This window comes from Streptomyces sp. NPDC000345 (assembly GCF_042898825.1).
Taxonomy (GTDB): Bacteria; Actinomycetota; Actinomycetes; order Streptomycetales; family Streptomycetaceae; genus Streptomyces.
Genome location: NZ_JBIAZE010000004.1, coordinates 185,114 through 296,644 on the forward strand (window position 1 = coordinate 185,114; position 111,531 = coordinate 296,644).

General features: G+C 73.6%; 101 protein-coding genes. 41 read left to right on the forward strand and 60 right to left on the reverse strand.

What is annotated here, in order from left to right:
- The first annotated feature begins 207 nt into the window (after nt 1-207).
- Entirely contained in the window at nt 208-1,371 is a 1,164-nt protein-coding gene (locus ACFY30_RS11120) for a substrate-binding domain-containing protein (protein WP_390844907.1), read from the forward strand.
- 24 nt (nt 1,372-1,395) lie between these two features.
- On the opposite strand, the gene ACFY30_RS11125 is transcribed toward ACFY30_RS11120, so the two are convergent.
- From ACFY30_RS11125 to ACFY30_RS11190, 14 genes are all read right to left on the reverse strand, one after another.
- Nucleotides 1,396-3,231 carry a glycoside hydrolase family 15 protein gene (locus tag ACFY30_RS11125; RefSeq protein ID WP_390844908.1) on the reverse strand — a complete coding sequence of 612 codons (1,836 nt, stop codon included), beginning with the start codon at nt 3,229-3,231 and terminating at the stop codon, nt 1,396-1,398.
- 95 nt (nt 3,232-3,326) lie between these two features.
- Nucleotides 3,327-3,935: a hypothetical protein gene (locus ACFY30_RS11130; RefSeq protein WP_390844909.1), complete on the reverse strand. Its 609-nt coding sequence runs from the start codon at nt 3,933-3,935 to the stop codon at nt 3,327-3,329.
- Nucleotides 3,936-4,036: 101 nt separating this feature from the next.
- Nucleotides 4,037-4,258, reverse strand: coding sequence for a hypothetical protein (locus tag ACFY30_RS11135; protein ID WP_390844910.1), 222 nt, complete (start codon nt 4,256-4,258; stop codon nt 4,037-4,039).
- A 66-nt stretch (nt 4,259-4,324) separates the two neighbouring features.
- The gene (locus ACFY30_RS11140) at nt 4,325-5,608 is read right to left on the reverse strand and encodes a VWA-like domain-containing protein (RefSeq protein ID WP_390844911.1); all 1,284 of its coding nucleotides are present in this window, start codon (nt 5,606-5,608) and stop codon (nt 4,325-4,327) included.
- Nucleotides 5,609-5,622: 14 nt separating this feature from the next.
- Entirely contained in the window at nt 5,623-6,891 is a 1,269-nt protein-coding gene (locus ACFY30_RS11145; protein ID WP_390844912.1) for an AAA family ATPase, read from the reverse strand.
- Nucleotides 6,892-6,954: 63 nt separating this feature from the next.
- Nucleotides 6,955-8,340: a hypothetical protein gene (locus ACFY30_RS11150; RefSeq protein ID WP_390844913.1), complete on the reverse strand. Its 1,386-nt coding sequence runs from the start codon at nt 8,338-8,340 to the stop codon at nt 6,955-6,957.
- A 130-nt stretch (nt 8,341-8,470) separates the two neighbouring features.
- Nucleotides 8,471-9,010, reverse strand: coding sequence for a DinB family protein (locus tag ACFY30_RS11155; RefSeq protein ID WP_390844914.1), 540 nt, complete (start codon nt 9,008-9,010; stop codon nt 8,471-8,473).
- A gap of 100 nt (nt 9,011-9,110) precedes the next feature.
- The gene (locus tag ACFY30_RS11160) at nt 9,111-10,931 is read right to left on the reverse strand and encodes a hypothetical protein (RefSeq protein ID WP_390844915.1); all 1,821 of its coding nucleotides are present in this window, start codon (nt 10,929-10,931) and stop codon (nt 9,111-9,113) included.
- Nucleotides 10,928-14,701, reverse strand: coding sequence for a DUF5682 family protein (locus ACFY30_RS11165; protein WP_390844916.1), 3,774 nt, complete (start codon nt 14,699-14,701; stop codon nt 10,928-10,930). Before ACFY30_RS11165 ends, ACFY30_RS11160 begins: the two co-directional genes overlap by 4 nt.
- A 5-nt stretch (nt 14,702-14,706) precedes the next feature.
- Nucleotides 14,707-15,876 carry an AAA family ATPase gene (locus ACFY30_RS11170; protein ID WP_390845272.1) on the reverse strand — a complete coding sequence of 390 codons (1,170 nt, stop codon included), beginning with the start codon at nt 15,874-15,876 and terminating at the stop codon, nt 14,707-14,709.
- A 35-nt stretch (nt 15,877-15,911) separates the two neighbouring features.
- Nucleotides 15,912-20,930, reverse strand: coding sequence for a hypothetical protein (locus ACFY30_RS11175; protein ID WP_390844917.1), 5,019 nt, complete (start codon nt 20,928-20,930; stop codon nt 15,912-15,914).
- On the reverse strand, nt 20,927-21,781 hold the full coding sequence (locus ACFY30_RS11180) for a DUF4132 domain-containing protein (protein ID WP_390844918.1): 855 nt from the start codon (nt 21,779-21,781) through the stop codon (nt 20,927-20,929). Before ACFY30_RS11180 ends, ACFY30_RS11175 begins: the two co-directional genes overlap by 4 nt.
- Before the next feature lie 249 nt (nt 21,782-22,030).
- A complete protein-coding gene (locus ACFY30_RS11185; RefSeq protein WP_328483468.1) occupies nt 22,031-22,420 on the reverse strand; it encodes a cold shock domain-containing protein in 390 nt (129 codons plus the stop codon).
- Between the two features lie 88 nt (nt 22,421-22,508).
- Complete coding sequence (locus tag ACFY30_RS11190; protein WP_390844919.1) at nt 22,509-23,375, reverse strand: LysR family transcriptional regulator; 867 nt, start codon at nt 23,373-23,375, stop codon at nt 22,509-22,511.
- Between the two features lie 164 nt (nt 23,376-23,539).
- Between ACFY30_RS11190 and ACFY30_RS11195 the strand changes: the two genes are divergently transcribed.
- The gene (locus ACFY30_RS11195) at nt 23,540-24,391 is read left to right on the forward strand and encodes a DMT family transporter (protein WP_390845273.1); all 852 of its coding nucleotides are present in this window, start codon (nt 23,540-23,542) and stop codon (nt 24,389-24,391) included.
- A gap of 6 nt (nt 24,392-24,397) precedes the next feature.
- Here the strand turns inward: ACFY30_RS11195 and ACFY30_RS11200 are convergent, their stop codons facing one another.
- Nucleotides 24,398-24,790, reverse strand: coding sequence for a DUF5997 family protein (locus ACFY30_RS11200; RefSeq protein WP_390844920.1), 393 nt, complete (start codon nt 24,788-24,790; stop codon nt 24,398-24,400).
- A gap of 58 nt (nt 24,791-24,848) precedes the next feature.
- On the opposite strand from ACFY30_RS11200, the gene ACFY30_RS11205 reads away from it, so the two are divergent.
- Nucleotides 24,849-25,637, forward strand: coding sequence for a LysR family substrate-binding domain-containing protein (locus tag ACFY30_RS11205; RefSeq protein ID WP_390844921.1), 789 nt, complete (start codon nt 24,849-24,851; stop codon nt 25,635-25,637).
- Nucleotides 25,638-25,687: 50 nt separating this feature from the next.
- Here the strand turns inward: ACFY30_RS11205 and ACFY30_RS11210 are convergent, their stop codons facing one another.
- Nucleotides 25,688-28,474, reverse strand: coding sequence for a beta-L-arabinofuranosidase domain-containing protein (locus ACFY30_RS11210; RefSeq protein ID WP_390844922.1), 2,787 nt, complete (start codon nt 28,472-28,474; stop codon nt 25,688-25,690).
- A 149-nt stretch (nt 28,475-28,623) separates the two neighbouring features.
- Nucleotides 28,624-29,100 carry an Lrp/AsnC family transcriptional regulator gene (locus tag ACFY30_RS11215; RefSeq protein ID WP_390657526.1) on the reverse strand — a complete coding sequence of 159 codons (477 nt, stop codon included), beginning with the start codon at nt 29,098-29,100 and terminating at the stop codon, nt 28,624-28,626.
- A gap of 223 nt (nt 29,101-29,323) precedes the next feature.
- Between ACFY30_RS11215 and ACFY30_RS11220 the strand changes: the two genes are divergently transcribed.
- On the forward strand, nt 29,324-30,841 hold the full coding sequence (locus ACFY30_RS11220; protein ID WP_390844923.1) for a cytochrome bc complex cytochrome b subunit: 1,518 nt from the start codon (nt 29,324-29,326) through the stop codon (nt 30,839-30,841).
- On the opposite strand, the gene ACFY30_RS11225 is transcribed toward ACFY30_RS11220, so the two are convergent.
- A complete protein-coding gene (locus ACFY30_RS11225; RefSeq protein WP_390844924.1) occupies nt 30,759-31,163 on the reverse strand; it encodes a cytochrome c oxidase subunit 4 in 405 nt (134 codons plus the stop codon). The two genes, ACFY30_RS11220 and ACFY30_RS11225, sit on opposite strands and share 83 nt — an antisense overlap.
- Nucleotides 31,153-32,709 carry a cytochrome c oxidase subunit I gene (gene ctaD / locus ACFY30_RS11230; RefSeq protein ID WP_390845274.1) on the reverse strand — a complete coding sequence of 519 codons (1,557 nt, stop codon included), beginning with the start codon at nt 32,707-32,709 and terminating at the stop codon, nt 31,153-31,155. The genes ACFY30_RS11225 and ctaD overlap by 11 nt, the downstream gene beginning before the upstream one ends.
- Before the next feature lie 397 nt (nt 32,710-33,106).
- On the opposite strand from ctaD, the gene ACFY30_RS11235 reads away from it, so the two are divergent.
- On the forward strand, nt 33,107-33,475 hold the full coding sequence (locus ACFY30_RS11235) for a DUF6479 family protein (RefSeq protein ID WP_390844925.1): 369 nt from the start codon (nt 33,107-33,109) through the stop codon (nt 33,473-33,475).
- 38 nt (nt 33,476-33,513) lie between these two features.
- Here ACFY30_RS11235 and ACFY30_RS11240 read toward each other — a convergent pair whose 3' ends face one another.
- Together ACFY30_RS11240 and ACFY30_RS11245 are read right to left on the reverse strand one after the other, a co-directional pair.
- Nucleotides 33,514-34,650 carry a CapA family protein gene (locus ACFY30_RS11240; protein ID WP_390844926.1) on the reverse strand — a complete coding sequence of 379 codons (1,137 nt, stop codon included), beginning with the start codon at nt 34,648-34,650 and terminating at the stop codon, nt 33,514-33,516.
- Between the two features lie 282 nt (nt 34,651-34,932).
- Nucleotides 34,933-35,388 (reverse strand): archease, encoded by a 456-nt coding sequence (locus ACFY30_RS11245; RefSeq protein ID WP_390844927.1) that lies wholly within the window; start codon nt 35,386-35,388, stop codon nt 34,933-34,935.
- 177 nt (nt 35,389-35,565) lie between these two features.
- Here ACFY30_RS11245 and ACFY30_RS11250 point away from each other — a divergent pair, with 177 nt between their 5' ends.
- From ACFY30_RS11250 to ACFY30_RS11265, 4 genes are all read left to right on the forward strand, one after another.
- Nucleotides 35,566-36,216 carry a dienelactone hydrolase family protein gene (locus ACFY30_RS11250; protein WP_390845275.1) on the forward strand — a complete coding sequence of 217 codons (651 nt, stop codon included), beginning with the start codon at nt 35,566-35,568 and terminating at the stop codon, nt 36,214-36,216.
- A 41-nt stretch (nt 36,217-36,257) separates the two neighbouring features.
- Nucleotides 36,258-36,908, forward strand: coding sequence for a phosphoribosyltransferase (locus ACFY30_RS11255; protein ID WP_390844928.1), 651 nt, complete (start codon nt 36,258-36,260; stop codon nt 36,906-36,908).
- Nucleotides 36,909-37,096: 188 nt separating this feature from the next.
- Entirely contained in the window at nt 37,097-38,590 is a 1,494-nt protein-coding gene (locus ACFY30_RS11260; RefSeq protein WP_390844929.1) for an FUSC family protein, read from the forward strand.
- Between the two features lie 82 nt (nt 38,591-38,672).
- Nucleotides 38,673-39,719 (forward strand): lactonase family protein, encoded by a 1,047-nt coding sequence (locus ACFY30_RS11265; protein WP_390844930.1) that lies wholly within the window; start codon nt 38,673-38,675, stop codon nt 39,717-39,719.
- A 144-nt stretch (nt 39,720-39,863) separates the two neighbouring features.
- Here the strand turns inward: ACFY30_RS11265 and ACFY30_RS11270 are convergent, their stop codons facing one another.
- The 4 genes from ACFY30_RS11270 to ACFY30_RS11285 all read right to left on the reverse strand — a co-directional run bounded on the left by ACFY30_RS11270 (nt 39,864) and on the right by ACFY30_RS11285 (nt 43,878).
- Entirely contained in the window at nt 39,864-40,787 is a 924-nt protein-coding gene (locus ACFY30_RS11270; protein ID WP_390844931.1) for a sirohydrochlorin chelatase, read from the reverse strand.
- Nucleotides 40,788-40,989: 202 nt separating this feature from the next.
- Nucleotides 40,990-41,979, reverse strand: a complete 990-nt coding sequence (locus tag ACFY30_RS11275; protein WP_390844932.1) for an N-acetylglucosamine kinase — start codon at nt 41,977-41,979, stop codon at nt 40,990-40,992.
- Nucleotides 41,976-42,653, reverse strand: coding sequence for a uracil-DNA glycosylase (locus ACFY30_RS11280; RefSeq protein WP_390844933.1), 678 nt, complete (start codon nt 42,651-42,653; stop codon nt 41,976-41,978). Before ACFY30_RS11280 ends, ACFY30_RS11275 begins: the two co-directional genes overlap by 4 nt.
- A 73-nt stretch (nt 42,654-42,726) precedes the next feature.
- Nucleotides 42,727-43,878, reverse strand: coding sequence for a WD40/YVTN/BNR-like repeat-containing protein (locus ACFY30_RS11285; RefSeq protein WP_390844934.1), 1,152 nt, complete (start codon nt 43,876-43,878; stop codon nt 42,727-42,729).
- A 216-nt stretch (nt 43,879-44,094) separates the two neighbouring features.
- Here ACFY30_RS11285 and ACFY30_RS11290 point away from each other — a divergent pair, with 216 nt between their 5' ends.
- Entirely contained in the window at nt 44,095-44,679 is a 585-nt protein-coding gene (locus ACFY30_RS11290) for a hypothetical protein (protein WP_390844935.1), read from the forward strand.
- A 463-nt stretch (nt 44,680-45,142) separates the two neighbouring features.
- Here the strand turns inward: ACFY30_RS11290 and ACFY30_RS11295 are convergent, their stop codons facing one another.
- A complete protein-coding gene (locus ACFY30_RS11295; protein ID WP_390844936.1) occupies nt 45,143-46,828 on the reverse strand; it encodes an acyl-CoA dehydrogenase family protein in 1,686 nt (561 codons plus the stop codon).
- 72 nt (nt 46,829-46,900) lie between these two features.
- On the opposite strand from ACFY30_RS11295, the gene ACFY30_RS11300 reads away from it, so the two are divergent.
- Complete coding sequence (locus tag ACFY30_RS11300) at nt 46,901-47,689, forward strand: PaaX family transcriptional regulator C-terminal domain-containing protein (protein WP_390844937.1); 789 nt, start codon at nt 46,901-46,903, stop codon at nt 47,687-47,689.
- Nucleotides 47,690-47,794: 105 nt separating this feature from the next.
- Here ACFY30_RS11300 and ACFY30_RS11305 read toward each other — a convergent pair whose 3' ends face one another.
- Complete coding sequence (locus ACFY30_RS11305) at nt 47,795-48,598, reverse strand: pectate lyase (RefSeq protein WP_390844938.1); 804 nt, start codon at nt 48,596-48,598, stop codon at nt 47,795-47,797.
- A 47-nt stretch (nt 48,599-48,645) separates the two neighbouring features.
- A complete protein-coding gene (locus tag ACFY30_RS11310; protein WP_390844939.1) occupies nt 48,646-49,623 on the reverse strand; it encodes a polysaccharide lyase family 1 protein in 978 nt (325 codons plus the stop codon).
- Between the two features lie 324 nt (nt 49,624-49,947).
- Here ACFY30_RS11310 and ACFY30_RS11315 point away from each other — a divergent pair, with 324 nt between their 5' ends.
- Nucleotides 49,948-51,216 carry a PHB depolymerase family esterase gene (locus ACFY30_RS11315; RefSeq protein WP_390844940.1) on the forward strand — a complete coding sequence of 423 codons (1,269 nt, stop codon included), beginning with the start codon at nt 49,948-49,950 and terminating at the stop codon, nt 51,214-51,216.
- 327 nt (nt 51,217-51,543) lie between these two features.
- On the opposite strand, the gene ACFY30_RS11320 is transcribed toward ACFY30_RS11315, so the two are convergent.
- From ACFY30_RS11320 to ACFY30_RS11330, 3 genes are all read right to left on the reverse strand, one after another.
- Nucleotides 51,544-52,902, reverse strand: a complete 1,359-nt coding sequence (locus ACFY30_RS11320) for a nucleobase:cation symporter-2 family protein (RefSeq protein ID WP_390844941.1) — start codon at nt 52,900-52,902, stop codon at nt 51,544-51,546.
- A gap of 126 nt (nt 52,903-53,028) precedes the next feature.
- Nucleotides 53,029-54,375, reverse strand: coding sequence for an FAD-dependent oxidoreductase (locus tag ACFY30_RS11325; RefSeq protein ID WP_390844942.1), 1,347 nt, complete (start codon nt 54,373-54,375; stop codon nt 53,029-53,031).
- Between the two features lie 198 nt (nt 54,376-54,573).
- The gene (locus ACFY30_RS11330; protein ID WP_390844943.1) at nt 54,574-55,212 is read right to left on the reverse strand and encodes a DUF305 domain-containing protein; all 639 of its coding nucleotides are present in this window, start codon (nt 55,210-55,212) and stop codon (nt 54,574-54,576) included.
- A 178-nt stretch (nt 55,213-55,390) separates the two neighbouring features.
- Between ACFY30_RS11330 and ACFY30_RS11335 the strand changes: the two genes are divergently transcribed.
- Nucleotides 55,391-56,893 (forward strand): LVIVD repeat-containing protein, encoded by a 1,503-nt coding sequence (locus ACFY30_RS11335; RefSeq protein ID WP_390844944.1) that lies wholly within the window; start codon nt 55,391-55,393, stop codon nt 56,891-56,893.
- Here the strand turns inward: ACFY30_RS11335 and ACFY30_RS11340 are convergent.
- From ACFY30_RS11340 to ACFY30_RS11360, 5 genes are all read right to left on the reverse strand, one after another.
- Entirely contained in the window at nt 56,881-57,555 is a 675-nt protein-coding gene (locus ACFY30_RS11340; RefSeq protein WP_390844945.1) for a TetR/AcrR family transcriptional regulator, read from the reverse strand. The two genes, ACFY30_RS11335 and ACFY30_RS11340, sit on opposite strands and share 13 nt — an antisense overlap.
- 152 nt (nt 57,556-57,707) lie before the next feature.
- Nucleotides 57,708-58,421: an HAD family hydrolase gene (locus ACFY30_RS11345; RefSeq protein ID WP_390844946.1), complete on the reverse strand. Its 714-nt coding sequence runs from the start codon at nt 58,419-58,421 to the stop codon at nt 57,708-57,710.
- 101 nt (nt 58,422-58,522) lie between these two features.
- A complete protein-coding gene (locus ACFY30_RS11350) occupies nt 58,523-59,194 on the reverse strand; it encodes a phosphatase PAP2 family protein (protein WP_390844947.1) in 672 nt (223 codons plus the stop codon).
- Between the two features lie 307 nt (nt 59,195-59,501).
- On the reverse strand, nt 59,502-60,437 hold the full coding sequence (locus ACFY30_RS11355) for a M56 family metallopeptidase (protein ID WP_390844948.1): 936 nt from the start codon (nt 60,435-60,437) through the stop codon (nt 59,502-59,504).
- Between the two features lie 82 nt (nt 60,438-60,519).
- Entirely contained in the window at nt 60,520-61,113 is a 594-nt protein-coding gene (locus ACFY30_RS11360) for a DUF5134 domain-containing protein (protein ID WP_390844949.1), read from the reverse strand.
- A 167-nt stretch (nt 61,114-61,280) separates the two neighbouring features.
- Here ACFY30_RS11360 and ACFY30_RS11365 point away from each other — a divergent pair, with 167 nt between their 5' ends.
- Nucleotides 61,281-63,110 carry an FUSC family protein gene (locus ACFY30_RS11365; protein ID WP_390844950.1) on the forward strand — a complete coding sequence of 610 codons (1,830 nt, stop codon included), beginning with the start codon at nt 61,281-61,283 and terminating at the stop codon, nt 63,108-63,110.
- On the forward strand, nt 63,107-63,652 hold the full coding sequence (locus ACFY30_RS11370; protein WP_390844951.1) for a MarR family winged helix-turn-helix transcriptional regulator: 546 nt from the start codon (nt 63,107-63,109) through the stop codon (nt 63,650-63,652). The genes ACFY30_RS11365 and ACFY30_RS11370 overlap by 4 nt, the downstream gene beginning before the upstream one ends.
- Before the next feature lie 31 nt (nt 63,653-63,683).
- Here ACFY30_RS11370 and ACFY30_RS11375 read toward each other — a convergent pair whose 3' ends face one another.
- A complete protein-coding gene (locus ACFY30_RS11375; protein ID WP_390844952.1) occupies nt 63,684-64,448 on the reverse strand; it encodes a VOC family protein in 765 nt (254 codons plus the stop codon).
- Nucleotides 64,449-65,403: 955 nt separating this feature from the next.
- On the reverse strand, nt 65,404-65,796 hold the full coding sequence (locus ACFY30_RS11380) for a VOC family protein (RefSeq protein ID WP_390844953.1): 393 nt from the start codon (nt 65,794-65,796) through the stop codon (nt 65,404-65,406).
- Between the two features lie 73 nt (nt 65,797-65,869).
- On the opposite strand from ACFY30_RS11380, the gene ACFY30_RS11385 reads away from it, so the two are divergent.
- Nucleotides 65,870-66,406: a GNAT family N-acetyltransferase gene (locus ACFY30_RS11385; protein ID WP_390844954.1), complete on the forward strand. Its 537-nt coding sequence runs from the start codon at nt 65,870-65,872 to the stop codon at nt 66,404-66,406.
- A gap of 6 nt (nt 66,407-66,412) precedes the next feature.
- Here the strand turns inward: ACFY30_RS11385 and ACFY30_RS11390 are convergent, their stop codons facing one another.
- A complete protein-coding gene (locus ACFY30_RS11390; RefSeq protein WP_390844955.1) occupies nt 66,413-67,096 on the reverse strand; it encodes a glycerophosphodiester phosphodiesterase in 684 nt (227 codons plus the stop codon).
- A gap of 271 nt (nt 67,097-67,367) precedes the next feature.
- Here ACFY30_RS11390 and ACFY30_RS11395 point away from each other — a divergent pair, with 271 nt between their 5' ends.
- The 4 genes from ACFY30_RS11395 to ACFY30_RS11410 all read left to right on the forward strand — a co-directional run bounded on the left by ACFY30_RS11395 (nt 67,368) and on the right by ACFY30_RS11410 (nt 71,292).
- Complete coding sequence (locus ACFY30_RS11395) at nt 67,368-68,765, forward strand: DUF6421 family protein (protein ID WP_390844956.1); 1,398 nt, start codon at nt 67,368-67,370, stop codon at nt 68,763-68,765.
- A 35-nt stretch (nt 68,766-68,800) separates the two neighbouring features.
- The gene (locus ACFY30_RS11400) at nt 68,801-69,547 is read left to right on the forward strand and encodes an SDR family NAD(P)-dependent oxidoreductase (RefSeq protein WP_390844957.1); all 747 of its coding nucleotides are present in this window, start codon (nt 68,801-68,803) and stop codon (nt 69,545-69,547) included.
- Nucleotides 69,544-70,614, forward strand: a complete 1,071-nt coding sequence (locus tag ACFY30_RS11405) for a threonine aldolase family protein (protein ID WP_390844958.1) — start codon at nt 69,544-69,546, stop codon at nt 70,612-70,614. Before ACFY30_RS11400 ends, ACFY30_RS11405 begins: the two co-directional genes overlap by 4 nt.
- 81 nt (nt 70,615-70,695) lie before the next feature.
- Complete coding sequence (locus ACFY30_RS11410) at nt 70,696-71,292, forward strand: transglutaminase domain-containing protein (RefSeq protein ID WP_390844959.1); 597 nt, start codon at nt 70,696-70,698, stop codon at nt 71,290-71,292.
- A gap of 52 nt (nt 71,293-71,344) precedes the next feature.
- On the opposite strand, the gene ACFY30_RS11415 is transcribed toward ACFY30_RS11410, so the two are convergent.
- Nucleotides 71,345-72,073, reverse strand: coding sequence for a lysophospholipid acyltransferase family protein (locus tag ACFY30_RS11415; RefSeq protein ID WP_390844960.1), 729 nt, complete (start codon nt 72,071-72,073; stop codon nt 71,345-71,347).
- A 183-nt stretch (nt 72,074-72,256) separates the two neighbouring features.
- On the reverse strand, nt 72,257-72,673 hold the full coding sequence (locus ACFY30_RS11420) for a DUF4395 domain-containing protein (RefSeq protein WP_390844961.1): 417 nt from the start codon (nt 72,671-72,673) through the stop codon (nt 72,257-72,259).
- Nucleotides 72,674-72,748: 75 nt separating this feature from the next.
- Between ACFY30_RS11420 and ACFY30_RS11425 the strand changes: the two genes are divergently transcribed.
- The 5 genes from ACFY30_RS11425 to ACFY30_RS11445 all read left to right on the forward strand — a co-directional run bounded on the left by ACFY30_RS11425 (nt 72,749) and on the right by ACFY30_RS11445 (nt 75,903).
- Nucleotides 72,749-73,162 (forward strand): TlpA family protein disulfide reductase, encoded by a 414-nt coding sequence (locus ACFY30_RS11425; RefSeq protein WP_390657567.1) that lies wholly within the window; start codon nt 72,749-72,751, stop codon nt 73,160-73,162.
- A gap of 81 nt (nt 73,163-73,243) precedes the next feature.
- Nucleotides 73,244-73,324 (forward strand): putative leader peptide, encoded by an 81-nt coding sequence (locus ACFY30_RS11430; protein WP_390657891.1) that lies wholly within the window; start codon nt 73,244-73,246, stop codon nt 73,322-73,324.
- A 47-nt stretch (nt 73,325-73,371) separates the two neighbouring features.
- The gene (locus tag ACFY30_RS11435) at nt 73,372-73,881 is read left to right on the forward strand and encodes a flavin reductase family protein (protein WP_390844962.1); all 510 of its coding nucleotides are present in this window, start codon (nt 73,372-73,374) and stop codon (nt 73,879-73,881) included.
- Nucleotides 73,882-74,099: 218 nt separating this feature from the next.
- Nucleotides 74,100-74,888, forward strand: a complete 789-nt coding sequence (locus ACFY30_RS11440; protein WP_390657569.1) for an electron transfer flavoprotein subunit beta/FixA family protein — start codon at nt 74,100-74,102, stop codon at nt 74,886-74,888.
- Between the two features lie 52 nt (nt 74,889-74,940).
- Entirely contained in the window at nt 74,941-75,903 is a 963-nt protein-coding gene (locus tag ACFY30_RS11445) for an electron transfer flavoprotein subunit alpha/FixB family protein (protein WP_390844963.1), read from the forward strand.
- A gap of 91 nt (nt 75,904-75,994) precedes the next feature.
- Here ACFY30_RS11445 and ACFY30_RS11450 read toward each other — a convergent pair whose 3' ends face one another.
- On the reverse strand, nt 75,995-76,906 hold the full coding sequence (locus ACFY30_RS11450) for an endonuclease/exonuclease/phosphatase family protein (RefSeq protein WP_390844964.1): 912 nt from the start codon (nt 76,904-76,906) through the stop codon (nt 75,995-75,997).
- 183 nt (nt 76,907-77,089) lie between these two features.
- On the opposite strand from ACFY30_RS11450, the gene ACFY30_RS11455 reads away from it, so the two are divergent.
- A complete protein-coding gene (locus tag ACFY30_RS11455; RefSeq protein WP_390844965.1) occupies nt 77,090-78,394 on the forward strand; it encodes a DUF6986 family protein in 1,305 nt (434 codons plus the stop codon).
- A gap of 15 nt (nt 78,395-78,409) precedes the next feature.
- Here ACFY30_RS11455 and ACFY30_RS11460 read toward each other — a convergent pair whose 3' ends face one another.
- The 3 genes from ACFY30_RS11460 to ACFY30_RS11470 form a co-directional block, all read right to left on the reverse strand.
- Nucleotides 78,410-78,799 carry a VOC family protein gene (locus ACFY30_RS11460; protein ID WP_390844966.1) on the reverse strand — a complete coding sequence of 130 codons (390 nt, stop codon included), beginning with the start codon at nt 78,797-78,799 and terminating at the stop codon, nt 78,410-78,412.
- Between the two features lie 86 nt (nt 78,800-78,885).
- Entirely contained in the window at nt 78,886-79,623 is a 738-nt protein-coding gene (locus ACFY30_RS11465) for a hypothetical protein (RefSeq protein ID WP_390844967.1), read from the reverse strand.
- A gap of 67 nt (nt 79,624-79,690) precedes the next feature.
- Nucleotides 79,691-80,728, reverse strand: a complete 1,038-nt coding sequence (locus tag ACFY30_RS11470) for a LacI family DNA-binding transcriptional regulator (protein WP_390844968.1) — start codon at nt 80,726-80,728, stop codon at nt 79,691-79,693.
- A gap of 234 nt (nt 80,729-80,962) precedes the next feature.
- Here ACFY30_RS11470 and ACFY30_RS11475 point away from each other — a divergent pair, with 234 nt between their 5' ends.
- The 3 genes from ACFY30_RS11475 (at nt 80,963) to ACFY30_RS11485 (ending at nt 83,983) form a co-directional block, all read left to right on the forward strand.
- A complete protein-coding gene (locus ACFY30_RS11475; RefSeq protein ID WP_390844969.1) occupies nt 80,963-81,907 on the forward strand; it encodes an ROK family protein in 945 nt (314 codons plus the stop codon).
- A 681-nt stretch (nt 81,908-82,588) separates the two neighbouring features.
- Nucleotides 82,589-82,783: a hypothetical protein gene (locus ACFY30_RS11480; protein WP_390657579.1), complete on the forward strand. Its 195-nt coding sequence runs from the start codon at nt 82,589-82,591 to the stop codon at nt 82,781-82,783.
- Between the two features lie 156 nt (nt 82,784-82,939).
- Nucleotides 82,940-83,983, forward strand: coding sequence for an NUDIX domain-containing protein (locus tag ACFY30_RS11485; RefSeq protein ID WP_390844970.1), 1,044 nt, complete (start codon nt 82,940-82,942; stop codon nt 83,981-83,983).
- A 78-nt stretch (nt 83,984-84,061) separates the two neighbouring features.
- Here ACFY30_RS11485 and ACFY30_RS11490 read toward each other — a convergent pair whose 3' ends face one another.
- Entirely contained in the window at nt 84,062-84,922 is an 861-nt protein-coding gene (locus tag ACFY30_RS11490) for an MBL fold metallo-hydrolase (protein WP_390844971.1), read from the reverse strand.
- Nucleotides 84,923-85,107: 185 nt separating this feature from the next.
- Complete coding sequence (locus ACFY30_RS11495; protein WP_390844972.1) at nt 85,108-86,463, reverse strand: dipeptidase; 1,356 nt, start codon at nt 86,461-86,463, stop codon at nt 85,108-85,110.
- 202 nt (nt 86,464-86,665) lie between these two features.
- On the opposite strand from ACFY30_RS11495, the gene ACFY30_RS11500 reads away from it, so the two are divergent.
- Nucleotides 86,666-87,904 carry a geranylgeranyl reductase family protein gene (locus tag ACFY30_RS11500; RefSeq protein WP_390844973.1) on the forward strand — a complete coding sequence of 413 codons (1,239 nt, stop codon included), beginning with the start codon at nt 86,666-86,668 and terminating at the stop codon, nt 87,902-87,904.
- Nucleotides 87,905-87,917: 13 nt separating this feature from the next.
- Here the strand turns inward: ACFY30_RS11500 and ACFY30_RS11505 are convergent, their stop codons facing one another.
- Nucleotides 87,918-88,370 carry a nitroreductase family deazaflavin-dependent oxidoreductase gene (locus ACFY30_RS11505; protein ID WP_390844974.1) on the reverse strand — a complete coding sequence of 151 codons (453 nt, stop codon included), beginning with the start codon at nt 88,368-88,370 and terminating at the stop codon, nt 87,918-87,920.
- A gap of 148 nt (nt 88,371-88,518) precedes the next feature.
- On the opposite strand from ACFY30_RS11505, the gene ACFY30_RS11510 reads away from it, so the two are divergent.
- From ACFY30_RS11510 to ACFY30_RS11520, 3 genes are all read left to right on the forward strand, one after another.
- The gene (locus ACFY30_RS11510; protein WP_390844975.1) at nt 88,519-89,208 is read left to right on the forward strand and encodes a TetR/AcrR family transcriptional regulator; all 690 of its coding nucleotides are present in this window, start codon (nt 88,519-88,521) and stop codon (nt 89,206-89,208) included.
- Nucleotides 89,209-89,432: 224 nt separating this feature from the next.
- Nucleotides 89,433-90,683: a sensor histidine kinase gene (locus ACFY30_RS11515; protein WP_390844976.1), complete on the forward strand. Its 1,251-nt coding sequence runs from the start codon at nt 89,433-89,435 to the stop codon at nt 90,681-90,683.
- Nucleotides 90,680-91,345 carry a response regulator gene (locus ACFY30_RS11520; protein ID WP_390844977.1) on the forward strand — a complete coding sequence of 222 codons (666 nt, stop codon included), beginning with the start codon at nt 90,680-90,682 and terminating at the stop codon, nt 91,343-91,345. The genes ACFY30_RS11515 and ACFY30_RS11520 overlap by 4 nt, the downstream gene beginning before the upstream one ends.
- On the opposite strand, the gene ACFY30_RS11525 is transcribed toward ACFY30_RS11520, so the two are convergent.
- Complete coding sequence (locus ACFY30_RS11525; RefSeq protein WP_390844978.1) at nt 91,306-91,590, reverse strand: DUF6332 family protein; 285 nt, start codon at nt 91,588-91,590, stop codon at nt 91,306-91,308. The genes ACFY30_RS11520 and ACFY30_RS11525 overlap by 40 nt on opposite strands.
- Nucleotides 91,591-91,659: 69 nt before the next feature.
- Nucleotides 91,660-93,150, reverse strand: a complete 1,491-nt coding sequence (locus ACFY30_RS11530) for an MFS transporter (RefSeq protein ID WP_390844979.1) — start codon at nt 93,148-93,150, stop codon at nt 91,660-91,662.
- 86 nt (nt 93,151-93,236) lie between these two features.
- Between ACFY30_RS11530 and ACFY30_RS11535 the strand changes: the two genes are divergently transcribed.
- Nucleotides 93,237-93,662, forward strand: a complete 426-nt coding sequence (locus ACFY30_RS11535) for a MarR family winged helix-turn-helix transcriptional regulator (protein ID WP_390844981.1) — start codon at nt 93,237-93,239, stop codon at nt 93,660-93,662.
- Here the strand turns inward: ACFY30_RS11535 and ACFY30_RS11540 are convergent.
- Together ACFY30_RS11540 and ACFY30_RS11545 are read right to left on the reverse strand one after the other, a co-directional pair.
- Nucleotides 93,655-94,404, reverse strand: a complete 750-nt coding sequence (locus ACFY30_RS11540; protein ID WP_390844982.1) for a maleylpyruvate isomerase family mycothiol-dependent enzyme — start codon at nt 94,402-94,404, stop codon at nt 93,655-93,657. The two genes, ACFY30_RS11535 and ACFY30_RS11540, sit on opposite strands and share 8 nt — an antisense overlap.
- Before the next feature lie 94 nt (nt 94,405-94,498).
- Nucleotides 94,499-95,680 carry an MFS transporter gene (locus tag ACFY30_RS11545; RefSeq protein ID WP_390844983.1) on the reverse strand — a complete coding sequence of 394 codons (1,182 nt, stop codon included), beginning with the start codon at nt 95,678-95,680 and terminating at the stop codon, nt 94,499-94,501.
- A gap of 364 nt (nt 95,681-96,044) precedes the next feature.
- Here ACFY30_RS11545 and htpG point away from each other — a divergent pair, with 364 nt between their 5' ends.
- Nucleotides 96,045-97,943, forward strand: a complete 1,899-nt coding sequence (htpG, locus tag ACFY30_RS11550; RefSeq protein WP_390844984.1) for a molecular chaperone HtpG — start codon at nt 96,045-96,047, stop codon at nt 97,941-97,943.
- A gap of 148 nt (nt 97,944-98,091) precedes the next feature.
- Nucleotides 98,092-101,025, forward strand: a complete 2,934-nt coding sequence (locus tag ACFY30_RS11555; RefSeq protein ID WP_390844985.1) for an MFS transporter — start codon at nt 98,092-98,094, stop codon at nt 101,023-101,025.
- An 80-nt stretch (nt 101,026-101,105) separates the two neighbouring features.
- On the opposite strand, the gene ACFY30_RS11560 is transcribed toward ACFY30_RS11555, so the two are convergent.
- On the reverse strand, nt 101,106-101,237 hold the full coding sequence (locus ACFY30_RS11560; protein WP_390844986.1) for a hypothetical protein: 132 nt from the start codon (nt 101,235-101,237) through the stop codon (nt 101,106-101,108).
- A 209-nt stretch (nt 101,238-101,446) separates the two neighbouring features.
- On the reverse strand, nt 101,447-102,226 hold the full coding sequence (locus ACFY30_RS11565) for a DeoR/GlpR family DNA-binding transcription regulator (RefSeq protein WP_390844987.1): 780 nt from the start codon (nt 102,224-102,226) through the stop codon (nt 101,447-101,449).
- Between the two features lie 84 nt (nt 102,227-102,310).
- Between ACFY30_RS11565 and ACFY30_RS11570 the strand changes: the two genes are divergently transcribed.
- Entirely contained in the window at nt 102,311-103,186 is an 876-nt protein-coding gene (locus ACFY30_RS11570; RefSeq protein ID WP_390844988.1) for an SIS domain-containing protein, read from the forward strand.
- Nucleotides 103,187-103,206: 20 nt separating this feature from the next.
- Nucleotides 103,207-104,043, forward strand: a complete 837-nt coding sequence (locus tag ACFY30_RS11575; RefSeq protein ID WP_390844989.1) for a ketose-bisphosphate aldolase — start codon at nt 103,207-103,209, stop codon at nt 104,041-104,043.
- Here the strand turns inward: ACFY30_RS11575 and ACFY30_RS11580 are convergent.
- A complete protein-coding gene (locus ACFY30_RS11580) occupies nt 104,030-105,166 on the reverse strand; it encodes a methyltransferase (RefSeq protein ID WP_390845276.1) in 1,137 nt (378 codons plus the stop codon). The genes ACFY30_RS11575 and ACFY30_RS11580 overlap by 14 nt on opposite strands.
- A 258-nt stretch (nt 105,167-105,424) precedes the next feature.
- On the opposite strand from ACFY30_RS11580, the gene ACFY30_RS11585 reads away from it, so the two are divergent.
- Together ACFY30_RS11585 and ACFY30_RS11590 are read left to right on the forward strand one after the other, a co-directional pair.
- Nucleotides 105,425-106,669, forward strand: a complete 1,245-nt coding sequence (locus ACFY30_RS11585; RefSeq protein WP_390844990.1) for an ROK family protein — start codon at nt 105,425-105,427, stop codon at nt 106,667-106,669.
- A 399-nt stretch (nt 106,670-107,068) separates the two neighbouring features.
- Nucleotides 107,069-107,959, forward strand: coding sequence for an NAD(P)-dependent oxidoreductase (locus tag ACFY30_RS11590; RefSeq protein ID WP_390844991.1), 891 nt, complete (start codon nt 107,069-107,071; stop codon nt 107,957-107,959).
- Between the two features lie 232 nt (nt 107,960-108,191).
- On the opposite strand, the gene ACFY30_RS11595 is transcribed toward ACFY30_RS11590, so the two are convergent.
- The 5 genes from ACFY30_RS11595 to ACFY30_RS11615 all read right to left on the reverse strand — a co-directional run bounded on the left by ACFY30_RS11595 (nt 108,192) and on the right by ACFY30_RS11615 (nt 110,968).
- Complete coding sequence (locus ACFY30_RS11595; RefSeq protein ID WP_390844993.1) at nt 108,192-108,377, reverse strand: DUF1272 domain-containing protein; 186 nt, start codon at nt 108,375-108,377, stop codon at nt 108,192-108,194.
- Between the two features lie 124 nt (nt 108,378-108,501).
- On the reverse strand, nt 108,502-109,410 hold the full coding sequence (locus tag ACFY30_RS11600; protein WP_390844994.1) for a phosphotriesterase: 909 nt from the start codon (nt 109,408-109,410) through the stop codon (nt 108,502-108,504).
- Entirely contained in the window at nt 109,407-109,991 is a 585-nt protein-coding gene (locus tag ACFY30_RS11605; protein WP_390844995.1) for a DUF4865 family protein, read from the reverse strand. Before ACFY30_RS11605 ends, ACFY30_RS11600 begins: the two co-directional genes overlap by 4 nt.
- Before the next feature lie 9 nt (nt 109,992-110,000).
- Nucleotides 110,001-110,399 carry a cupin domain-containing protein gene (locus ACFY30_RS11610; RefSeq protein ID WP_390844996.1) on the reverse strand — a complete coding sequence of 133 codons (399 nt, stop codon included), beginning with the start codon at nt 110,397-110,399 and terminating at the stop codon, nt 110,001-110,003.
- Between the two features lie 8 nt (nt 110,400-110,407).
- Nucleotides 110,408-110,968: a TetR/AcrR family transcriptional regulator gene (locus ACFY30_RS11615; protein ID WP_390844997.1), complete on the reverse strand. Its 561-nt coding sequence runs from the start codon at nt 110,966-110,968 to the stop codon at nt 110,408-110,410.
- 228 nt (nt 110,969-111,196) lie between these two features.
- On the opposite strand from ACFY30_RS11615, the gene ACFY30_RS11620 reads away from it, so the two are divergent.
- Nucleotides 111,197-111,478, forward strand: coding sequence for an SHOCT domain-containing protein (locus ACFY30_RS11620; RefSeq protein WP_390844998.1), 282 nt, complete (start codon nt 111,197-111,199; stop codon nt 111,476-111,478).
- The last annotated feature ends 53 nt before the right edge of the window (nt 111,479-111,531 follow it).

Below are 111,531 nucleotides of genomic sequence, written 5' to 3' on the forward strand. Positions count from 1 at the left end.
GGACCGAGACCGAGACCGAGACCGAGATCGAGATCGGGGCCCGGATCGGAACCGGGGCCGGGACCCTGTCCGGGGCCGGGGCCGGGTCCGGGCCTCGGTGGGGCGGTGGCCCGGGGGCGCAGGGCGTTGGTTCGTGGCGTGGACGGTACGTCCGCGCCCCCGCTCGACCGCATCATCCTCCCGCTCGTTCCCCCGCGAGGAGTTCCCGTGCACGGCAATCGCAGAGCCACCCCCGGCGTCCTCACGGCACGGCTCGCCTCCTGCGCCCTGCTGGTCGCGGCGTCCGTTCTCGCCGGATGCGAACGCGGCTCCTCGGGCGACCCGGTGGAGTCCCCGACGGGCCCGGACGGCTGTCCCGCTGTCCACGCCAGGGCGCAGGCCGCCGTCGTCCAGGCAGAGCAGACCGACGTCCCCTGGGGCGGTCCCACCACCGGACCCGCCGCGGTGTCCGGCAGGACCCTCGTCTACGTCGCCCAGACCATGACCAACCCGGGGGTCGCCGGCGCCGCGGGCGGGGTCAGGGAAGCCGCGCGGGTCATCGGCTGGAACGTCCGGGTGATCGACGGCGGAGGCACCCCCGCCGGCATCCAGGCGGCGATGAGCGAGGCCGTTGCCCTTCGGCCCTCGGGCATCGTCATCGGCGGGTTCGACCCCAACTCGACCTCCCGGGAAGTGGCGCGGGCCGTCAAGGCGCGCATCCCGCTCGTCGGCTGGCACGCGCTCGCCGCTCCCGGACCCAGCCGGCGGCCCGAGCTCTTCACCAACGTCACCACCCGCGTCGACGAAGTGGCCGCGATCAGCGCGCAGTGGATCATCGCCCACTCCCACGGCCGCGCCGGGGTCGTCCTCATCACGGACGCCTCGATCCCGTTCGCCAGGCACAAGTCCCAGCTGATCAGGAAGGAGCTCGCCACCTGCTCCGGCGTGAAGCTGCTCGCCTACGAGAACATCCCGATCCCGGACGCGAGCAGCCGTACCCCACGGGAGATCTCCTCGCTCCTCGCCCGTTTCGGGAGCAGGTGGACCCACTCCGTCGCCATCAACGACCTGTACTTCGCCGACGCGGCCCCCGCCTTCCGCGCGGCCGGTGAGAAAGGCTCCGGGCCGCCCTTCAACATCGGCGCGGGCGACGGCGATCCCTCCGCCTTCCAGCGCGTCAACAACCGGCAGTACCAGGCCGCCACCGTGCCCGAACCGCTGTCCCTGCAGGGCTGGCAGATCGTCGACGAGTTCAACCGCGCCTTCTCCGGCCGTCCCGCCAGCGGGTACGTGGCCCCCGTCCACATCGCCACGGCGGAGAACAGCGCCGGCGCCACGACCTGGGACCCGTCGGGCTACCGGGAGACGTACCGGCAGATCTGGGGCAGGTGACCCACGCCGCGACCGCCCGGGCCGTCAGCCCAGCGCCCGGTCCAGGTTGAAGGCCGCGCTGATCAGAGCCAGATGGGTGAACGCCTGCGGGAAGTTGCCCTGTTGCTCTCCGGTCTGGCCGATCTCCTCGGCGTACAGGCCCAGATGGTTGGCGTACGTCAGCATCTTCTCGAAGGCCAGCCGGGCCTCGTCGACACGGCCGGCGTGCACCAGGGCCTCGACGTACCAGAAGGAGCAGATGGAGAACGTGCCCTCGTCGCCGCGCAGCCCGTCGGGGCTGGCCAGCGGGTCGTAGCGGTAGACGAGGGAGTCGGACACCAGGTCCTGGGTCAGCGCGTCGAGCGTGGACAGCCACTTGGGGTCGGTCGGGGCGATGAACTTGGTCAGCGGCATCATCAGCACCGCCGCGTCCAGCACGTCCCCGTCCTCGTGCTGAACGAACGCGCGGCGGTTCACCGACCAGCCGCGGGTGTGGATACGCCGGTAGATGGCGTCGCGGCACTCCTGCCAGCGGGGCAGGTCGGCGGGCAGGCCGCGCCGGTGCGCCATCCGGATGGCCCGCTCGATCGCCACCCAGCACATCAGCCGCGAGTAGAGGAAGTTCTTCCGGCCGCCCCGGGTCTCCCAGATGCCCTCGTCGGGCTGGTCCCAGTGGTCGCACACCCAGTCGACGAGGGCGCACACGTCGTCCCACTGGTCGCTGGAGACGGGCCGCGCCCACTTGTCGTACAGATAGACGGAGTCGATCAGCGCGCCGTAGATGTCGAGCTGGAGCTGCTCCGCGGCGGCGTTGCCGACCCGCACCGGGGCCGACCCGTGGTGGCCCTCCAGATGGGTGAGTTCGGTCTCCGACAGATCCGTGCGCCCGTCGATGCCGTACATGATCTGCAGGGGCCCCGAGGGCCGTCCGTCGCCCGGAGTGATGTGCCGGGTCACGAACTCCATGAACGCCTCGGCCTCGCCGCTGAACCCGAGCCGCAGCAGCGCGTACACACAGAAGGCGGCGTCCCGTACCCAGACGTAGCGGTAGTCCCAGTTCCGCCCGCCACCCAGCTGTTCGGGCAGGCTCGTGGTCGGAGCCGCGACGATCGCCCCGGTGGGCGCGTAGGTGAGCAGCTTCAGGGTGAGGGCGGAGCGGTGCACCATCTCCCGCCAGCGGCCCCGGTACCTGGATGCCGCCAGCCAGCGCCGCCAGTACGCCACCGTCGCGGTGAACTGCTCGTCCGCCTCGGTGTGCGCGCACCGGCGCGGTGCCACCTCGCCGCCGAGCTGGTCGAGGGCGAACACCGCCGACTCGCCCTCGGAGAGCTTGAAGTCCGCGCACACGTCCGGCCCGTCGGTCTCCAGCGGCACCGTGGAGGTCAGCGAGAGGGTCAGCCCCTCGGAGGCGAAGACCGCCAGGTCGTCGTCCCGGCGCAGGGTGTGCGGGCGGGCGCCGTAGTCGAACCGCGGCGCCACCCGGGTGCGGAACGGGACGGAGCCGCGTACGCACACCACCCGCCGGATCAGCCGGTGGCGCTCGGCCTCGGCGGCCCCGCCGGTCACCGGCATGAAGTCCTGCACCTCGCCCACCCCGTCCTCGGTGAAGAAGCGGGTGATCAGGACATTGGTGTCGGGGAAGTAGAACTGTTTGGTGCGGGCGGGGACCGACGCCGCCAGCTGGAAGGATCCGCCGCGCTCGGCGTCCAGGATCGAACCGAAGACGCTCGGGGAGTCGAAGGCGGGGCAGCAGTACCAGTCGATCGTGCCGTCCGTGCCCACCAGGGCCACACTGCGCAGGTCGCCGATGAGGCCGTGCTCGGCGATCGGCAGATAGCGGCCGCCCGCGGGCGTGAACCGGTCGCTCGACGCATCGGTCATCGCAGCCTCCCTGGCCCGACCGCACTGGCGAGACCTCCAGCCTAGGCGGCATCGGCCCCGGGGGCCCGGGAACGGGCTCCCCGACGTGCGCGGGATCAGCTCTCCGGCAGCCAGTCGTCCAGGGCGTCGATGAGGCGGTCGAGTGCGGGCTCCTCGCCGGAGCGGTCCGTCGTGACCGTACGGCCGTCGAACCGGAGCGTGTACTGGAACATGTCGGCCGCCCCCGTGTCCCTCGTGAACGAGGGGACGTCCGCCAGCTCCGGATCCCCGAGCAGCGTGCGCAGTTTCCTGAACTGGGCCACCGTCGTACGGCGCACCTCGGACCCGCCCCTGTCGGTGACGCGCACGGTGCCGTCGCCCCGCAGGACCACCTCCTGGCCGACCCCGGCGAAGCCCCCGGTGACGGCCATGGTCACCAGCTTCTGATCCGGGCCGGTGACGGGCACGGGCGTGGGGCTCGCGGACGCCGGGGCCGAGGGGGACGGGGAGGCCGGGGGAGACACCGTGGGCGGGGCTGAGGCGGAGGGAGAGGCGACGGGGGAGGAGGGTGTCGTCGAGACCGCCGTGGCCGCCGGCCCCTGCGTGCCACCGCCGCTTCCACCGTCCTTGCCCTCCGCGCCGCCTCCGGAGGAACACCCGGCCAGGGCCAGCACACCCGCCGCGCACACCGCCACCGTCGCGGCCGTCCCCCTGGCCGGCGTCATGGTCCCCCCTCGAGCGTCGACAGCTGAACGAACGTCACATCAGCGTGCCATGGGACGGATCGCGCCGCGAGAGCCGCGACGGTCCAGCCACCGGACGTGCCTCACACCTCGTGCGGAGCGAAGAGTTCCAGATGGCCGCAGGCACGGCAGCGGTGGGCGTCTATCCGGAAGCGGGGCCGGCCGAAGCGTTTGGCGTTGCCCAGGATGCCCCGCTGCAGCGGTCCGGGGATCCACCGGGCGTATCCCCGGGAGTGATCGCCGGAGTCCTCGACGAATCCCGGCTCCAGGTCGAAGCCCTGGCACTGCGAGCATCTGATCTCCATGCCCGCACTGTAGAAGCACACCGGGGGAGCCGGTGAGCCCCGCCCCCGGCCGGGGCGGGGCGGCCGTCACCCGATGTCGACCACCCGCGCCCAGTCGGGCGGGGAGTCCGGTACGTGGTCCGGGTTGTTCTCCCGCCAGGAGCGGGCCCGCCGCCGGGGGAAGAGACCCACGACCGTACGGCACGGAGGACGCGAGGCGGGCCAGGGCGTCTGGCCGTCCGTCAGGACCACGACCACGTCGGGCCCGGGCTGCGCCCGGAGCGCTCTGGCGAAGCCCGTGCGCAGATCCGTACCCCCGCCGCCCATCAGCGGAATGCCCTCGCCCTGGCACAGGGGGTGCACGATCCGGGCGGCCGCGTCGCACGGCAGCACGGTGACCAGGTCGCGCCGGCCGCCCACGGCCCGGGAGATCGCGGCGACCTCCAAGAGCGCGCTGCCCAGTTCGGCGTCGCTGACCGACCCGGAGGTGTCGATGATCACGGACACCCGGGGCGGCCGCCGCCGCAGGCTCGGCAGGACGACACCGGGCACCCCGGCCGAGCGCCGCGACGGCCGGCCGTACGAGTAGTCCTCACCCGCGCCCGCGCCGGAGGCGGCCGACCGGACCGCCGCCCCCAGCAACTCGCGCCAGGGCTGCGGCGGATGGAACGCCTCCTCGGCCCACCGCCGCCACCGCTCGGGCACGTGCCCCGGCCGCCCGTCGATGCCCTGCGCCACCCGGAAGCGGACCGCGTCGCGTTCCTGCTCGCTCAGTCCGTGCGCGCCGTCGGGACCCAGGTCCCACTCCCGCTCCAGCCCGTCGGCTCCGCTGCCGCAGTCCAGCCAGGCCAGGTCCTGTGTGTCCAGCCGCAGGCTGAAGGAGCGCAGGTACTCCTCCATCAGCCGGCCCTCGGGCAGTTTCAGGGTCTGCGGGCCGACGGCGCCCGAGGGCCGGACCAGCCCCTCGCCGTACGCGTCGTCGTTGATCTCGCAGTCCGCCGCGATGTTCATCCGCAGCCGTTCGCCCGGGCCGGTCAGGCCGCGTTCGCGGGCCACCCGGTCGCTGCGCCCATGGTGGTCGCGCAGCAGGTGGGACACCTCGTGCACCCAGACCGCCGCCAGTTCCTCCACCGGCATCCGGTCGACGAACGGCGGTGAGACATAGCACCGCCAGTGCCGGTCGACGGCCATCGTCAGCACCCGCCGCGACTCCACGACGTGCAGGGCGAACAGCGCGGTCGCCAGACAGGGCCGGGCCCGGACGGCGTGCAGCCGGGCGGTGAACAGCTTGTCGCGGTCCAGGGGAGCCCTCGCGTCCTCGCCCCTGGTGCCGTCGCCCCTGGTGTCCTCGCCCCTCGTGTCCTCGGTCATCGGCCGGCCCTCCGTCATGCGTGCGTGGCGGCCGCCGACCGGTCCGCGGCCCGGGCGGCCGACCGGTCCGCCCGACGGGACAGCGAGACCACTCCGGCGAGCTGCTCGATCGACTCCGGCACGTCCCACTCCTCGCGCCGCAGCGAGGCGAGGGTCGTCGCGGGGACGACCACCAGGTCCGGCGCCCCGGTCTCCACCGCCCGCACCAGCAGCGCCCACGCCGCGTCCCAGCGGGCCTTGTCCGGACGCTCGCGGACCGCGGCCACCACCCCGTCGAGCACGGCCTGCCGCAGATCCCCGCGCTCCGGCAGTTCGGCGCCCGCCGGGTCGGCGAGCAGCAGCTCGGGGTCCGGGAGGTCCAGCCGGTCCAGACTCGCCAGCAGTTCCAGCCCGGGACCGTCCCCCACTGTGCCCCTGACCAGCAACGACAGCACGTCCCGGGACGAACCGGCGGCCGTAGCGAACGCGATCAGGTGCAGGGTCGTCTCCCAGCTGCGGGGCGACGGCCAGGCGCCGCCGCGCCGTGTCTCACCGCTGGGCAGCCGGTGGACGAGCCCGGGGCGGGCGGTGAGAAACCCGCACACGGCACGGCGGGCGAAGTCCACGGCCTGGGTCAGCCGCCCCGCGTCGAGCCGGGGCAGGGTCGCCCGCGGCCAGGTCCCGCCGAGGCCGCGTACGACGACGTCGTGGTCGTGGGTCCACTGGAGGTGCACGAACCGGTTGGCCAGCGGAGGGCTCAGCTCCCAGCCGTCGGCCGCGGAGGACCGCGGGTTGGCGGCGGCCACGATGCGCACCCCGGGTGGCAGCCGCAGGGCGCCGATCCGTCGCTCCAGCACGAGGCGGAGCAGCGCGGCCTGGACCGCCGGGGGAGCGGTGGACAGCTCGTCGAGGAACAGCAGTCCACGGCCGGCCCGCACCAGGCGTACGGCCCAGTCCGGCGGGGCCAACGGGACGCCCTGCTCGGCGGGATCGTCCCCGACGACCGGCAGCCCCGAGAAGTCCGACGGTTCGTGCACGCTCGCGATGACCGTGGTCAGCGGCAGGTCGAGGGCCGCGGCGAGCTGGGTCAGGGCCGCGGTCTTGCCGATGCCCGGCTCGCCCCACAGCAACACGGGCAGGTCGGCCGCCACGGCCAGTGTCAGGGCCTCCAGCTGGGTGTCGGGGCGCGGTTCGGTGCCGGCTTCGCGCAGCAGGGCCAACAGGTCTCCGGCGACGTCGAGTCGGGAGGCGCGGTCCGCGACGGTGGCGGTCCCGGGCGTGGGGGAAGGGGTGCACGTGGTCATGTGTGATCACCTTTGGGTCGGGGTGAGCCGAGTGAGGGAACGGGAAGGGGGAGGGCCCTCGGGTCAGCGAGGGCTGGAGTGGCGCGGATGCGAGCGCAGATGACGGGGACGCCGGTCCTCGGGCCGGACGCGGGTGGGTCCGGGCCCCGCGAGACCCGCCCGGTACAGCCCGTAGGTGACGCGCCGCAGCGCGGCCGCCTCCAGGGCCTCCCGCAGAGCGCCGTCGCGCAGCAGGGCCTCGGGGCCCAGCAGGCCCTCGACCACCGCCAGCGCACCGGAGACGTCACCGTGGTTCAGGCGTTCGCGGACGCCGTCGAGGCAGTCGGGACGCCGGTGCGCCTGGTCGATGGCCCGCAGGCAGGGCAGGGGAGTGCCGGTCAGCGCCGCCAGGAGTTCCTCCCGGCGGATCTCGTCCGGGGCGTGGTCCAGCGCGGACAGGACGCCGTCGACGAGGCCGATCCGGTGCCGGGCTCCGCGGCACTCCACCAGCCGCGGCTGTCCGGGCGGGTCCGCGCTCCGCGAAGGGGCGGCGTGAGAGCGGCCCGGCACCAGCGCGGAGGCGACCAGGGGGTGCAGCCGGTCGGTGTCGATCGCGCCGGCGCGCAGCAGTTCCAGGTCGGGAAGCACCCAGGTGGCCGCGTCGGGCAGGACCGGCAGCGCGGAGACACCGCCACCGGTGGGCGCCCCGGTGATCCGAGGGGTGGGCGGCCCGCCACCCACCCCTCCGTCGGCCGGCTCCAGGGCCAGCCGGTGGCGGCTCCCGAGCCGTACGAGAACGGTGCCCGTGCCGCTCGGCCACCCTTCGGCGTCGAGCAGGATCGCCGCCTCGGCGGCCCACCGGTCGACGGCACAGCCGTACTCCGGCGGCACCAGCTCGTGTGCCGCCCCGCAGTCCTGGCCGGTCCCCGACCGGGCGCGCAGTTCGTCCGTCCGGCGCGCGTCCCACAGATGCCGGTGCAGGTCGAGCCGGAAGCGCCGGTTGGGGCAGGGATGCGGGTGGTGCCGGGCGCCGTCCGCCGCGTGGGACCCGTCCCACACCGCGAGGCTGATCCGCTGGCCGGCGTCCGCCCAGGCAGGCGCCGTCCGCACCACGAGATGCAGCGGACGCTCACCGCCCGGTGCGGCGACGCCGTACCGGGCCAGGGAAAGGGTCAGCCCCGGGCGCAGCAGCCCGTCGGGGGCGACCCTCGGCAAGTGCCAGCGCAGCAGGTCGGGAGCCAGATGGCGCAGGTCGGCCCGGAGCCGGGCCGCCAGTTCCCGGCCGTGCGAGCGCGCCACGGAACGCATGGTGAAGTCGACGTCGACGCCTGCGGCGGCACAGGCCCCCGCCCAGTCACCGGTCAGCCGGCGGGCGGTCGCGGTCTCGATCATGGAGGGCGGCACGGCGAACTCGCGCACGCGCCGCCAGAGGGAAAGCCGGGAGATCCCGTTCGCGGTCCGGGTGAGCATCAGCACTCACCTTGCGCGGACGGGACCCCCAATCCGAGAGCAGAGTATGGGGTCATCGCGATGATCGTACGGACCCCCACCGCTGCCCGCCACGTGATTTACGGGGCAGGCAGCAGTCGTCCGTCGGAGGTCACCCCATGCTCTTCGCCCCGTCGAGGGACTCGCGGATGATGTCCGCGTGACCGGCGTGCTGGGCGGTCTCGGCGATGACGTGCAGCAGGACCCGGCGGGCCGACCAGCGTGCGCGCGGCTCGAACCACGGTGCCTTCGGCAGCGGGTGGTCCACGTCCAGACTGGGCAGGGCGGCGACCAGTTCGTCCGTACGGTGCGCCACCTCGGCGTACTCCTTCAGCACGCCCGCCAGCGTCTCGCCGGGCAGCATCCGGAACTGGTCGGCCCGCCGCGCGAAGTCCTCCTCGGTCATGGAGGAGAAGTCCGGCATCGCGGACGGGCCTTCGACGATGAAGTCCGCCCATCCCCGTTCGACCGCGGTGACGTGCTTGACCAGGCCGCCGAGACACAGCTCGCTTGCGGTGGTCCGCTGCCCCGCCTGCTCGTCGGTGAGGTCGCGGGTGGTGAAGCGCAGGAAGTGCCGGTGCTTGGCCAGCGTCTCCAGCAGGTCGGCGCGCTCGCCGGTGATGCTCTGGGCGGGGGTGGTGGAGTCGCTCATGGTCCTCTTCTTCCGTGTAGGCCGTGCCGCGGTCGAGTACCACGTTAGGAGCGATAGAGGTCAGATCATGTCCTAAAGAGGCGGCGTCCGGCTCGCGTCTTCATCGCACCGCCGGCACCGCCTCCGCGCTCGCCCCCCAGGCCGCCGCGCACAGCGCCCGTTCGACCTCGTCGGTGTAGACGGCCGCGGCCAGCCAGGCCCGGGCGAAGCGGTCGAGGTCGGCCGGGAGCAGCCGGCCGAAGGCGTCGCGGGAGCGGTCCGCGGCGGCCGCGTGCAGATCGTCCAGGAGGTCGGCCGCCGTGGCGAGGCCGGCGCGGCGCAGCCGCGCGCCGTCGCCCGCCCCGCTTCCCGGAAAGGCCAGCACCCGGCGGCCCCCGGCCACGGCCTGGTGCACCCGGCGGCGCAGGAGGTGCAGTGGCGCCTCGTCCACGGGGGCGACGGTGGCGGGTGCGGCCGTCGCCGGGGGCAGGTCCGCGTGCTGGAGGCGGTCCAGGCCCAGGTCCACCCGGGCGGTGGGATCGCCGGGGTGCTCGGCGGCGAGCAGCAGGGCCCGCGGAAGCGGACCCGGCGTCAGACGGGCGACGATCCGCAGCCGGCTGCCGCGGGCGGCGGCCAGCAGACGGAGGTTGTCGCGGTAGGGGAGGGCCGGATGGTCGTGGGCCGGGGCGAGCCGCACGGCACGCCCCTCGCAGTCGGCCAGCAGACAGTCGCCGGTGGCCTCACGGACCGTGCCCGCGAGCGTCACGTCGAGGAAGAGCAGATCCTGTCCGCCGCCCAGGGCGCGCGCGACCTGCTCGGCGACGGGAGTCGCCCACAGCCGGCCGAGCGGCTCGGCGTTCCACGCGACGCCGGACGCGCGCACCGCCCGCACCCCCGCCCCCGCGCCGAGCCGGCCGGCCGGGGAGACGGTGGCACCGGAGACCGCGAGCCCCGCGCGCGACAGCTCCCGGTGCGTCAGGGCCGTGTCGCCGATCCGTACGGTCCGGTCGGCGGCGCCCGTCGCCCGGCCCGCTCCGCCCGGCGCCACGTCGGAGACGGTGTGCAGCCGGCCCTCGGCATCGGCGGTCCAGGTGACCGCGCCCGCGTACCCGGTCGCCGTGAGCACCGGCTCGGAGAACAGCCCGTACAGCCGCAGCGAGCCGTCCGGTGTGTACGGCTGCCGCACCGTACCGCGCAGGTCGGCGAGTTCGGCGCCGGTGGTGTGCGGGAGACGGTGGGCCACGCCCAGGACCGTGCGCAGGGTGCCGGCGAGGTCGGGGAGGCGGTACGCGGGGTCGGCGGAGCGGGCCGCGCGCACCCCGGTGACCACGGAGACCGCGGCCGCGGCGGCGCGGGGGAGCGCGGCGAGGCGGGCGGTGTGCGCGGCGCGCAGCAACTCCGCCTGGAGCACGGCGCCGGCCCCGTCCGTACCGGCCTCCAGCACGGCGGCCGCCGCCCCGAACACGGCTCGGGCGGCGTCGAGCTGGTCCCGGGAAGGGGGCTCGTCCCCCGGTCGCGGCCCCGGGGGCGTCCCGAGTGCCGTCTCCGGCGAGGCCGCCGCTGCCGGAACCGGGGCGTCCTCCGCTGCCGGAACCGGGGCGTCCTCCGCTGCCGGTACCGGGGCGTCCTCCGCCACCGGTGCCGCGGAGGCCGCCGCCGCGCGGTGCAGACAGTCCGGGGCGAGCAGACAGCCGCAGCGGATGGCGTCCGCGCTGGTCACCGAGCCGCCCGGGGCGTGCAGTTCGAGGTCGGTGTCGTCGTCGACGGCGATGCGGACGGTGTCGCCGTCGCGGACGACGGGACGCGCCACCAGTTTGGCGACGCCCGCGTCCAGCCGCTTGCGCAGCCGGGGCGACAGCGCCTCGACGAGTTCGGCGGTCACGGACGGGGCGACCGGAGGCAGGTCCGGGCCCCGGCGGTCCGGAGCGAGGTCCGGGCTCATGCGATCTTCTCCCCTACCCAGCGGGCGAGTTCGAGCGGACTGAGGGCGGCCACGGGCATGCCTGCGGAGACGAGCTGACCCGCGACCCCCGTGGAGTAACGCGGCCGGCCGGTGTCGTCGAGGCTCGCGCAGCCCAGCACATGGCAGCCCGCGCCGACCAGGGCGCGGACCTCGGCGAGCAGCCCGCCGAGCGGATAGCCCTCCTCGAAGTCGCTGACGACCACGACGAGCGTGCGCGACGGCACGGTCACCAGCTCACGCGCGTGCCGCAGGCCCGCCGCGATGTGCGTACCGCCGCCGACGCTCACCTCCAGCAGCAGCGACAAGGGGTCCTCGACGTGTCCGGTGAGATCGATGACCTCCGTGGAGAAGGCCAGGAAGTGCGTGGACAGGGTCGGCACCCCGGCCAGCACCGAGGCCGTCAGCGCGGCCCACACCGTGGACGCCTCCATGGACCCCGAGACGTCCGTCACCAGGATCAGGCGCCAGTCCGCGGCCCGCCGCGCCCGCGTACGGAACACCGGGCGCTCCGGGACGACCCGGACCGTGCCGTCCGGGCCGCGCCGCGCGGTCGCCAGGTTGGCCCGCAGGGTGCGAGGCAGGTCCAGACCGCCGCCCGGTCGTCTGCTGGGCCGCGGCAGGGCCGTGCCGTGCAGGGCCGGGCGCAGCCGGGTGGCCAGTTCCCGGGTCAGTGCGTCGACCAGCCGCCGTACGAGCGGACGCAGCGCGGCCAGCCGGGCCTCGGGCAGCCCGCCCGCGTGGCGCAGCACGGTGCGCAGCAGATCGACCGAGGGCCGCACGCTGTCCGCGTCCAGCTCCGCCAGCACGTCCTTGCGGCCCGCCGTGGCGGCCGCCGCCAGCACCTCTTCCCGGATGCCCGGCCCGAACAGCGCCGCCAGCTCCTGCGACCACTCCCGCACCCCGGGATACGGCGCCTCCCGGCCACCGCCGGACCCCGCACCCGTCAGATCGCCCCGGCTGCCCTCGCCGCGCCCGCTGCCGTACAGCTCGTCCAGCGCGGTCGCCAACGGGGCCGCGGACGCGGACAGTCGATCCGTGCGTCGGCCCAGGACGAGCCGCCAGCGGTCGGCGGGGACCAGACGACGCTCCTCGCCGTCGGTCTCGCCCGAGCCCGCTCCCGCCCCCTCACTCCCGGCCGAGGGCGTGCGGTCCTTCGCGGTGACGACCGTCGCCGCGCCGTTCTCCGGCGCGGAGAGCAGCCCCAGGGACCGCAGGGCGGCGCGCGCGGCGAGGTCCGCCCGCGCCCAGGCGGCCAGCGCGGCCGGATCGACCCCGCCGGTGTCGGCCACGCGGGTGCCGCCGAGGCGCTCCTCCACGGCCGAGAGGAGGCGGTCGCGGGCCGCGGGACTCAGCGCGTCGAAGCCGCCCCGCAGCGCCGGAAGGCGGTCGAGGAACGCCCGGTCGGGGAGTTCCGACACCCGGCTGAGCAGCGGCTCCAGCGCCTCGCCCGCCGCCTCCAGCAACGGCCCCGCCGCCGTCAGCAGCCCCGTCAGCCGGGCGGCCAGCGCGGACCGCGTGCCGGGGTCGACGGCACCGTCCACCCACGAGGCCACACGGTCACCGAAGGCCCGGGCGTCCTCCTGCCCGAGCAGCACCCGTACGGCCCCGGCGGCGCCCCGCATCAGCGGCGAGCCGTCGGCGGCCAGCCGGGCGAGGGCGTCGGCGAGCCGGATTCCGCCCAACAAATCGGCGCGATGGGCGAGTTCGAGCAGGGCGTGCGCGTCGGCGGGGTCCTCGGACCCGGTCAGCCCGTCCACCTGCCGCACCGCCGCCGCCGTGAGCAGCTCGGCCACGGCGGCCGCCCGCACCGTACGGCCCTCGTCGGCGCCCAGCCCGGCGACATGCCCGGACCGGACCCGGTCCAACAGGGCAAGGCCGGCCAGGAGTTCGGGCAGGGTGCCGGCCTGGGGCAGCACCTCGGCGAGGTCGGCGAGCCGCTCGTCCGCCAGTACGGGCAGACCGCACTCCGCCGCCCGCGCCAGCCCCTCCAGCACCTGTGCGCCCGTCGACCCGCCCTCGCCCCGCTCCGCGCGCCGCCGCTCCCGCAGCACACCCTCCGCGGCCTGGGCGGCGGTGACCCCCCGCACCCCGGCCGCGGTCAGCATCGCCGCGGTCGCCGGCGTCCACCGCACCTCCCAACGGGAGGTCAGCGCCTGCGCACCGCCCGCGGCGGCGACCTCCCTGGCCTCCCCGTACGGCACCCCGCACACCGTCAGCCGGCGCAGCAGCAGTTCACGACGCCGGTCCAGGTCGGACCGCAGCGGGTCGAGCCGCAGATCCCTGGCCGCGCCGGTGCCGCTGTCCGGGCCGGGCAGGCCGAGCTCCCTCACCTCGGCCTCCACCGCCGGGGCGAGACCGCTGCGCGGGGCCCGTGGTGCGGGGCGCCCGGTGCGGTCGCCGACCAGCACCCGTTCCATCGCCCGTGCGACGGCCCGGCCCCGCCCGTAGGGCTCACCCTGCGCGAGCACCGTCTGCACCGCCTCGACCAGCTCACCCCGGCCCGCCGCGGGCAGCCCCCGCAGCCGGGCCAGGTCGGAGGCGAGCCGGGTGATCTCCCGGGCGTCGGCGGGCCCGGACGGATGCCCGAGCCCCCGCAGCTCCGCGCACACCCGCACGGCCGCCCGCGTCAGCGCCTCCTCCAGCGCCGCCGGTTCTCCCGCCGCCCGCAGCACCATGTCCTGCCACTCGGGGTCCCGGATACCGGCCGGATAACCGGACCGCTCGTCCAGCAGGGCGTAGGTGTACGGGATCAGCGAGGTGGTCCACGGGATCCGCCCACCCCCCTCGGCCCCGGCGCCTCCGGCCCCGCCAGGGGCGGTTTCTTCGGCGGTGCCGGGCATGGGGCTCCCGTCGCCGCGCGGGGCGGTTTCTTCGGCGGTGCCGGGCAAGGGGCTCCCGTCGCCGCGCGGGGCGGTTTCTTCGCCGGTCCCCGGTACGGCGCTTCCGTCGACGTCAGGGACGCCATTCTCACCGCCGCCCGGGACGGAGCGTCCGCCCCGCCGCGCCCCGCCCGCGCCGGTCAGCGCCGGTGCGTGGAAGGCGCCGACGAGCACGGCGGCCCGCCGCCCGTCCGCGGTGGCCTCGGCGATCCGCGCCCGCATCCACCGCTCCCGCCGCAGGTCCAGCTCGGGCACCCCGCCCGCGGCGGCCGCGTCCTCCCGCAGGGCCCATCCCGTGAGCAGGGCCGCCCGGCGCAGGGCCTCCGGCGGAGAACCCGGCGCGGTGGCCTCGACGAGCCGGTCCCACAGGTCGTCACCGGGACGGCCCGTCAGCCGGGACCGCAGCGCGGCGGTGAGCCCGAGGGACTCCCCGGGCGCCGTGACTCCGCGCCCCCCGCCCCACGCCCGGTCGGCGAGCGGCAGATCGCAGGCGACGACCGGTACGCCGTGCCGGGCGGCCCACCGCACGGCCGCCAGCTCCGGCGAGAAGTCGGCGAACGGGTAGAAGGCCGGCCCCGCGCCGCCCCGCCCGTCACCGGGCGCGGCGGCGAGCGCGACCGGGGCCCGCGTCTCCTCGTGCCCGAGCCAGGGCAGCCACTCCTGCATCTCGGCCGGCAGCTCGACCAGCACCACGTCCGGCTTCGCCTCGTCGAGCAGCACGGGCACGGCCGCGGCCAGGGACGGCGCGTGGTGCCGTACGCCGATGAGATAGGGCGCGGCCGGATCGGTGAGGGAGGCGAGGGCCTCGTCGGGCGAACCGGGCGCCCTCGTGGCACCGGACCCGCCCGGGGCGGCGACGGAAAGCGACACGGCCGTCAGCCCTCCAGGACCGTACGCAGGTCCCACAGGGTCCGCCAGGTGGCGGAGCCCTGTTCGGCGCGGCGCCGGACGGGACCGTCCCAGTAGCCGCGCAGCCGGGCCGCGTCGGCCGGGTCGTCCTTGCGGACCACGCCGAGCAGATGCCCCGGCAGCAGGCCGAGCACATCACGGTCGCCCGGGAAGTAGGCTGCCGCGAGCCCCAGCGCGCCCGCGACGGACACGGCCTCCGCCGTGCTCATCACCGTGGACGGCCGTTCCACCTCCCAGCCCTCCGCCGAACGGCCCTCGCGCAGGTCCCGGAAGGCGGTGACCAGTGCCTCCAGCACCGCGTCGTCGACCTGGAAGGGCGCCCCGGCCCGCTCCACGGAGGCCCGTGCCTGACTGCGCACCAGCGCGGTCTCCGCGTCGAGGTCCGGAATCGGGCCGACCGTCTCGAAATTGAAGCGGCGCTTGAGGGCCGCGGACATCTCCGAGACGCCCTTGTCGCGCAGGTTCGCGGTGGCGATCAGGTTGAAGCCGGGTGCCGCGTGCGCCAACGCGTCCTCGGTGCCCGCCAGTTCGGGCACGGCGATGCGCCGCTCGGACAGCAGCGACACCAGCGAGTCCTGTACCTCGGGCAGACAGCGCGTGACCTCCTCGACCCGGGCGATGCCGCCCCGGCGCATGGCGGTCAGCACGGGCGAGGGCACCAGCGCCTGCCGGCTGGGGCCCTGCGCCAGCAGCAGGGCGTAGTTCCAGCCGTACTTGAGCTGGTCCTCGGTGGTGCCCGCCGTGCCCTGCACGACCAGGCCGCTGGTGCCGCACACGGCGGCCGACAACAGCTCGGACAGCATGGACTTGGCGGTGCCGGGCTCGCCGACGAGCAGCAGGCCTCGCTCCCCGGCGAGCGTGACGACACACCGCTCGACCAGGGCCCGGTCGCCGACGAGCTTGCCCTCCACGACAAGCCGGCGCGGCACCCCCTCGGGCGCCTCGGCGCCGTCGGGCAGTTTCAGGGCCCGGCCGTCGCTGCCCATGACGAACGTGACGACCGCACGCGGGGTGAGCCGCCAGGCGGGCGGGCGGGGGCCGTCGTCGTACGCGGCGAGGAAGGCCAGTTCGGTGGCGAACCCGTCCTCCGGCGGGACGATCTGACGGGTGGGCTCGGGGGACAGCGTGCTGGTCATCGCGGTCTGTTCTTCCAGGTGGGACGGGACGGTGGTCATCGGCGGCGGCCCTTGCGGGTGGCGCGGGTGGTGAGCTCCTCGTACGCCGGGGCGTCACCGGCGCGGACGCGGTCCCACGCGCGGGCGAAGAGCTCGGGCACCGGCACCAGCGGCACTGCCCGGCCGTGGCCGTGGACCGGGTAGAGACTCTGCTTCCAGAGCTCCACCGGCAGCGCGGGCGACTTCAGGTCCAGCCAGCCGCACGGCAGGAACAGGGTGCGTCCGGCACGCGGCCGCTTGGCCTCGACGACCAGGTCGGTCGCCGCGAGTTCGGCGCGGGCCTTCTTCATCCGGGCGGGCTTCCAGCCGGTCCAGCGGGCGCAGTTGCGGTCCGTGGGGTCGGGCAGGGCGAGCAGCATCAGATAGAGCGCCGCGGCGTCCGCACCGAGGCCGTGCCGCTCGGCGGCCTCCGTGACCAGGGCGGGCACGCTGACGGTCGGGTCCTGCGCGTACCCCACGGGCCCCCCGGGGCCGACACCGGCCGTGAGCGCACGGGTCAGTTCCTCGTCCAGGAGGGTCCGCAGAGCCCACATCCCCTGGCCTCGGCCGGGCCCGACGAGCCCTTCGAGCAGCCCGAACACCGGGTCGCCGGGACCTTCGAGCGCACCGGGCCGCACCAGCACGGTCTCCTGGTCGCCGTACCAGGGGCGCAGCACCAGCGCCTCGCCCGCGTGCGTCAGACCCTGCGCGGTGGCGCCACCGGTGGCGGGCAGCCCGTACGCCTTGCGCAGCTCGACCGCGGTCGCACCGCCCTTCGCCGTCCACGCCACGTCCAGATCGATCAGCAGCCCCGGGTCGGCGACCCGGCGGCGCAGCGCGGCCAGGCCCTCCGGCAGCGCGGCCCGCAGCGGGTGTCCGTACGGCAGCGAGTAGGCGAGCCCGGCCAGGGCGGCCACCGCGCGCGTCAGGTCGTACCGCCCGGGCAGCGCCGTCGGGTCCTCGGCGACCAGATCCCCGTCCTTGCCGGGCCGCTGCACCGTGGTGCGGCCGATCCAGGGGGTGCGCCCGGGGTTGAGCACCTCGTCGACGGAGCTCGTGGGCAGACCGTCCAGGGCGAGCTCGCCGACCAGGTCCTCCGGCAGCCGGACCACCCCGCCGAGCCGCTCGGCCCACACCCGGCCCGCGGCCCGGGTGTCCGGTCCCGCCGTCCACAGGTCGCCGGGGTCCGCGGGCAGCAGCGCACCGACCAGCGCCGCCAGGTCCTCGTTGCCGACCGAGGTCAGCAGGCTGTCGCCCAGGGTCTTCTGACGGGGTTTCAGCCCGGTCGCGGCGATCACCTCGGCGGTGAGCTGCGCGGGCCTGCCGGCCAGCAGCAGGGCCCCCTGCACGGGCCCCAGCCCGTCGCGTGTCGCGGCGGCCAGCGCGGCGGGCGCCTCCGGCTGCCAGGGCGCCGGGCCCTTCTCCCGGACCAGCTCGGTGACCGCCCGCAGGGCGTCGGCCGGGAACACCGCCGGGTACGCGGTCTCGCCCTCCAGCGTGAAGTGGGCGATCGCGCCGAACGCGCCGGTCGGATCGAAGTCCAGGGCGACCCAGTTCACCTGGTCGTGCTGCCGGTCGACACTCCGGCAGGCGGTGACGACGACCGTACGGCCCTCCCGGCGCAGTACCTGGCCGACGCGCTCCTGCTTGTCGTGCGGCTCGCTCAGCACGACCTCGCGCAGCGTGCCCCCGGGCCGGGCCAGCGGCCCGTCGGCGATCGCCTCGAACAGCAGCAGCAGCGCCTCCCGGTGCGCCTCGGTCACCGTCACGGAGGCGGCCCGGTAGGCGAGCGGGCGCAGCACGTCCAGCACGGACGTCCACACCGCGCCGCCACCGGGAACCGTGAACTCGTCGCTGCTCCACCCCTCGGCGGCACCGGCCCGGCGCATGGCATCGGCCAAGGGCCTGCCGTCGGCGGGCTTCCCGGACAGCACGTGGTTCACGGCGCGGATCTGCCGCAGCGCGCTCCAGCGTGGCTCGCTGCCCCACCAGCCGTGCAGCCCCGCGAAACCGGTCACGGCCTCGCGCAGCGTCTGGTCGTCGCCGTGCTCGGGGCTGTAGTCGGCGAACATGCCCTCGGTGCGCCGGCTGTCCTGCTTCGGCCGCTCGACCGGAGGCGCCACGAACGCGACGGTCGACTCGTCGAGCCGCAGGGCCGCCCGCACCAGCGACGCGACGCCCGTGACCAGCCGCGGGTCGCCCAGCGCGGGCAGGGCGGCGGAGACGGCCTTCGCCAGCACCTCGTCGGCGGTCGGGACGGCGGCCTTGGCGTCCGGCGTCCCGTCGACGGCCCCGGCCGCCGCGATCCTCCCCTGCCGCTCCGCCAGCGCCTCGGCCCCGGCGCACAGCAACGCGGCGGCCTGGTCGTCGGTCAGCGCGCGCAGCACGGCCGACGCCCGCTCGTCCCGCGGACGCAGCGCGTGCCAGAACTCGACCGGCGGAACGAACCGGGTGCCGGCGGCGAACTCGCTGCCGCGCTCCATCGGCGTGACCCGGCCCAGCTCCCCGGCGGCCGAGGTGTCGCCGGCCGCGTACAGGGCTATCTGGCGGTGGGTGCGGACCACGACGGGCTCGGCGCCCCCCGGCAGCCGCAGCGCGCCGAGCGGGACGCCCGGGGCGCGGCCACCGGCCTTCGGCAGGGCGACGGTCCGGCCGTCCGGCGTGCCCGCGACCGTGCGGGCCCCGGCGCCCTCGCCCTCCGTGCGGACCCAGCGGCCGAGGACCGTGCCGTCGGTGCCGAACGGGCTCTGCTCCAGGCCGGGTTGCAGCGGCAGGACCTCGCAGTGGTGCTGCAGCAGGGTGGCGTCCTCCCGGATGCCGCCGCGCAGGAACGCGGGCAGCGAGGCGCGCCCGTGCGTGCCGGTGGCCGGGTCGTACTCCAGCCACACCTGCTGCCGGCCCTGCCTGCCCTGACGCCAGAACGAGGTGCCGTCGCCGAGGACGGCGCGGCGGGGCGGCAGGACGGTGTCGCCGGGGTGCAGGCTCCGGCCGCCGGTGGCGCGTCCGCCGCCGGGCAGGGGGATGGACGGCTCGCCCGCGTCGTTGCCGCCGTACCAGTAGTGGGGGATCTGCTCGCCGGCGAGCGGGAACACGTCGGCAGGGCGGGCCGACCAGTAGCCGAACTGCGTGCCGTCCTGGCGCCACATCACCAGCAGTTCGCCGTCCGTGTAGCGGAACGACGGACGGTGCCAGCGGTCGGGGTCGACGGGCAGGCGCAGGTCGTGCTCCAGCAGGATCTCCTCGGGACCGACGACGAACGCCTTGTGACCGCGGGAGAGGATCAGCGCGGGCCAGGCCTCCTGGACGGTCATCGTGCTGTCGTGGTCGTGCTGGACCTTGGTCTCGGCGTGGATCCGGCGGACCGCCTCCTCGAGCGCGGGCCAGCCCAGTTCGTCCAGCAGACCGGAGCGCAGGGTGTGCCCGAGCAGCGGCGCGGCCTCGTGCGCGGCGACCCGGGCCACGGCGGCCGGGGCGACCCGGGCGGCCACGGCGCGGAAGGGCCGCAGCCGCTCCAGCGCCGCGCGGGCGGCGGGCAGACCGACGGCGGCGGTCAGCTCCCCGGCCGCGTCCTCCAGCCACTCGCGCAGGACGTCCGGGAGCACCGGGTGGGCGGCCAGGGACTGAAGCACCTCGGGACCGGGCCGGCTGCCGCCCACGGTGCTGATCTCGCGGTACAGCAGACGCCGGGAACGCGCGTCCGCCGCCGTCGCCGTCAGGTCGCGGCGGCCGGGACGGGTCTCGCGCAGCCAGCGGTCCAGACCGAGGTACACGACCTCGCCCTCGGCGGGCTGCACCAGCGGGACGCCCTGCGCCACGCACAGGTCCAGCAGGTCGAGGTCGGCGCCGGCGTGCCAGCGGCCGGTGACGAGGTCGACGGGCCGGCCCCGCTCACGCAGCCGGGGCGCCATCCGTTCGACGAGCGCGAGGGTGGCCGGGGAACGGTCGCAGACGTTGGCGCCGTGCTTGCGGTGGAGGGCCCAGCGGGTGAGCCAGTCCGCCGCGTCGACCTCGTCCGCCGCCGCACCGGCCTCGCCGGTGAGGAGCAGGTCCGCCCGGCACTCCGCGAGCAGCGCCAGCCAGAACTCGTCGTCCTCGACGGAACGGCCGAGACCGGCCGGCATGATCTCCAGCAGCCGGCGGCGCACCTCCGGCTGCCGCTCGGCGAGCACGACCAGCGTCGACCGGTAGAAGTTCCAGAAGGACGCGGGAGCGCGCACCGCCGCGGGCGAGGCGAGCAGGTCGAAGACCAGCCCGCACTCCTCGGTGACCCGGTCGAGCCCGGCCGCCCTGATCAGCCCGCGCGCGTCCTGCGGCAGCGAGGCGTACGGCGGCATGCCGGCCGCGCAGCGCTCCACCGTCAGCTGCCGGAACTGCGCCCACGCCTCGGCCGGGCTGAGCCGCGCGGCGAGCGCCTTGACGTGCTCCTTGAGGGCCTTGACCGTCAGCGCCCCCGCGAAGGCGAACTCCAGGAACACGGCACGCTGCCGCTCCTCGTCCACCGTCAGCGCGTGCACCCGTTCGGCCTCGCGGGCCTTGCCGAAGAAGGCGGCGGCGTACGTCGTGTTCTCGTGCTGCAGGAAGACGCGCGCGGCCTGTTCGTAGAACGTGGGAAGGAAGTGCGGCACGGCCCGGCCGAGCCGGGTGCCGAGCTCCTCGAAGCCGTCCTTGGCGGTGCCGGGGCGGGACTTGGCCTGCCGCGCGAGCCGCTCCACGTCCCTGACCAGGGCCAGTGCGTGATGGCCGTTCGCCGGGTCGTTGACCAGCGCCCAGGCCGGGAAGCCGAGGGTCTCCCGGCGCACCTGCCCCACCTCGGGCACGTCCGCGTCCCGCACCAGGCCGAGGAAGTCCAGGGCGAGGTCCTCGGCCTCGCCGAGGGTGCCCGGCACCAGCCGCACGATCCGCCGGTCGTCCAGCGCGGGATGGGTGTACGTACGGACGGTGAGCGTGTCGGCGTCCTCGCGGCCGGTGCTGCCCGGCGGCAGGACCGCGCCCGCGTCGAGCAGCGCGCCCGCGGTGGTCTCGTCGTAGGTCGTCATGCCGCCCGCTCCTCGTCCTCGATGTCGCGTCCGGCGTACAGCGCGGCCGCCATCCGCATGCCCTCCGACCAGGCCACCGGCCCCACCTCACGCAGCTTCAGCACCCGGCCGGCGGGGTCGGTGAACACCAGCGGACCGGTCTCGGACTCCTCGTAGCCCTCGTAGTCGCCCACCCAGACGCGCGCCTCGACGGTGCGTCCGTCCTCCAGGACGGAGTGGACGGCGTTGCCGCCGCGCACGCGGTAGCCGAGCTGGGTCACCCGGCCGTGCAGGAACCGCTGCTCCTTGAACGCCCCGCCCGCGTACTCCTCGACCGAGGCGGCCTCGGCGTCCAGCGTCGCCGGCCGGTGCCACACCTCGCGGAAGAGCTGCTGGGCCCGCTGCTCCACGCCGAGTTCGACGGCGAACTCCCGCAGCTCCTCCAGGTCGTCGAGGAGCACCGGGTGCGGCAGGCGGACCAGGTCGGGGGTGAGGCGCACGGTGTCGCCGTCGAGGTCGACCAGACCGAGGCCGCGCTCGGCGTCGGCGTCCCGCAGGAACCCGGCCACCTCGCCGTCGGCCCCGGTGACGACGAGGTCACGCAGGGCGGCCTGCCAGGCCGGGTCGGGCCACACCCGGGCGACGACCGCGAACGGCACCGGCAGCGAGCGCACCATCCACCGCTCCACGTCGGCCAGGCACTGCCGTTCGTGCCGCTCCAGCCACTCGACGAGCTGACGCAGTCCCACCACCGCCGGATCGTCGGCGATCTTGGGCGGCACGGACTTCAACAGCCGCCCCGCCGCGTTGCGGCACACCACCTTGCCGTCGTCGAGGGCGACTTCGTAGTCGCCGGCCGACACCCACCCCATTCGTGCCTCCCACACCCGCTTGGATCAAGTGAGGGGAACAGTAGAACAGGCCACTGACAACAGGGCCGGGACGGACGGCCGTCCAGCGTCCGGCGGGATGAAGTCCCAGGTCATCGCGGTGTACTTGGCCCGGTCGGGTGCTTCGGCGGCCGTCCTCGGGGGAGGGTTCCGGTCACGGGACGCGCAACGGCGGTGCGCCGAGGGACGTCCCGTGAGGGTTCCCTCCGCGCACCGCCGCGGCCGGCCGGATCAGCCCTCGACCCAGCCGTGGTTCTTCGCGAACTGCGCGAGCCCGGCTCGCACCTGGACGATCTGCTCTCCGGTGAGCGAGGGCGCCGCGGTCAGCAGGGCCTCGGTGACGTCCCGGGTGAACTCCTCGGTGCTGAGCACATCGCACAGCACGTCGTCGTCCGCCGCGAGCGGCTTGCCGTCCGCGCCCCGCGCGAGCCGCACCCCGGACGCCTTGGGGCCGCGCTCGCCGTCCTCGATCTCGAATTCCACGACGATGCCGCGCCGCACCTGCGACTCGGGCATCAGCATGTCGTTGACGTGCAGGAAGACATCCTCCCCGCCGTCGTCGGGCGCGATGAACCCGTAGCCCCGCTGGCTGTCGAAGCGCACCACACGACCAGCAACCATCCCAACCCCCAACAACCTCGAAACACCCACTTCGGTGAACCTGCCCAGATCGTAGTCAAACCGACCGCCCCAGGCGACTCCCCGGGTCTCACCGCTCCCGGTACAGCGCGGTGAGCAGCTCCAGCACGGACTGTGTCGCGGGATGCGGGTCGTCGCGCCACCACACCAGACGCACCGCGACGGGCTCCGCGTCGCGCACCGGCCGGTAGGCGACACCGGGCCTCGGGTACTGGTTGGCGGTCGACTCGGCGGTCATGCCGACGCTGCGGCCGGTGGCGATCACCGTCAGCCAGTCGTCGACGTCATGCGTCTCCTCGGTGGCGGGCCGTGCGTCGGGCGGCCACAGTTCGGGGGTGGTGGTACCGGTGCGGCGGTCGATCAGCAGAGTGCGCCCGCTGAGGTCGGCCAGCCGCACGGAGCGGCGCCGGGCCAGCGGGTCGTCGGCGGCCAGCGCGCACAGGCGCCGCTCGAGACCGACGATCACCGACTCGAACCGACGGTCCTCCAGGGGCCTGCGCACCACCGCCATGTCGCAGGCGCCCTCGGCCAGCCCGGCGGTGCCGGAGTTCACCCGCACGAGCTGCAACTCCGTCTCCGGGCTCCGCTCCGCCCAGCGGCGCTGGAAGGCGAGGGTGTGGCGGCCGAGCGCGGACCAGGCGTAGCCGATCCGCAGCCGGGTGTGTCCCGAGGTGGCCTCCCGCACCAGCGCCTCCACCTCACCGAGCACCCGCCGGGCGTGCGCCGCGACGCGCAGCCCGGTCGCCGTGGGCGTCACGATCCGCGAAGTCCGCCTCAACAGCCGCACGCCCAGGCCCTGTTCGAGCGAGGCCAGGGTGCGGGAGACAGCCGCCTGGGAGACTCCGAGCACGGCGGCCGCGTCCGTGAAGCCGCCCTCGTCGATGATCGCGACGAGACACCGAAGCTGTCGTAGGTCCACTCCCGGGGTCACATTCATGACTCCAGCGTATGGACGGCGCGGCACATGCATTTTGCGCAAGGCCGGGTCAGGTGGACGATCCGAACGTGCCCACTGCTCCCTCGTCCTCGACGACCTTGTCCCCGCCGGTCCCCGCCCTGCAGACCCGTGGCCCGCGCCGGCGTGCCGCCGGCCTCGCCGCCATGGCCGGCAGCGGCCTGTCCAACCAGACCGGCGCCGCGATCGGCTCCCTCGCCTTTCCCGCGCTCGGCCCGGTCGGGGTCGTCGCGGTACGCCAGTACGTCGCCGCGCTCGTGCTGCTGGCCGTCGGCCGCCCCCGCCTGCGGTCCTTCACCCGGCACCAGTGGGGACCGGTCCTGCTCCTCGCCCTGGTGTTCGGGACGATGAACCTGTCCCTCTACACGGCGATCGACCGCATCGGACTCGGTCTCGCGGTCACCCTGGAGTTCCTCGGCCCGCTGGCCATCGCCCTGGCCGCCGCGCGCCGCCGGGTCGACGCCTGCTGCGCGGTGATCGCCGCGGCAGGCGCCGTCACCCTCATGCGCCCGCGGGCGTCGAGCGACTACGTGGGGATGGGCCTCGGTCTCCTGGCCGCGGTCTGCTGGGCGTCGTACATCCTGCTCAACCGGACCGTGGGCCGGCGCATACCCGGCGCGCAGGGCTCGGCGGCGGCCGCGACCGTGTCCGCGCTGGTGTTCCTGCCGGTCGGCGCGACCCTGGCGCTGCACCGTCCGCCGACCGCCGAGGCCGTCGGGTACGCCGTCGTCGCCGGGGTGCTGTCCTCCGCCGTGCCCTATCTCGCCGACCTGTTCACCCTGCGGCACGTGCCCCCGGCCGCCTTCGGCCTCTTCATGAGCGTCAACCCGGTGCTCGCGGCCCTGGTCGGCCGGCTCGGGCTCGGCCAGAGCCTCGGCTGGGTGGACCAGTGGGCGATCGCCGCCGTCGTGTGCGCGAACGCCCTCAGCATCCTCGCTCCACGCGGCGGAACCGGGCCGCGCGATCGAGCGGCTCCGCGCGGAGGAGCGGGCGGGTGAGGCGGATCAGTCCTCGGAGGCGGCGCGCTCGGCGTCGCGCTTCTTGATCCGCGCCGTCTCCTTGCGGACCTCGGCCTGCGTGGCGCGCTCCTTCTCCAGCCACTCGGGCGCGGCCGCCTTCAGCGCCTCGATCTGCTCGGTGGTCAGCGCCTCCGTCACCCCGCCCCGGGCCAGACCCGCGATGGACACGCCCAGCTTCGCCGCGACCACCGGGCGGGGGTGCGGGCCGGTCTCGCGCAGCGTCCGCAGCCACTCGGGCGGGTTCGCCTGGAGCTCGTTCAGCTCGGCGCGCGAAACGACGCCCTCCTGGAACTCGGCGGGCGTGGCGGGGAGGTACACACCCAGCTTCTTCGCCGCCGTGGCGGGCTTCATCGTCTGGGTGGTCTGCTGCGACTTCATACGGTCCAGGGTATCGGCCGCCGACGAGCCCTCCGACCACAGCCGGTAGCCTGGCGCAATGACCGACCAGGCGGAATCCCCTTCGTTCCGGCTCGCGTACGTCCCCGGAGTGACGCCCGCCAAGTGGGTGCGGACCTGGGAGGAGCGCCTGCCCGACACCCCTCTCACCCTCCTCCAGGTGGCCCCGGCCGAGGCCTCCGGCGTCCTGCGCGACGGTGCCGCGGACGCGGCCCTCGTACGCCTCCCCGTGGACCGTACGGTGTTCAGCGCGATCCCTCTCTACACCGAGACGACGGTGGTCGTGGTCCCCAAGGACCATGTGATCACCGCGGCCGAGGAGATCACCCTGGACGACCTCGCCGACGAGGTCGTGATCCACCCGCTCGACGACGTCCTCGGCTGGGAGCGGCTGCCCGGCGAGCCCGCCTTCGAGCGCCCCGCGACCACGGCGGACGCGATCGAACTGGTCGCGGCGAACATCGGCGTCCTGGTCGTGCCCCAGTCCCTGGCCCGCCTCCACCACCGCCGCGACCTCACCTACCGCACGGTCGTGGACGCCCCCCAGTCGGCGGTCGCCCTGTCCTGGCCCGAGGACGCGACCACCGACCTGGTCGAGGACTTCATCGGCATCGTCCGGGGCCGCACGGTCAACAGCACCCGGGGCCGCGCCCAGCAGGCCCCGGCGAAGCAGCGTGAGCCCCGGAAGGAGCAGCCGGGCGGTGCGCCCCGCAGGGGCACCGCGAGCGGCGCCGGCTCGCGCGGCCGCACCGGCGGCTCGAAGAGCGGTGGCCCGAAGAGCGGCGGCCGCCGCGGCACCGGCGGCGGCAAGCCCCGCCGCCGCTCGTAGCGGTCCGGCCGCCACTCCCGCCGCCGCTCGTAGCGGTCCGGCCCCTGGTGTCACGGCACGAACGTCGCTCCGCGTGCCGTGCTCACCGCCCTCTCCCCGTCGGCCTCCGCGAGCAGCCCGGCCGACACCCACGCGTCCACCACCGTCTCCACGCGTTCGACCAGCGCCCCCTTGGACGCGAACGGCGCCCCGGCCCACACCTCGTCGAGCAGCGTGGTCCCGTCGGCCCGTGCGGGGTTGGCCACGCCCGCGTCACTGTTGCCGAAGACCACCCGGGGCTCCACGCGCCGCCAGTACGCGTGCGTCGGATCCTCGGTCCCCTCGAAGAACGGCGCGAACTCGGTCCCGTCGAGCGTGAAGTGCAGCGGCTTTCCGCTCACCGGCGCGAGGGAGGGCAGCAGGTCGCCGGAGAGGGCCGCGTCGCGGTACAGCCCGAACTCCCGGTACGTCGTGGAGGAGTCGCGTGCGACGAGGTTCACCGGACCGTAGAACAAGGTCTGCAGTGACGGTTCGTCGAGCGCCTTCTCCACCCGCAGCCGGAACGGCATCGCCACCCGTACGACGTCCCCGTCCCGCCAGGTCCGCGCCACCGTGAAGTAACTCCCGGGCTCCGGCGTCCCCTTGGCCTTCCGCCCGTTGACCGTCACCCGGAAGCCGGCGGTCGCCCAGGCCGGCACCCGCAGCCGCAGCGCGAAGGAGGCGGTGCGCCCCCGGACCGTGAGCGTGCTGCCCTGCTCGTGCGGGAAGTCGGTGGCCTGGATGACCGTGACGCCCTTCTCGGTCCAGGTCAGCGTGGTCGGGCTGTAGAGGTTGACGTACAGCGAGCCCCCGTCGGCGGCCTTGAAGTACACCGAGTCCTGGTACTTGGTGGCGCTCTCCATGCCGGTGCCCTCGCAGCACGTCGTGCCCTGCTTGGGCGTGTAGTCGCGCACATGGCCGGGGCTGAGCCCGATGAAGTACGTGACCAGCGGCTTCTCCGCGTCGGCGGTGTCCTGTTTGGAGCCGAGGACCTGGTTGTAGAGGGCCCGCTCGTAGTAGTCCATGCAGGCCGGGTCCTGTTCGTGGAAGAACAGCGTGCGGCTCAGCTTCAGCATGTTGTACGCGCAGCACGTCTCCGCTGTCGTCGCACCGAGCGTCCCGGCGATGACGTCCCGCGCCTTCCAGAACTCACCCGTGCTGGTGCCGCCGATGCCGTACATGCGGTGGGGTACGACCATCTTCCAGAAGTTCCGCGCGGCGGTGAGATAGCGCTCCTCGCCCGTCGCGTCGTACAGCCGCAGGTACCCGGTGAAGATCGGGATGTGCTGGTTGGCGTGCAGGCCGTCCAGGATGTCGGTGTCGGCGGCGCAGGCGTCGATCAGCCGGTCGAGGTCGAAGAGCCGTGCCAGCGCGAGGTGTTCGGCCTTGCCGCCGATCGCGTGCAGGTCGACGATCGCCTCGACGATCCCGCCGAACTCACCGCTGGAGAAGATCCCCCACATCCGCTGGAGCGTGGCCGCGGGCAGCTTCGACAGCCGGGAGTACATCCAGTCGCCCATCCCGGACGCCAGGTCCAGGGCGCGGTCGTCGTCGGTGGCGAGGTAGGCGTCCAGCAGGCCGCGGAGGATCTTGTGGGCGGTGTAGTAGGGCGCCCACACCTTCGTGTAGTCGCTGCCGGTCATCGACTCCAGCTGGATGAACTGCGTCTCCGGGTAGGCCGCGAGGAACCCGGGGTGGCTGGGCCCGCCCCAGGTGCGGCGCAGGGTGGCGGTCAGCCCGCGTCCGGACGCGTCCGCGAAGGACGATCCCGAGGTCTCGTCGAAGGCGTAGGAGACGAGGTCCCCGGCGGCCCGCGCGCTCTGCAGGGCGGATATCTCGTCGGCGCTCAACGCGCGCGACCACACGTCGAACCCGCCCAGGGCGCCGGCGAAGACGGGATCGGAGGCGTACTGGGACCGGCCGAGCCAGTGGTGGGTGAGGGTGCCGAGCGCGGCGGGGGTGAGGGACATGGCGGTGTTCCGGGCGACGGCCGTGCCGTCGACGTACAGCGTCCCGGTGCCGCCCCCGATCGTGACGGCCAGGTGACTCCACCGGTTGAGGGGCAGCGCGGCGGTGCCGTCGAGCCCCTGCTCCCCGCCCGCGCCGCCGGTGGTGACGGCGAACCGGGGCACCCCGTTCGCGTTGCGCGCGGCCAGGTACAGGTAGCGGGTGGTGTCGTTGCCGAAGTCGAAGACGCGCGCCCAGGTGCTGTCGTGGGTGGGCTTCACCCAGGCGGCCAGGGTGACCGCGCCGGCGTCGCCGAGGACCCCCGAGGGCAGGTCGACGTACCGGTAGGAGCCGCGGACCTGCTCCACGGCCGAACCGGACCGCCCCGCGACGCTCAGCACGGCCGGATCGTGCCGCAGCGCCTCGCGCACCTCGGTCAGCGCGCCGACCATGGTGCGGATCCTGTCCGCGAACGCCTGTTCGCCGGTGCCGGCGTACGCCTGGGCCAGCATCGTCAGGAAATGGCCGGTGTAGTGGCCGCGCAGATTGCCGTTGGCCTCGCCGTCGAGCCCCTCCCAGCCGCCGGGGGCGACCGCGCCGAGCGTGGAGAGACCGGCGTTCGCGCGGAAGACCTGCAGCAGCCGGTTCACGTCGTAGCCGCGGGCGTGGTCGAGCATCAGCCGCCGCTTGTCGGCGAAGACCCCGGATCCGAGGGCTACGTCCTTCAGCGGGAAGGGCCGGAGCGTCCAGGAGGACGGCGGCGGAAGCGTGGCCGCCGAGGCGGCGGGAGCCACCGCGGCGCCGGCTCCGGGCACGGCGGCGGCGAGGATCGCGCTCTGGAGAAGGGTCCGTCGGGTGAGGGGCGGTGCCATGTGCTGCTCCTCCGGGGCTGGGGTGCGGGCGAGGCGTCCCCGTATCTGTTCGGTATTGCGAACGGTGTACGAAGAGCCGACCAGACGTTAGAGGGGGGACGACGGGGCGTCAACGGCCCTGACGGGACGGAAAGTTGCGGAGGCGCGCGCTACTTCGCCGCCGCCCGCCCGATCGACTCCACCAGCGGCAGCAGGCGGTGCGGCACCCGCTCGCGCAGGGCGACCTCGGTGCGGGTGCGGACCACCCCGGGGAGGCTGATCAGCTTCTGGATCACGTCCTCCAGATGGGCGTTGTCCCGCGCCACGACCCGCGTGAGCAGATCCCCGCCGCCGGTGATCGAGAAGGCCTCGACGATCTCCGGCACGGCGGCCAGCGCGTCGCCCACGTCGTCGAGGTGGCCCTGGGTGACCTCGATGTGCACGAACGCGAGCACCGGGTGGCCGAGGGCGGCGGGGGAGAGGGACGGGCCGGTGCCGGTGATCACACCGTCCCGCTCCAGCCGGTCCAGGCGCGCCTGGAGGGTGCCGCGCGCCACGCCGAGGACCCGGGCGTACTCCCGCACGCTGGTGCGCGGCTGTTCGAGCAGCAGCCGCAGAATGCGGGTGTCGAGCTCGTCGACGGCCATGGTGCCCGGCCTCCTCGTGCGTGGCTGATCGTGGCCGACTGTACCAATGGCCCAGCGGTGCGCATTCCGGGTGGACCGCCCCTTCCCGGACGCGCACGGCCGCCCGGCTCGGCCGTTCGGGTGCCGCGCGCGGGTCGCACGGGTGTTTCACGCGGCCCGGGTACTCGCCCGCCCGGCCGGGGGCTAGGGATGGCCCGGAGGCGGGTCAGGAGGGAGGCGGTCCGTGGACGGTGAGCGCGCGGGTGCGGTCCGGAGGGCCGTGGACGCGACCGATGCGCGGCTGCCGGTGTACGAGGGGGCGGGCGGGCTGCTGCGCAAGGCGTTCCCCCACCACTGGTCCTTCTTCCTCGGAGAGCTCGCGCTCTACAGCCTGATCGTCCTGGTGCTGACCGGCGTCTGGCTGACCTTCTTCTTCCACCCGGAGATGCACGAGGTCGTCTACGACGGCTCGTACGTGCCCCTGCAGGGCGTCCGCATGTCCGCGGCCTTCGACTCCACCCTGCACATCAGCTTCGACGTGCGCGGCGGGCTGCTCATCCGGCAGATGCACCACTGGGCGGCCCTCGTCTTCGTCGCCGCGATCGGGGTGCATCTGCTGCGGATCTTCTTCACCGGCGCCTTCCGCAGGCCGCGCGAGGCGAACTGGGTCATCGGCGTCACCCTGCTGGTGCTCGCCCTGGCCGAGGGGTTCGCCGGCTACTCGCTCCCCGACGACCTGCTCTCCGGCACGGGACTGCGCATCGCGCAGGGCATCATGCTGTCGCTGCCGGTGGCGGGCACCTACGTGAGCATGTTCGCGTTCGGGGGCGAGTTCCCCGGGCAGGACATCGTGCCCCGGCTGTACAGCCTGCACATCCTGCTGCTGCCCGGCGCGCTGATCGCGCTGGTCTCGGTCCACTTGATCCTGGTCTTCCACCTCAAGCACACGCAATGGCGGGGCCCGGGCAGGACCGACGCGAACGCCGTCGGCAAGCCGATGGTCCCCCAGTTCGCGGTGTCCTCGGCGGGCCTGTCCCTGATGGTCTTCGGCGTGCTGGCCCTGCTCGGCGGGCTCGCCCAGGTCAACCCGGTGTGGGTGTACGGCCCCTACCGCCCGGACGTCGTGTCGACGGGCTCCCAGCCCGACTTCTACGTGGGCTTCCTGGAGGGCGCGCTGCGGCTCGTACCGCCCTGGGAGACCACCCTCGCCGGGCACACCCTCATGTGGAACGTGCTGCTGCCCGCCGTCGTCCTCCCCGGGCTCTTCTTCCTCGTGCTGTACCTGTATCCGTTCGTCGAGCAGCGGCTGACGGGAGAGGCGGAGCGGGAACACCACCTGTGCGACAGGCCGCGCGAACGCCCCGTCCGCACCGGACTCGGCGTCGCCGGCATCGTCTTCTACGGCGTCCTGCTGCTGGCCGGCGGCAACGACATCATCGCCCAGTCGTTCCGGGTGTCCGTGAACGCCCTCACCTGGATCCTGCGCGTCGCCCTCGTCGTGGCCCCGGTCCTCGCGTTCATGGTCACCCGGCGGCTGTGCCACGCCCTGCTGGAGTCGGAACGGGAACGCCTGACCGAGGGCGAGGAGACCGGTGAGGTGCGCCAGTCCGTCGCCGGGGGCTACGAGAGCGATCACCGCCCGGTGGACAGGTTCCGGCCGGGCGCCCCCAGGACCCCGGTCAGCCCGCCGGCCTCGAGTCCCGGTCGGCGTACTGGAACACCCATCCGAAGACCCCGACTGCCAGGACGCCGACGCCGATGAGGAACAGCCACAGCCCGTACACCACCCCGGTCGCGGCGACCGCGAACCCGCCGGCGGTGACGATCGGCCAGCGGCTCTCCGGCGGGAAGAACTCCAGCGGACCGGTGCCGTCGGCCACCTCGGCGTCCCGCCGGTCCTGGGGACGACGCCCTCTGCGCCGGTAGTTGACCGCGCAGAAGAACGAGATCACCGCGGCCATCAGGCACGCCAGGACGAGCGCCGCCGTACCGGCCGGGTCCCAGCGTGACCAGACACCGTAGAGCACCGCGGCGCCGCCGAAGAAGACGCCGACACCGCCGAACAGAAACGCCTCAGTCCTCATGGGGCAGATGCTCCTGCTTCCGCTGTTCGATCGCCGGATGGTGCAGGTCGAAGGCCGGGGACTCCGAGCGCACCCGGGGCAGCGCCACGAAGTTGTGCCGGGGCGGCGGGCAGGACGTCGCCCACTCCAGTCCCCGCCCGTAGCCCCACGGGTCGTCCTCGGTGACGCGCCGGCCGTGCCGGGCCGTGTGCCACACGTTGTAGAGGAAGGGGAGGGTGGAGACGCCGAGCAGGAACGCGCCCAGCGACGACACGGTGTTCAGGAGGGTGAAACCGTCCGAGGGCAGATAGTCGGCGTACCGGCGTGGCATGCCCTCCTCGCCGAGCCAGTGCTGCACCAGGAAGGTCAGCTGGAACGCCGGGAACAGCAGCCAGAAGTGCAGCTTGCCCAGCCGCTCGTCCAGCATCCGCCCGGTGAACTTCGGCCACCAGAAGTAGAACCCGGCGAACATCGCGAAGACGACGGTGCCGAACAGCACGTAATGCAGGTGCGCCACGATGAAGTACGAGTCGGTGAGATGGAAGTCCAGGGGCGGCGACGCGATGAGCACCCCGCTCAGCCCGCCCAGCAGGAACGACATCAAGAACCCCGTCGCCCACAGCATGGGCGTCTCGAACGACAGCGAGCCCCGGTGCATCGTGCCGACCCACGCGAAGAACTTGATGCCCGTCGGCACGGCGATCAGGAACGACATCAGCGAGAAGAACGGCAGCAGCACCGCGCCCGTCGCGAACATGTGGTGCGCCCACACCACCGCGGACAGCATGGTGATCGTGATCGTCGCCCCGATCAGCGGCAGATACCCGAACAGCGGCTTGCGCGAGAACACCGGGAGGATCTCCGAGACGATCCCGAAGAACGGCAGCGCGACGATGTACACCTCGGGATGCCCGAAGAACCAGAACAGGTGCTGCCAGAGGATCGCGCCGCCGTTCGCCGCGTCGAAGATGTGCGAGCCGAACTTCCGGTCCGACTCCAGCGCCAGCAGCGCCGCCGCCAGCACCGGGAACGCGGGCAGCACCAGGATCGACGTGAACAGCACGTTCCAGGTGAAGATCGGCATCCGGAACATCGTCATCCCCGGCGCGCGCAGACACATGATCGTGGCGATGAAGTTGACCGCGCCCAGGGTCGTCGAGACACCGGTGACCACCAGGCCCATCACCCACAGGTCCCCGCCCGCGCCGGGGGAGTGGTACGAGCTGTTCAGCGGCGCGTACGCGAACCAGCCGAACGCCGCCGCCCCGCCCGGCACCACGAACCCGGACACGACCATCAGACCGCCGAACAGGTACATCCAGTACGACAGGGCGTTCAGCCGGGGGAAGGCCACGTCCGGCGCGCCGATCTGCAGCGGCATCACGGCGTTGGCGAACCCGGCGAACATCGGTGTCGCGAACAGCAGCATCATCACCGTGCCATGGACGGTGAAGAGCTGGTTGTAGCCCTCCTTGCCGACGAACTGCAGCCCCGGCCGGGCGAGTTCGGCGCGCATCGCGAGCGCCAGCAGACCGGCGAACAGAAAGAAGCAGAACGCCGTGACCATGTACAGACGGCCGATCACCTTGTGGTCGGTCGTGGTCGCCCAGCGCAGCAGCGCCCGGCCGGAGGAGTGCGGGGAGGCGGCGCGGCCTTCTTCGTCGTCGACGCGTTCCGACAGTCCGGCCATCGTCCTCCTTCGTGCTTCTCCGGGGAGCCGTGCCGCCGCGGGGCGCCTCGCGAGAGCCCGGTCCCCCGTCCGGGAAAACCGTCGGTGACCGGGCAGGACGCGGAGTGACCCGCACGACAGCGCCGACGCTACTGGCGCACCCCGCCCGATCCGGCCGCGCCACGCCTCCTGTCCGCCGTCAGGGGCCGGACGACGGCCACGCCCCTGTCCGCCGTCCGGGTGGCCGGGCGGATCGGGCAGGGATGCATCCGGCCCGCGCGGGTACCCGCCGGGGATGCAGATGACGACCTACGAAGCGGCGGCGGCGAGTTCCGTGTTCGGTGTGGTGGCCGTGCTGGTCTGCGGCCTCCTGATCACCGGCGCGCTGATCTGGGCCGTGCGCCTCGGCATCAAGGTACGACGACGCGAGCCGCGGCCTCCCCGGCGCACCGAGCAGCCCACGCGGCCGGCCACGAGCGCCGTGCACGACGGCCAGGAGCGGCGGGAACCGGACGAGGTGCCCGTGGCGGCCGACGGGAGCGAGCGCCTCACCCCCCACCAGCTGAATCCCTCCGGCACCAAGCGCAGCGAGGACCAGACCCGTCCGCGCTGGGACTCCCGCTCCGGCGGATCCTTCGGCAGCGGCGGGCCGGGCCCGACCTGAGCGGCCGCGCTCCCGCCCGGCCCGCCGACGGGGCGGACTCACCGGCCGGTGGCCGCCCCGTGCGCCACGGCGGGCCGCGCCAGGGTGAGCGTGCCGTCGGAAGCCTCGGTGACCCGGACGCCGTGGCTGATCCGGTCCAGGGTCACGCGCAGCCAGGCGCGGTCCGCCTCCGGCGCGGGTTCCAGCCGCATCCGCCGGGCCCGCAGCGGCACCATGCGCAGGCCCGCCAGCCGGCCCGTGTCCGCGGCGAGCCGGACGAGATAGGCGATCCGCAGGTCGTCGCGGAACTCCTCGTAGCCGGAGATGCCCTCGTAGTCGTCGATGAAGTCGCCGCAGCCGTGCAGGACGAGCCGGTCGCGGTAGACCTCGACGGGGCGGGGGTGGTGGGAGGAGTGCCCGTGGACCAGGTCGACCCCGCCGTCGATCAGAGCGCGGGCGAACCGGATCTGGTCCCGGGGCACGTGATAGCCCCAGTTGGAGCCCCAGTGCACGGACACGACCGCCAGGTCACCCGGCCGCCTGGCCCGGCGCACGTGCCGGACCACCGCGGCGGCCGTCGCCGCCGACAGTTCGGGCAGATAGGCGACCCCGGCCAGGCCCGGGGTCGCCGCCCAGTCGGGCGGGACGCCGCCGGAGCGCGCCCCCAGGGCGAACACGAGCACCCGGCCGCCGCCCGGGACGGGCACCGCCGCGGGCGCACAGGCCTCCTCGGGCCCGCGCCCCGCACCCGCCGTCCGAAGGCCCGCGCCGGCCAGCACGCCGAGGGTCTCCTCCAGGCCCGGGCGGCCGAAGTCCAGCACATGATTGTTGGCCAGCACGCAGACATCGGGCCGCGCCACGGTGAGCGCGGGCAGGTTGGCCGGGTGCATCCGGTAGTGGACCGCCTTGCCGGGCGCGAACCCCTCGCGGCGCGTGACGGACGTCTCCAGGTTCACCACCCGCACGTCCGGGCCGCTCTCCTCCAGCACCCGCAGCGCCTCACCCCACGGCCAGGAGGGCGCCACGGGAGCCGGGACCGGTCCGTTCACCGTCTCCGTCAGCCGGACGTACTCGCGGGCGTCCTCGACCCAGTCCTCCCGCAGCCGAGGACTGCCCGGATGCGCGAGGATCTGATCGACGCCGCGCCCGAGCATCACATCGCCGCACAGGAACAGCGTCACCACACCGCCGCCCACGTCCCCACCGTAAACCCGTACGCGTACACGTGAACCCTGCCGGCTGCACCCGCGTCGCACGCGTGCAGCGCCCCGCGCCGGGTAGCCCGAAGGGCGGACGCGAGCCCGTGCCGGCTGGTGCCGCCAGGCGTGGTCGAGGGTCGACCCGCGCCGGTCCCACCCCGAAGGCACGCGGCGCCGCCCGCGCGGTGGCGACCCTCGCCCGCACGGGCCTGACCGGCCCCGCGACCAACCGCGGCCGGCCCAGCGCCGCTCACCCGGCCGGCCCGCTCGCCCGTCGCCTCACACGTCGACGGTCACCGCGCAGGACCACCCGTAGGGGTCCGGCCCGAAGTGCAGGTCGTGCCACGCCACGCCCTGCGGCACCGCTCCGACGATCCCCACGTCCGTCAACCCGGCGACCGCCAGCCGTACGTCGAGTCCGTCGTCCGTGGCCTCGGCCTCGAGGTCGACGGGCACCTGTCCGTGCACCTCCAGCCGGTGGACGACCTCGTCCAGGAGCGCGGTCAGCAGATCGTCGTCCGCGGCCTCGTCGAGCTGGATGCGTTCCACTGCGGTGGGCCGCACCGCCGTGACGTCGGCGAAGCACTCCACCATCCCCAGGGCCGCCTCCACCAGACAGCGCTCACGGCTCGTGCCCCACGCGTCGATGCGTATGTCGGCGGTGTGCGGCACCGTCCGGTGACCGCTCCCGCCCTGCCGCCGTGCCTGACGGTCGTCGTCCATGTCGCCGACCATTGCCCGCCACCACCAGTCCCGGCCCGTCGTGTCCGGCCCGGGCGTCCGAATCCGTCGTGTCGCCGCTCCGGGTACCCCGGTTGGCCGGTGCCAGTCTGGATACCCGGAATCCGAGCCGGCATCCGGGGCGGGGCACACGGGGTGCCCGGCACCCTTCCGAGGGAGAGGATGACGGCGATGATCTCCCAGCTGGTCCGCGTGCCCGTCGACGGCGCGGCGCTCACGGGTGACCTCCTCGTACCGACGCCGGCCCGGGCCCTGGTGCTGTTCGCCCACGGCAGCGGCAGTTCCCGGCACAGCCCGCGCAACCGCATGGTCGCCGCCGAGCTGCGCACCGTCGGCCTGGGCACCCTGCTGATCGACCTGCTCACCGAGCAGGAGGAACGCGAGGACGCGTCGACGGGCGTGCACCGCTTCGACATACCGCTGCTGGGCCGCCGTGTGATGGCCGTCGTCGACTGGCTGGCGGCACAGCACGACACCCGGGCGCTCCCCGTCGTCCTGTTCGGCGCGAGCACCGGCGCGGCCGCGGCACTGGTGGCCGCCGCCGAGCGGCCGGACCGGGTGCTGACCGTGATCTCCCGGGGCGGGCGGCCCGACCTCGCGGAGGCCGCCCTGGACCGCGTACGGGCGCCGGTGCTGCTCGTGGTGGGCGGCCGGGACCTGGAGGTCCTGGCCCTGAACGAGGAGGCGGCCCGGCGGCTGCGGGTGCCGTACTCCCTGCACGTGGTGCCCGGCGCCACCCACCTGTTCGAGGAGCCAGGGGCGCTGGAGCAGGTGGCCGAGGCGGCGACGGCCTGGTGCGACGACCGTCTGAAGCCCGTATGACCCGAGGCGGAGGGGGCTGACCGGAAGGAGAGTCGGTCGCCATGCAGTTCCGTGACCGCAGGCAGGCCGGACGCGAGCTCGCCGAGGTGCTGCGGACCCGGCGGGACAAGGGCGAGCTGCCCGACCCCGTCGTCCTCGCCCTGCCCCGGGGCGGGGCCGCGGTGGCCGAGGAGGTCGCCCGGGCCCTCGACGCCCCGCTCGACGTGCTCGTCGTACGCAAGATCGGCGCGCCGTTCCAGCCGGAGTTCGGTGTGGGCGCGCTCGTCGGCGACGAGGACCCGCTCTTCGACGAGGACGCCCTCGGCCGGCTGGGCCTCACCGAGCGCGATCTCGCCGTGGTGGTGCAGCGGGAGCGCACCGAGCTCCACCGTCGCGAGCGGCTCTACCGCGAGGGGCGGCCCGCCCCCGAGCTGCGCGGGCGCACCGCGATCGTGGTCGACGACGGGCTCGCCACCGGTGGCACCGCCCGCGCCGCACTGCGCTCCCTGCGGCGTGCCTCGCCCCGCCGCACGGTCCTGGCCGTGCCGGTCGGCTCCCCGGAGGCGGTGAGCCTGCTGCGGCCCGAGGCGGACGACGTGATCTGCCTGTACCAGCCGGCCGCCTTCATGGCCGTCGGTCTCTGGTACGACGACTTCGAGCAGCTCACCGACGCCGACGTGCTCCGGGCGCTGCACACGGCGGCCGGACGCTGAGCCGTCGTGCCGGTGGTCCGTTGGCACCCTGTCGGCGGATCCTGCCCGGCCGTCATTGAGCCATTGGCCCAGTGCTCGCGGAGCCTGTTGAACCATCTGCCGCACGGATGTTCCTATGGACATGTCGATGGCGCTGCGGATCACCGCGGCGCCTTTTTCGTGCGGACGTCCGGCAGGGGTGGGAAACAGTGCTGAAGAAGGTGTTCACGGCTCCGGACCCGGGGCGGACGCGGTTGCGCTTCGCCGCCCGGGCCGTCCTGGGCATCGCGTCGGCCGTCGTGGTGTGCGGCCTGGCCGGTCACACGCTGCCCGGAGTCGTCACGGGCGGCCTCGCGGCCCTGCTCGCCCTGTTCACCGTCATGGACGCCACGGTGCGCGGCCAGGCCGTCACCACCGCGCTGCTCCCCGCCGTGGGCCTGCCCGTCCTCGGCGCGGCGGCCGTCCTGCACGACCACCCCGTCGCCCGCGACCTCACCTTCCTGGCCGTCATCGGCGTCGGCGTGTACGCCCGCCGCTGGGGGCCGCGCGGGCACAGCCTGGGCGTGTTCGCGTTCATGATGTTCTTCGTCGCCCAGTTCCTGCACGCCACGACCGCACGGCTCCCCGAGCTGTGCGCCTCCGTCGCGCTGTCCCTGCTCGCCGCGGCGGCCGTGCGGTTCGGCGCCTGGTGCTACGAGCGCCGGCTGCCCCCGGCGCCGGTGCCCGCCCCGCCGGGCGGCCGGGGCCTGGCGCGCGTCACGACCCGCCAGGCCGTCCAGGCCACGGCCGGCGCGGGCTTCGCCCTCGTCGTGGGCCAGCTGGTGTCCGGGCAGCGCTGGTACTGGGCCGTCGGCGCCACCTGGTGGATCTTCGTCAACACCGCCTCGCGCGGCGAGACCCTGGTGCGCGGCTTCCGGCGGGTCCTCGGCACGGTGATCGGCATCGGACTCGGCCTGCTGGTCGCGGTCCCAGTGAACGGCGCGCCCGTCCCCACGGCCGCCCTGACCGCCGTCTGCGTCTTCGGCGTCTTCTACACGGCCGCGGTCTCCTACACCTGGATGATGCTCTGGGTGACCCTGCTCGCCGAACTCCTCTACGGCCTCCTCGGCGTCCTCACCCCCGGGCTGCTGGCGCTGCGGCTCACCGAGACCGGCGTGGGCGCGCTCGGCGCCGCGCTGGCCGTGCTGTTCGTCCTGCCGGTCACCACCCACACCGTCACCGACGCCTGGATCCAGCGGGCCCTGCGCTGTGTGCACGCCTGCACCGCGGAGGCCGCCGCACGCCTCGCGGGCGACCCGGCCGCCGACCCCGCGGCACGCGTCGCCGAACTGGAGCAACTCCTCGGCCGGGTACGGCTCGCCGTGGCCCCGCTCGTACACCCGCTGAACCCGATGCTCGGCCGCAAGCGGCGCGCCCGCCAGGTGCTGACCCTGCTGGACGCCTGCGCCCGCGAGAGCCGGGGGCTGGTCGCCGTCGCCGCCGACCCCGAGGCCTCCCACGACGCCCGCCTGGCCGCCGCCTGCTGGCGCGTCCAGGCGGCGGTGGAGGCCCTGACCGACGGAGAGTCCGCCGCCGCGGCCCCCGTCGACCGCCCCGCGGTCACCGAGCCCGCGCTGGCCCACCTCCACGGCCTGGAGCGCGCCCTGACGGAGCTGGCCCAGCCGCTGCGTACACCGCCGGGCTCGCCGTTGGTCGGAGCGTGACCGTTCGCGCGGGTCTGGTCTAGACCGGAGCGGATCAACTGTTACCGTCACCCCGGACAGCAGCGACCGAGAGGGGACAGCGGTGGCAGACCTCGGCGGACGGAACCGGCGGGCGTTCATCGGTTCGTTCACGGCGGCCGGCGGGCCCGGGATCGTGACGGCCGCGGTGGACGGGGACAGCGGCGCGCTCACCGCCCTGAACAGCCTGAACGGCCTTCCCGACCCCTCCTGTCTGACCCTGTCGGCCGACGGCGGCACGCTGTACGCCGTCAGTGAGACGACGGACGGGGCGGTGGCCGCGTACCGCGTCACGGGCGACGTACCGGAGGCGGCCGGCCCGCCGGTGTCGGTCGACGGCAGCGGCCCCACCCACCTGGCGGTGTTCGACGGGCACGTCCTGACCGCCAACTACGGCTCCGGCAGCGTCACCGCCGTCCCGGTCCGCGCGGACGGCGGCCTCGCCCGGACCGCCTCCGGGGTGCTCCACCACGCCGGGTCCGGCCCGCACACCCGGCGTCAGCAGCGGCCGCACGCCCACCACGTGCAGCCCGACCCCAGCGGGCGCTGGGCCGTCAGCGTGGACCTCGGAACGGACTCGGTGCGGGTGTGCGCCCTGCGCGACGGCATCCCCGAACTGCACCGCGAGCACGCGCTGCGCCCCGGCTCCGGTCCGCGTCACCTCGCCTTCCATCCGAACGGCTCGTACGCGTACGTCGTCAACGAACTCACCCCGACCGTCACCGTCTGCCGCTGGGAGGCCCTCGACGGCTCCCTGAAGCCCCTGGCGGAGGCCGCGGTCCTGCCCGGCGCCCCTGCCGGGGACGCCTACCCCTCGGGCATCGCCGTCGCGCCCGACGGCCGCTTCCTGTGGATCGCCACCCGCGGCGAGGACGTGCTCTCCGTGTTCGCCGTGCAGGGGGAGGGCGACGCGCTCCGGCTGATCGGCACGGTCCCCTGCGCGGGCCACTGGCCGAGGGCCCTCACCCTCTCCGCCCGCGGCACCGTCCTCTACGTCGCGAACGAGCGCTCCGGCGACGTCACCTGGTTCACCGTCGACCCCGCCACCGGCCTTCCCCGCCCCGCCGGCTCCCTGCCGCTGCCGGCCGCCTCCTGCGTGGTCCTCGGCTGACACCGGCGTGGCCGGGCGCACGGCAGGCGGTCGAGCGGGCCTCCGGTGCCGGCGAGGCCCCGGCGGGGCCCGGCACGGCGAAGGGCCCGCTCCTCCACGGGAGCGGGCCCTTCGCGGTGTACGGCGTCCTTGACGGCCGGCCGGTCAGCGCACCGGTGCGCCCTGCGCCTGCTGGGGGACGATGCCCAGGGCGTTCGTGTACTTGGCCAGCGCGAGCTTGCCGATCGCCGGGTACGGGCCGAGCGCCTCGGCGGCGGCGCAGCCCGCTTCCTTGGCGGCCTCCTCGATCAGCGCGGCGTCGATCTCCGGGCCGATCAGGTAGGGCGCCAGCGCCAGCTGCTGCGAGCCGGAGGATCGCAGCTGCTCGGCCACGGAGGAGATCGAACCCTCCTGGTCGAGGGCGGCGGCCATCACCGGCACGGCCAGCCGCGCGGCGAGCAGCATGCCGGTGATCCCGGCGGCCTGCACGGCCTCCTCGCCGCCCACAGAGGCGAGGATGATGCCGTCCGCGGCCGTCGCCACGGTGAACAGCCGGGCGCGGTCGGCGCGGGCCAGACCGGCCTCGGACAGCCGCACGTGCAGCGCCTCGGCGAGCAGCGGGTGCGGGCCGAGGACGTCGGTCAGGTCGGCGGCGACCCGGCTCTCCATGACGGCCTGGCGGAGCTGACGCAGCAGCGCGCTGTCGGGCCCGGCCAGCAGCGGCACGACGACGGCGACCGGGCCGTCGGGCTCCTTGACGTCCAGACCGGCGGCGCGTGCCTGCTCGTAGCGGGCCGTGCGCTCCTCGGAGGCGTGCGCGAGGACGGACTGCAGGGCGGGGAACTCGCTGTCGTCCCCGTCCAGGTAGCCGATGCGCGCGTCGAGACCGGGGAGCTCGGAGCGGGCGATGCTCACGACCTCCTCGGCGAGGCCGCGGGTGGCGGCGCTCGGCGTACCCGGTACCGCGAGGACGAGCGCGGGCGCGCCCTCGGGAGCCGCCAACGGCTCGGGTCGGCGGTGCCGCCCGGGCTGGCGGGGGCGCGGCATTCGTACTGGCAGGCCGGACGCGGGCCCAGTGGGGGAGCTCATGGCGCCGCATGTTACTTGTTTCCTGGGCTCCCCTGTTCGGGGAGGGTGCAGGTGAGCGGTATCCGTCCGGTTTTGTCTGATGAGTTACGTACGGATCAGAAGTGATCAGCGTGTTTTTCGGGCGACTTGCCCTCGAAGAGAACAATCCCTCTTTTGAGTGACGCTGTACGACTCCTGTCGTACGCTTCCCTCCGTACTCCTCCTACGTGCGGCGCACCACCGACAGCAGCGCCCCGTCGGCCGGCAGGGCGAGACGGTCCACCGCCAGCCCGGCGGCGATCCGCACCGCGCCGCGCAGCGGATCCCCCGCGGCGTCCACCCGCCGCGCATGCGGCAGCCGCTGCGCCAACTCCTCCGCGAGCGGTCCCAGGAGCGGTTCGCCCAGCTTCACCAGGCCGCCGGTGAGCGCGAACGGGGGCTCATCGTCCCGCGGGCAGACGGCGGCCGCCGACTCGGCCAGGTGCCGGGCCGCCGCCCGCAGGATGCCCCCGGCCACCGGGTCGTGCCCGGCGCACGCGGCCACCTCGGGTGCGAAGGAGGCGAGGACGGCCGCCCGGTCCGGGCGCGGGTAGAGCAGGCCCGGCAGCCCCCGCATCGGCCCGAACCGGCTCTCGGCGCACCCCAGAAGCCGCACCGAGCCGCCCGGCCGCCCGTCGTACGCGCGCAGCGCGGCCTCGAGGCCCGCCCGCCCGATCCAGGCTCCGCTGCCGCAGTCGCCCAGCAGATGGCCCCAGCCGTCCGCCCGGTGCCATGCCGTCAGATCCGTGCCGACCGCGATCAGACCGGTGCCGGCGGCGACCACGGCACCCGCCCGTACGCCGAGGGCGCCGGTGTACGCGGTCACGGCGTCGGCGGCCAGCGCGGTCGTCCGGATCCCGAACTCCCGTGCCAGAGCGTCCGGAAGCTCTTCCCTCAGCGCGTCGCCCAGGCCGCTCATCCCGGCCGCGCCCACCGCCGCCGTGCTCAGCCGCCCGATCCCCGTCTCCGCCGTCAACGCCCGTACCATCGGCACCAGTTGCCCCAGCAGATGTCCGGGGTCGATGCCCCGGTCACCGGTGCGCACCGGTGACCGCGAGGACCGCTCGGCCCGCGCACCCCGTGCCGCGGTGCCCACGGCGACCCGCAGACCGGAGCCTCCCGAGTCCACGGCGAGGATGCCGTGGCCGTGCTCCGGGTCCGCGGGGAACGTCACGGCAGGCGCCAGTCCACGGGCTGGCCCCCCTGCCGGATCAGCAGGTCGTTGGCCCTGCTGAACGGCCGCGACCCGAAGAAGCCGCGGTCCGCCGACATGGGGGAGGGGTGCGCGGACTCCACCGAGGGCAGATCGCCCAGCAGCGGACGCAGGTTGCGGGCGTCCCGGCCCCACAGGATGGACACCAGCGGCTTGCCGCGCGCCGCCAGCGCCCGTATCGCCTGCTCGGTGACCTCCTCCCAGCCCTTGTTCCGGTGCGCGGTCGGTTTGCGCGGAGCCGTGGTGAGTGCCCTGTTGAGCAGCAGCACGCCCTGCCGCGTCCACGGCGTCAGATCGCCGTTGGAGGGCTGGGGCAGGCCCAGGTCGGAGGTCAGCTCCCGGTAGATGTTGATCAGACTGCCGGGCAGCGGCCGCACGTCCGGCGCGACCGAGAACGACAGTCCCACCGCGTGTCCGGGCGTGGGGTAGGGGTCCTGTCCGACGATCAGGACGCGGACGTCGTCGAAGGGCTGCTGGAAGGCCCGCAGAACGTTCTGTCCGGCCGGGAGGTAGGTGCGTCCGGCGGCGATCTCCGCGCGCAGGAAGTCGCCCATCTCGGCGATCCGTCCGGCCACGGGCTCCAGGGCCTTCGCCCAGCCCGGTTCGACGATTTCATGCAAGGGTCGTGGTGCCACGGGCGTCACCCTACTGCCGTACGCGCAGCGGCGATCAACCGGTGGCCGACGCCCCGCCGTCCCCCCGGCCGGCTCATCCGATCACCGCTGCCCGCACGCACAGCACGTCGGGCAGGTGGGCGGCCAGCTGCTGCCAGCTGTCGCCGTCGTCCGCCGAGGCGAACACCTCGCCGTTGCGGTTGCCGAAGTACACACCCGCGGGGTCCGCGTCGTCCGTGCACAACGCGTCGCGCAGCACGGTGCCGTAGTGGTCCTCCTGGGGCAGACCCGCCGTGAGCGGCTCCCAGCTCCCGCCCGCGTCCGCCGTACGGAACACGCGGCACCGGCGCTGCGCGGGGACCCGGTCCGCGTCGGCGTTGATCGGGAAGACGTACGCCGTGTCCCCGCGCCGGGGGTGTGCGGCGGCCGCGAAACCGAAGGTGGACGGCAGGCCCGCGCCGATGTCCGTCCACTGCCCGCCCGCGTCGTCGCTGCGGTACACGCCCCAGTGGTTCTGCAGATAGAGGCGGTCCGGGGTGGCCGCGTCCTGCGCGATCTTGTGCACGCACTGGCCGAACTCCGGGTGGGGATCGGGCAGGAACACCGCCGAGACACCGGAGTTGGAGGGCTCCCAGCTCGCCCCGCCGTCGGTCGAACGGAACACCCCGGCCGTGGACACGGCCACCGTCACCGCCCGCGGGTCGCGCCGGTCGGTGAGGATCGTGTGCAGGCCCTCCCCGCCGCCGCCCGGTACCCACTTCGCGCGCGTGGGGTGCTCCCACAGCGGGCGGACCAGGGCGAACGTCTCCCCGCGGTCCTCGGAGCGGTACAGCGCGGCCGGCTCCGTCCCCGCGTAGACCACGTCGGGCTCGGCCGCCGCAGGGTGCAGCTGCCACACCCGCTCCAGCGAAGCCTTCGTGTCCTGCGGGAACTTGACGGCGGGTTTGGCCGGTTCGGTCCAGGTGCGGCCGAGGTCGTCGGAGTGGAACACCGACGGGCCCCAGTGCGCGCTGTCACCGCCGGCCAGCAGCCGCGGGCGCTCACCCCGGGTGTCGACGGCGACCGAATAGATGGCCTGTGCGTTGAAGTAGGGGGATGCGTCGAACTCCCATGCGCTGCCGCGCCGGCGCCCGATGAACAGGCCTTTGCGCGTGCCCACGGCGAGCAGTACCTCGGTCATGCCGGTCTCCTCCGCTGTGTCCTCGACGTCCTTGTCCCAGACACCGGCCAGTCTGCACCCAGCCACTGACAGTCACCTCCGGGAAGCGGGTCACCGCAGGTCACGGCGGTCGCGCCGCCTCCGGGGCGCATGACGTCGGCCACTTTCGGGCGGACGCCTGCGGGGGCGGCGGAACGCATGGGAGCGTCGGGACGAGGGACTCGCCCTGAGTATCCGGACCGCCCGCCCCGTATGGGAGGGCGGTCCAAGGATGTTCGTGCGCTCATGAGGAGGAAGCCTTCGATGGCGTTCCGTGGTCCGAAGGTGTGGCTGTGGCGCTGGCGGCGCAACCCGCTCAGGCGTCGCGCCGACGCGGTGGAGGCCTGGGTCGTGCTCGGTGCCTGGGTGCTGACCGTCCTCGCCGGGGTCCTGGCGGGATGGGGGGCCGCCGGGTCGGTCGAGCACGGGCTGGCCAGGGAACGCGTCGAGTGGCGCCCCCTCGTGGCCCGGCTGACCGAACCGGCGCCCGGGAAGGCCGCGGGGCAGTCCGGCTCCTCCGGCGCCGGCCAGGTCTGGGCGAAGGTCGGCTGGACCGGCCCGGACGGCTCCGACCACACGGGTCAGGTGCGGGTCGCGACCGGCAGCCCCACCGGTACCCCGGTCACCGTCTGGACGGACCGTCGGGGCCGCCTGGTCACCGAGCCCGCGACCCCCGCCCAGGCCAGCCTCCGCGCGACCCTGGTCGGCAGCCTGGCGGGGGTGGCCGCCGCCGCGCTGCCCTTCGCGGGCGGCCGCCTTCTGCGCGGCCGGCTGGAACACCGCCGCATCGAGCAGTGGGACGCCGACTGGGCCCGCTTCGACGCGCTCTGGGGACGCCCTACGGGCTGACCACTACCGCCCCGCTCCGGCCCTGCCCTGACCGGCCCTGGCCGCCCGGTCTGGCCCTGTCCGGTCTGGCCGGGTCCGGCCATGCCCGATCCGGGCCTGCCCTGCCCGGCCGTGAGCGGCCTCCGGCAGCGGCTCGGCTCTTCGCGTGGGCCGCTCTCGTCGTCGGCTCGCCGCCTTGCCGCCCCCTCGCCCTTTGCGGCCGGGCCGCGCGGGCGTCCGGGGGCCGTTCCGTGCCCCGGGGTGCCGTCGTGCGGGTCGGTCAGTTCGCGGCGGGAAGGGTCCTCTCCGGACCTGCCCTGCCCTGCCCGGCCGTGAGCGGCCTCCGGCAGCGGCTCGGCTCTTCGCGTGGGCCGCTCTCGTCGTCGGCTCGCCGCCTTGCCGCCCGCTCGCCCTCCCTCCCCGGCCGGGCCGCGCGGGCGTCCGGGGGCCGTTCTGTGCCCCGGCGTGCCGTCGTGTGGGCCGGTCAGTTCGCGGCGGGAAGGCTTCGCTCCAGGATGGCGCCGACATCGGCGCCGTCGGGAAGCGTGCCGAAGGCGTGTCCCCAGTCACCGCCGAGCCGGGTCGCGCAGAAGGCGTCCGCGACCGCTGGCGGAGCGTGCCGGACCAGGAGGGACGCCTGGAGGGTGAGCGCCATCCGCTCGACCAGCCGACGGGCACCGGACGGTGTCGTCCTGCCCAGCTCGGATCTCAGCCCGGCGACGGCGGCGTCCAGCCGGGCGTCCGCCCCCCGCGCCAGGGCGAGTTCGCCGAACAGGGCGTCCGCCGTCCCCGGCTCGCGCGTCAGCGCCCGCAGTACGTCGAGAGCGTTGACGTTGCCCGAGCCCTCCCAGATCGACAGCAGCGGCGCCTCGCGGTAGTGCCGGGGCATGCCGGAGTCCTCCACGTAACCGTTGCCTCCCAGGCATTCCAGCGCCTCCGCCGTGAAGGCCGGACCCCGCTTGGTCACCCAGTACTTGCCGACAGCCGTGGCAATCCGCCGGAAGGCCTGCTCCTCCTCCCGGCCGTCGGTCGCGCGCACCGCCCGGTCCGCCGCACCGGCCAGCCGCAGCGTCAGCGTGGTCGCGGCCTCCGACTCCAGCGCCAGGTCGGCCAGGACGTTGCGCATCAGAGGCTGGTCCAGCAGACGCGCGCCGAACGCGCTGCGGTGCCGTACATGATGTCCCGCCTCGACGAGCGTCTTCCGCATCAGCGACGCCGACATCATCACGCAGTCCAGGCGGGTGCAGTTGACCATCTCGATGATGGTCTTCACCCCCTGCCCCTCGGGCCCCACCAGCCAGGCCACGGTCCCCTCGAACTCGGGTTCGGAGGACGCGTTGGAGCGGTTGCCCAGCTTGTCCTTCAGCCGCTGGATGCGGAACGTGTTGCGGGTGCCGTCCGGCAGCACGCGCGGCACGAGGAAACAGGACAGCCCGCCGGGTGCCTGCGCCAGCACCAGGAACAGATCGCACATCGGCGCCGACGTGAACCACTTGTGCCCGCGCAGCGTGTACACGCCGGGCTCGGCCGTGGGGGCGGCCGCGGTGGTGTTGGTGCGGACGTCGGAGCCGCCCTGCTTCTCGGTCATCCCCATACCGGCCAGCAGTCCGCGCTTGTCCGTGGGCACCCGCAGCCCCGGGTCGTACTCCCGGCCGGTCAGCAGCGGCTCGTACACCTTCGCGAGCTCCGGCTGCCGGCGCAGGGCGGGGACGGCCGCGTACGTCATCGAGGTCGGGCAGCCGTGCCCGGCCTCGGTGTGCCCCCACACCAGCCCGCCCGCCGTGCGGGCGACATGGGCGCCGGGCCGGTCGTCCGCCCAGGGCGCGCCGGCCAGGCCCTCCGCGACCGCCACCCGCATCAGCTCGTGCCAGCTCGGGTGGAAGTCGACCTCGTCGACGCGATGGCCGTACCGGTCGTGCGTGCGCAGCACGGGCTCGTGCCGGTTGGCCAGCTCCCCCCACTCCTGCGCCTCGACGCCGCCGGCCCGCCGGCCGAGCCGCCGCACGTCCGGCTCCGCCCACCCCGCGCCCTCCCGGCGCAGTCCCTCCAGCAGGGCGGCGTCCTCGGAGGCGTCGTACGGGCTCAGGGGCGGGGCCTGATTGGTCACTTCGTGCGTGCCGGTCACGTCCTGCGTGTCGTACGGCGGTGACGGCGTGAGTGTCGAGTCCATGCACCCATGTTGCGCTCTCGCTGTGGCTGTAGCAATAGTGCAACATCTGCGGCGCACGTACAGTACGACGTCATGCGGACGGATGTATCTGCGGAGCCGGAGCCGGAGCCGGACCCCGAAGCGGAGCCCGAGCCTGGGGCGGGCCAGGTCGTGCTGCGTCCGCTGTCCGCCCGGTCGGTGGTCCTGAGCCTGCTGCTGGGGACGCACCCGCCCGAGCTGCCCGCCCGGGACCTGGTGCGCGGGGTGGAGCCCTTCGGGGTCGGCGGGTCGACCGTGCGGGCCGCGCTGAGCCGGATGGTGGCCGCCGGCGACCTGCGGCGGACGGACACCGTCTACCGGCTCAGCGACCGGCTCCTGGACCGCCAGCGCCGTCAGGACGACGCCGTGAGTCCCGACACGCGCGCGTGGGACGGCGACTGGGAGATGGCCGTGATCACGGCGACCGGCCGCGGGCCCGCCGAACGCGCCGAGCTGCGCACCCGGTTGGCGGCCCTGCGGCTCGCCGAGCTCCGTGAGGGCGTCTGGCTGCGGCCCGCCAATCTGGGCCGTCCCTGGCCCGCGGACCTCGACCAGGTGCTCCAGCACTACACCGCCCGCCCCTCGGCGCCGGCCGGCGAGCTGGCCGCGGCTCTGTGGCCGCTCGGCGCCTGGGCGGACACGGCCAGGGCTCTGCTGGCCCAGGTGGAACGATCTCCCCGGCCCGCCGACCGCTTCACGGCGCTCGCCGCGGTCGTACGCCATCTGCTGGCCGACCCCGTGCTGCCCGCGGGACTGCTGCCCGCCGACTGGCCGGGCCCCGCCCTGCGCGCCGCGTACGAGCGGCACCGGCGCGGCCTCGTCGGCGTGGCGCTCGGGTCCTAGTGCCGTGTCCGGTGCCACGGTGCGAAAACGGCGGCGGCCGTGCGAAGCGCCGTGCGGGGACGCTTCGTACGGCCGCCTTCTCCGTGGGGGGACGCTGGGGAAGGGCTACTTGTAGGTGATGTCCGACGAGGAGTACTTGCAGTAGGTCCCGTCGGGGCCCGAGCCGTTCGTGGTCGGCTCGGCGCCCGTGTTGTTGCCGATGTACTTCTGGCAGGGGACGATCTTCTTGCTGCTGTCCCCGACGATCGTGATCCCCTTCAGGGTCGCGCTGTCGCCGTAGTTGGTGTTGATGCCGACCAGCTTGTTGCCCGAGTAGGTCGCCTCGATGGTGTTGAGGTTGATCGTCCGCTTGTACTGCGTCGAGCAGTTGCCGCAGGAGCGGACGAAGGTGCCGAAGCTCTGCACCGCGAAGTTCGAGACGTTCAGCGTGCCGGCGCCGTTGAACTGGAACACCTTGTCGCTGGCCGACCGCGCGCCGCCGCCCGAGACGGTGTACACGTTGGACGAGGAGGAGCCGCGGAAGGTGGCGGCGTCCTCGCCGACGTCCTCCCACCAGACGTTCTGCAGCGTGCAACTGCCCTTGCAGTGGATGCCGTCGGCGGCGGGAGCGCCGATGATGACGTTCTTGAGGACCGCGCCGGCGGCCAGCTCCAGGATCGGCCCCTGGTCCTCGTCCTGGCTGCCGCTGCCCAGGTCACCGGTGCCGTAGAGGCGGATCATCCCGTAGTCCTTGGTGCCGGACAGGGAGATGGTGGAGGAGACCGCCTGACTTCCGGTCGCGGTCGGCCAGGTGGCGGCGCTCGCCGGAGTCAGGGCCCCGGAAGTCATGATCATGCCGATCGAGACGCCGAGGGCGGCCAGTGCGCCGGTCAGGGCGCGCCGTCGGCGCGGGCGTGCTGGTGAAGTCATGTCCCAATGCCTTCTTCCAGGTGGGGGATGGGGGATGTCGCGGGCGGTCAGAGCTTTCCGGCACCCGCACCGGAGGTCACCGAGGCGACGACGGACGAGGCCGGCTCGGCGGTGTAGCCGTACGGCGGCTTGGTGAACGTCCCGACCTGCGAGACCTCGGTCGCGGCTCCGCCGAGGTCGTTGCCGGTGAGGTTGGCGTAGCCGTCCTCGTCGCTGTCGCGGTTCGTGGTCACGGCGACCGCTGTCGAGCGGAAGACGTTGTTCTCGACCAGCATCTGGGCGCCCATGCGCGAGTGGACGGCCGTCTCGGCCCCGACGACGTAGTTGTCGTAGAAGTGCCCGGTGCCGAAGCGGAGGCTGGGGATGCGTGAGTAGACGTTGCTGAACAGGTTGTGGTGGTACGTCACCCTCAAGTGGCCGGTGTCCTCGTCGGCGTTGTTGTCGCTGTGGCCGACGAGCGAGCCCTTGAAGTGGTCCTTGAAGGTGTTCCAGGACACCGTCACGTGGTCCGAGGCGTGGTTGATGTCCAGCAGACCGTCGTAGTAGTCCTTGTCGTGATCGCGGTCGGCCGAGAAGGAGTTGTGGTCGATCCACACCTTGGTGGAGGCCTGGACCTCGATGCCGTCGGCGGGCTTGAGCGGCTTGCTGATGTTCAGGTTCCGGACGACGACGTTGGTCACCTTCTTCAGCCGCAGCCCGCCACCGGTGAATCCGGACGACGAACCGACGCCCAGCACCGTGGTGTTGGAGCCGATGTCGACCTGACCGCTCAGTGTGATGAGGCCGTCGACCTTCACGACCTTCGCGGTGCTGCCGGTCACCGCCGCCTTGAACGCGGCCGGCGTCGAGACGGTCACCGCCGTGGCGCTCCCGCCGCCGGTCGTTCCGGCACCGAACCCCACCGGTGAGGTGTCGGCCGCACCGGCCGGCTGGGGGAGGGTGAGCACCGCCGTGGCGGCGAGAGCGGCGGCCGCCGCGACGAGAGCGGACCTTTGCGCCTGTGTACGTGGGGGGCCTGTACGCATGCGGGTGCGTCCCTTCGGGAGGGCTGGGATGATCGCATGTATGAACGATGTACGTCATGTGGAACGTGAAGCAGGGGCAGTGCGGCCTTTTGGGGGCCTCTGTGAGCGGCTCGGTCACACTGCTGAACGGAACGTAGAGGGCAAGCGCTTTCTAGTCAACGCCTTGCGCAGAACGCGCCGTCGTACGCGAATGCCGTGGGAGCGCTTCCATGGTGAGCGTGTGCATGCCACCATGCGAGGCGGATTCCACGTACGACGTCCCCTGAGCCCCCACCAGAAAGGGACAGGCGCGTGTCCGACTTCTTACGGAGAACGCTGCGTTCGTTGGGAGGAGCCCTCGCGCTCCTGCTCGCCGCAGCCCTTCTCGCCGCCCCCGCCGCCGAGGCCCGCCCGCAGGCCGCGGCACCCGTCCCGACCGCCACCCTCACGGAGGTCACCGGCTTCGGCACCAACCCCAGCGGTCTGCGGATGTACGTCTACGTGCCGGCGAGCGTCACCGCGCACCCCGCCGTCCTCGTCGCCGTGCACTGGTGCACCGGATCCGGCCCCGACATGTACAACGGCACCGAGTACGACACGCTGGCCGACCAGTACGGCTACATCGTGATCTACCCGTCCGTCACCCGCAGCAGCAAGTGCTTCGACGTCTCCTCGCCCCAGGCGCTCAAGCGGGGCGGCGGCAGCGACCCCGTCGGCATCAAGTCGATGATCGACTGGGTGACCGCCACCTACTCCGCCGACACCGGCCGTGTCTACGCCACCGGCATCTCCTCCGGCGCCATGATGACCAACGTCCTGCTCGGCGACTACCCGGACGTCTTCGCGGCGGGCGCCGCCTTCTCCGGCGTGCCCTTCGGCTGCTTCGCCACCACCGACGGCTCCGAGTGGAACAGCGCCTGCTCGGGCGGCACCGTGATCCACACCGCGCAGGAGTGGGGTGACATCGCCCGCGCCGCCTACCCCGGGTACACCGGCGCCCGGCCGCGGATGCAGCTCTGGCACGGCACGGAGGACGACGTGCTGCGCTATCCCAACTTCGGTGAGGAGATCAAGCAGTGGACCAACGTACGGGGACTGAACCAGACCCCGGCCGCCACCGACTCGCCCGCCTCCGGCTGGACCCGCACCCGCTACGGAGGCACCGGTGACCAGGCCCCCGTCGAGGCGATCAGCCTCCAGGGCGTCGGACACAACCTGTACGCCTGGGGCATGGCCGAACGCGTCCTCACCTTCTTCGGTCTGAACAGCTCGGGTCCCACCCCGCAGCCCCAGCCCGGCAGTTGCCGGGTGACCGTCACCACCAACGCGTGGAGCACCGGCCTGACCGCCTCGGTGACCGTCACCAACACCGGCTCCACGGCGGTCAACGGCTGGCAGCTCGCCTTCACCCTGCCCTCCGGCCAGACCATCACCAACGGCTGGGGCGCCACGTACACCCCGGCGTCCGGGGCGGTGACCGCGACGAACGCGTCGTACAACGGCGGCATCGCGCCCAACGCGAGCGCCAGCATCGGCTACCAGGCGACCCACACGGGCAACAGCGCGGCTCCTGGCGCCTTCACGCTCAACGGATCGGCCTGCTCGACGGGTTGAGGCCCGGCGGTTCGAGTTCCGGCGGGTCGGGGCCCGGCGGTTCGAGTTCCGCGGGTGGCCGGGGCCGCGGCCACCCGCGGAACTCGAACCGGCGCGAGAGGACCGACACGCGAGGCCGCCGCACCCCGGCCGGCAGAGGACCACGGCACCGGGGACGAACGGACCGAGACCCCGCCGCGTGCCTTCGTGCCCGAGGGCCGACCGGTGCGGCTGCCGCCCCGCCGCAACGCGGGAAGCCCCGGCCGGCCGACGGCGGGGAAGGCACTCCCACTCGCCGCGGGGGCCCCGGCCGCCCTACGGGCGACGGCGCCACTGTCGCCACAGGCCCTAGACGACCTCTTCCCGGGACTGCCGCGGTGCGCCGGCCTCCGGCCCCGAAGGTGCCCTCACCGGAAGGTGGTTGAAGAGCAGGTTGAGGACGATCGCCGTCACGCAGCCCGCGCTGATGCCGCTGTTCATCACCGTCTGGAACCAGTCAGGGAACTTCGCGTAGATCGTCGGCACGCCGACCGGCAGCAGGCCCATCGCCACCGACACCGCCACCACGGTGAGGTTGTGGTTGCCCTTGAAGTCGACCTCGGCCAGGGTCCGCAGACCGCTCGCCGCCACCGTCCCGAACATCACCAGACCCGCACCGCCGAGGACCGGCGCCGGAACGGCCGCCACCACCGCGCCCAGCTTGGGCAGCAGACCGAGCAGGACGAGGATGCCGCCGGCGCAGGCCACGACCCAGCGGCTGCGCACCCGGGTCATGCCGACCAGGCCGACGTTCTGCGCGTACGCCGTGTACGGGAAGGTGTTGAAGACGCCGCCCAGGACGGTGGAGAGGCCGTCGGCGCGCAGCCCGTCGGAGAGCGAACGCGGTTCGACCCCGCGCCCCGTCATCTCCCCGACCGCGATCAGGTCACCGGTCGTCTCGGTCATCGTCACCAGCGCCACGACCAGCATCGAGACGATCGCCGACGCCTCGAACGTCGGCGCGCCGAAGTGGAACGGCGTGCTGATCCCCAGCCAGCCGGCGTCACCGACCCCGCTGAAGTCCGTGAAGCCGGACGGCACGGCGACCGCGAGCCCCACCACGATCCCGATCAGGACCGCGATCCGGCTCAGGAACACGGGCGCGAACCGCTGCACACCCAGCACCACCGCGAGGACGAAGGCGGCCAGCGCGAGGTTCTCCGGATCTCCGAAGTCCTTCGAACCGGCCCCGCCCGCCGCCCAGTTGCCGGCGACCGGCAGCAGTGAGAGGCCGATGACCAGGATCACCGTCCCCGTGACGAGCGGCGGGAAGAACCTCAGCAGCCTGCCGAACAGCGGCGCGAGCAGCACGATCGCGAGTCCCGCCACGATCACCGACCCGTAGATTGCGGGGAGTCCGCCGCCGGTCGTCCCGATCAGCACCATCGGCGACACGGCCGCGAACGTACAGCCCTGCATGATCGGCAACCGCACACCGAAGCGCCAGAACCCCACGCACTGGATCAGTGTGGCGATGCCGCACACCAGCAGATCGGCCGTGATCAGGTACGCCAGGTCGGCGGGCGACAGCTTCATCGCGCCGCCCACGATCAGCGGCACGGCCACCGCGCCCGCGTACATCGCGAGCACGTGCTGCAGACCGAAGGCGGCCAACTGCCGTGCGGGGGGCACCTCGTCGACGGGATGAACGGGCGCGGTCGTGGCCATGGGCACTCCAGAGCGGCGGAGGGGAGGGGCGGAAGAGGGCGGGGGCGGCTGCTTCCGGACAGCACGAGACCGTACGGTGGTTGAACAGATTGTTGATTTCACCGGTGTTGCCGCTGTGTGACCTGCTCAGCGGCTCGTCCCCGGCCCCAGGGCGGCCCGCAGCGCCTCCCAGTCCGGCAGCTTCACCACACCCCGTCCGAGCGAGGCCCCGAGCTCCGCCTCGGCCCGCTCGATCGCGAGCCAGCCGTCCCAGCCGACCGGCTCGGCCCCGGCGGCCCGCAGCAGCGGCAGCACATCCTCGGGAACCGACTTCTGCAGAAGGACGGGGGCGTCCTCCAGCAGGGACGTCACCGTCTCCTTGGCGCACGGCCGGTTGGAGCCGATGACCCCGGTCGGGCCCCGCTTGATCCAGCCCGCCACGTACTCGCCCGGCGCGACCGCGCCGGCACGCAGCACCCGCCCGGCGAGATGCGGGACCGTACCCCGCTCCGGGTCGAACGGCAGGCCCTCCAGCGGCACCCCGACGTACCCCACCGACCGCAGCACCAACTGCGCCTCGATCTCCTCGTACCGGCCGGTGCCGGTGATCCCGCCGTGCCCGTCGGGCGCGGTCCGCTCGAAGCGCACCGCGCCCACCCGGCCTTTGCCGGCGAGCAGTTCGACGGGCCGCAGGAAGAAGCGGAGCCGGATCCGCCGCCGGGCGTCCCGCCGCGGCAGAGCCGTCCAGCCGCGCAGCACCTCCACGTTGCGGCGCTGTGCCGCCGGCAGTCCGGACGGGTCGGCGTACGCCGCGTCGAGCGCCAGTTCCGCCTCGTCCACGATCATGTCGGTGTCCGGGAGGCCGCCGAGTTCCCGTAGCTCCTTGGTGGTGAACCGGGCCTGGGAGGGACCGCGTCGGCCCACCATGTGGATCTCGGTGATCCCGCTCGCGGAGAGCGCGGTCAGCGCCGCCTGGGGCATGTCGGTGGGGCTCAGCTCGGCCGCGCCGCGGGCCAGGATCCGGGTCACGTCCACCGCGACGTTTCCCACGCCGACCACCACGGCCGAGCGGACTCCGGTGAGGAAGCCGGCGCCGACGGCGTCCGGATGGGCGCTGTACCAGGACACGAACTCCGTCGCCGACCAGCTGCCCGGCAGGTCCTCGCCGGGGATGCCCAGCCGGCGGTCGGCCGCCGCGCCCACGCAGTACACCACCGCGTGGTACAGCTCGCGCAGCCGGGCGACCGGCACCCCGCCGGCGCCGACCTCCACCCCGCCGAGGAAGCGCACCCGCTCGTCCTCCAGCACCGTGCGCAGGTTCTGCTGGAGGCTCTTGATCTTCTCGTGGTCCGGGGCGACGCCGTACCGCACCAGACCGTACGGACACGGCAGCCGGTCCAGGACGTCGACGAGCACCTCGGGGTCCTGCTGGATCAGACTCTGGGCGGTGTAGACCCCACTCGGCCCGGAGCCGACGACGGCGACACGCAGCACGGCGGAACCCCTTCCCCGCGCGACGGAGGAGATCGCTGGTGCCTCCAGCATCCCACCGTGGGTGCTCCGCTGACAGGGTGCCGCGCGGTGGACACCCGTGCGTGGCCGTCCGTACGGAGTGCGGTCAGGCGGTTGCGCCGGGTGTGCCGCGAGCGTGACCTGGTTCGACGTCCGGGCGGCGGCCGCCGGCGGGGCGGTTCACCGCATGCCCTGCATCCGGGTGATCTCACTCGTCTGCTGGGCCACCACGTCGTCCGCCATCTCCTCGATGCGCAGGTTGTTCCCCTGTGCCTTGACGTCCGTGGCCATCGTGATCGCGCCCTGGTGATGCGTGATCATCAGGGTGAGGAAGAGGGTGTCGAACGCCTCGCCGTGGGCCGCGCGCAGCTTCTTCAGCTGGGCCGCGGTCGCCATGCCGGGCATGGCCGTGTGGTCGTGCGTCTCACCGGTCTCCGCCTTGCCGTACGTCTTGAGCCAGCCCCGCATCGCCTCGATCTCCGGGCCCTGCGCGGACGAGATGCGCAGGGCGAGGCGCTTGAGGTCGGCCGACTCGGCCCGCTCGGGGGCGAGTTCGGTCATCTCCAGGGCCTGGGCGTGGTGCTGGATCATCATCCGGGCGTATGACACGTCCGCCGCGTTGGGTGTGTCGTCCTCGGCCCGCTGCTCGGCCGCGTCCTGCGCGGAGAGCGTCCGGTTGGCCTCGCCCGGCTTGCCCGGCGCGATCACCGAAGGCCCGCTCGCCGCCCCCGACGTGTCCTTCGTCCCGGAGTCGCAGCCCGCGAGGGCGATGACGAGCAACGCGGCCGCGGTGGTGAGGGATGCGCGGCGGATGTGCACAACGGCCTCCTGGTGCAGGCGGGTTGAGGACCTGGGCCTTCCACTTAGGGATCTTCGCACTAACGACCGGAAAGATTCATGACGAGTGCGTTGCCAGCCTTTGATATGTGCATGATGAAGACGATACTTCAGGGGACCGTGAACCGTTCCCCAGCGAACGGCAACGAGGGAGGACGCAGTGACCCTGTTGAACGACCCCCGAACGCGGCGCAGACGGCTGGCAGTTGCCACCGCCTGTACCGGCCTTCTGGCCGCGCTGCTCACGGCGGTCCCGGCGGCCGCGACCCCCGACCCGGGGGACGGACCGGCCGTGGAGCGCGAGGTTTCCCGCGGCGTCCAGGCCGAGGCGGCCGAGGCGATCGCCGACGGCGAGATACCCGGGCAGGACGAGATCGTCCACTCCGACAACATCGAGCACGTCACCAACATCCCCAAGGACGCGCTGACCGGAACCAACTCGGACCTGGCCTTCCAGGGGAAGTACGCCTTCGCCGGCAACTACGACGGCTTCCGGATCTTCGACATCAGCGACCCGAAGGCCCCGAAGACCGTCTCCCAGGTGCTCTGCCCCGGCTCGCAGAACGACATCTCCGTCTCCGGCGACCTGCTGTTCCTGTCCACCGACTCCTCGCGCAGCGACAGCAGTTGCAACAGCACCACGCAGCCCGCGACCGAGAAGTCCTCCTGGGAGGGCATGAAGGTCTTCGACATCAGCGACAAGGCGAACCCGAAGTACGTGGCCGCCGTCGAGACCGCCTGCGGCTCGCACACCCACACCCTGGTGCCCGAGCGCAAGAACGTCTACATCTACGTCTCCTCGTACTCGCCCAACGCCACCTACCCCGACTGCCGGCCCCCGCACGACGGCATCTCCGTCATCAAGGTGCCGCGCAAGGCCCCCGAGACGGCGGCGGTCGTGAACTTCCCCGTCCTCTTCCCGGGCGAGGGCCCGGACGGCGGCGGCAACCCCGGCGCGCCCACCAACCCGGGCGTCTCCAAGACCACCGGCTGCCACGACATCACGGTGCTCCCGGACAAGGACCTGGCGGCCGGCGCCTGCATGGGTGACGGCATCCTGTTCTCCATCAAGGACCCGGAGAACCCGAAGGTCATCGACCAGGTCCAGGACAACGTGAACTTCGCGTTCTGGCACTCGGCGACCTTCAGCCAGAAGGCGGACAAGGTCGTCTTCACCGACGAGCTGGGCGGCGGCGGGGCGGCCACCTGCAACGCGGCGACCGGCCCGAACCGCGGGGCCGACGGCATCTACGACATCGTCGGCAAGGGCGACAAGCGCAAGCTCGTCTTCCGCAGCTACTACAAGATCCCCCGCCACCAGGCGGACACCGAGAACTGCGTGGCCCACAACGGCTCGCTGATCCCGGTCAGGGGCAAGGACATCATGGTCCAGGCCTGGTACCAGGGCGGCGTCTCCGTCTGGGAGTTCACCGACTCGTCGAACCCGAAGGAGATCGCCTACTTCGAGCGCGGTCCGCTGAGCACGACGGCGCTGCAGGTCGGCGGCGCGTGGTCGGCGTACTACTACAACGGCTACATCTACGCGAACGACATCGCCAAGGGCTTCGACGTGCTCAAGGTCGGCGACCGGCGCACGGACCCGGCGAAGCGGGTCCGCCTGCGCGAGCTGAACGTCCAGACCCAGCCGGACTACTTCGACTGATCACCGGCGGGCGGTTCCGTCGCGAAGAAGCGCGACAGATCCGTGTCACCCCTCCCGCCGGACGCCTCGGCGTCCGGCGGGACCCCCATCTCCCAGTCGAGCCGGTAGCGCTCGAACAGTTCGGCCCGCAGAGCCGTCAGCGGCAGGGGCACATTGGGCAGCACCATCGCGTAGACGGCGCCCATGAGCTGGGAACGCAGCATCGGGTAGTCGTGCGCCACGTCCTGCGAGCCGTGCCGGGCGGCGGTGTCCCGCAGCAGCTCGGCCAGCCGCTGCTGCTCCGGACACTGCACGAACCCCTCGGCCTGCAGCAGCCCGGCCATGTGCTGGCGCATCAGGACCGTACGGTCCCGGGCCAGTCCCAGAATCGCGTCGACGGCCCGCGCCATCCGCTCCCGGCCGTCCTCGGTGTGCGGCTCCCGCTCCAGCGCCTCCTGCAGCGTGCGGTGCATCAGCCGGTGCACGGCCGACTGCACGAGCTGACGCTTGCCCGGGAAGTAGTACGACACCAGCCCGCGGGCCGAGCCCGCCCGGTCCGCGATGTCGCCGAGCGTCGTCGCCTCGTATCCGCGCTCGCTCACCAGCTCGAGGGCGGCCTGCAGAAGCCGCTCCCGTGAACGCCGCCGCAATTCTTCATTGACCGAGGCGCTGCGCGGGGACATCCTGTAACTCCTGCGTTGACTGGCTATCAGCCAACTATACTCAGCGCATCCCGGACGGCTCCGCACGGAGTGCGGCCGGGCTGCCGCCCGCTCTGGGCGACGCGGGGGATCGTCCAGAGTGGGCGTGCTTCCGCCCCGATGGTGGCCTCGGGCTACCGTCCCGCGGCGTCCGAGGGCTTGGCAGCCAGCTCCAGGACCGGCCGCAGCGCGTCCGGCCGTGCGGCCGCCGGCAGATGGTCCACGAAGTGCACCCGGCAGCCCAGCGCCGCCGCCCCGCCGTCCGCGCGCCGGTCGTCCCCGACCATCAGCGCCGCGCGCGGATCCACCTCGAGCGCCTCGCACGCCACCGCGAACAGCCGCGGGTCCGGCTTCTGCACGCCGTGCTCGTACGACAGCACGTACGTGTCCACGAACCGGTCGAGCCCGTGCTCCCGGAACACCGGCCGCAGATCCCAGCCGATGTTGCTGACCACGCCGACCCGGACCCCCAGGTCCCGCAGCCCGCTCAGCACCTCGAGGGCGTCGGGATACGGCGCCCAGGCCGCCGGCGTCATGTGCCGGTCGTACAGCGCGTCGTGCAGGCCCGGGTCGGGCAGCGGCACCTGACGGGACATCCCGGTGAAGGCGGCGCGGTGCGACGCGGCGCTCTCGTCCCGCACCCGCCACACCCCGGCCATCTCGTCGGGCACCCGCACGGGGGCCGCCCCGCCCGGCAACGCGCCGGCCCTCTCCAGCGCCCGCGCCGTCGCGGACAGCTCCGCCTCGGGCAGCGAGAGCCCGGCCCCGTCCAGCACGGCACGCAGCCAGGACTCGGCGGTCTCGACACGGAAGAGGGTCCCGGAGAAGTCGAACAGAACGGCAGTCATGCCGCCGATCCTAGGAACCCGGCCGATCTCGCGGGCCCGGATTCACCCGACGGGCAGCTCGTCCACGCGCCCGCGCGCCCCCGGAGCGTGGGGCCGCGCGGTCACGGGCGCCAGCGCAGCTGGGCCGCGATCGCCAGGGCCACCAGGGCCGCCCCGAGGAGCCAGCCGCCGAGTACGTCCGTGGGCCAGTGCACGCCCAGCCAGATCCGGGTCAGGCCCACGCCCCCCACGGAGACCGCCGCCACCGCCACCGCCGTACGCCACACCGCGCGGCCGACGCCGTGCCGGTGCAGCACCCACAGCAGGAGGCCCAGCACCACCGTGGCGGTCAGGGCGTGCCCCGAGGGGTACGCCGCGTAGTGAGCCGAGTCGACCGGGTCGGGCCAGACCGGGCGGTCCCTGCCGACCGCGGCCTTCAGCCCCTGCTGGACCAGTGTGCCCACCGCCGACGTGACGACCAGCCAGCCCGCCGTCCACCACGCGGCATACCGCCACACCAGCCACACCGCCACCGCCGCCCCCAGCAGACGCATGGTCAACGGGTCCCACACCCAGTCCGTGAGGATCCGGCAGACCTGTGTGACGTCCGGATCGGCGCGGGCCCAGCGGTGGGTGGTGGTGGAGATGTCGTCGTCGACCGAGACGAGGGGGTGCCACTCGACCGAGACCAGGACGAGGAGGAGGACCGAGCACAGACCGAGGGTCGCGGCCGCCCGGGCGGCCGTGCGCAGTGCGGGGGGACGGGGCGGGGAGTCGACGGACGGGGAGTGCATGATGCGATCCTCGCCGAACCGTGGGGTCCGAGGCCAACCCGGGGGTCGGGACGGGAGGTGGACCGGGGGCGTCCCGGGCGGTGAACCCGGGGTGGCGCCCAGGAGAATCGGCGGGCCGGGCCGGGGAGTCGGCGTGGCGCGCAGACGAATCGGCGGTCGGGCAGGGGGCCCGTGGGGCCCGGCGATCGCCCCGGCGGCAACGCCGGGGGCGTCCTCCGCCGGGCGGAGACGAGAGCGGGGGAGGGCGGGCCGGGCCCGGAGAGGCGGCCCGGGGCGCATCGGGGACGGCCGGTCCGGCCGGCGGGGCTCAGCCCAGCGCCCGCAGCCCCGGTACCAGTGCCACCAGCACGGGGATCACCGGCACCAGCGAGGCCGCCGCCGTCAGCCGCACCCTCCGGGTCGCGGTGAGCCGGTCCGGGGGTGTGAGCAGCCGGTGTACCCGCTGCGGGACCTGGGCCTGCGGGGTGGGGGAGGGACCGAACACCCCGCGGTCCGCGTTGAGTTCGACCAGGGCGAGCGCGGTGGTCAGACGGCCGAAGCGGCGGGAGGCCATGTCGTCGGCGGCCAGTTCGACCAGCCGGTGCATCTCGTCGCGGAACGCGGCGAACACCGGAACCTGCGGAAACCCGGTGGCGAGAGCGGAGGACGAGTGCAGCAGCCAGTCGTGCCGCGCCTGCGCGTGACCCTGCTCGTGCGCGAGCAGGGCATCGACCTGACGCCCTTTCAGCCGCCGCAACGCGGCTGTGGTGAGGACGAGTCGAGGTGCCGCGCCGGGCAACCACCAGGCGTCGGGCCGCTCGCCCTCCAGGACGACGAGCCGTCCCGGCGTCGTCTCCTCTCCCGGCAACAGCGGCGCTCGCAGGCGCAGTTCGGCCCGGCGGGAACGACTCCGGGCCCGGGCCCGCGTCACCTCCCGCACCAGCATGGCCCCGCTCCACAGCCCGGCGCACGCGAGCGCCACGGCCGTCGCCGCCGCCCAAGCGCCGGTCGGGCCGAGGGCGTAGGCCTCCACGACACCGCGCGGGGCCGGCGCGAAGACATGACCGCGCACCGCCTGCCAGGCCGCCGCCGCACTCAGGGTCATCGACAGCGCGCAGCACAGCAGGACCGCCGCCACCACGCACTGCCAGGCCCACAACGCGACCACCGGTTCCCGGTCCGGCCAGTCGGCCCGGGCGAGCAGCCGGGGCGCGCCGACAGCGGTCAGGGCGCCGAGCAGCAGCAGGACCGCGGGGACCGTCATGGGCAGCACCCTATGAGCGGCGTGCCGCTCGGGGGTACGGCTTGCCGCGGCGAAGTGACGCAGGCCACGAGGGAACCCGGGATCACATCGTCAGCAGCATCGCCAGCATCCCGATCCCCATCGAGAGCCGGCACGCCCGCGCCAGCTCCGGCCGGTCACCCCAGGCGACGGCGGGCCCGGCACCCGCACCCGCCCGCGTCGCGGCTCCTGCCCCGGCCGGCCCGGCGGTCCCCGGCGCCGGCAGCAGTCGTACGCCGGAGAGGAGGACGTACCCGGTGAAGTACAGCAGCAGGACGCCCGTGAGGAGCGGGACGCCGGAGGCGGAGCCGCCGTGCACGTGCGCGCCGGCCGGGGAGGCGGCCATCGCGGCCGCCATGTAGACCATGGCCGACGTCCCCACCAGGTGGTGCAGATGGTGCGCGTCCGTGCGAGCCGCCCACAGGGCCCGCAGCGCGGCCGCGCCGAAGACCGCCGCGTACGCCGGCCAGGCCCAGACGGGCGGGGTGAACGCCGCCGTGGGCACGGCCATCGCGGCCATCCCGAACCCCATGAGCGCCTCCCCGCCCGCGGCCCGGCGCTGCTCCTCGACGGTGCTGCGCATCCGCAGCAGACAGTAGGCGCCGGTCGCCGCACACAGCGCGACCAGCAGCCAGCCGGGCGAAGCCGGTCCGTGCACGCGCACCTCCCCGCTCGACATCGCCGTCGAGGGTTGCCCTGCCCACGGCACGCGGCGCGCACGCGAGCGCAAGGATGTACACGGGGAGCATTCGAGGGAGCACATCGGGTGAGCGGTGGCTTCGAGGAGATTATTTCACGCGTAAAACACATGCTAAATTAATGGCCATGCCCGGATCCCGCCTCCCGCTGGCCGGCGTGCTGCGCCTCGGCCGTCCCTCCGACATCTGGTTCAAACCGGCCCTGAGCGTCGTCGCCGCGGCGGCCCCGCCGAACCTGCTCCTGCTGGCGCTCGGCCGCCTCGACCTCGCGGCGTACACCATGGCCGGGTCCCTGTGCGCCCTGTACGCCCACAACCGCCCCTACCGGGCCCGTGCCCGGGTCCTCGCCGGCGTGGTCCTGGGCATGACCGGCGGTCTGGCCGTCGCTCTGCTCGCGGCCGCGCTCACCACCGACGCGGTCGTCCTGGTCACCGTCGGGGCGCTCCTGGCGGCCGCGCAGAAGGTGCTCTGCGACGCGACCCGTCTCGGGCCGCCGGCCAACGTCGTCCTGACCTTCGTCAGCTCCGCCGCCCTGTTCGTGCCGCAGACGCCCGGTGGGATCCCCGGCCATCTGGGGCTCGCGCTGGCCGCCGGCGCCTGGGCCTGGCTGATCGGCATGGCGCCCGGGCTGGTGCGCCCGCACGGCCCCGAACGACGGGCCACCGCTCACGCCCTGCGCGCGGCCGCCGCGTACGCCGAGACGCACGGACCGGCCGAAGGCCGGGCCCGAGCCGCCGCGGCGGCCGCCGTCCACGCGGCCTGGCAGACCCTGCTGGCGGCCCGCACCGACGGCCGGGCCCCCGGCGGAACCCGTACCGCGGGCCCGGCGGACGACCGCGGATCGTCCCCCGCTGGACCCCGTACGGCTGTCCGGGCCGGTGACGGCCGCCCGTCCCCCGCTGGAACCCGCACCGCGGGCCGGGGTGACAGCGGCGGCCCGGCCCCTGCCGGAATGCCGCCGGCGGTGCGCCGTGAGGAGACCCACCGCGGCCTGGAGCGGCTGCTCGTCCGTGCCGAGGCGGCGCTCGCCGCCCCCGGCGCCGGCGACCCGGAGCGGCTGCGCACCTGGGCCCGTGCCCTGCGCGGCACCGGCCCGCTCCCGCGCCCCGACGATCTCCTGGACGACGACGAACTCCTCGGTATCGACGCCGAACTGGCCACCGGGAAGACACCGTTGTGGCGCAAACTGCGTTCGCTCGCCCCGATCGCGGTCCGTACCGCCCTCGGCTGTGCCCTCGCCGGACACGTCTCGCTCGCACTCGGTGTCGGCCGCCCCTACTGGGCCCTGGTGACCGCCGCCTCCCTCTACCAGGCGAACGTCGCCCTCACCTGGAACCGCGCCGTCCAGCGCGTCGTCGGCAATCTCGCCGGTGTCCTCGCCTTCGCCGCGCTCGTCCCGCTCGCCCACCTCCACCGGGCGGCCCTGGTCCTGGTCTGCCTCGCCCTCAACTTCGGCGCGGAGGCGCTGATCAGCCGCAACTACTGGCTCGGCAGCGTCTGCGTCACCCCGATGGCCCTGCTCATCACCGAGTTCGCCCACTACCAGGACTCCGGCCGGCTGATCACCGAGCGGCTGGCGGACACGTTCGTCGGCGCCGCCGTCGGCTTCGCCGCCGCCGTGGCCGTGACCAACCGCCGCTCCGGAGACCGCCTGGACCGGGCCCTGACGGCCGTGTCGCAGGCCGGCGACCACGCCGCGCACCTCCTGACGCGGACGCCCCCCGTCCCCGCCGCGGCGCTGGAGGCCGCCCGCCGCGCGCTCACCGCCGCCCTGGTGGACCTGCGCGCCACCGCCGACGCCGCGTACGGCGAGTGGTGGCGGCGCGCCCTGCCCGAGGAGCGGGTCGTGGCGGCCGAACAGTCCGGACACCGTACGCTCGCGGCGACGGTACGGCGCCAGGGCCTGCTTCTGGACCGGGACGCGATGACGACGACAGCGGAGGACGTACGGCGATGACGGCGACGCGGGGACCAGCGGCGGCCGGAGACGGGACGAGGAGCGACACCGTCGCGGCGGTGGTGCGGCAGTGGCGGGCCGTGCGGCCGGACCTCGACACCGGGCCCATGGAGATCATCGGCCGTGTCAACCGCTGCGCGGCCCTGCTCCAGCAGGCCGAGGACGCGCCGCTGCGCCGGGCGGGCCTGAGCCGTCCGGAGTTCGACCTGCTCGGCGCGCTGCGCCGCACCGGCCATGAGCTGACCCCCGGCGAACTGGCCCGAGAGACGTTCTCCTCCGGAGCCGCCGTCACCAAGCGCCTCAAGCAGCTCACCGAACGCGGCCTGGTCGAACGCCGGGGCGACACCCGCGACCGCCGCGTCGCCCACCTCCGCCTCACGGACGCCGGCCGCGAGCTCGTCGACGGCATCCTGCCCGAGCAACTCGCCTACGAGAGCGCCGTACTGTCCGCCCTCGACGCGGACCGCCAGGGCGAACTGGCCCATCTGCTGAGTGAGTTGCTCAGCCGGCTGGAAGGACACATGCAGGCGCTGAAGGCCTGAGCCGGCACCGGGCGCCGGGGGTCGGTGCCGCTCACTTCCCGTCGCCCGCCCGGTACACCCCGAACAGCGCACCCTGCGGATCGCGCAGCACCGCGATCCGCGGGCCGTCCGGCACGGAGGACGGCTCCATGAGCGCGCTGCCGCCGGCCTGCGTCGCCGTCCCCGCGGAGGCGTCCACGTCCGCCACCGCGAAGTACGGCAGCCAGTGCGGCGGAACCTCGGGCGGGGACGTGTCGTCCATCGTGATCATGCCGCCGAAGTCCGCGCCGCCGACGCCCCACTGCCGGTAGTTCTCCGAAGAGCCCACGGTCCAGCCGAACACCGTCGTGTAGAAGGTCTCCGCCCGGTCGGGGTCGCGGGTCAGCAGTTCCACCCAGCCGAGCGAGCCGGGCGCGTTGAACAGGCCCGCGCCCGGGAAGGTCCCCGCCTGCCACAACTGGAACGCGGCACCGCCCGGGTCGAGGGCGACCACGAAACGCCCCACGTCGAACACGTCCATCGGGCCGACCAGCACCTTGCCGCCGGCCTCCGTGATCAGCCGGGCGCTGACATCGGCGTCGGTCACCGCGAACGACACGTTCCAGGCGCACGGCTGCGACTCCTGGTAGAGGGGGGTCAGCGCGGCCACGGCCGCCTCGCCGAGGTGCGCGACGGTGTAGCCGCCCGCCTCCTGCCGCGGATCCGTCTCCGCACGCCAGCCGAACAGCTCCGCGTAGAACCGCTTCGCCGCCTCCAGGTCACTGGTCCCCAGCTCGGCCCAGCAGGGCCCGCCGGGCACGGGCACGTCGAGCTTCATGGCGTTCCTCCAGAAAAGGGAACCCCTCCAGCACGCTAAGCCCGCCCCTCGCCCCCGGCATCCCCTGACCACACCCCCTCCACACCCCGCGCGACGGCCCCCAGGCACCCCGTCCGGCGACCCTCCGAGGCCCTGTACCGCAACCCTCCGCCCCGAGCTCTGGCCTCCGTCACCCTTCGGCTCCAGCCGCTGCGGCCCGGGCTCCGGCCCCGCTCCTGCGGCCCTCCGGCGCCATGTGCCGCGCCTCCGCGCCCAGACCCATGGGCCAGGCCCTGGACGCCCTCGGCTCCGGCTCCCCCCCGCCATGACCTCTGGGCTCTGGCTCCCGCAGCTGGACCCGCGTCCCCCGAGAACCCGCCCCGCGCCCCGATCCGTGGCGGCTTCGCGTCCCGAGGTCCCCCCCCCGTTGCCCTGTGGCCCTCCCGCGCCTCATGTCCGGGTTCTGGCTTCCGGCGCCCTGGCTCCGGGCTCTGGCTCCCGCAAGCTGGACCCGCGCCCCCTTCCTGCGGCCCCTGCGCTGAGGCCCACCTCGTGCCGCGGCCGTCCGGCGTCCCCTGTCCGGGCTCTGGGCTGCGGTCATCGGCGCCTCCAGCTCCGCCCCCGCCGTGAAGTCCGGGCTCTGGCCCCCTGCGGCGGCGGTGCTCCGGCCCTCGCCCCGGCCGCTGGGCTGCCGGCTGCGGTCATCGGCGCCTCCAGCTCCGCCCCCGCCGTGAAGTCCGGGCTCTGGCCGCCTGCGGCGGCGGTGCTCCGGCCCTCGCCCCGGCCGCTGGGCTGCCGGCTGCGGTCATCGGCGCTCTGGGCCTGGCCCCTCCGTGCCCGGAATCCGCCCCCGGAGGCCCGGGCCGGCGGCGCCCCCAGTCTGGGCCCGCGGCCGGCTCGTACCCTCGGCCCGCAGCCGCCCCCACCCTCGGCCCGCGGCCGCCCCGCACCCCCGGCCCGCCGAAGCCCGCCGGTCTCAGATGCCCGGCCGGTACCGGATCGGATGGTCCGCCGGTACCTCCACCAGCACGATCGGTGTGCCGTCCGGATCCTCGATCCACATCTCGACCAGCCCCCACGGCTCCTTCACCGGCGGCCGGACGACCCCGACGCCCTTGGCCCGCAGCTCGTCGTGTGCCGCCGTCAGGTCCGGGACCTGCAACCAGAGCCGTACGGCAGGGTCCGGCGAGGTCCGGGACCGGCCCGAGAGCTCCAGGAAGCCGCCGCCGAGGAAGTAGACGACCCCACGGTCCGGGCCCGTACCGAACTCGCGGTAGACGGCCAGGCCCAGCTGTTCGCCGTAGAACGTGCGCGAGCGTTCGGGGTCGGTGGGGCGCAGCAGGGTCCTGCTGCTGAGTACGTGCACCATGCAGCCGGAGCCTAGCGGGGCGGGGTTACTCTCGTCCGAGTCCCAGCCGCGCCAGACACCGGAGACCGCCCGCATGGACACCGCCGCCGCCCTCACCTTCCGTGACGCCACCGACGCCGACGTGGACGAGCTGGTCGCGCTCGTCGAGTCGGCGTACCGCGGGGAGTCCAGCAGGGCCGGATGGACCACGGAGGCGGACATCCTCCAGGGACAGCGGACCGACCCCGAGGGCGTGCTCGAGATCATCAAGTCGGCGGACGGCCGGGTGCTCACGGTCGAGCAGGAGGGCCGGATCGTCGCCTGCTGCCAGCTCGAACACCGGGGCGCTCACGCGTACTTCGGCATGTTCGCGGTCAGCCCCACGGCTCAGGGCGGCGGCCTCGGCAGGACGGTCCTCGCGGAGGCCGAGCGGCAGGCCCGCGCGATCTGGGGCGCCACCGAGATGCACATGACCGTGATCTCGGTGCGCGACGACCTGATCGCCTGGTACGAGCGCCGCGGCTACCGCCGTACCGGACGGATGACGCCCTTCCCCTACGGCGACGAGCGCTTCGGCATCCCTCAGCGCGACGACCTGCAGTTCGAGCTGCTGGTCAAGCCGCTCGTCTGAGCCGGTTCACGCGGTGAAGCGGCCCGTGCGCCGGATCTCCGGGTAGTCGGTGGTCGCGCCGTCCAGCTCCAGCGCGCGGACGAGCCGCAGCTGGTGCTGGGTGTTGACGACCCATCCGATGATCCGCAGGTCCCGCCTGCGGGCCTCCTCGACGATCTCCAGGGTGAGGCGCCGCAGGTTCAGGCACACGGTGGCGGCCCCCGCGTCCACGGCCCGGGCCACGATGTCGAGGCCGTAGCGGCTGCCGATCAGCGCGGTGCGCACCCCGGGCACCAGGCGGGCCATCTCGGCGACCGCCTCGTCGTGGAACGAGGACACCTCCACCCGCCCCAGCAGGTCCCGGGCATGCATCACCTCGGCCAGCGCCCGCGCCGCCTGCACGTCCTTGATCTCGGCCTGCAGCGGCAGCGCCACCGCGTCCAGGACCTCCTCGAACACCGGTACCCGCTCGCCGCGCCCCGCGTCGAGCGTCTTCAGCTCCGCGAGGGTCTGGTCGGCGATGGGCCCCGTACCGTCCGTCGTGCGATCCACGTCGGGGTCGTGCATGACCACGAGGGCGCCGTCCTTGCTCAGATGCAGATCGAGTTCGATCGCATCGAGGCCGGCCTCCTCGGCGGCGACGAAGGAGCGCAGGGTGTTCTCGGGCTCGACACCCATGACGCCGCGGTGACCGATGGTGACGAAGTTCAAGACGGGACTCGCTTCCGTCGACGGCGGGGAGACGGGGGGGTGGAGAAGTCCGCAGCCTAACGGCCCCGGGGCGGCCATGGACACGTGTAGACGGCGGTGCCCGGCGCGCCTACCCAGCCGTAGCGGAAGTAGTCACTCCTCCGGTGTCCGACAGGAAAAACTGCAGTGAAGATGCGAGCGCGCAGGATAATTTCCCGTGGCCCCACTTGCTGGAGGAAACCTCGTATGCATACGGTGTCCATACGCGAGGTTCTCCAGTGGAGGATGGGACATGACGGAAATTCTTGTGCAGGCGGCGATGGAGGAGCGGATTCCTCCCGCGAGCAGGGTGGTGGAGCACCCGGCTTGGCCGGTGCTCAAGGATGCCGTGGAGCGCATCCGCCCCTGGCAGTCCAAGGACGGATCGATCGACTTCACGGCTGAGGGCGCCCCGGAGCGCGCCCGGGCCGAGCAGGCCGTCCGGGACGTGATCGAGGCGGTCGGGGAGCTGTCCCCGCTGCTCCCGCACGACGCGGAGTACCACCGTGCGCTGGCCGGGGACCTGCGGGCCTGGATCGACGGCGGCTTCGGCGTGCCGGACTTCCTCGACTCGCTGCTGGCCTTCCAGCCCGCCGCCAACCGCGCGGACGGCCTGCAGCACCTGGTCGTGTTCCCGATGTACACGCAGAACGGCAACCCGGACCGCAATCTGGAGGCGGTCGTGCTGCGCATGGTCTGGCCGGACTGGCTGGCCGAGTTGGAGCGCACCCGTTACGACAACCCGCTGTTCTGCGGCATCACCTTCGAGGACTTCACCTCCGGCTACGACACCAACTCGGCCGTGCTCTTCCCGGAGACGATCGCCGTCCGTGAGGCGCCGGAACGTTTCTCCTGGGGCGGCATCTTCTGCGACCGCGAGGCCGCCCGCTTCCGCCGCGTCACCGACGCCGCCGTCGACATCCTCGGCCTGGAGCTGCCCGAGGACATCGCCGCGATGGTCCACGACCAGAAGCGCTGCGAGGAGGCCTTCGTCCTGTGGGACATGGTCCACGACCGCACCCACAGCCACGGCGACCTGCCCTTCGACCCCTTCATGATCAAGCAGCGCCAGCCGTTCTGGATGTACGGCCTGGAGGAGCTGCGCTGCGACCTCACCGCCTTCAAGGAGGCCGTGAAGCTGGAGGCCGACGGCGTCCCGCAGGCCCGTGACGTGCAGTACGCCGTCCTCTTCGACCGCATGTTCCGCTTCCCGGTCACCGGCGAGCGTGTCCGCAACTACGACGGCCTCGGCGGACAGCTGCTCTTCGCCTACCTGCACAAGCACGACGTCGTCCGCTGGACCGACAACAAGCTGCACATCGACTGGCAGCGCGCCCCGCAGGTCACCAACCAGCTCTGCGCCGAGATCGAGACGCTGTACCGCGACGGCATCGACCGCCCGAAGCTGGTCCACTGGTTCGCCGGCTACGAACTGGTCTCCACCTACCTCGCCCCGCACCCGGGCTCCAAGTGGGCCAAGGGCCCCGACGCCCTGGACCTGAGCCAGCCGCCGCGCAAACTCGTCGATGACGTGCTTCCGGACGAGTTTCCGCTGAGCATGTTCTATGAGGCACTGTCCAAGAAGCTGAAGAACGTGATCGCCTCGACCCGGGGCATCACGGCGGACAGCGCCGGCAAGGTCGCCGCGTGAGCGACCGTACGAACACCGCTCAGCAGGAGGCAAGGATGGGGAACGGGGCTCTCAACGGTGCGGTGATCGCGGTGGCCGGCGCGGGCGGACCCGCGGGCCGCGCGGCGCTGCTCAGGCTCGCCCGCGCGGGCGCGACCGTCGTCGGCGCGGACAACGACCCGGAGCGTCTGGCGGAGGCCGTCGACCACGCCCGCTACGAGGCCGGCGGCGCGACCGTCACCGGTGACACCGTCGACCTGCTCGACCTGAACTCCACCCGGGAGTGGGCCACCCGTATCGAGAAGGACTTCGGCCGCGTCGACGGCCTGGTGCATCTCGTCGGCGGCTGGCGTGGCAGCGAGACCTTCACCAAGACGAGCCTCGACGACTGGGACCTGCTGGAGCTGCTGCTCGTCAAGACCGTGCAGCACACCTCCCTCGCCTTCCACGAGTCGCTGCAGCGCAGCGAGCGGGGCCGCTACGTCCTGATCAGCGCCGCGGGCGCCAGCAGCCCCAGCGCGGGCAACGCCGCCTACGCCGCCGCCAAGGCCGCGGCCGAGGCCTGGACGCTGGCCCTGGCCGACTTCTTCCGCAAGGCCGGCGGCGCCGAGGGCCCGAGCTCGGCGGCCGCCATCCTGGTGGTGAAGGCGCTGGTGCACGACGCGATGCGCGCCGAGCGGCCCCACGCGAAGTTCGCGGGCTTCACCGATGTCAAGGACCTGGCCGAGGCCATCGCCGGAGTCTGGGAGAAGTCCGCCCCCGAAGTGAACGGACAGCGTCTGTGGCTCACCGAGAAGCCGTGAACCCACCGAAGACCGACGCCCGCCGCCATCACGACCCGGAGGTCCGTGGGTTCGCCAGCGACAACTACGCCGGGGCCCACCCGGAGGTGATGGCCGCCCTGGCCCTGGCCAACGGCGGCCATCAGGTGGCGTACGGCGAGGACGACTACACCGAGAACCTCCAGCGGATCGTCCGCAGCCACTTCGGCTCCACGGCGGAGGCGTTCCCGGTCTTCAACGGCACCGGCGCCAACGTCGTGGCGCTCCAGGCGGTCACCGACCGCTGGGGCGCGGTGATCTGCGCCGAGAGCGCCCACATCAACGTCGACGAGGGCGGCGCACCCGAGCGCATGGGCGGCCTGAAGCTGCTCACCGTCCCCACGCCCGACGGCAAGCTCACCCCCGAGCTGGTCGACCGGCAGGCCTGGGGCTGGGAGGACGAGCACCGCGCGATGCCGCAGGTCGTCTCGATCACCCAGAGCACGGAGCTCGGCACCCTCTACACGCCGGACGAGATCCGGGCGATCTGCGACCACGCCCACGCGCACGGTATGAAGGTCCACCTGGACGGCTCCCGCATCGCCAACGCGGCCGCCTCCCTGAACGTCCCCATGCGGACGTTCACCAACGCGGCCGGCGTCGACATCCTCTCCCTCGGCGGGACGAAGAACGGCGCGCTGTTCGGCGAGGCGGTCGTCGTCATCAACCAGGACGCCGTCGGCCGGATGAAGCACCTGCGCAAGCTGTCCATGCAGCTCGCCTCGAAGATGCGTTTCGTGTCGGTGCAGTTGGAGGCGCTGCTCGCCAAGGACCTGTGGCTGCGCAACGCCCGGCACGCCAACGAGATGGCCCAGCGGCTGGCCGAGGGCGTGCGGGCGGTGCACGGGGTGGAGATCCTCCACCCGGTCCAGGCCAACGGGGTCTTCGCGAAGCTGCCGCACGAGGTGAGCCTGCGGCTGCAGAAGCGGTTCCGGTTCTACTTCTGGGACGAGGCCGAGGGTGTCGTGCGCTGGATGTGCGCGTTCGACACCACCGAGGAGGACGTGGACGCGTTCGTCGCGGCCGTCAAGGAGGAGATGGCGCACTAGCGGCATCCAGTCCTGCATAGATATGCGGTCATCTGAAAAGTCATTGACTCTCGGGTGATCGCGTTTCTATGCTCTCCAGCCATGGAGCTGATCCAGGAGAACCCCGACCTGTCCGCCTATTTGGCCGCAGACGAGGTCATCGACCATGACCGCCCGCTGGTCAGGGAAACGGCCGCACGGCTGGCGAAAGATGCCGCGGACTCGTATGACTATGCGCGTCTGGCGTTCGAGTTGGTGCGCGACACGATTCCCCACTCGCAGGACTCGGGCGACCCGCGCGTCACCTGGCGCGCCTCCGACGTGCTCGAACAGGGCACGGGCATCTGCTACGCCAAGGCCCACGCGCTCGCCGCCCTGCTGCGGGCCGAGGACATCCCGACGGCGCTGTGCTACCAGCGGTTCGCCCATGACGCCGGTGCCGGGTACTGCGTCCACGGCCTGGTCGCCGTCCGTTTCCACGGCGCCTGGCACCGCCAGGACCCGCGCGGCAACAAGCCGGGTGTGGACGCGCGGTTCTCCCTGGACGGCGAACGGCTCGCCTTCCTCCCGGACGCCGAGGCGGGCGAGCTGGACTACCCCGTTCTGTACGCCGCCCCGCACCCGGCGGTGCTGACGGCGCTCAAGGCCGCGCCGGACCGGCCCCACCTCTGGGAGACGCTTCCGGCCGGGCTGGACTGAGCCGAGCGGTACGCGGACGTCCACCGGGGCCGGCGACGCCTCTCGGGCCGTCTCAGCCGGTCTCGGCCGCCCGCACCTGCTCCGGCGTCGGCGCGGTCCCGCCCAGATGGGCCGGCATCCACCAGGTGTCGTTCGCGTCCTTCGGGCGGACCGGGTAGGCGCGCTGGGCGGCCTCCAGGAGCTCCTGGACGCGCTCGCGCACCTGACGGGTGAGGGCACCCGCGTACTTGTCCTTGGACGCCTCGATCGCCTCGCCCACCCGGATGGTGATCGGGGTGTGGCTGCGCTTGAAGTTGCGCGGGTGACCCTTCGTCCACAGCCGCTGCGTCCCCCACACGGCCATGGGGATCAGCGGCACGCCCGCCTCCTGCGCGAGCCGCGCCGCGCCCGACTTGAAGCTCTTCAGGGTGAAGGACTGCGAGATGGTCGCCTCGGGGAAGACCCCGACGATCTCACCCGAGCGCAGCGAGTCCAGCGCGTGCTGGTAGGCCGCCTCGCCCTGGTTGCGGTCCACAGGGATGTGCTTCATGGCGCGCATGAGCGGACCGGACACCTTGTGGCGGAAGACGGACTCCTTCGCCATGAACCGCACCAGACGTTTCTGCGGGAGCGCCGCCAGGCCGTTGAAGATGAAGTCGAGGTAGCTGATGTGATTGCTCACCAGCACGGCGCCGCCCGAGCGCGGGATGTTCTCCGACCCCTTGCAGTCGATCTTGAGGTCCCAGGCCTTGAACAAGGTCTGGGCGAGGCCGACGACGGGACGGTAGACAAGCTCTGCCATGGGCGGGGCGGACCCTTCCTTCTGCCCGGAAGGGATTCCCCCCGGGCAAAGTTACGCAGCCGTAGGTTTACGGCATGTCGAGATCGTGCCCGAAGAACGGCCGGGGGGCCAGTCCCCGTGCCCCTGGGCGACGAGATCCTCGTCACTCGGCCCCGTGATCGACCTCGGTCTTTTACGGCGCGTTCACTCCGCCCGTACCGCCACCCGCCGTACGACCAGGTACATCTCGCACCCCAGGCAGTACCCGAAAGCGGCATTGAGGAAAGCGGCCGCGAGCGCCGCACCGGTCGCCGCGAGCCCCAGCCACCCCGGCCCCAGGGTGAAGCCGATCAGACCGGCGGCCGCGAAGGCCAGCCCCACCGCCTGCGCGAACCGCGGCGGCCGCGGCGACTCGAACTCCACCGGCGGGCCGATCCGCGGCCGTACGACCCCGCGGAACACCCAGCCGTACGGCGAGCGCCCGACCCCGCCCGCCGCGCCCAGGGCGAACGCCAGTGTCTGCCAGGCCAGCAGCCAGGCACTGCCCGTGACCAGAACGGCCGCCAGTACTACGGTCGTGACGGCGGCTCCGAAGCGCGGGCCCCTCACATCGATGTCCATGAATCAAGCATTCCGCAACGGTGGCGATTCCTGGGGTCGGGAATCTTTGCAGTCTCGTGAACGCTGGAGCGGCTGATGACCGGACTGGTGGTGTGTGTGGCGGTGCTCGTCGCGGCGAGCGCCTACGGAGTGCTGCAGCGGCGGCGGAGCGGGAGGGTACGGGTGCGCGGGCGCGACGACGGAAAGCGGCTCGGCGCCGACCGGCTGGGCGGCGCACTGGGGGAGCGGGCCACGCTCGTGCAGTTCTCCAGCGCCTTCTGCGCGCCCTGCCGGGCCACCCGGCGGGTCCTCGGGGAGGTGGCGGGCCTGGTGCCCGGCGTGGCCCACATCGAGATCGACGCCGAGGAGCACCTGGACCTCGTGCGCGAACTCGACATCCTCAAGACCCCGACGGTCCTGGTCCTCGACGCCGACGGCCGCGTCGTACGGCGCGCCACCGGCCAGCCCCGCAAAGCCGACGTCATCGCGGCACTGGGGGAGGCGGTGTGACGGGCCGTGGGGACCGTGAGACGCCTCCCAGATGCCGGAACGTACTTGACTGTGCACGCCACCCGTCGTCAGCCTGAGCCCATGCCTGAGGAACTCCTTCTCTACGGACGGGTCCACGTCGACCTCGCCCGTACCGCGAGCGCGCGCTGTCCGGGTCGCTGAGCAACCACGGACCCTCCCGCCGCTCTCCCCAGAAGGACGACAACTCCATGACGGCCTCGCCCGGCCTCGGCACCCCTCAGCTCGCCTCCCCCGATCTCCTGCGCTCCGTCTTCCGCCGGCACGCCGCCGGAGTCGCCGTGATCACCGCCTCCGGTGAGTCCGGCCCGGTCGGTTTCACCGCCACCTCCCTGACCTCCGTCTCCGCGGAGCCCCCGCTGCTCTCCTTCGGCATCGGCACGGGCGCGTCGAGCTGGCCCGCGATATCCGGGGCCGAGCACGTGGGCGTGCACCTGCTCGGCGAGCACCAGGAGGACCTGGCCGCCACCTTCGCCCGCAGCGGCGCCGACCGCTTCGGCGCGCCCACCGCCTGGCGGCCGGGCCCCGAGGGCGTCCCGGTCCTCGACGACGTGCTCGCCTGGCTGGTGTGCCGGGTCGTCGCGCGTGTCCCCGCCGGGGATCACCGCATCGTGCTGGCCGAGGTCGTCCTGGGCGACCCCGCGGGCGCGGGCCGTCCGCTGCTCTATCACCAGGGCCGGTTCAACGCGCTGCGGCATTGATCACTGCCCGGCTCTCCTGCGGAGCGGTCGAGTTCCGGTTACGCTGCGTTGCAGAGGTCACAGTTCAAAGCGCTTGCTTAGCGGGCAAGAACTGGGTGTACTGACGAGTAATATTTCGTTCGGAGCGCGGGCCGCCCCGATCGGGATCGGCCGCTTGTGGCGCCTATGCTGCCTGAAAGAAGGCAGCCGAGAACTGACGATGCAGTAGGAGAGCCGGCGTGAGCTTGAGGATCGTTGTCACTGTGAAGTACGTGCCCGACGCCACTGGCGACCGGCACTTCGCCGATGACCTGACCGTCGACCGGGACGACGTGGACGGTCTGCTCTCCGAGCTCGACGAGTACGCCGTCGAGCAGGCGCTGCAGATCTCCGAGAACTCCGACGACGACGTGGAGATCACCGTCCTGACGGTGGGCCCCGAGGACGCCAAGGACGCCCTGCGCAAGGCCCTGTCCATGGGCGCCGACAAGGCGATCCACGTCGAGGACGACGACCTGCACGGCACCGACGCCATCGGCACCTCCCTGGTGCTGGCCAAGGCCATCGAGAAGGCCGGCTACGACCTGGTGATCTCCGGCATGGCCTCCACCGACGGCACCATGGGCGTGCTGCCGGCGCTGGTCGCCGAGCGCCTGGGCGTCCCGCAGGTCACCCTGCTCTCCGAGGTCTCCGTCGAGGACGGCACCGTCAAGGGCCGCCGCGACGGCGACGCCGCCTCCGAGCAGCTCGAGGCCTCCCTGCCGGCGGTCGTGTCGGTCACCGACCAGTCGGGTGAGGCCCGTTACCCGTCCTTCAAGGGCATCATGGCGGCCAAGAAGAAGCCGGTGGAGTCCTGGGACCTCTCCGACCTCGACATCGAGGCGGAGGAGGTCGGCCTCGACGGCGCCTGGACCAAGGTGGAGGCCGCGGCCGAGCGCCCGGCCCGCACCGCCGGCACGATCGTCAAGGACGAGGGCGAGGGCGGCAAGCAGCTCGCCGAGTACCTCGCGAGCCAGAAGTTCGTCTAAGGCTCGACACGCCGACCGCCCCCTCAACTTCGTTTCGCAGGAGAGCAATCCCATGGCTGAAGTCCTCGTCTACGTCGACCACGTGGACGGTGCCGTCCGCAAGCCGACCCTCGAGCTGCTGACCCTCGCCCGCCGCGTCGGCGAGCCCGTCGCCGTCGCGCTCGGCGCCGGTGCCGAGAACACCGCCGCCGCGCTCGCCGAGCACGGCGCCGTCAAGGTCCTCACCCACGACGCGTCCGAGTACGCCGACTACCTCGTCGTACCGAAGGTGGACGCGCTGCAGGCCGCCGTCGCCGCCGTCTCCCCGGCCGCCGTCCTGGTCCCGTCCTCCGCCGAGGGCAAGGAGATCGCCGCCCGCCTCGCGCTGCGCATCGGCTCCGGCATCATCACCGACGCCGTCGACCTCGAGGCCGGCGACGAGGGCCCGGTGGCCACCCAGTCGGTGTTCGCCGCGTCCTTCACCACCAAGTCCCGCGTCATCAAGGGCACCCCGGTCATCACGGTCAAGCCGAACTCGGCCGCCGTCGAGGCCGCCCCGGCCGCCGGTGCGGTCGAGGCCCTCGCGGTCACCTTCTCCGACCAGGCCACCGGCACCAAGGTCACCGGCCGCACGGCCCGTGAGTCCACCGGCCGCCCCGAGCTGACCGAGGCCGCGATCGTCGTCTCCGGCGGCCGTGGCGTCAACGGCGCGGAGAACTTCGCCATCATCGAGGCCCTCGCCGACTCCCTCGGCGCGGCCGTCGGCGCCTCCCGCGCCGCGGTGGACGCCGGCTGGTACCCGCACACCAACCAGGTCGGCCAGACCGGCAAGTCCGTCTCGCCGCAGCTCTACATCGCCAACGGCATCTCCGGTGCCATCCAGCACCGCGCCGGCATGCAGACCTCGAAGACGATCGTGGCCGTCAACAAGGACGCCGAGGCCCCGATCTTCGACCTGGTCGACTACGGCGTCGTCGGCGACCTGTTCGACGTCGTCCCGCAGCTCACCGAGGAGATCAAGGCCCGCAAGGGCTGATCCCCCGGCCGGCCGAGTGATCACCCGATCCGGTCGCCGTCAGCTGTACGGGGCCCCCGTGACCGCACCGGTCACGGGGGCCCCGGCGTGTTCAGCCGAGGCGCACCGACGCCGTCACCGGCAGATGGTCGCTCGGGTACTGGCCGTTCGCGCAGTACGTGTCGACCCACGCCCGGCGCACCGTCACCCCGGGCGTGGCCAGGATCCAGTCGATGCGGTCCCCGTCCGGCCGCAGCCCCTGGTACCCGTGGAACGTCCCGTACGCCGGTCCGCGCCGCCGCGCCGTGTCCCAGGTGTCCACGAGGCCCGCGCGCAGCAGCGTGTCGTAGGCCGTGCCGGCGTGCGCGACGGCGTTGAAGTCGCCGGTCAGCAGGACCGGGCGGGAGAAGCCGAGCCCCCGGATCCGCTCGGCCATCAGGCGGGCGGCCCGCGCGCGTGCGTACTCGCTGCGATGGTCGAGATGGGTGTTGAGGACGTGGAACTCCCGTCCCGCGTCGAGCAGGTCCCGGAAGCGGACCCGGGTCACGAGCCGGGGAAAGGCCGCGCCCCAGGTGTTGGAGCCGGGCACGGTGGGCGTGTCGGAGAGCCGGAAGACGTCGTGCTCGACCGGGGCGAGCCGGCGGACGTCGTAGAAGACGGCGGTCGACTCCTCGTTGCCGCTGCCGGGGGTGCCGATCCAGTCGTAGTGCGGACCGAGGTCGGCCCCGATGTTCAGCAACTGGGAGAACTGGCCCTCCTGGGTGCCGATGACGTGCGGGGCCGCCCGTTGTAACAGCGTGCGCATGACCGGACGGCGGACCGCCCACGGGTCCGACGCGGCGGGCACCCGGATGTTGAACGACATGACGTCGAGCGGCGGGACCAGCTCGGGCTTCCGGTGCGGTGCGGGGCTCTCGCGCCGGGCCTGCGAGGCCCCCGCCGTGCCCAGCAGGGGCACGGCGACGACGGCGGCCACCATCGTTCGCAGCCCCTCCCGCCGGGTCGGCTCTCCGCTGCCCGCCATGTGTCCCCCTTCGCCTCGTGAGCCAGGATGAAGGTGTGCGGGTCTGTGCGGAAGAGGGGGATGGTGCGGAAGTGATCACACAGGACCACGGCGTGGACAGGGTGTTGACCCGCCGTGACCTCCACGGATAGCTTCGTTCTACGGATTGTTGATTCCGTACAGTGGAAAACAGGAGGGCGTGGGATGGCTCAGAGCCGGCACGAGACGGTGGCGACCAGCCTCGCGGGCGCCGTCACCGAGGAGATCAGCGCCTCCCTCGCCCCGGTCGACGCCGAACTCGACCGCCGCTACCCCGGCGACCCCGGCACCCGCCAGCCGGTGCACACCGTCTACGTCCCCGCCGACGCCTTCGCCGCGGACACCGTCCGGTCCTGGGGCGACAGGGCCCTCGCCGCCCTCGACGAGCACGCCCCCGACGCCGCCTCCTTCGCCGCCTGCCTCGGCCTGTCCGACACGCTCGCCGGCCCCGTGTACGCGCGCGTGCGCGCCAAGCTGGAGCGCGAGCCCGTCGAAGACCTCCGCGTCGACTTCGAGGACGGCTACGGCCCCCGCCCGGACGCCGAGGAGGACGAGGCGGCGGCACGGGCCGCCCGGCTCGTCGCCGAGGCGTACGCGAAGGGCACGGCGGCCCCGTACACGGGCATCCGCATGAAGTGCCTGGAGGCCGCCGTACGCGACCGGGGCATCCGCACCCTCGACGTCTTCCTCACCGGCCTGCTGGCGGCCGGCGGCCTGCCCGACGGCCTGGTGCTGACGCTGCCGAAGGTGACGTACCCCGAGCAGGTCACCGCCATGGTGCGGCTCCTGGAGGCCTTCGAGAAGGCCCGCGGACTCGAGCCCGGCCGGCTCGGCTTCGAGATCCAGATCGAGACCAGCCAGGCCATCCTCGCCACCGACGGCACCGCGACCGTCGCCCGCATGATCCAGGCCGCCGAGGGCCGCGCCACGGGCCTGCACTACGGCACCTTCGACTACAGCGCCTGCCTCGGCGTGTCCGCCGCCTACCAGGCCGGCGACCACCCGGCCGCCGACCACGCCAAGGCGGTCATGCAGGTCGCCGCGGCCGGCACCGGCGTACGCGTCTCGGACGGCTCCACCAACGTCCTGCCCGTCGGCCCGACCGAGAAGGTCCACGACGCCTGGCGCCTGCACTACGGCCTCATCCGCCGCGCACTCTCCCGCGCCTACTACCAGGGCTGGGACATGCACCCCGCCCACCTCCCCACCCGCTACGCCGCCGTCTTCGCCTTCTACCGCGAGGGGTTCACGCAGGCCGCCGAGCGCCTGTCCCGGTACGCCGGCCGGGCCGGCGGCGACGTGATGGACGAACCGGCCACCGCCAAGGCCCTCAGCGGTCATCTGCTGCGCGGCCTGGACTGCGGTGCCCTCGACCTCGCCGAGGTGACCGGCGCGACCGGCCTGTCCCGGGCGGCCCTGGAGGGCTTCGCGGCACCCCGGCGAGGCGATCCGACGGCCTCGGCGCAGTAGCCGGGGCCCTCGGGGCTACTCCCCGGAGAACCCGTACGGGCGCGTGATGATCTCCATCCCGTGCCCAGCCGGGTCCATGAAGTACAGGCCCCGGCCGCCGTGGTCGTGGTTGATCTGACCCGGCTGCCGGCCGTGCGGATCCGCGAAGTACGTGATCCCGGCCGCCTTGATCCGGCCGAAGGCGGCGTCGAACTCCTCGTCGGAGACGAGGAACGCGTAGTGCTGCATGACGATCGACTCCGCCGGGATGGTGGCGAAGTCCAGGGTGACTCCGTTGCTGGTGCCGACCGGGACGAACGGGCCCCACTCGGTGCCGACTTCGAGCCCGAGGAGGTGCGCGAGGAACTCGGCGGACTCCCGGTTGTCACGGGAATGGACGATGGTGTGGTTCAACTCGACTGACATGTGTGGAATGCCTCCGCAAGGCAATCTCACGGGCACCTCCATGCCTCACCCGGTCGGTGACCGACACGCGATGCCGTGCCTTGATCCTAACCACACCGCAGGTGCTCCAGACCGGAGTTCGTCACCATCTTCTCCTCCGCGAACAGTCGTGTGCCCTGCAGGGGCAGGCGCGGGTCGGCCCGCGCGCGCGTGACGAACTCCTCCGGTGTATCCCCGAACAGCCGCCTCAACGCCCTTGACCCGAGGAGGAGTTCGGTGATGAGGGCGTGCTGGCCGGGATGGCCGCGCGGGGCGTCGGTGCCGTTGCGCAGGACGCCGTGCCGGTTCACGTACGAGAACACCTCGGGAAGCCTCTCGCCGTTCTCCAGCTCGACGTAGTACCGCGGCGCGGCCAGGACGGCACGGTCGTAGTTCGGCTCGGTCGCGTCGATCGCTGCGAGTTGCCCGCCGTCGAGCCAGATGACGAACAACTCCCGTGTCGCACCGGGGGAGTCGACGGGAGAGGCGGACACGTACCCGGGCCGGCTGATGTGCGCGGAGACACCGACACCGATGCCCGTCACCCGCGCCCGCACCATCGGGATCGGGGAGCTGATCCCCGACGCGGCCATCTTGTGCCGCAGTTGACCGGGGGAGGCGTTGGAGCCGACCGCCAGGACCGGGCTTCGGCCGGGGTGCGTGAGCCGGCCCAGCGGCAGCATTAGATCGCCGGTGAGCAGGCCCGACCCGGTCGGCCACACACCCGGATAGGTCAGCGGGTGATCACGCGGCGCGTGAGCCAGCCCCAGCGCCTCCAGCGTACGGAGCTCTCGGCGTTCGTCCATCTCCGTCCAGTCTGCCTCAGCGGCCCCGCAGCGGCTCCGCCTCCGGTCCGCCGGGGCGCCCGCGGCTTCAGACCGCCGGGGGCAGTTCGCCCGAACCGCGGGCGATGAGCCTGGTGGGCAGCTCGATGCGCTCGGGCACGACCAGGGTGCCCTCCAGCTGCCGGAACAGGCGCTCCGCGGCGGTCCGGCCGAGCGCCGCCGCGTCCTGGGCCACCACGGTCACGCCCGGCCGCAGCAGATCGGCCAGCTCCAGGTCGTCGAAGGCCACCAGGGCCACCGCGCGGGACTGCTCCGCGAGCACCCGGATCACCGTGACCGTCACCCGGTTGTTGCCCGAGAAGACCGCCGTCACCGGCTCGGGACCGGACAGCATCTCCTCGGCCGCCCGGCGCACCCGGCCCGGATCGGTCGTGCCCAGCGAGACCCAGGCGTCCTCGACCTCGATCCCCGCGTCCTCCATCGCCGTCCGGTAGCCGCGCAGCCGCTCCGCCGCCGTGTGGATGCGCGGCATGTCGCCGATGAAGCCGATCCTGCGGTGCCCGTGCGCGATGAGATGGGCCACGCCCTCGCGGGCCCCGCCGTAGTTGTCCGACAGCACGCAGTCGGCGTCGATCTGCCCGGCCGGCCGGTCCACGAAGACCGTCGCCACGCCCGCCTTGATCTCCGGCTCCAGATAACGGTGGTCGTCCCCGGCCGGGATCACCACGAGACCGTCCACCCGCCGGGCGCACAGCGCCAGCGCCAGCTCCTGCTCACGGTCGGGGTCCTCGGCGCTGGAGCCGTTGATCAGCAGCGCGCCGTGCGCGCGGGCCACCTCCTCCACCGCGCGGCTCAGCGGGCCGTAGAACGGGTCCGCGAGGTCCTCCAGGACCAGGCCGATGCTCGCGGTGCGGCCCTTGCGCAGCACCCGCGCGCTGTCGTTGCGGCGGAAGCCGAGCGCGTCGATGGCCTCCTGCACGCGGCGCTCCGTCTCGGGCGTGACCCCGGGCTCGCCGTTCACCACCCGCGAGACGGTCTTGAGTCCGACCCCGGCGCGTGCCGCGACGTCCTTCATCGTGGGACGGTTGCCGTAACGGCTGTCGGGGCGGCGCGGCGTCTCGGGCACGATGCGGTGTCCTGTTCCTGTCGTCCACGGGAGGTACTTCCCGCCGCCGCGGGCACCGTGGTGCCGGCGGGGTGGATGAGTCCCTGGGTTTGTATGAGGATGTGGCGTCGAGCATAGAGCCTGGACAACGTTGTCAGATGCGGGAGAGACTGTCCACCGACAAACTCCGGCCACGTCCCCCACCCCGGGCCGGCCGGCCCTTTTCCAAGGTTGACGGGGAGAACCGACACTGTGATGCAGACCGACCTCGTGGCCGCGCTCGACATAGGCGGCACCAAGATCGCCGGAGGGCTGGTGGACGGCGACGGCACGATCCTGGTCCGCGCACAGCGGCCCACGCCCGCGCAGGAGGGCGGCGACACCGTGATGGGGGCCGTCGAGGAGGTGCTGAAGGAGCTGACCGCCTCGCCGCTGTGGCCGCGCGCGTACGCCGTCGGCATCGGCAGCGCCGGTCCGGTGGACGCCTCCGCCGGCACGGTCAGCCCGGTGAACGTGCCCGGCTGGCGCGACTACCCGCTCGTCGACCGCGTCCGTGCCGCCACCGGCAGTCTGCGGGTCGAGCTGATCGGCGACGGCGTGGCGATCACGGCGGCCGAGCACTGGCAGGGCGCTGCCCGAGGCCATGACAACGCCCTGTGCATGGTGGTCTCCACGGGAGTGGGCGGGGGGCTGGTGCTCGGCGGACGGCTGCACCCCGGTCCCACCGGCAACGCCGGCCACATCGGTCACATCAGCGTCGACCTCGACGGCGACCCGTGTCCCTGCGGGGCGCGCGGCTGCGTCGAGCGCATCGCCAGCGGCCCGCACATAGCCCGTCGCGCCCTGGAGAACGGCTGGCGGCCCGGCCCCGACGGCGACACCTCCGCCGCGGCGGTGGCCGCCGCCGCCCGCGCGGGCGACCCGGTGGCCGTCGCCTCCTTCGAACGCGCCGCCCAGGCCCTCGCCGCCGGCATCGCGGCCACCGCGACCCTCGTCGAGATCGACATCGCGGTGATCGGCGGAGGTGTGGGCAAGGCGGGCGACGTCCTCTTCGTGCCGCTGCGCCGGGCCCTCCGCGACTACGCGACCCTCTCCTTCGTCCAGCGCCTGACCGTGGTCCCGGCGCAGATGGGGACGGACGCGGGTCTGGTGGGAGCAGCGGCGGCGGCGCTGGCGGGAACGTCGACGGCGGGGGTGTGAGCGGTGCTCCGAGGGGTGCTGCGGGGGCGCTGTGCGGCTTGCTGTGAGCGGTGTTGTGCAGGAACGTTCAGGCGGGGCGGTGGAGGGGCGGGTCGTCGGGTCGGCGGATCGCGGGTCGGCGTAGCGGCGGATTCGCGGGTCGGTGGACCGGTGGCTCGCGGATTTGTGTGACTCGTGTGGCGTGCCTTGTGCCGGGTCCCGTGGGCTGGTGGGGCGCGGACCGGCGGGCCGGCCGCTCGGTGGACCGGAGGGCGGCGGATTCGTAGAGGGGCGTATCGGGGGATTCGCCGGTCGGTGGCCGGTGGCCGGTGGCCGGTGGCCGGTGGCTCGGTGTGCCGCGCGCCGTGCCGGGCCCCGTGGGCTGGAGGGGCGCGGACCGGCGGGCTGGTGGGTCACGGATGGATGGCTCCATCTGCCGTGCTCCCGCGCCGGGCCCCGCCGGCTGACGGCTCGCGTATCGGCGTATCGGTGGACCGGTCGATCGGTCGATCGGCGGTCCCATGGATCGCGGACCGTGGGCAGGCGGACCGCGGACCTCGCACCGCGCGGATCGGCGGGCCGGTGGTTCAGTGGAACCGCTGGGTCAGGGGACCGGCGGGGCGACCGGGCGCCGGGCTTCCGGTCGGAGGTGGGGCTGGGGCGTCGCGTGACCTCCGTGGCGTCCGGCCCGTTGGAGTGGGCATGAAGAAGCGCAGCATGCTCGCCATCGCCTCCCTCGCCACCGGCTTCGTCGTCGCGGCCATCACCCCCTCGCACGGCCTGGCCGCCCAGGACCTCGACGAGCTGAACGTCGGCGACACCCTCAGCACGCTCGACCACACCGTCGCCAGTGACAGCCTCGCGATGGACGACGACGCCCTGGGCCAGGGCGGCTGACGGCGGACGCGGGACGCCGAAGGCGCGAGGCCGTGGCGCCGCCGCCCCCGCCAGGGGCACCGGCGCCACGGCCTTCGTGCGCCCTCTTCCCCGAACTGGTTTCCGTGGCAGGGTGGAGCGGGCAAGCCACAGGGGGCCAACAGAAGAGGGGGAAATGTGACCGTCGTTTGGATCAACGGCGCGTTCGGTGCGGGCAAGACCACGACCGCACGGGAACTGATCGACCTGATCCCGAACAGCACGCTCTTCGACCCCGAGGTCATCGGCGGAGGGCTCCCGCACCTGCTGCCGCCCAAGCGCCTCGCCGAGGTCGGCGACTTCCAGGACCTGCGGATCTGGCGACGGCTCGTGATCGACACCGCCGCCGCGCTGCTGGGTGAACTCGGCGGCACCCTCGTCGTCCCCATGACCCTGCTCCGCCAGGAGTACCGTGACGAGATCTTCGGCGGCCTCGCGGCCCGCCGGATACAGGTCCGCCATGTGCTCCTCGCTCCGGCGGAAACGATCCTGCGCGGGCGGATAGCGGGCCGGGAGGTGCCGCCCGACCTCCCCGACGGCGAGATCCGCATCCGCCAGTGGTCCTACGACCACATCGAGCCCTACCGCGCCGCCCTGGCCTCCTGGCTCTCCGCCGACGCCCACCTCGTCGACACCAGCCACCTCACCCCGTACGAGACCGCCGTCCGCATCGCCGAGGCGGTCGGCACCGGTGCCGTGCCGGCCTGCGACATCGTGCAGACCCCCGAACCCACCGGCGAGACGCTCGCCTCCGGGGTGCTGCTCTTCGACGAGCAGGACCGGGTGCTGCTCGTCGACCCGACCTACAAGCCCGGCTGGGAGTTCCCCGGCGGCGTCGTGGAGCCCGGCGAGGCGCCCGCGCGCGCGGGCATGCGGGAGGTCCTGGAGGAGACCGGGATCCGGCTGGACGACATACCCAGGCTGCTCGTCGTCGACTGGGAGCGGCCGCAGCCGCCCGGCTACGGCGGGCTGCGCCTCCTCTTCGACGGCGGCCGGCTCGACTCGACGGCCGCCGAGGGACTGCTGCTGCCGGGGCCCGAACTGCGCGGCTGGCGCTTCGTCACGGAGGAGGAGGCGGCCGACCTCCTCCCTCCGGTCCGCTACGAGCGGCTGCGCTGGGCCCTGCGGGCGCGGGAACGCGGAGCGGCCCTGTACCTGGAGGCGGGCATCCCGGTGGGCTGAGCGTGTGCCTGCGCACGGCTGTGCCGGTACGGGCCGGCTGGGCTGTGCCGGTCTGGGCGGGCGGGGTGCTGCGCGGCTTCAACGCCTTCGGGGACACCCGGAGGGCTGTGCCGGTCCGGGCCGGTGGCCTGCCCCCGGAGCACGCGGGGCGCGGGGTCGGGCGGTGAGGCCCGCATGCTGCCGGAGGGCTGAGTGCCTGGCCTGGTCGCCGGGGTGCCCGTAGGGCGGGGGACCGGCCACCGGAGCCATCAGGCCGCAGGGAATCGAGCAGCGCTCCCGTTTCCGCCGGAACGGCACCCCCTCAGGGCGTGGACGGCCAGGCGTCCGCAGCCTCCGCAGAACACGCGACGCCCGGCCGGTCACCGGGGAGCCGTGGCCGAAGCAGGCCGTCTCTGTTGTGAGGGCGGCGAGCCGGCGGAAGGAGATGAGGGCCTGGGGGCGGTCGAGGTGGAAGACGCCCGGCAGGACCGAGTCGCCGAGCGGCGAGGCCGCGGCCGCTTCGCCGGTGAACAGGCTTCCGTGGCGGGGCAGGTGGACGGCGATGCTGCCGGGGGTGTGTCCGGGGACGTGGACCACCCGGGCGCCGTCGCCGAAGCCGAGGATCTCACCGTCGGACAGCGCGGTGACCTCCGTCGGGGGCGTGAACCGCCCGCCGGGCAGCTGCTGTTGTGTCGCCACGAGGAGGGGGCGTGGGCGTTCCCAGTCCTCCAACTGCGGTGCGGGAGCGGGTACTTCGCTGCGCAGCACGGCAGCGTCCGCACCGTGCGCCAGCACCTCTGCGCGGCTCGTCGCCGCCAACTCGGCGGCGCCACCGGCGTGGTCCTCGTGGAAGTGGGTGAGGAGGATCCGCCGCAGGGCTCCGGGCGGGTGTCCCGGCGCCGTGACCGCCTCGGCGATCGCCGGGCCGGAGCCCGGCGGGCCGGTGCCGATCAGCGTCAACTCGTCGCCGTCGCGCCGAGGAAGGCTCGACCACCGTCGACGGACTGACCGGCGAAGCGCGGTGGGAGGGCCTGCAGTACGACGAGGAGCGGGTGCGGGCGGGGGAGCAGCTCGACGACGTCCAGGGGACGACCGTAGGAGGGCCCCGCCCGTCGGACGGGGCCCTCTGCCCATGGCAGGGCGGCTCAGCTCGCCGCGTAGTTCCGCAGGAACAGCGCCTCGGCCACCGCGAGGCGCTCCAGCTCCTCCGGGGAGACGCTTTCGTTGACCGCGTGGATCTGGGCCTCCGGCTCGCTCAGTCCGATGAGGAGGATCTCCGCGTCCGGGTACAGGGACGCGAGGGTGTTGCACAGGGGGATGGAGCCACCCTGGCCGGCGTACTGCATCTCCTGGCCCGGGTAGGCGACCGCCATCGCCTCGGCCATGGCCGCGTACGCCGGGCTGGTGGTGTCGGCGCTGAACGGCTGCCCCTGGCCGATCTGCTCGGTGCTCACCCGCGCGCCCCACGGCGTGTGCGCCTCCAGGTGCGCCTGGAGCAGCTTCGTCGCCTCGGCCGCGTCCACTCCCGGCGGCACCCGCAGGCTGATCAGCGCGCGGGCGCTCGCCTGCACGGACGGGGTGGCGCCGACGACAGGCGGGCAGTCGATCCCGAGGACGGTCACCGCGGGCCGGGCCCAGATGCGGTCGGCGACCGTGCCGGAGCCGATCAGCCCGACGCCGTCGAGGACCTTGGCGTCCTGCCGGAACTGCTCCTCGTCGTACTGCAGGCCCTCCCACCGCGCTTCGCCGGTCAGTCCGTCGACGGTGGTCGAGCCGTCCTCGGCGCGCAGCGAGTCCAGTACGCGGATCAGCGCGCCCAGCGCGTCGGGCGCCGCGCCGCCGAACTGGCCCGAGTGCAGGTTGCCCTCCAGGGTGTCGATCTTCACCCGCATCATGGTCATGCCGCGCAGGGTGGAGGTGACGGTGGGCAGGCCGACGCGGAAGTTGCCCGCGTCGCCGATCACGACGGTGTCGGCGGTGAGCAGGTCCGGGTGCTGCTCGGCGTACCGCTCCAGACCGCCGGTGCCCTGCTCCTCCGAGCCCTCCACGATCATCTTCACGTGCACCGGGACACCGCCGTTCGCCTTGAGGGCGCGCAGCGCGAGCAGGTGCATGATGAAGCCGCCCTTGCAGTCGGCGGTACCGCGTCCGTACCAGCGGCCGTCGCGCTCGGTCAGCTCGAACGGCGGGGTGGTCCAGCCGGCCTCGTCCAGCGGCGGCTGCACGTCGTAGTGCGCGTAGAGCAGAACCGTCCGGGCGCCCTCCGGGCCGGGCAGACAGCCGTACACCGACTGGGTGCCGTCGGGCGTCTCCAGGAGTGCCACGTCCTCGAATCCCTCGGCGCGCAGCGCGGCCGTGATCCAGTTCGCGGCGGCCTCGCTCTCGCTCCTCGGGAACTGGTCGAAGTCCGCCACCGACTTGAAGGCCACCAGCTCGGTGAGCTCCGCCTTCGCCCTGGGCATCAGCGAGGCGACGGTTTCGGCGACCGGATTCGACGACATGGGCACGCTCCTTGTGGGTGCGACGTTGTACAGGGTGGCACTGGTCCGTCCGGGGGACCGTGCGAGCGTACGCGCTGCCGGGATGGGGTCGCGTACGCCGCCGATCTTCCCACAGCGGACTGTCATCGGACCGTGACGATCTCCGCCGTAGGATGCGGGGGACAGGTGCGGCAGGCGGCTTGATCGGGAGCAGTAGACCATCGTGAGCAGCGAGAACTCTTCGGCGGACGACGTGCGGCAGGTGTGGGACGTCGTCGTGGTGGGCGCGGGACCCGCGGGGGCTTCGGCCGCCTACGCGGCGGCGGTCACGGGACGGCGCGTGCTGTTGCTGGAGAAGGCGGAGCTGCCCCGCTACAAGACATGCGGCGGCGGCATCATCGGTCCCTCACGGGACGCCCTGCCACCCGGCTTCGAGCTGCCCCTGCGCGACCGCGTCCACGCGGTGACGTTCTCCAACAACGGGCGCTTCACCCGCACCCGCCGCTCCCGGCAGATGCTGTTCGGACTGATCAACCGGCCCGACTTCGACCAGCAACTGGTCGAGCACGCCCAGAAGGCGGGCGCCGAGCTGCGTACGGGCGTCACGGTCACGCGGGTGGAGCAGCACGGCTCGGCGGTGCCCGACCGGCGTACCGTCGCGGTCGTCCTGCAGGGCGGCGAGACCGTCCTGGCGCGCGCGGTCGTGGGCGCGGACGGCAGCGCCAGCCGCATAGGAGCGCACGTCGGCGTGAAGCTCGACCAGGTGGACCTCGGCCTGGAGGCGGAGATCCCGGTGCCGGACACGGTCGCCGAGGACTGGAAGGGCCGCGTCCTCATCGACTGGGGCCCGATGCCCGGCAGCTACGGCTGGGTCTTCCCCAAGGGGGACACGCTGACCGTCGGCGTGATCTCCGCGCGCGGCGAGGGCGCCGCCACCAAGCGCTACCTGGAGGACTTCATCGGGCGGCTCGGCCTCGCCGGCTTCGAGCCGAGCATCTCCTCCGGCCATCTCACCCGCTGCCGTGCCGACGACTCGCCGCTGTCGCGCGGCCGGGTGCTCGTGTGCGGGGACGCGGCGGGCCTGCTCGAGCCGTGGACCCGTGAGGGCATTTCCTTCGCCCTGCGTTCGGGCCGTCTGGCCGGCGAGTGGGCGGTCCGTATCGCCGAGGCGCACGACGCGGTGGACACCCGCCGTCAGGCCCTGAACTACGCGTTCGCGATCAAGGCGGGCCTCGGTGTGGAGATGGCGGTCGGCAAGCGGATGCTGGCGATCTTCGAGCGCCGTCCAGGTCTCTTCCACGCGGCCCTCACCGGCTTCCGCCCGGCCTGGCGGTCGTTCACCGACATCACCCGGGGCCGGACGTCCCTCGGCGAGCTCGTCCGCACCCATCCGATGGCCCAGCGCGTGCTGACCATGATGGACCGGCGCCAGGAGCCGGCGCCGGAGGCGGAGGACTCCTGAGCGGCCGAGGGGTTCAGCCCTCGACCGTGATCCGGAACACCGGGTGGTCGGGGGCCGCCGCGACGATCTCCTCGTCCGTGGACTTGGCCGTGACCCCCTGGAAGTACTGGTCGACCTCCCAGCCCCACTTCTCCAGGTAGGTCCGCAGCACCGGGAGCTTCTCCTGGTCGGGAAGCTCCACCGCGGTGAACGTGCGGACCTTGCGCCCCACCCGCAGCTCCCCGCCGCCGGCCGCCCGCATGTTGCGCACCCACTGGGAGTGCCCCCGGGCCGAGACCAGGTACTGCGCGCCCCCGTAGGTGTGCGGGTTGACCGGGATGCGCTGCATCTGCCCGCTCTTGCGGCCCCGCACGGACATCTCCGCCGTGCCCGCGAGGCTGAGCCCGTGCCGGGCCAGCCACCCGATGACGCTGTTGAGGCGGACGTTGAGCGGGCTGCCCTTGAGGTAGTACGGCGACGACGACATCGGTGACCCCCAGTCATGGAGAGAGCGGTGCTCTCGCTTGAGTCGAGTGTGCACGACACCATCACTCCAGAGCAAGAGCACTGCTCTCGGAAATGTGCACCGCTCTCGAACGTGTGCACTGCTCCGCTTTCATGGGACACTGGCCCCCATGACCAGCACCGCCCGAGGGGCTCGCGCCCGCGCCCGGATCGAAGTCACCGCCGCCATCAAGGAAGAGGCGCGCAGACAGCTGGCCGCCGAGGGCGCGGCCAAGCTCTCCCTGCGGGCCGTCGCGCGCGAGCTGGGCATGGTCTCCTCCGCCCTCTACCGCTATTTCCCGAGCCGTGACGACCTGCTCACCGCCCTCATCATCGATGCCTACGACTCCCTCGGCGAGCGTGCGGAGGCGGCGCACGCCGCCGTCGCCGAGGCCGAGCCGGTCCGGCGCTGGGTGGCGGTGTGCGAGGCGGTACGCGGCTGGGCGCGGGCGCATCCGCACGAGTACGCGCTGATCTACGGCACACCCGTCCCCGGATACAGCGCTCCCCGGACCACCGTGCCGGCCGCCTCCCGGGTGGGCCTGCTCCTCGTCGGCATCGTGCGGGACGCGCACCGCCGGCAGGGACTGGAGGTGCCGCTCCTCACGGACGAACTGGTCCCCGAGGCCGTCCGCATGGCGGGCGATCTCGCCCCCGACCTCCCGCCGGGAGCGGTCGTGGCCCTGGTCGCGGCCTGGGCGCAGCTGTACGGCCTGGTCGGCTTCGAGCTGTTCGGACAGTTCAACCGGGTGGTGGAGGAACGCGAGCCGTTCTTCCGGCACGCGGTGACCCGGCTCGCCCACGGGGTGGGGCTGCGGTAGCGCCCGGTCCGGGGTCCGCCAGCGGGTCTGTCCGGTCCGCTGCTCCGCGTGCGGCCGGTTCGCCGTTCCGTCGGTCCGCCGGTCCGTCGGTCCGCCGGTCCGTCGGTCCGTCGGTCCGTCGTCCGCAGGGGTTCGGCCGCGCGGGCAGTACTTCGCCGGGAGTACGGACGATCACCTCGCCCGGCGGACGTCCGGCGCGGCCGGTGGCGTCTAGCGTGGCAGCCATGGACGTGGAGCGGGTGCGCGAGGGCGGTGGCCCGTGGCGGGGGTGGGGGCACGGGCCGCCGTGGCCCCGCCGCCGGCCGGGCGGGGAACCGGACGGCGGCCGGTGGCCCTGGCGGTCCACACTGCTGCTGACCGTCCTCGTCCTCGCCGGTTCCGGTTTCGCCGCCCGCGGACAGCAGGGCGAGCGGGCCGGCCTCGACGCCTTCGCCCCCGTTCTGCTGCTCGTCTCCTGCGTGATCCTGCTCTGGCGGCGGCGGCATCCGGTGCCCGTCGTGTTCGGTACGGCGGTCACGGTCGCGCTGTACCTCGGTGCCGGCTATCCGTACGGCCCGGTCTTCCTGACGGTGGCCGTGGCCTGCTTCGCCGCCGTCGTCGCGGGGCACCGCCTGGCCGCCTGGACGGCGCTCGGCCTGCTGTGCGCCGTCCATCTGCTGGTCGCGCACTGGCTGTACCGGTGGCTGCCGCCCTCCGGGGACCAGCTGGCGTCCTTCGGGCAGGAGATCGTGGTCACCGGCTGGGTCGTCGCCATCGTCGCGGTCGCGGAACTCGCCCGTGCCAGGCGCGAGCAGTGGGCCCGGGAGCGGGCCGAGCGGGCGCAGGCCGCCCGGCGGCGCGCCGACGAGGAACGGCTGAGGATCGCCCGCGAACTGCACGACGTCCTCGCGCACAGCCTCTCCGTCATCAACGTGCAGGCGGGTGTCGGCCTGGCCCTCCTCGACACCGACCCGGAGCAGGCGCGTACCGCCCTCACCACCATCAAGTCCGCCAGCAAGGAGGCGCTCGGTGACGTGCGCCAGGTGCTCGGCACGCTCCGCGCGCCGGGGGCCGCGCCCCGCGCCCCGGCGCCCGGCCTCGACCGGCTCCCCGAGCTGGTGGAACAGGCCGCACGCGCCGGGCTGACGGTCCGGGTGGCGGGGGAACCACCGCGACTGCCTCCCGGCACGGACCTCGCCGCCTTCCGTATCGTCCAGGAGGCCCTCACCAACGTCGTCCGCCACTCGGGCTCGCGCCGCGCACACGTGCGGCTCGACCGGGCGGGCGGGACGCTACGGCTCCGTATCGACGACGACGGACCGGCGACCGGCGCCGACGCCGGAGGCAGCGGGAACGGCCTCGCCGGGATGCGGGAGCGGGCCGCGGCGCTGGGCGGCACGATCGAGGCGGGGCCGCGCCCCGACGGCGGCTTCAGTGTGCTCGCCGTGCTCCCGGTGCGGGCGAAGGCGACCGGCGAGGCGGGGGAGGACCGGTGATCCGCGTGCTGCTGGCCGACGACCAGTCGCTGGTCCGCGCGGGGTTCCGGGCCCTGCTCGACGCGCAGACGGACATCGAGGTGGCCGGGGAGGCCGCCGACGGCGAGGAGGCGGTGCGCAGGGTCCGCGCACTGCGCCCGGACGTCGTCCTGATGGACATCCGCATGCCCCTCCTCGACGGGCTCGCGGCCACGCGCCGTATCACCGCGGACGAGGCGCTCGCGCAGGTGAGGGTGGTCATGCTCACCACCTTCGAACTCGACGAGTACGTCTTCGAAGCGATCCGCTCCGGCGCCTCCGGCTTTCTGGTCAAGGACACCGAGCCGGACGAACTCCTGCGTGCGGTGAGGGCGGTGGTGGCCGGGGACGCGCTGCTCTCGCCGGGTGTGACGCGCCGCCTCATCGCCGAGTTCGCGGCCCGCTCCAAGGAGCCGGCCCCGATGGACGAGTTGAGCCGGCTCACGGAACGCGAGCGGGAGGTGATGGCACTGGTCGGCATCGGCCTGTCCAACGAGGAGATCGCCCGCCGCCTGGTCGTCAGCCCCCTCACCGCCAAGACCCACGTCAGCCGCGCCATGGTCAAACTGGGCGCCCGCGACCGAGCCCAACTGGTCGTCCTGGCCTACGAGTCGGGCTTGGTACGACCGGGCTGGCTGGGCTGAGCCGAGCGGGTGAAACGCACGAGCACGCTCACCACGCGGACCGCGAACAGCGCCGGCGCCACCGTCAGACCCGCCCGGAGCAGCAACCACTCCAGTCCGTCCGGGAGTTGAAAGAGCAGCGCAGGTCCGGCCGCCGTGCCGAACACGACCGCCGCCGTGAACGCCGCGCTGACCAGCGCGTAGCCGATCTCGACGGTGATCGCGTCCCGCTCGTGCTGTGTGCGTCGTCCCCCGGAACCGCCCATCCGGCGATGGTCGCAGCTGTGCGCCCGGCGAGGCAACCGGCCCCGCCGGGCGCGCAGTCCGGGTTCCCCCTAGTCGTGGACCGGTACGCGTTCGGCCGTTGCCTCCTCCGGGGCGGACCGGGCGACCACGACCGAGGTCCGGTCGCGTCGGGGGCGCAGGCCGGGCAGGGTGATCAGGAGGCCCGCGGCGGCGATCGCCGTCACGACCGCGAGACCGGGGCGGTAGCTGTCCAGGACGGCCTGGGGGGTGGGGTCGGCCGGTGCGCCCGCGGTGACCACCGCCGTGACGACGGCCAGGAAGATCGCGCCGCCCACCTGTACCGAGGTGTTGAGCAGGCCGGACACCATGCCCTGCTCGTGGTCGGCCACGCCGTTGGTGGCCTGGATGTTGAGCGAGGGGAACACCAGCGCGCAGGCCGCGCCGATCAGCAGCATCGACGGCAGGATCACGGCCGCGTACACCGGGTCGAGGTCGACGCGCAGGAACAGGGCGTACCCGGCGACCATGAGGGCGAAGCCGGCCGCGATCAGCCGGGGCGTGCCGAACCGGTCCACGACGGAGCCGACCTTGGTGGAGGAGACCGCCACCAGCGCGCCCGCCGGCAGGAAGGCGAGGGCCGTGTGCAGGGCCGACCAGCCGAGCAGCGACTGCATGTAGAGCGTGGCCAGGAACTGGAAGCCCACGTACGACCCGAAGAAGGCCATCGCCCCGAGCTGGGCGCGGATCTGGCTGCCGGAGCGCAGCACCCCGAGCCGGATCAGCGGACCTGCCGAGCGCCGCTCGACCAGGACGAAGACGGTCAGCAGGACGGCCACGGCCAGGAAGGACAGCAGGGTGCGGGCGGAGGCCCAGCCCGCCTGCGGCGCCTGGACGACCGTGAACACCAGCAACAGCATAGACACGGTACCGAGGACGGCGCCGGGGACGTCGTAGCCGTTGTGCTCGCGTTCGCGCTCGCTGCGCGGCAGCAGCTTCAGGCCCGCGACCAGGGCGATGAGGGCGATCGGCGCGGGCAGCAGCATGGTCAGACGCCAACTGGCCTCCGTGAGCAGGCCGGAGAGGACCAGGCCCATGGAGAAGCCGGTGGCGGCGCAGGTGGTGTAGATCGCCAGGGCGCGGTTGCGCAGCGGGCCCTCCGGGAACGTCGTCGTGATGATCGACAGCCCGGCCGGGGCGGTGAAGGCCGCGCTGAGACCCTTGACGAAACGGCTGGCGATCAGCAGCGGACCCGAGTCGACGAGTCCGCCGAGCAGCGAGGCGAGCGCGAAGACACCGAGGGCGACCAGGAAGACCTGGCGGCGGCCGAGCAGGTCGGCGGTGCGTCCGCCGAGGAGCAGCAGTCCGCCGTAGCCGAGGATGTAGCCGCTGACGATCCACTGCAGCGTCGATGTGGACAGCTCCAGGTCGGAGCCGATGGACGGCAGGGCCACGCCGACCATCGACACGTCCAGCGCGTCCAGGAACATCGCGGCGCACAGCACCAGCAGGGTGCCCCACAACCGGGAGGTCCAGCGCCCCTCGGGCACGCCGGACACGGGTGAGATGAGCGGAGAGGTCATGGCGACGACACTACATGCGTATGCATCGAATGCAAATGCATTTAATTCCGATGCAACAAAGCCCGCTCTCTGCTACGGTGCGGGCCATGGCGGCGAAGAAGGGCGAGGCCGGAAGAACCGAGCAGGCGCTGGCCGAGCGCTGGCGGGGCATACTCGCCCTGCATGCCCGCACCCAGTGCGAACTCGACCGCGCGCTGCACCGGCACGGACTGTGCGGCAGCGATTTCGAAGTGCTCGACGTGCTCGCCGGGCCCGCGTCGGCGGACGGCTCGTGCAGCTACCGCGTCCAGGAGATCGCCGAGCGGGTCCACCTCAGCCAGAGCGCGCTCTCCCGGCTGATCGCCCGGCTGGAGAAGGACGGCCTCGTGGAGCGCGGCATGTGCGCCGAGGACCGCCGGGGCGTCCGGGTCGCGCTCACGGGCAAGGGGCGCGCGCTGCACGGCGACGTCCTGCCGCTGCAGCGCGCGGTCCTGACCCGGATGCTGGCCGAGCCGGACGTCGGCCTCACGTGATGGCGGACTTCTCCCGCCACAGCTCCGCGAGTTCCGCGTCCCCGGTGACGGCGGGGAACGGCAGCCGGTTCCACAACGCCAGATAGAGCGGCGCCGCCGGTCCCGCGATCTCGCAGTCGGCCTTCCCGTCGGCGGTCCGCTCCGTCACGGGCGGCTCGGGGGACAGCCGTACGGTCCACACGGCGTCCTCCGTCAGATCCGTCGCCCGCACCCGCAGGACCCGGGGCTCCTCGGTGCGCACCCGGCTCCTGGGCCGGGCGTGGAAGCCGCTGAGCAACTCGTCGATGCCGTCGGCGGCGAAGGCCGCGGGCAGGCTCTCGGCGCTCTCCCGCGGTGTGCGGCCCAGTGCCGACTCCGCGTCCACCCGGTGCACGGCCGTCTCGTGCGCCTGGCGCCTGGCCCAGAACGCCAGCGGCGACGGAGCGGGCAGGAAGTGCCAGCACTCGGTGTCCGGCGGTGCGGCGGTGAGGGTGTCGACCAGCCCGCGGTGACCCTCGCGGAACCACTCCAGCAGCTCGGCGCCGTCGAGGTCCGGCAGGCCGGCGCCGGGGTGGGGCTCGGTGCGGCCCTCGGCCACGAACGACGTCGCCCAGCGGTGCACCATGCCCGTGTGCCGCAGCAGGTCCCTGACCTGCCAGTCCGGGCAGGTCGGCACCTTGGCCCCGGGGCCCGCCCCGGCTGCCGCGTCGGCGAGCGACCGGCCTTCCCGGTCGAGGATGTGAACGAACTCGGCAGTGTTCATGCGGGTGAGTCTGCCGGATGGAGTGCGGTCCAACGGCGGCGTTCTATGGCTCGGCGCTCGCTCGCCGCCCAACGCTCGGCTGCCTGCCGCTCGTTCACGCCGCCCGTCGCGCACCGAAGCCGATCAGTGCGGCCAGCCCCGCCAGGACGGCCACGCTGGTCAGGGCGGTGGGCAGGGAGAACCACTCGGCCATGAAGCCGATGGCGGGCGGCCCGAGGAGCATGCCGCCGTAGCCGAGGGTGGAGGCGACGGCGACCCCGCCGGGGCCCGCCAGGGCGCCCGCGCGTTCGACCGCCACCGGGAAGAGGTTGGCCAGGCCGAGTCCTGTGACCAGGTAGCCCAGCAGCGCCGCCCACAGCGCAGGCGCCAGCGAGCCGAGCAGCATCCCGGCCGCCGCGACGGCACCGCCGGCCACCACCGTCCGGGTGCGGCCGAGCCGTTCGAGGAGGGTGGTGCCGGTCAGCCGGCCGACGGTCATGGCGAGCGCGAACCCCGCGTAGCCGAGCGCGGCGGCTCCGGCCGAGGTGCCCAGGTCCTGTCGCAGGTGCAGCGCGCCCCAGTCGGCGAGGGCGCCTTCGCCGTAGGCCGTGCACAGGGCGATGAGACCGAAGACGAGGACGAGACGGCGGGAGCGCGGATCGGGCCGGCGCGAGCGGGGGCCGGGACGGGGGATGACCGTTTCCGGGGACGGCATCGGAGGTTCCGCCGGGGCGGGCGGCGCCTGTCGCAGCAGCGCCGGTCCCGCGACAGCGGTGACGAGCAGGCCGACGATCCCGAGGCCGAGCAGATGGCGGGTGGGGGACAGGGATCCGGCGACGAGCGCGCCGAGCCCGGCGCCGATCATGCCGCCCAGGCTGAACGCGGCGTGGAAGGTGGGCATGATCGGCCTGCGCAGTGCCGCGACCAGATCGACGGCGGCGCTGTTGAAGGCCACGTTGATCCCGCCGTACGCGCTGCCGAACACGAAGAGCACGGCGCCGAGGGTGAGGGCGGAGTGCGTGAGCGGGGGCAGGGTGACGCCGAGGGAGAGCAGGACGGCGCAGACCACCGTGATCCGGTGGCTGCCGTGGCGGCGGCAGAGGCGTCCGGTGAGGATCATGGTGACGACCGCTCCCGCGGAGACACCGAGGAGGGCCAGACCGAGGGTGCCGGCCGAGGCGCCGGTCTGCTCCTTGATGGCGGGGATGCGCACGACCCAGCCGGCGAACACGAAGCCGTCCAGGGCGAAGAAGGCGGTGATGGCGATCCGGAGGCGGGTGAGGGACGTGCCCGGCACGGCGCTGCGCGTCCGGGCTTTGTTTATTTGCGGCACAAATTCAGGCTAGGGGGGTGGCGGAGGGAGGACAAGGACGCCCGTCGCCCGCGACCCGCCGAGGAGAGCCGGAGCAGGGCGCGGCGGGGGCGGCGGCGTGAGCCGGCGAGTCCGGGCCGTACCGCTTCCCGCCGGCCGCCGCGGGCGGCGCACCCGGCCGGCACTCCGCCGTCGAGGGGGAAGCCCCCGCCGGTCACCCGTGCCGACTCCTCCGGCGCCGGCGTCGGTGAGAGCTGCGGCTCCGGTCCACGCCCCCTGCCCGCCCGGTGTTTGTAAAGTGGCCTCACCAGTCCAGGAGACTCCAGAACCTGCGAGGTACACCCGAACCATGCCGACCGAAACGTTTGAGTTCCAGGTAGAGGCCCGTCAGCTCCTCCAGTTGATGATCCACTCGGTCTACTCGAACAAGGACGTCTTCCTGCGCGAGCTCGTCTCCAACGCCTCCGACGCGCTGGACAAGCTGCGCCTCGCCAAGCTGCGGGACGACACGCTCGACGCCGACGTCTCCGACCTGCACATCGAGATCGACCCCGACCCCGAGGCCCGTACGCTCACCGTGCGGGACAACGGGATCGGGATGTCGTACGACGAGGTCGGACAGCTGATCGGCACGATCGCCAACTCGGGTACGGCGCAGTTCGCCCAGGAACTGCGCGAGGCCCAGGACGCGGGCAGCGCCGAGGGGCTCATCGGGCAGTTCGGCGTCGGCTTCTACTCCGGCTTCATGGTGGCGGACGAGATGACCCTGCTGACCCGGCGCGCCGGGGAGAGCCAGGGCACCCGCTGGTCCTCGCGCGGTGAGGGCACGTACACGCTGGAGAGGGTCGACGACGCGCCGCAGGGCACCTCGGTGACCCTGCACCTGAAGCCGGCGGACGACGAGGACAAGCTGCACGACTACACCTCCGACTGGACGATCAGGGAGATCGTCAAGCGGTACTCGGACTTCATCACCTGGCCGATCAGGACGGTTGCCAAGAAGGGCGAAGAGGACGGCGCCGCCGAGCCCGAGACGCTCAACTCGATGAAGGCCCTGTGGGCACGCTCGCGCGAGGAGGTGTCCGACGACGAGTACCACGAGCTGTACAAGCACATCAGCCACGACTGGCGGGAGCCGCTGGAGACCGTCCGGCTCCAGGCGGAGGGCACCTTCGAGTACCAGGCCCTGCTGTTCCTGCCCTCGCACGCCCCGCACGACCTCTACACCCAGGGCTACCGGCGCGGTGTGCAGCTGTACGTGAAGCGCGTCTTCATCATGGACGACTGCGAGGCGCTCCTGCCGCCGTACCTGCGCTTCGTCAAGGGCGTGGTCGACGCGGCGGACCTCTCCCTGAACGTCTCCCGCGAGATCCTCCAGCAGGACCGCCACATCCGGATGATGCAGCGCCGGCTGACCAAGAAGGTCCTGTCCACGGTCAAGGACATGAGGGAGGCCGCTCCGGAGCGGTACGCCACGTTCTGGCGGGAGTTCGGCTCCGTCCTGAAGGAGGGGCTGCTCACCGACGCCGACAACCGCGACACCCTCCTCGCCGCCGCGTCCTTCGCGACCACCCACGCCGACGACGAGCCGACCACGCTCAAGGCCTACGTGGAGCGGATGAAGGACGGCCAGGAGGACATCTACTACCTCACCGGTGAGTCCCGCGAGAGCATCGAGAACTCCCCGCACATGGAGGCGTTCCGCGCCAAGGGCATCGAGGTCCTGCTGCTCACCGACCCCGTCGACGAGGTGTGGGTCGACGTGGTGGGCGAGTTCGAGGGCAAGCGGCTGCGGTCCGTGGCCAAGGGCGAGGTCGACCTCGGCACCGAGGGTGACGAGAAGGCCGACGGCGAGAGGGAGAAGCAGAGCGAGGAGTACGCCGGTCTGCTCGCCTGGATGCGGGGGCAACTGGCCGACGACGTCAAGGAGGTGCGCCTGTCCTCGCGTCTCACCGTCTCCCCGGCCTGCATCGTCTCCGACACCGGCGACCTCACCCCCGCCCTGGAGAACATGTACCGCGCGATGGGGCAGGAGGTGCCCAAGGCGCAGCGGATCCTCGAACTCAACCCCGGCCACCAGCTCGTGAAGGGCCTGAACCAGGCCTACAAGGACCGTGAGGACCACACCGAGCTCACCGGGACCGCCGAGCTGCTGCACGGCCTCGCGGTGCTCGCCGAGGGCGGCCGGCCGAAGGACCCCGGGCGGTTCGTGAAGCTGGTGGCGGACCGCCTCGAGCGCGCGCTGTAGCGGTCGTCGCACGATTCCGGGCAGGGGGCGCCCCTGCCCGGAATCTTCACGTCCCGAGCACCGAAAGTTCTAGTTGGTTGACTCAATCAACTGGGCCTACCATGCTGCGCAGTCGTACAGGCTCGCATCCCCCCACGGAGGCCCGACCATGTCCCCAGCGCACCCAACACCCCCAGGAACGGGGGAGGTTGACGGGAAACGGGCCAACCTCGTCGTCGCGGTGCTGGTCTTCGGCGGGATCGTCGTCCCGCTCATGCAGACGCTGGTGCTCCCGATCGTCCCGGAACTGCCCGAACTGCTGGACGCGTCGGCCTCCGACGCGGCCTGGGCGGTCACCGCCACCCTGCTCGCCGCCGCCGTCGCCACCCCGGTCATGGGACGGCTCGGCGACATGTACGGCAAGCGGCGCATGTTGCTGGCCGGCCTGGTGACGCTGGTCGCGGGATCCGTCACCGCCGCCCTCAGCGACACGCTCGCCCCGATGATCGTCGGCCGGGTCCTGCAGGGTCTCGCCTCCGGTGTCGTCCCGCTCGGCATCGGCATCATGCGCGACGAACTGCCCACCCGACGGCTCGGTTCGGCGACCGCGCTGATGAGTGCCTCCCTCGGCGCCGGCGGCGCACTCGGTCTGCCCGCCGCCGCGCTCGTCGTGCACCACTTCGACTGGCGTGCGCTGTTCTGGACGTCCGCCGCGCTGGGCGTCCTCGCCACCGTGCTCGTCCGCCTGACCGTGCCGGAGTCGACTGTGCGCGGGGGCGGCCGCTTCGACGTCGTGGGCGCCCTCGGCCTGGCGGCCGGGCTGGTCTGTCTGCTGCTGGGCATCTCCAAGGGTGCCGACTGGGGCTGGAGGAGCACCACCACGCTGGGTCTGTTCGCCGCCGCGGCCGTGGTCCTCCTCCTGTGGGGCCTGTTCGAACTGCGCGTCGGGGAACCCCTGGTGGACCTGCGGACCAGCGCGCACCGCCAGGTGCTGGTGACGAACCTCGCCTCGACGGCGTTGGGGTTCTCCCTGTTCGCGATGCCCCTGGTCCTTCCCCAGCTCCTGCAGTTGCCTGAGGCGACGGGCTATGGCCTCGGCAGGTCGCTGCCGGCCGCCGGACTGGTCCTGGCCCCCACGGGCCTGGTCATGATGGCCACGGCGCCGGTGTCCGCGCTGGTGTCCAGGGCGCGGGGCCCGAAGCTGACCCTGACGCTCGGCGCGGTGACCATCGCCGCCGGGTACGGGCTCGGCATCGTGCTGATGGACGCCGTGTGGGAGCTGGTGCTGGTCTCGTGCGTCATCGGCGCGGGCATCGGCTTCGCCTACGGGGCCCTGCCCGCGCTCCTCATGGGCGCGGTGGACTCTTCGGAGACGGCCGCCGCGAACGGCCTCAACACCCTGATGCGGACCCTCGGCACATCGACCGCGAGTGCCGTCGCCGGGGTGATCCTGGCACGGATGACCACCCCCTTCGGCGCTGTCGCCCTGCCGTCCGAGAACGGGTTCAAGGTGGTCATGGCAGTCGGCTCCGGGGCGGCCGTCCTGGCGCTGCCGGCCGCGGCGTTCATCCCGCGGCAGAAGACGGCCGAGGGCGCCGGCCTGGCGGAGCGTACGGCGGAGGCCGCGACGGAGGCCGCGCTGTCGGCGGGAGCGGACGAGCGGGCCGCGGTCGGAGGAGGCGAGCGTGCTGCGGCCGAGCGGGCTGCGGTCGGAGCGGGTATGAGGACGGTGGCGGCGGGTCCGGGCGAATCGGCGGTGGCAGCCGGGCCGGACGAGCGGGCGGTGGTCGGTGCGGATCAGCGGGGGGCCGGACGGGAGGCCCGGGTCGTGGGCGCCGGACGGCGCGAGCGGGCGTCCGGGGCCGGGGTGGACGGGCGGGGTGTCTCCGGACCGGAGGAGCGGGGCCTGGGTGGAGCGGACGAGCGGGCCGGGACCCGGGCGGATGGGCGAGGTGTGGGGGCCGGAGCGGAGGAGCGGGGCGGGACGGGAGCGTATGAGCAGGGCGTGACCGGATCAGAGGAGCAGGGTGTGGCTGGAGCGGACGAGCGGGCCGGGACCTGGTTGGACGGGCGAGGTGCGGGGGCGGGAGCGGAGGCGCAGGGCGTGACCGGGTGGGGTCTGGCCGGGCTGGGCGCGCGGGGTGTGAGGGCCGGAGCGGACCGTATGGCCGATGGGGCGGGAGCTGACCGTCTGGCAGTGGGGGCCGGAGCGGACCCTCTGGCCGTGGGGGCCGGAGTGGACGAGCGAGCCGTCGGTTTCGCCGTCGCCGTTCCGTTGGCTCGCGCGGTGGCCGAACTGGTCGCGGCGGTGCCGGGGCTCGCCGACGGTGAGCCGGGCGGCGGCGGGCGTCCGGTGCGCGGGCGGGTGCGGGGTGCTCAGAGTGCGCCGGTGGGCGGGGCCGCGGTGACGCTGATCTCCCTGGGCGGGCGGCAGTTGGGCCGCGCGGTCACCGGTGCCGACGGCTCCTACGCCGTCGAGGCACCCGGCGAGGGTACGTACGTGCTGATCACCGCCGCCGACGGCCATCAGCCGCAGGCGACGACCGTCGTGGTGGGGGCGGCGCCGGTGACGCACGACGTGCTGCTCGTCGGTGGCGGCGGGCTCGCCGGAGTGGTGCGCCCCGCCGGTGGCGGAGCGCCGGTCGCCGCGGCGGTGGTCGTCGTCACGGACGTGCGCGGGGACGTCCTGGCCAGTGTGCGGACCTGCGCCAGGGGCGAGTTCGCGGTGACGGACCTGGCGCCGGGACCGGTGACCGTCGCGGTCGGCTCGCCCGGGCACCGGCCGGTGGCGCTGCCCGTGGAGATCGGCGCCACCGGCGTCACCCGGATCGCGGTCGAGCTGCGGCCCGCTGCCCACATCCGGGGCAGGGTGCGCGGCGCGGGCGCTCCGCTGGGCGACGCGCGGGTGACCCTGGTGGACACCGCCGGGAACGTCGTCGCCTCCACGACGACCGGGACCGACGGGGCGTACGCCTTCTGCGACCTGGACGGCGGCCAGTACACGGTCATCGCGACCGGCTACCCGCCCCGGGCGACCGGGATCAGCCTCGCCGGCGGCGACGTCGACGACCACGACATCGAACTCACTCACGCCGGCGGCTAGTTCACTCGCCGCCCATCGAGCGGACCGGCATCCGCCCCACTCGGGTGCCGGTCCTTCTTCCCGGAAGCCGACGCCGGCCCTCAGATCCACCCGGCCCCGCGCCGCCGGCGCAGCAGCAGCCCCGGATACACCCCGCCGACGACCGCCGTCACCACGCCCACCGGCAGCTGGACGGCGTCGTGGGCGCGCCGGGGGGCGAAGCCGGCCGCCACGACGAGAAACGCTCCGGCGCAGCCGTCCCGTCCGGGGCGGCACCGAGCACACCCGCGGCCCCACCTCCACCTTGCCGTCCGCCCAGGCCGCCCGCGCCGCCGAGATCCACGGCTTCCTGCGCGAGCCACGCCCCGCGGCCGCGTGACGCGTCGGTCTCGGGCCGGCCCGCGTTTCGGCCTCGCCCGGTGACCACCCGGCCTTCCCGGGGTCAGACGACGACGACCCGCAGTCCCGCCTCCTCGTACCGCCGGACCGTCCCCGCGTCGGCCGCCGCGTCCGTGACCAGGGTGTCCACCGCGTCGGCCGCGCAGATCCGGGCGAACGCCCGCCGCCCCAGCTTGCTGGAGTCGGCGGCCACCACGACCCGCTCGGCGCGCTCGCACAGCATCCGGTTGACCGCCGCCTCGGCCTCGTCGTGCGCGGCGGCGCCGTCCGTCACATCGAAGGCCACCACCCCGAGCACCGCCACATCGAGCGTGATCTGCCCCAGCACCCCGTCCGCCAGCGGCCCGACCAGCTCGTACGACTGCGCCCGTGCCACCCCGCCCGTCACCACGATCTTGAACTGGGGGCGCACGGCCAGCTCGGTGGCGATGTTCAGGGCATTGGTGACCACGGTCAGCGCCGGTGCGCCGGACGCCAGATCGCCGCGCACGGCCAGCGCCCGCGCCACCTCCGTCGTCGTCGTGCCCCCGGTCAGCCCGACCACCTCGCCCGGCGCGACCAGATCCGCGACCGCCTGCGCGATCCGCTGCTTCTCGGAGGCGCGCCGGGCCGTCTTGTAGCGCAACGGCAGCTCGTACGACACCCCGTGCACCACCGCGCCACCCCGCGTGCGCACCAGCATCTGCTGCTCGGCCAGCCGGTCGAAGTCACGCCGGATCGTCGCGGCCGACACCGCCAGCTCCGCCGCCGCCTCCTCCACGTCCAGCCGGCCGCGCTCGGCCAGCAGCTCCAGCAGCGCCTTCCAGCGGGCGTCGCGTGACATCGGCGGTCTCCGTTCGCATGCTTGAAGTTGTTCGAAAGCAGCCTCTATCTTGCAGGAACAATCACCGTCGGGGAGAGGTGGGGCATGACCCACGTCGAGGACGAGCTGACCGGCCAGCCCGAGTGCTGGACCCGGGCCGCGAGCGAAGCCGCCCGGTACAAGCGGGAGTTGCCGGTCCCGGGGGAGAGGGTCGCGATCGTCGGCTGCGGCACCTCCTTCTTCATGGCCCAGGCGGCGGCCGCCCTGCGCGAGGACGCGGGACAGGGCGAGACGGACGCCTTCCCCGCCTCCGAGTTCCCCCGCCACCGCCCCTACGACCGGGTCCTCGCCCTCACCCGCTCCGGCACCACCACCGAGGTGCTCGATCTGCTCGCGCGTCTCAGGGGACGCACCCGCACCACCGCCGTCACCGCCGACCCGCACACCCCGGTCGTAGGAGCCGCCGACGAGGTCGTCGTCCTCGGCCACGCCGACGAACTCTCCGTCGTGCAGACCAGGTTCGCGACCACCGCGCTCACCCTGCTGCGCGCCCACCTCGGTCTGCACACCGACGCCGTCGTCGCCGACGCCCGCACCGCGCTCACCGAACCACTGCCCGAAGGCCTGGTGGAATGCGGCCAGTTCACCTTCCTCGGCCGAGGCTGGACGGTGGGGCTGGCGAACGAGGCGGCCCTGAAACTGCGCGAGGCCTCACTGTCCTGGACCGAGGCGTACCCCGCCATGGAGTACCGGCACGGCCCCCTCAGCGTCAGCACCACAGGCACCGCCACCTGGATGATCGGTGAGGCACCCGACGGACTGGCCCCACAGGTGTGCGCAACAGGGGCGTTGTGGGTGCACGGCACGCTCGACCCCCTGGCCGAACTGGTCCGCGCCCAGCGCCTGGCCGTGGCCGTGGCCGCGGCCCGGGGGCTCGACCCGGACCGGCCCCGCCACCTCACCCGCTCCGTGATCCTCTGACCGGACGACCAGGAGCCGCCGTGCCCCTCACCACCACCCGCGCGCTGGTCACCCGTGCCCGCGCGGCCCGCACCGCCGTCGCCGCCTTCAACATCATCACCCTGGAACACGTAGAGGCCGTCCTCACCGGAGCCGAGACCGCCGGCGCGCCCGTCGTCCTCCAGGTCAGCGAGAACGCCGTCAGGTTCCGCCAAGGCCGGCTGCTCCCGCTCGCCCGTGCCGCCGTCACCGCCGCCGAACGGGCCGCCGTACCCGTGGCGTTGCACCTCGACCACGTCCAGAGCGATCCCCTGCTCCGCCAGGCCGCCGACGCCGGCTTCAGCTCGGTGATGTACGACGCCTCCCGGCTGCCGTACACCGAGAACCTCGCCGCGACCCGCGCGGCCGTCGACTGGGCGCACTCCCAAGGCCTCTGGATCGAGGGTGAGTTGGGGGAGATCGGCGGCAAGGGAGCACATGCGCCCGGTGCCCGCACCGACCCCGCGGAGGCATCCGCCTTCGTCGCCCGCTCCGGTGTGGACGCGCTGGCCGTCGCCATCGGCAGCGTCCACGCGATGACCACGCGCACCGCCACCCTCGACCACCGGCTGCTCGCACGCCTCACCGCGGCCGTCGACGTGCCTCTCGTCCTGCACGGCTCGTCCGGGGTCCCCGACGACCAGCTGACCGCCGCCGTCACCGGCGGCATCGCCAAGGTCAACATCGGCACCGCCCTCAACCAGGCCATGACCGGGGCGATCAGGGGGTTCCTGGACGCGCATCCCACGGCGGTCGACCCACGTCGCTATCTCGGCGTGGGACGGGAGGCGATGGCGGGCACGGCGGAGCGGGCCATCCGCCTGATCACCCGCTCCTGACCGCCCTCAGGACCACGAACTTCCGGTCCCCGGCGACCAGTTCGCAGTGGCCGAACAGCCGCTTCAGCTTCACGTGGTAGCCCAGATGCCGGTTGCCCACCACCCATAGCTCGCCGCCCGGCCGCAGCACGCGCCGCGCTCCGCTGAACATCCGCCACGCCGTCGCGTCCGTCGTCGCCTGGTGGGAGTGGAACGGCGGATTGTTCAGCACCACGTCCACGCTGGAGTCCGGTACGCCGGTCAGCCCGTCGCCGACCCGGAACTCGGCGTGTCCCGGCACCCCGTTCGCCTTGTACGTCGCCTCCGCCGAGGCCACCGCCTGGAACGACTCGTCCGTGAACAGCACCTCCGCCTCCGGGTTGGCCAACGCCACCGCCGTACCGACGATGCCGTTGCCGCAGCCCAGGTCGACGACCCTGCGCGTGCCGGACGTCTCCGGCAGGTGCTTCAGGAAGAACCGGGTGCCGATGTCCAGCCGGTCGGCGCAGAACACCCCCGCGTGGTTGACGACCGGACGTCCGGAGAGCGCGCCGACGTCGCCCGGAAGGTCGTAGGAGTACGGCCACGGGCTGGCCGGGCGGTGGAGCGCCGGGTCCGGGGTGCAGAAGACCAGCCGGGCCTTCTGCCGGGCCAGCGAGGTACGGGTCGGGCCCAGGATTCCCTCGAACAGCTTCAGCGTGGAGGTGTGGATCTCCTTCACCATGCCGGTGCCGAGCACGACCGTCCCCGGGTGCACGGCGGGCGCCAGCCGCAGCAGCTGGTCCTCCAGGAGCGCGAGGCTCTTCGGCACCCTGACCAGGAGCACGTCGACCCGTTCGGGCACCGGGTCCTGGGTGGTGAGCAGCCGGACGGAGCCGGTCTCGACACCGGCCCGCGCGAGGTTCGCCCGGGTCGCCTCCTGCCCCAGCCAGGAGTCGGTGATCTGCACCGGGCGGTGCGCCGCGAGCGCCGTGACCAGCGCGCCCCAGCGGTCGCCCAGCACCACCACCGTGCCGGACAGGGGAACGTCCTGCTCGGCGAGGTGGCGGAGCAGGTACACGTCGGCGGCGTCCCAGGCACGCAGCCTGTCGCGCGGATCCTCGGGGAAGCGGGCCAGGGCGACCTCGCCCCACGGCGTCGTCATACGGTCGTTCATGGTGGCCCCAGGCTAGCCGAGCCGCAGATCAGGCCGGGTGCCGGTCCCGAGGGGGAGGATGGGGTCAGGGACGGCGGGCCCCGCGCACGCGGCGGTCCGTCCGGCCCGCCGTACACCAGGGCGCCGCGCGTCCCGCCGGGAGCGGGGCCGAAGGAGCCGGGTCCGGCCGGGCGGGCGGACATGAGCCCGCGGGTCGGCGGCCCGCCCGGCGCCACCCGACGAACGGATCATGGGAGACTCCCCCTCATGAGCGGCAAGGCGGACCCCCGGCCGGCGGGGGAAGGGACCACCTCGAGGGCGCGGTTGGACCGGGGGCGCGGTGCGCTCGGACCCGCGTTGGAGCTCGTGCACACCGGGCGGGCGCCCACCCGCGCGGTGCTCACCGCGGAACTGGGCGTCACCCGTGCCACGGCCGGCGCGGTCGCCGCGGAGCTGGAGGCACTGGGGCTGATCCGGGTGGACGCGCGGCCCGGTGCCGCCGCCGGTGCGCAGGGGCGGCCCTCGCACCGGCTCGACGTCGCGGAGGAGGGCCCGGTCGCCCTGGCCGCACAGGTGCACGCCGACGGGTTCCGGGCCGCGCTGGTCGGCCTCGGCGGGCGGATCGTCGCCACCACGCCCAGCTGCGAGACGGTGGACGCCGACCCGGCGAAGGTGCTCGGCGCCGCCGTGGACGCCGGCGCGGAACTGCTGCGGCGGACCGGCCGCCGGTGTGTGGGCGCGGGGCTCGCCGTACCGTCCGCCGTCGCCGAACCCGAGGGCCTGGCGCTGAACCCCCTGCACCTCGCCTGGCCGGTGGGGGCGCCCGTGCGGGAGGTCTTCGCCGAACGCGTCCGCGCCGCCGGGATCACCGGCCCCGCCCTCGCGGGCAACGACGTCAACCTCGCCGCCCTCGCCGAGCACCGGCACGGTGCCGGACGCGGCGCCCGGGACCTGCTGTGCGTGGCCACCGGACACCGCGGCGTCGGCGGCGCGCTGGTCCTCGACGGCCGTCTGCACACGGGCAGTTCGGGACTCGCCCTCGAAGTCGGCCACCTCACCGTCAACCCCGAGGGCCGCCCCTGCTACTGCGGCAGCCGCGGCTGTCTGGACGTCGAGGCCGACCCGCTGGCGCTGCTGACGACCGCCGGCCGCGAGCCGGGCCCCGAGGGCTCCCTGCTCCACCAGGCCAACGAGCTGATCCGCGAGGAGTACGGCGACCCGGTCGTCCGCACGGCCGCCGAGACCCTGATCGACCGGCTCGGCCTGGGCCTGGCCGGCCTGGTGAACATCCTCAACCCCGACCGCATCATCCTCGGCGGCCTGCACCGCACCCTTCTCGACGCCGACCCCGACCGGCTGCGCGCCGTCGTCGCGGACCGCAGCCTGTGGGGCCGCAGCGGCGGCGTCCCCATCCTCGCCTGCACCCTCGACCACAACAGCCTGGTCGGAGCGGCCGAACTGGCCTGGCAGCCGGTGCTCGACGACCCCCTGGGAGCGCTCGGCGCCGCCTGATCCGAAACCCCCCGTCCTACGAGGGGATCGCCGCTCCGGAACCGGACTCCCGGCGGACGACGTCCTGTTGCGGGCCTCCGACGCGCACCTCGCGCCACAGTCCGTCGGCCCCGGCGGCCGCACCGCGGCCCTCCGGGCTCCGCTGCACGACCTCTCACCACGAGGCGCGACGAGGTGATTCGGCAAGGCCTCGCGGCCGCACGTTCGGCTTCCCTCCCCTGGACGCGCACGTCGTCGGGTTCCAGGCGGCCGGCGAGGGCGTTCCCGGCCGGCTCCAGGTGACCCGGACCGGCCTGCCCGCCGCGGCCCTGGCGAAACGCGCGTCCCCGCCCCGATGCTCAACGGCCGCCAGGCATGGTGGTCGGCCTCGTGGGCGCGGCCTCGCAGTAGGTTGATGTCATGACCGACAGGATCACTGTGAGTGTTCTCGGCACCGGCATCATGGGCGCCGCGATGGCCCGCAACCTCGCCCGCGCCGGACTCGGCGTACGCGCCTGGAACCGCACCCGCGCCAAGGCCGAGCCGCTGACCGCCGACGGCGTCACCGTCACCGACACCCCCGCCGAGGCCGTCGAGGGCGCCGACGTCGTCCTGACCATGCTGTACGACGGTCCCGCCGCCCTGGACGTCCTGCGCGAGGCCGCACCCGCCCTGCGCTCCGGCGTCGCCTGGGTGCAGTCGACGACCGCCGGCCTGGAGGCGATCGCGGACCTGGCCGCCTTCGCCCGCGAGCACGGGCTCGTGTTCTTCGACGCGCCGGTGCTGGGCACCCGCCAGCCCGCCGAGGCCGGGCAGCTGACGGTCCTGGCCGCCGGCCCGGCCGAGCACCGGGACACGGTCGCACCCGTCTTCGACGCGGTCGGCGCACGTACCGTGTGGACCGGGGAGGACGGCGGCGCGGGCAGCGCGACCCGTCTGAAGCTGGTGGCCAACAGCTGGGTCATCGCCGCGACCGCCGCGACCGGCGAGGTGCTCGCCCTCGCCCGCTCCCTGGACGTCGACCCGGAGGCGTTCTTCGGGCTGATCGAAGGCGGCCCGCTCGACATGGGCTATCTGCGCGCCAAGGCCCGGCTGGTCCTCGACGACCGGCTCTCCCCGCCGCAGTTCGCGGTGACGACGGCGGCCAAGGACGCACGGCTCATCGTCGAGGCGGGCCGCAGCAACGGCGTCCGCCTGGACGTGGCGGCCGCGAGCGCGGACCGTCTGGAGCGGGCGGCCGCGCAGGGGCACGGCGACGAGGACATGGCCGCCGCCTATTTCGCCAGCTTCGACGAGAAGCCCTCCGCCTGAACCACGAGGAGACCCCGTGTCCGAGCCCCCGTTCCGGCCCGGGGCCGTCGACCTGCTCGGCCACCCCGCCCCCTGCGTGACGGCGACCCCGCGCTCCGACGGCGCCCCGGCTGCACCCGCACCTGGTGCCTCGGGGCGGATCGAGGCCGAGCGCCGGCACGGCTGGGGCTCGGTGAAGGACGGCGAACAGGGGCCCACCCGAGGACGCGCGCCCGGGCGGCGGCCCGAGCCGTCACGCCCCGACGGCTCGGCGCGGCCGGGTCACCAGTTCGCCCCCGCAGTTGGGGCAGACCGCCCCCAGGGCTTCACCGCACGGCACGCAGAAGGTGCACTCGTAGGAGCAGATCAGGGCAGGCGCGTCGTACGGCAGGGCGGCCGTCGTACAGCGCTCGCATCGGTCGCGCATCTCCAGGGCCATGGTCGCACCACTCCTCACCAGCGGTTCTGTCCGTCGGCACATATCCTTCCCGGCCACCCGGCCGTCGACAGGGCGCGCACGGGACAAGGTCCGACACGATCGGGCCACCGCCCGTGCCCGGCCCTCAGCGCCACTGCGTACCGAAGGCGCGCGCCGGGTTCTCCGTCAGGATCCGGGTCACCGGCTCCTCGCCCACGGCGAGCACCAGCCGCTGCCGGAGCCGGCCCAGCAGATACGGCATCCCGGGGCCGCCGCCGACGCCCCGGGCGGCCGGGATCGTGGTGTCACCGCCCAGCAGCAGCCGGTCGCCGAACCCGGCCTCCACCAGGTCCCGCACGGCGTCCGGCATCCGCCAGTCGGTGGCGTGGTGGGTGCGGGACGGCCCGTCGAAGGCCAGATAGGCACCCTGCTGCGCCACCTGACGGTGCGTCACGCCGTCGGGGGAGCGGTTGAGGTGACCGATGATCACCCGGTGCGGCGGTACGCCCAGCTCCCCGCACAGCAGGTCGAGCACGTCGAGCGCGGCGGTGCCGAGCTCCAGGTGGACGGCGACGGGCGCGCCGGTCGCATGGTGCGCCTCGGCCGCCGCGGTCATCGTCCAGCGGGTGTGCGCCCCGATGCCGTGGAAGTCGCCCGCGACCTTGACGAACCCGGCACGCACCCCCGACGTGCCGATGCCCCGGGTCAGTTCGGCCACGAACACCTCGGCGAGCCGTCCGCGCAGTCCGTCGAGCGTCGCCTCGTCGTAGTGCGCGCCCTGGTGCAGCCCGGTCGCGGCCACCACGTGGACCCCGGCCTCCTCCGACAGCCGGGGCAGATCGGCGGCGCGCCGCCCGAGACCGTACGGCGTCCACTGCGCCACGGCGGTCCCGCCCAGCCCGCGGAACGCCGCCAGTTCGGCCCGCGCGTCGTGCGGGCTGCGCAGCTCCTGGCCGGCCAGCAGGGGAGTGCTGAGAAAGAGATGGTCGTGGGCGTCGCACACACCGAGGAGCTCGGGGGGTATGTCCCCGAGCACCGTCCGTACGGCCGTCACCACTGACGGCCCCGCGGCAGGGCGGCCCGCCCCGGCGCCGACAGGTGCAGCACCTGGAACAGGTCCCCGTCGGCCTTCGGAGTGTCGTGCTCCCACAGTGAGAAGTGCACGGTCTCCCAGCGACCGGTGTCCACGGCGGCCGCCGCGACCACCGCCCCGTCCTCCCGCGCCAGCCGCCCGGCCTCCGCCACCGCTTCCCCGGCGGCTTCGCCGAGCACCACCCCGTCCGGCACCGGCCGCCGCAGCCGTACGGCGAACCGGGCGGCGGAATCGGCGGCGACCCCTTCCTCGTACGCCAGACCGGTCCACTGCCGCGCGGCCGGCCGTCCGAAGTCCTCGCTCAGCCCCTGGAAGCCGCCGCCCCAGAGGAAGGCGTTCATGCCCTCCACGGTGTTCCAGAGGTAGAACGGCGCGTACTGGTTGACCGGCGAGCCGTGCGTCCCGCGCTCCCGCAGCAGGTACGCCTTCAGGCCCAGGCCCGCCCAGTCGTCGAGGAGGTGCCCGACGCGGGACACGCGCGCGTGGACGATGCCCGTGTCGTAGTCGGCGGGCAGGGTCAGCTCGTACTGCATGGCGTGCACCGGGCCTCCTCAGGCGGTGGGGTGGTCGTGCGGGTCGACGAGCGCGTCCCAGTCGGTGGTCGTGCCGTCCTCCGCGGCCTCGACGACCGCGAGATGGGTCATGAAGGTGCGCGGTCCGGCGCCGTGCCAGTGGCGCTCGCCCGGTTCGATCCACACGGTGTCACCCGCCCGGACCGGCTCCACCGCGCCGCCCTCGCGCTGCACCAGCCCCTCGCCCTCCAGGACGTGCAGTACCTGGCCGTGCGGATGCCGGTGCCAGGCGGTGCGCGCGCCCGGCGCGAAGTGGACGTTGAACATCCGCAGCCGGGACGGGGCGGCAGGGGCGGCGATCTCGTCGAGCCAGACCGTGCCGGTGAAGTTCTCCGGCGGGCCCTGCAGGGTGTCGGGACGCTGTCGGGTGATGTGCACGGGGGCTCCTAGGGGCGGGGGGAGAGGAGTGCGAGCAGTCCCCGCACTCCCGCGTCGAAGGCGGCGGGGGAACCGGAGGCCCGGGCCAGGACGTACCCGCCCTGCACGGTCGCGACGATCGTCGCGGCGATCTCCTCGCCGTCCAGCCCGGGTGCGAACTGGCCCTGTTCCCGGCCTTCTTCGACGAGGTGGGCGAGCCGTTCCCGGAGCCAGTCGATCGTCTCGTCGACCGGTTCGCGCAGCTCGTCGCTCGCGATGACGTCCGGGTCCATCGTCAGCCGGCCGACCGGGCAGCCGCGCAGCACGTCACGCTCGCGCGTGAGATACGCCCGGATGCGGTCGTAGGGGGTGCCCGGCCCGTCGAGCACCGCCGCGGCGGTGGCCCGCATCTCCTCGGCCGTCCGCCGGATCGCGGCCAGGGCGAGATCCGGCTTGCCCTTGAAGTGGTGGTACATGCTGCCCTGCCCGGCGCCCGCACGCTCCAGGATCGCCTTGGGGCTGGTGCCCACGTATCCGCGCTCCCACAGCAGCTCCCGGGTGGACTCGATCAGTCGCTCCGACGTGCTCATGAAGCGACTGTACATACTAGTAGTTACAGAAGTCGAGTCCGCGAAGCCCCTTGCCACCCGCTCGAACGGGTCGCGTCGGCTTTCGACGAGAGGAGCACCCGGCGCACGCGCGCGTACTCCCCGCGAGGTACACGCACCGCCGCTGGCCGTACGACGACCCGGACCCCCTCCCGGCGGGACGCTCGAGGCATCGCACCCACGAGAGCCTCACCGAGGAGATGACCCGAGATGAACACCCTGGCGCACTGGGACGGCGGCGGCCCCGGCCCCTGGATCCTGTTCCTCCCGCTGATCTGGGCGGCCGTCGTCGTCGGCGTCGTCACGCTGCTGCGCGGCACCGCGTGGCGCGGCCCCCGCGGTGTCCGCACCGCCGTGGAGCGTCCCGCCGCCGACTCCCCCCTCGCCGTCCTCGGCCGGCGCTTCGCCTCCGGCGAGATAGACGAGGACGAGTACTGGCGCCGACTGTCCGTGCTGGACGAGGAGTTCGGCCGCAGGGGCGGCCCGGCATGACGCCCCCGACCGCCCCCGACCGCCCGTCGGCGCTCGTCCCGCGCACTCGGGCC

Excerpts from the sequence above, each read along its gene's own strand:
- ACFY30_RS11580 (WP_390845276.1), bottom strand. The coding sequence starts at position 105,166 with ATGACGACGCCGTGGGGCGAGGTCGCCCTGGCCCGCTTCCCCGAGGAT.
- ACFY30_RS11290 (WP_390844935.1), top strand. The coding sequence starts at position 44,095 with ATGGCGTTCCGTGGTCCGAAGGTGTGGCTGTGGCGCTGGCGGCGCAAC.
- ACFY30_RS11450 (WP_390844964.1), bottom strand. The coding sequence starts at position 76,906 with ATGGCGGGCAGCGGAGAGCCGACCCGGCGGGAGGGGCTGCGAACGATG.
- ACFY30_RS11350 (WP_390844947.1), bottom strand. The coding sequence starts at position 59,194 with ATGCACTCCCCGTCCGTCGACTCCCCGCCCCGTCCCCCCGCACTGCGC.
- ACFY30_RS11460 (WP_390844966.1), bottom strand. The coding sequence starts at position 78,799 with ATGTCAGTCGAGTTGAACCACACCATCGTCCATTCCCGTGACAACCGG.
- ACFY30_RS11510 (WP_390844975.1), top strand. The coding sequence starts at position 88,519 with ATGACCAGCACCGCCCGAGGGGCTCGCGCCCGCGCCCGGATCGAAGTC.
- ACFY30_RS11245 (WP_390844927.1), bottom strand. The coding sequence starts at position 35,388 with ATGGTCGGCGACATGGACGACGACCGTCAGGCACGGCGGCAGGGCGGG.
- ACFY30_RS11475 (WP_390844969.1), top strand. The coding sequence starts at position 80,963 with ATGCAGACCGACCTCGTGGCCGCGCTCGACATAGGCGGCACCAAGATC.
- ACFY30_RS11295 (WP_390844936.1), bottom strand. The coding sequence starts at position 46,828 with ATGGACTCGACACTCACGCCGTCACCGCCGTACGACACGCAGGACGTG.
- ACFY30_RS11255 (WP_390844928.1), top strand. The coding sequence starts at position 36,258 with ATGCAGTTCCGTGACCGCAGGCAGGCCGGACGCGAGCTCGCCGAGGTG.
- ACFY30_RS11530 (WP_390844979.1), bottom strand. The coding sequence starts at position 93,150 with ATGACCTCTCCGCTCATCTCACCCGTGTCCGGCGTGCCCGAGGGGCGC.
- ACFY30_RS11210 (WP_390844922.1), bottom strand. The coding sequence starts at position 28,474 with ATGGCACCGCCCCTCACCCGACGGACCCTTCTCCAGAGCGCGATCCTC.
- ACFY30_RS11170 (WP_390845272.1), bottom strand. The coding sequence starts at position 15,876 with ATGACCAGCACGCTGTCCCCCGAGCCCACCCGTCAGATCGTCCCGCCG.
- ACFY30_RS11225 (WP_390844924.1), bottom strand. The coding sequence starts at position 31,163 with ATGAGGACTGAGGCGTTTCTGTTCGGCGGTGTCGGCGTCTTCTTCGGC.
- ACFY30_RS11300 (WP_390844937.1), top strand. The coding sequence starts at position 46,901 with ATGCGGACGGATGTATCTGCGGAGCCGGAGCCGGAGCCGGACCCCGAA.
- ACFY30_RS11130 (WP_390844909.1), bottom strand. The coding sequence starts at position 3,935 with ATGACGCCGGCCAGGGGGACGGCCGCGACGGTGGCGGTGTGCGCGGCG.
- ACFY30_RS11215 (WP_390657526.1), bottom strand. The coding sequence starts at position 29,100 with ATGGCCGTCGACGAGCTCGACACCCGCATTCTGCGGCTGCTGCTCGAA.
- ACFY30_RS11480 (WP_390657579.1), top strand. The coding sequence starts at position 82,589 with ATGAAGAAGCGCAGCATGCTCGCCATCGCCTCCCTCGCCACCGGCTTC.
- ACFY30_RS11455 (WP_390844965.1), top strand. The coding sequence starts at position 77,090 with ATGGCTCAGAGCCGGCACGAGACGGTGGCGACCAGCCTCGCGGGCGCC.
- ACFY30_RS11495 (WP_390844972.1), bottom strand. The coding sequence starts at position 86,463 with ATGTCGTCGAATCCGGTCGCCGAAACCGTCGCCTCGCTGATGCCCAGG.
- ACFY30_RS11140 (WP_390844911.1), bottom strand. The coding sequence starts at position 5,608 with ATGACCGAGGACACGAGGGGCGAGGACACCAGGGGCGACGGCACCAGG.
- ACFY30_RS11565 (WP_390844987.1), bottom strand. The coding sequence starts at position 102,226 with ATGTCACGCGACGCCCGCTGGAAGGCGCTGCTGGAGCTGCTGGCCGAG.
- ACFY30_RS11570 (WP_390844988.1), top strand. The coding sequence starts at position 102,311 with ATGACCCACGTCGAGGACGAGCTGACCGGCCAGCCCGAGTGCTGGACC.
- ACFY30_RS11235 (WP_390844925.1), top strand. The coding sequence starts at position 33,107 with ATGCAGATGACGACCTACGAAGCGGCGGCGGCGAGTTCCGTGTTCGGT.
- ctaD (WP_390845274.1), bottom strand. The coding sequence starts at position 32,709 with ATGGTCACGGCGTTCTGCTTCTTTCTGTTCGCCGGTCTGCTGGCGCTC.
- ACFY30_RS11305 (WP_390844938.1), bottom strand. The coding sequence starts at position 48,598 with ATGACTTCACCAGCACGCCCGCGCCGACGGCGCGCCCTGACCGGCGCA.
- ACFY30_RS11340 (WP_390844945.1), bottom strand. The coding sequence starts at position 57,555 with ATGTCCCCGCGCAGCGCCTCGGTCAATGAAGAATTGCGGCGGCGTTCA.
- ACFY30_RS11195 (WP_390845273.1), top strand. The coding sequence starts at position 23,540 with ATGGCCGGCAGCGGCCTGTCCAACCAGACCGGCGCCGCGATCGGCTCC.
- ACFY30_RS11425 (WP_390657567.1), top strand. The coding sequence starts at position 72,749 with ATGACCGGACTGGTGGTGTGTGTGGCGGTGCTCGTCGCGGCGAGCGCC.
- ACFY30_RS11175 (WP_390844917.1), bottom strand. The coding sequence starts at position 20,930 with ATGACGACCTACGACGAGACCACCGCGGGCGCGCTGCTCGACGCGGGC.
- ACFY30_RS11125 (WP_390844908.1), bottom strand. The coding sequence starts at position 3,231 with ATGACCGATGCGTCGAGCGACCGGTTCACGCCCGCGGGCGGCCGCTAT.
- ACFY30_RS11185 (WP_328483468.1), bottom strand. The coding sequence starts at position 22,420 with ATGGTTGCTGGTCGTGTGGTGCGCTTCGACAGCCAGCGGGGCTACGGG.
- ACFY30_RS11445 (WP_390844963.1), top strand. The coding sequence starts at position 74,941 with ATGGCTGAAGTCCTCGTCTACGTCGACCACGTGGACGGTGCCGTCCGC.
- ACFY30_RS11395 (WP_390844956.1), top strand. The coding sequence starts at position 67,368 with ATGACGGAAATTCTTGTGCAGGCGGCGATGGAGGAGCGGATTCCTCCC.
- ACFY30_RS11160 (WP_390844915.1), bottom strand. The coding sequence starts at position 10,931 with ATGAGCCCGGACCTCGCTCCGGACCGCCGGGGCCCGGACCTGCCTCCG.
- ACFY30_RS11180 (WP_390844918.1), bottom strand. The coding sequence starts at position 21,781 with ATGGGGTGGGTGTCGGCCGGCGACTACGAAGTCGCCCTCGACGACGGC.
- ACFY30_RS11410 (WP_390844959.1), top strand. The coding sequence starts at position 70,696 with ATGGAGCTGATCCAGGAGAACCCCGACCTGTCCGCCTATTTGGCCGCA.
- ACFY30_RS11145 (WP_390844912.1), bottom strand. The coding sequence starts at position 6,891 with ATGACCACGTGCACCCCTTCCCCCACGCCCGGGACCGCCACCGTCGCG.
- ACFY30_RS11525 (WP_390844978.1), bottom strand. The coding sequence starts at position 91,590 with ATGGGCGGTTCCGGGGGACGACGCACACAGCACGAGCGGGACGCGATC.
- ACFY30_RS11270 (WP_390844931.1), bottom strand. The coding sequence starts at position 40,787 with ATGAGCTCCCCCACTGGGCCCGCGTCCGGCCTGCCAGTACGAATGCCG.
- ACFY30_RS11435 (WP_390844962.1), top strand. The coding sequence starts at position 73,372 with ATGACGGCCTCGCCCGGCCTCGGCACCCCTCAGCTCGCCTCCCCCGAT.
- ACFY30_RS11205 (WP_390844921.1), top strand. The coding sequence starts at position 24,849 with ATGACCGACCAGGCGGAATCCCCTTCGTTCCGGCTCGCGTACGTCCCC.
- ACFY30_RS11135 (WP_390844910.1), bottom strand. The coding sequence starts at position 4,258 with ATGGAGATCAGATGCTCGCAGTGCCAGGGCTTCGACCTGGAGCCGGGA.
- ACFY30_RS11190 (WP_390844919.1), bottom strand. The coding sequence starts at position 23,375 with ATGAATGTGACCCCGGGAGTGGACCTACGACAGCTTCGGTGTCTCGTC.
- ACFY30_RS11620 (WP_390844998.1), top strand. The coding sequence starts at position 111,197 with ATGAACACCCTGGCGCACTGGGACGGCGGCGGCCCCGGCCCCTGGATC.
- ACFY30_RS11465 (WP_390844967.1), bottom strand. The coding sequence starts at position 79,623 with ATGGACGAACGCCGAGAGCTCCGTACGCTGGAGGCGCTGGGGCTGGCT.
- ACFY30_RS11535 (WP_390844981.1), top strand. The coding sequence starts at position 93,237 with ATGGCGGCGAAGAAGGGCGAGGCCGGAAGAACCGAGCAGGCGCTGGCC.
- ACFY30_RS11430 (WP_390657891.1), top strand. The coding sequence starts at position 73,244 with ATGCCTGAGGAACTCCTTCTCTACGGACGGGTCCACGTCGACCTCGCC.
- ACFY30_RS11370 (WP_390844951.1), top strand. The coding sequence starts at position 63,107 with ATGACGGCGACGCGGGGACCAGCGGCGGCCGGAGACGGGACGAGGAGC.
- ACFY30_RS11380 (WP_390844953.1), bottom strand. The coding sequence starts at position 65,796 with ATGGTGCACGTACTCAGCAGCAGGACCCTGCTGCGCCCCACCGACCCC.
- ACFY30_RS11385 (WP_390844954.1), top strand. The coding sequence starts at position 65,870 with ATGGACACCGCCGCCGCCCTCACCTTCCGTGACGCCACCGACGCCGAC.
- ACFY30_RS11155 (WP_390844914.1), bottom strand. The coding sequence starts at position 9,010 with ATGAGCGACTCCACCACCCCCGCCCAGAGCATCACCGGCGAGCGCGCC.
- ACFY30_RS11375 (WP_390844952.1), bottom strand. The coding sequence starts at position 64,448 with ATGAAGCTCGACGTGCCCGTGCCCGGCGGGCCCTGCTGGGCCGAGCTG.
- ACFY30_RS11615 (WP_390844997.1), bottom strand. The coding sequence starts at position 110,968 with ATGAGCACGTCGGAGCGACTGATCGAGTCCACCCGGGAGCTGCTGTGG.
- ACFY30_RS11585 (WP_390844990.1), top strand. The coding sequence starts at position 105,425 with ATGAGCGGCAAGGCGGACCCCCGGCCGGCGGGGGAAGGGACCACCTCG.
- ACFY30_RS11595 (WP_390844993.1), bottom strand. The coding sequence starts at position 108,377 with ATGGCCCTGGAGATGCGCGACCGATGCGAGCGCTGTACGACGGCCGCC.
- ACFY30_RS11345 (WP_390844946.1), bottom strand. The coding sequence starts at position 58,421 with ATGACTGCCGTTCTGTTCGACTTCTCCGGGACCCTCTTCCGTGTCGAG.
- ACFY30_RS11420 (WP_390844961.1), bottom strand. The coding sequence starts at position 72,673 with ATGGACATCGATGTGAGGGGCCCGCGCTTCGGAGCCGCCGTCACGACC.
- ACFY30_RS11355 (WP_390844948.1), bottom strand. The coding sequence starts at position 60,437 with ATGACGGTCCCCGCGGTCCTGCTGCTGCTCGGCGCCCTGACCGCTGTC.
- ACFY30_RS11365 (WP_390844950.1), top strand. The coding sequence starts at position 61,281 with ATGCCCGGATCCCGCCTCCCGCTGGCCGGCGTGCTGCGCCTCGGCCGT.
- ACFY30_RS11555 (WP_390844985.1), top strand. The coding sequence starts at position 98,092 with ATGTCCCCAGCGCACCCAACACCCCCAGGAACGGGGGAGGTTGACGGG.
- ACFY30_RS11590 (WP_390844991.1), top strand. The coding sequence starts at position 107,069 with ATGACCGACAGGATCACTGTGAGTGTTCTCGGCACCGGCATCATGGGC.
- ACFY30_RS11540 (WP_390844982.1), bottom strand. The coding sequence starts at position 94,404 with ATGAACACTGCCGAGTTCGTTCACATCCTCGACCGGGAAGGCCGGTCG.
- ACFY30_RS11150 (WP_390844913.1), bottom strand. The coding sequence starts at position 8,340 with ATGCTCACCCGGACCGCGAACGGGATCTCCCGGCTTTCCCTCTGGCGG.
- ACFY30_RS11200 (WP_390844920.1), bottom strand. The coding sequence starts at position 24,790 with ATGAAGTCGCAGCAGACCACCCAGACGATGAAGCCCGCCACGGCGGCG.
- ACFY30_RS11310 (WP_390844939.1), bottom strand. The coding sequence starts at position 49,623 with ATGCGTACAGGCCCCCCACGTACACAGGCGCAAAGGTCCGCTCTCGTC.
- ACFY30_RS11415 (WP_390844960.1), bottom strand. The coding sequence starts at position 72,073 with ATGGCAGAGCTTGTCTACCGTCCCGTCGTCGGCCTCGCCCAGACCTTG.
- ACFY30_RS11320 (WP_390844941.1), bottom strand. The coding sequence starts at position 52,902 with ATGGCCACGACCGCGCCCGTTCATCCCGTCGACGAGGTGCCCCCCGCA.
- ACFY30_RS11505 (WP_390844974.1), bottom strand. The coding sequence starts at position 88,370 with ATGTCGTCGTCGCCGTACTACCTCAAGGGCAGCCCGCTCAACGTCCGC.
- ACFY30_RS11250 (WP_390845275.1), top strand. The coding sequence starts at position 35,566 with ATGATCTCCCAGCTGGTCCGCGTGCCCGTCGACGGCGCGGCGCTCACG.
- ACFY30_RS11515 (WP_390844976.1), top strand. The coding sequence starts at position 89,433 with ATGGACGTGGAGCGGGTGCGCGAGGGCGGTGGCCCGTGGCGGGGGTGG.
- ACFY30_RS11400 (WP_390844957.1), top strand. The coding sequence starts at position 68,801 with ATGGGGAACGGGGCTCTCAACGGTGCGGTGATCGCGGTGGCCGGCGCG.
- htpG (WP_390844984.1), top strand. The coding sequence starts at position 96,045 with ATGCCGACCGAAACGTTTGAGTTCCAGGTAGAGGCCCGTCAGCTCCTC.